The organism is Coprococcus sp. HPP0074 (assembly GCF_964238105.1).
In the GTDB taxonomy this organism is placed as follows: Bacteria; Bacillota; Clostridia; order Lachnospirales; family Lachnospiraceae; genus Faecalimonas; species Faecalimonas umbilicata.
The window spans coordinates 56,657-171,999 of record NZ_CAXSKS010000003.1; the positions used below are offsets into that span (position 1 = coordinate 56,657).

General features: G+C 39.4%; 117 protein-coding genes, 3 pseudogenes, 1 CRISPR repeat array, 1 riboswitch and 1 other annotated feature (1 of these 123 cut by a window edge). Of the genes and pseudogenes, 98 read left to right on the forward strand and 22 right to left on the reverse strand.

Annotated features, from left to right (window positions below; translation table 11 throughout):
* The 31 genes from atpA to ACESPO_RS04790 form a co-directional block, all read left to right on the forward strand.
* Positions 1-1,152: the 3' portion of a F0F1 ATP synthase subunit alpha gene (gene atpA / locus ACESPO_RS04640; protein WP_008976916.1), read on the forward strand. Its footprint begins 351 nt before the window's first position; only the last 1,152 of its 1,503 coding nucleotides appear in the window; its start codon lies beyond the left edge, outside the window; the stop codon is at positions 1,150-1,152.
* A gap of 41 nt (positions 1,153-1,193) precedes the next feature.
* Complete coding sequence (gene atpG, locus ACESPO_RS04645) at positions 1,194-2,066, forward strand: ATP synthase F1 subunit gamma (protein WP_008976915.1); 873 nt, start codon at positions 1,194-1,196, stop codon at positions 2,064-2,066.
* A 28-nt stretch (positions 2,067-2,094) separates the two neighbouring features.
* A complete protein-coding gene (gene atpD, locus ACESPO_RS04650; RefSeq protein WP_008976914.1) occupies positions 2,095-3,486 on the forward strand; it encodes a F0F1 ATP synthase subunit beta in 1,392 nt (463 codons plus the stop codon).
* A gap of 12 nt (positions 3,487-3,498) precedes the next feature.
* On the forward strand, positions 3,499-3,894 hold the full coding sequence (atpC, locus tag ACESPO_RS04655; protein ID WP_117578509.1) for an ATP synthase F1 subunit epsilon: 396 nt from the start codon (positions 3,499-3,501) through the stop codon (positions 3,892-3,894).
* A gap of 132 nt (positions 3,895-4,026) precedes the next feature.
* The gene (locus tag ACESPO_RS04660) at positions 4,027-4,467 is read left to right on the forward strand and encodes a hypothetical protein (RefSeq protein ID WP_016439587.1); all 441 of its coding nucleotides are present in this window, start codon (positions 4,027-4,029) and stop codon (positions 4,465-4,467) included.
* 487 nt (positions 4,468-4,954) lie between these two features.
* Positions 4,955-6,247 carry a UDP-N-acetylglucosamine 1-carboxyvinyltransferase gene (gene murA, locus ACESPO_RS04665; protein WP_016439588.1) on the forward strand — a complete coding sequence of 431 codons (1,293 nt, stop codon included), beginning with the start codon at positions 4,955-4,957 and terminating at the stop codon, positions 6,245-6,247.
* Between the two features lie 264 nt (positions 6,248-6,511).
* On the forward strand, positions 6,512-7,066 hold the full coding sequence (locus ACESPO_RS04670) for a CD3072 family TudS-related putative desulfidase (RefSeq protein WP_120091025.1): 555 nt from the start codon (positions 6,512-6,514) through the stop codon (positions 7,064-7,066).
* The gene (locus tag ACESPO_RS04675) at positions 7,056-8,117 is read left to right on the forward strand and encodes an ABC transporter ATP-binding protein (protein ID WP_499788534.1); all 1,062 of its coding nucleotides are present in this window, start codon (positions 7,056-7,058) and stop codon (positions 8,115-8,117) included. The genes ACESPO_RS04670 and ACESPO_RS04675 overlap by 11 nt, the downstream gene beginning before the upstream one ends.
* A complete protein-coding gene (locus ACESPO_RS04680) occupies positions 8,117-9,010 on the forward strand; it encodes a carbohydrate ABC transporter permease (RefSeq protein WP_336304541.1) in 894 nt (297 codons plus the stop codon). Before ACESPO_RS04675 ends, ACESPO_RS04680 begins: the two co-directional genes overlap by 1 nt.
* The gene (locus ACESPO_RS04685; protein ID WP_016439592.1) at positions 9,007-9,834 is read left to right on the forward strand and encodes a carbohydrate ABC transporter permease; all 828 of its coding nucleotides are present in this window, start codon (positions 9,007-9,009) and stop codon (positions 9,832-9,834) included. Before ACESPO_RS04680 ends, ACESPO_RS04685 begins: the two co-directional genes overlap by 4 nt.
* Before the next feature lie 25 nt (positions 9,835-9,859).
* Positions 9,860-11,221: an ABC transporter substrate-binding protein gene (locus ACESPO_RS04690; protein WP_016439593.1), complete on the forward strand. Its 1,362-nt coding sequence runs from the start codon at positions 9,860-9,862 to the stop codon at positions 11,219-11,221.
* Positions 11,222-11,307: 86 nt separating this feature from the next.
* Positions 11,308-11,405, forward strand: a riboswitch (SAM riboswitch).
* A 141-nt stretch (positions 11,406-11,546) separates the two neighbouring features.
* Positions 11,547-12,734, forward strand: coding sequence for a methionine adenosyltransferase (gene metK, locus ACESPO_RS04695; protein ID WP_270196707.1), 1,188 nt, complete (start codon positions 11,547-11,549; stop codon positions 12,732-12,734).
* Positions 12,735-12,945: 211 nt separating this feature from the next.
* On the forward strand, positions 12,946-14,442 hold the full coding sequence (locus ACESPO_RS04700; protein WP_016439594.1) for a sensor histidine kinase: 1,497 nt from the start codon (positions 12,946-12,948) through the stop codon (positions 14,440-14,442).
* Positions 14,435-15,124 (forward strand): response regulator transcription factor, encoded by a 690-nt coding sequence (locus tag ACESPO_RS04705; protein ID WP_008976900.1) that lies wholly within the window; start codon positions 14,435-14,437, stop codon positions 15,122-15,124. Before ACESPO_RS04700 ends, ACESPO_RS04705 begins: the two co-directional genes overlap by 8 nt.
* 159 nt (positions 15,125-15,283) lie before the next feature.
* Positions 15,284-16,660: a TrkH family potassium uptake protein gene (locus tag ACESPO_RS04710; RefSeq protein ID WP_270666135.1), complete on the forward strand. Its 1,377-nt coding sequence runs from the start codon at positions 15,284-15,286 to the stop codon at positions 16,658-16,660.
* Positions 16,661-16,674: 14 nt separating this feature from the next.
* Positions 16,675-17,325: a potassium channel family protein gene (locus tag ACESPO_RS04715; RefSeq protein ID WP_270457976.1), complete on the forward strand. Its 651-nt coding sequence runs from the start codon at positions 16,675-16,677 to the stop codon at positions 17,323-17,325.
* Positions 17,326-17,327: 2 nt separating this feature from the next.
* On the forward strand, positions 17,328-18,116 hold the full coding sequence (gene rlmB / locus ACESPO_RS04720; RefSeq protein WP_270602908.1) for a 23S rRNA (guanosine(2251)-2'-O)-methyltransferase RlmB: 789 nt from the start codon (positions 17,328-17,330) through the stop codon (positions 18,114-18,116).
* 321 nt (positions 18,117-18,437) lie between these two features.
* Positions 18,438-19,439, forward strand: a complete 1,002-nt coding sequence (locus ACESPO_RS04725) for a cell wall hydrolase (RefSeq protein WP_009263264.1) — start codon at positions 18,438-18,440, stop codon at positions 19,437-19,439.
* Between the two features lie 213 nt (positions 19,440-19,652).
* On the forward strand, positions 19,653-20,804 hold the full coding sequence (locus ACESPO_RS04730) for a double-cubane-cluster-containing anaerobic reductase (RefSeq protein WP_008976895.1): 1,152 nt from the start codon (positions 19,653-19,655) through the stop codon (positions 20,802-20,804).
* A gap of 1 nt (position 20,805) precedes the next feature.
* A complete protein-coding gene (locus tag ACESPO_RS04735; RefSeq protein WP_008976894.1) occupies positions 20,806-21,597 on the forward strand; it encodes an acyl-CoA dehydratase activase in 792 nt (263 codons plus the stop codon).
* Positions 21,598-21,825: 228 nt separating this feature from the next.
* Positions 21,826-22,782: an SPFH domain-containing protein gene (locus ACESPO_RS04740; RefSeq protein ID WP_008976893.1), complete on the forward strand. Its 957-nt coding sequence runs from the start codon at positions 21,826-21,828 to the stop codon at positions 22,780-22,782.
* Positions 22,783-22,875: 93 nt separating this feature from the next.
* Positions 22,876-23,976, forward strand: a complete 1,101-nt coding sequence (locus tag ACESPO_RS04745) for a patatin-like phospholipase family protein (RefSeq protein ID WP_499788536.1) — start codon at positions 22,876-22,878, stop codon at positions 23,974-23,976.
* A 1-nt stretch (position 23,977) separates the two neighbouring features.
* Positions 23,978-24,967 (forward strand): ornithine carbamoyltransferase, encoded by a 990-nt coding sequence (gene argF / locus ACESPO_RS04750; RefSeq protein ID WP_270196704.1) that lies wholly within the window; start codon positions 23,978-23,980, stop codon positions 24,965-24,967.
* A gap of 2 nt (positions 24,968-24,969) precedes the next feature.
* Positions 24,970-25,953 carry a biotin--[acetyl-CoA-carboxylase] ligase gene (locus tag ACESPO_RS04755; protein ID WP_499788537.1) on the forward strand — a complete coding sequence of 328 codons (984 nt, stop codon included), beginning with the start codon at positions 24,970-24,972 and terminating at the stop codon, positions 25,951-25,953.
* Between the two features lie 34 nt (positions 25,954-25,987).
* Positions 25,988-26,317 carry a DUF6145 family protein gene (locus ACESPO_RS04760; protein WP_499788538.1) on the forward strand — a complete coding sequence of 110 codons (330 nt, stop codon included), beginning with the start codon at positions 25,988-25,990 and terminating at the stop codon, positions 26,315-26,317.
* Positions 26,317-27,084, forward strand: a complete 768-nt coding sequence (locus ACESPO_RS04765) for a type III pantothenate kinase (RefSeq protein ID WP_008976888.1) — start codon at positions 26,317-26,319, stop codon at positions 27,082-27,084. The genes ACESPO_RS04760 and ACESPO_RS04765 overlap by 1 nt, the downstream gene beginning before the upstream one ends.
* Before the next feature lie 18 nt (positions 27,085-27,102).
* Positions 27,103-28,080 carry a tRNA dihydrouridine synthase DusB gene (gene dusB, locus ACESPO_RS04770; RefSeq protein WP_009263259.1) on the forward strand — a complete coding sequence of 326 codons (978 nt, stop codon included), beginning with the start codon at positions 27,103-27,105 and terminating at the stop codon, positions 28,078-28,080.
* Positions 28,081-28,196: 116 nt separating this feature from the next.
* Positions 28,197-28,679, forward strand: a complete 483-nt coding sequence (greA, locus tag ACESPO_RS04775) for a transcription elongation factor GreA (protein ID WP_008976886.1) — start codon at positions 28,197-28,199, stop codon at positions 28,677-28,679.
* Between the two features lie 12 nt (positions 28,680-28,691).
* A complete protein-coding gene (gene lysS / locus ACESPO_RS04780; protein WP_016439608.1) occupies positions 28,692-30,650 on the forward strand; it encodes a lysine--tRNA ligase in 1,959 nt (652 codons plus the stop codon).
* A 739-nt stretch (positions 30,651-31,389) separates the two neighbouring features.
* Positions 31,390-31,707, forward strand: coding sequence for an AAA family ATPase (locus ACESPO_RS04785; protein ID WP_390109205.1), 318 nt, complete (start codon positions 31,390-31,392; stop codon positions 31,705-31,707).
* Positions 31,708-32,005: 298 nt separating this feature from the next.
* Positions 32,006-32,383, forward strand: a complete 378-nt coding sequence (locus ACESPO_RS04790; RefSeq protein WP_334304240.1) for an AAA family ATPase — start codon at positions 32,006-32,008, stop codon at positions 32,381-32,383.
* A 10-nt stretch (positions 32,384-32,393) separates the two neighbouring features.
* Here the strand turns inward: ACESPO_RS04790 and ACESPO_RS04795 are convergent, their stop codons facing one another.
* The 3 genes from ACESPO_RS04795 to ACESPO_RS04805 form a co-directional block, all read right to left on the reverse strand.
* Positions 32,394-32,633 (reverse strand): hypothetical protein, encoded by a 240-nt coding sequence (locus ACESPO_RS04795; protein ID WP_390109208.1) that lies wholly within the window; start codon positions 32,631-32,633, stop codon positions 32,394-32,396.
* 209 nt (positions 32,634-32,842) lie between these two features.
* Positions 32,843-33,580 carry a GntR family transcriptional regulator gene (locus ACESPO_RS04800; protein WP_022066792.1) on the reverse strand — a complete coding sequence of 246 codons (738 nt, stop codon included), beginning with the start codon at positions 33,578-33,580 and terminating at the stop codon, positions 32,843-32,845.
* Positions 33,577-34,287 carry a GntR family transcriptional regulator gene (locus ACESPO_RS04805; RefSeq protein ID WP_117578121.1) on the reverse strand — a complete coding sequence of 237 codons (711 nt, stop codon included), beginning with the start codon at positions 34,285-34,287 and terminating at the stop codon, positions 33,577-33,579. The genes ACESPO_RS04800 and ACESPO_RS04805 overlap by 4 nt, the downstream gene beginning before the upstream one ends.
* A 316-nt stretch (positions 34,288-34,603) precedes the next feature.
* On the opposite strand from ACESPO_RS04805, the gene ACESPO_RS04810 reads away from it, so the two are divergent.
* The 8 genes from ACESPO_RS04810 to ACESPO_RS04845 all read left to right on the forward strand — a co-directional run bounded on the left by ACESPO_RS04810 (position 34,604) and on the right by ACESPO_RS04845 (position 43,033).
* A complete protein-coding gene (locus ACESPO_RS04810; RefSeq protein WP_117578123.1) occupies positions 34,604-35,599 on the forward strand; it encodes an SIS domain-containing protein in 996 nt (331 codons plus the stop codon).
* A 9-nt stretch (positions 35,600-35,608) separates the two neighbouring features.
* Positions 35,609-36,460 carry a PfkB family carbohydrate kinase gene (locus ACESPO_RS04815; RefSeq protein ID WP_336304545.1) on the forward strand — a complete coding sequence of 284 codons (852 nt, stop codon included), beginning with the start codon at positions 35,609-35,611 and terminating at the stop codon, positions 36,458-36,460.
* Between the two features lie 16 nt (positions 36,461-36,476).
* Complete coding sequence (locus tag ACESPO_RS04820) at positions 36,477-37,772, forward strand: ABC transporter substrate-binding protein (protein ID WP_117578127.1); 1,296 nt, start codon at positions 36,477-36,479, stop codon at positions 37,770-37,772.
* Between the two features lie 71 nt (positions 37,773-37,843).
* Positions 37,844-38,737 carry a carbohydrate ABC transporter permease gene (locus ACESPO_RS04825; RefSeq protein WP_117578129.1) on the forward strand — a complete coding sequence of 298 codons (894 nt, stop codon included), beginning with the start codon at positions 37,844-37,846 and terminating at the stop codon, positions 38,735-38,737.
* The gene (locus tag ACESPO_RS04830) at positions 38,730-39,539 is read left to right on the forward strand and encodes a carbohydrate ABC transporter permease (protein ID WP_117578131.1); all 810 of its coding nucleotides are present in this window, start codon (positions 38,730-38,732) and stop codon (positions 39,537-39,539) included. The genes ACESPO_RS04825 and ACESPO_RS04830 overlap by 8 nt, the downstream gene beginning before the upstream one ends.
* Before the next feature lie 31 nt (positions 39,540-39,570).
* On the forward strand, positions 39,571-41,604 hold the full coding sequence (locus ACESPO_RS04835) for a beta-galactosidase (RefSeq protein WP_117578133.1): 2,034 nt from the start codon (positions 39,571-39,573) through the stop codon (positions 41,602-41,604).
* Entirely contained in the window at positions 41,580-42,485 is a 906-nt protein-coding gene (locus tag ACESPO_RS04840) for a YitT family protein (RefSeq protein ID WP_117578135.1), read from the forward strand. Before ACESPO_RS04835 ends, ACESPO_RS04840 begins: the two co-directional genes overlap by 25 nt.
* 323 nt (positions 42,486-42,808) lie before the next feature.
* Complete coding sequence (locus ACESPO_RS04845; RefSeq protein ID WP_207667247.1) at positions 42,809-43,033, forward strand: hypothetical protein; 225 nt, start codon at positions 42,809-42,811, stop codon at positions 43,031-43,033.
* 74 nt (positions 43,034-43,107) lie between these two features.
* Here the strand turns inward: ACESPO_RS04845 and ACESPO_RS04850 are convergent.
* Positions 43,108-43,320: pseudogene (locus ACESPO_RS04850) on the reverse strand (transposase domain-containing protein); the annotation flags it as partial.
* Between ACESPO_RS04850 and ACESPO_RS04855 the strand changes: the two are divergent.
* From ACESPO_RS04855 to ACESPO_RS04890, 8 genes and pseudogenes are all read left to right on the forward strand, one after another.
* A pseudogene (locus tag ACESPO_RS04855) lies at positions 43,315-43,449 on the forward strand (methionine--tRNA ligase subunit beta); the annotation flags it as partial. The pseudogenes ACESPO_RS04850 and ACESPO_RS04855 overlap by 6 nt on opposite strands.
* Before the next feature lie 217 nt (positions 43,450-43,666).
* Positions 43,667-44,344, forward strand: coding sequence for a response regulator transcription factor (locus ACESPO_RS04860; RefSeq protein ID WP_016439624.1), 678 nt, complete (start codon positions 43,667-43,669; stop codon positions 44,342-44,344).
* Between the two features lie 84 nt (positions 44,345-44,428).
* Positions 44,429-45,343, forward strand: a complete 915-nt coding sequence (locus tag ACESPO_RS04865; RefSeq protein WP_336304546.1) for an ABC transporter ATP-binding protein — start codon at positions 44,429-44,431, stop codon at positions 45,341-45,343.
* A 52-nt stretch (positions 45,344-45,395) separates the two neighbouring features.
* Positions 45,396-46,178 carry a DUF2705 family protein gene (locus ACESPO_RS04870; RefSeq protein ID WP_336304547.1) on the forward strand — a complete coding sequence of 261 codons (783 nt, stop codon included), beginning with the start codon at positions 45,396-45,398 and terminating at the stop codon, positions 46,176-46,178.
* A gap of 9 nt (positions 46,179-46,187) precedes the next feature.
* Complete coding sequence (locus ACESPO_RS04875) at positions 46,188-47,090, forward strand: sensor histidine kinase (RefSeq protein ID WP_336304548.1); 903 nt, start codon at positions 46,188-46,190, stop codon at positions 47,088-47,090.
* A 220-nt stretch (positions 47,091-47,310) separates the two neighbouring features.
* Positions 47,311-47,838, forward strand: coding sequence for a 4Fe-4S binding protein (locus tag ACESPO_RS04880; protein WP_117500831.1), 528 nt, complete (start codon positions 47,311-47,313; stop codon positions 47,836-47,838).
* Positions 47,831-48,922 carry an SLC13 family permease gene (locus ACESPO_RS04885; protein WP_336304549.1) on the forward strand — a complete coding sequence of 364 codons (1,092 nt, stop codon included), beginning with the start codon at positions 47,831-47,833 and terminating at the stop codon, positions 48,920-48,922. Before ACESPO_RS04880 ends, ACESPO_RS04885 begins: the two co-directional genes overlap by 8 nt.
* A gap of 69 nt (positions 48,923-48,991) precedes the next feature.
* Complete coding sequence (locus tag ACESPO_RS04890; protein ID WP_009263203.1) at positions 48,992-50,032, forward strand: alcohol dehydrogenase; 1,041 nt, start codon at positions 48,992-48,994, stop codon at positions 50,030-50,032.
* A gap of 23 nt (positions 50,033-50,055) precedes the next feature.
* Here the strand turns inward: ACESPO_RS04890 and ACESPO_RS04895 are convergent, their stop codons facing one another.
* Positions 50,056-51,351, reverse strand: a complete 1,296-nt coding sequence (locus tag ACESPO_RS04895) for an MATE family efflux transporter (protein WP_390109230.1) — start codon at positions 51,349-51,351, stop codon at positions 50,056-50,058.
* Between the two features lie 236 nt (positions 51,352-51,587).
* Between ACESPO_RS04895 and spoIIID the strand changes: the two genes are divergently transcribed.
* Positions 51,588-51,848, forward strand: coding sequence for a sporulation transcriptional regulator SpoIIID (spoIIID, locus tag ACESPO_RS04900; RefSeq protein WP_016441111.1), 261 nt, complete (start codon positions 51,588-51,590; stop codon positions 51,846-51,848).
* Between the two features lie 131 nt (positions 51,849-51,979).
* Here spoIIID and ACESPO_RS04905 read toward each other — a convergent pair whose 3' ends face one another.
* A complete protein-coding gene (locus ACESPO_RS04905) occupies positions 51,980-52,609 on the reverse strand; it encodes a GntR family transcriptional regulator (protein ID WP_117578161.1) in 630 nt (209 codons plus the stop codon).
* A gap of 336 nt (positions 52,610-52,945) precedes the next feature.
* On the opposite strand from ACESPO_RS04905, the gene ACESPO_RS04910 reads away from it, so the two are divergent.
* The 4 genes from ACESPO_RS04910 to guaA all read left to right on the forward strand — a co-directional run bounded on the left by ACESPO_RS04910 (position 52,946) and on the right by guaA (position 57,767).
* Positions 52,946-54,223, forward strand: a complete 1,278-nt coding sequence (locus ACESPO_RS04910; protein WP_016441110.1) for an L-cysteine desulfidase family protein — start codon at positions 52,946-52,948, stop codon at positions 54,221-54,223.
* A gap of 360 nt (positions 54,224-54,583) precedes the next feature.
* On the forward strand, positions 54,584-55,933 hold the full coding sequence (locus ACESPO_RS04915) for an MATE family efflux transporter (RefSeq protein ID WP_009263197.1): 1,350 nt from the start codon (positions 54,584-54,586) through the stop codon (positions 55,931-55,933).
* A gap of 1 nt (position 55,934) precedes the next feature.
* Positions 55,935-56,057, forward strand: coding sequence for a hypothetical protein (locus ACESPO_RS04920; protein ID WP_016439638.1), 123 nt, complete (start codon positions 55,935-55,937; stop codon positions 56,055-56,057).
* A gap of 165 nt (positions 56,058-56,222) precedes the next feature.
* Positions 56,223-57,767 (forward strand): glutamine-hydrolyzing GMP synthase, encoded by a 1,545-nt coding sequence (gene guaA / locus ACESPO_RS04925; RefSeq protein WP_008976837.1) that lies wholly within the window; start codon positions 56,223-56,225, stop codon positions 57,765-57,767.
* Positions 57,768-57,875: 108 nt separating this feature from the next.
* Here the strand turns inward: guaA and ACESPO_RS04930 are convergent, their stop codons facing one another.
* A complete protein-coding gene (locus tag ACESPO_RS04930; RefSeq protein ID WP_016439640.1) occupies positions 57,876-58,307 on the reverse strand; it encodes a helix-turn-helix domain-containing protein in 432 nt (143 codons plus the stop codon).
* A 175-nt stretch (positions 58,308-58,482) separates the two neighbouring features.
* Between ACESPO_RS04930 and ACESPO_RS04935 the strand changes: the two genes are divergently transcribed.
* The 10 genes from ACESPO_RS04935 to ACESPO_RS04980 all read left to right on the forward strand — a co-directional run bounded on the left by ACESPO_RS04935 (position 58,483) and on the right by ACESPO_RS04980 (position 66,763).
* Positions 58,483-58,671, forward strand: coding sequence for a hypothetical protein (locus tag ACESPO_RS04935; protein WP_003019365.1), 189 nt, complete (start codon positions 58,483-58,485; stop codon positions 58,669-58,671).
* 14 nt (positions 58,672-58,685) lie between these two features.
* Entirely contained in the window at positions 58,686-59,771 is a 1,086-nt protein-coding gene (locus tag ACESPO_RS04940) for a site-specific integrase (RefSeq protein ID WP_499788547.1), read from the forward strand.
* Positions 59,764-60,126 (forward strand): plasmid mobilization protein, encoded by a 363-nt coding sequence (locus tag ACESPO_RS04945; protein ID WP_213048845.1) that lies wholly within the window; start codon positions 59,764-59,766, stop codon positions 60,124-60,126. The genes ACESPO_RS04940 and ACESPO_RS04945 overlap by 8 nt, the downstream gene beginning before the upstream one ends.
* Before the next feature lie 133 nt (positions 60,127-60,259).
* Positions 60,260-61,270 carry an AAA family ATPase gene (locus tag ACESPO_RS04950; protein ID WP_213048846.1) on the forward strand — a complete coding sequence of 337 codons (1,011 nt, stop codon included), beginning with the start codon at positions 60,260-60,262 and terminating at the stop codon, positions 61,268-61,270.
* A gap of 72 nt (positions 61,271-61,342) precedes the next feature.
* Positions 61,343-61,576: a complexin-2 gene (locus tag ACESPO_RS04955; RefSeq protein WP_213048847.1), complete on the forward strand. Its 234-nt coding sequence runs from the start codon at positions 61,343-61,345 to the stop codon at positions 61,574-61,576.
* Between the two features lie 258 nt (positions 61,577-61,834).
* Positions 61,835-63,079, forward strand: coding sequence for a plasmid recombination protein (locus tag ACESPO_RS04960; RefSeq protein WP_213048848.1), 1,245 nt, complete (start codon positions 61,835-61,837; stop codon positions 63,077-63,079).
* A 255-nt stretch (positions 63,080-63,334) separates the two neighbouring features.
* Positions 63,335-63,856, forward strand: a complete 522-nt coding sequence (locus tag ACESPO_RS04965) for a GNAT family N-acetyltransferase (RefSeq protein ID WP_120092907.1) — start codon at positions 63,335-63,337, stop codon at positions 63,854-63,856.
* 362 nt (positions 63,857-64,218) lie between these two features.
* Positions 64,219-65,088, forward strand: coding sequence for a hypothetical protein (locus ACESPO_RS04970; protein ID WP_270666490.1), 870 nt, complete (start codon positions 64,219-64,221; stop codon positions 65,086-65,088).
* Between the two features lie 338 nt (positions 65,089-65,426).
* Positions 65,427-66,398, forward strand: a complete 972-nt coding sequence (locus ACESPO_RS04975) for a GNAT family N-acetyltransferase (RefSeq protein WP_270666489.1) — start codon at positions 65,427-65,429, stop codon at positions 66,396-66,398.
* Between the two features lie 248 nt (positions 66,399-66,646).
* Entirely contained in the window at positions 66,647-66,763 is a 117-nt protein-coding gene (locus ACESPO_RS04980; protein WP_022085598.1) for a putative holin-like toxin, read from the forward strand.
* Positions 66,764-66,908: 145 nt separating this feature from the next.
* Here the strand turns inward: ACESPO_RS04980 and ACESPO_RS04985 are convergent, their stop codons facing one another.
* Positions 66,909-67,448, reverse strand: coding sequence for a helix-turn-helix domain-containing protein (locus tag ACESPO_RS04985; protein WP_227596738.1), 540 nt, complete (start codon positions 67,446-67,448; stop codon positions 66,909-66,911).
* Positions 67,449-67,614: 166 nt separating this feature from the next.
* Here ACESPO_RS04985 and ACESPO_RS04990 point away from each other — a divergent pair, with 166 nt between their 5' ends.
* From ACESPO_RS04990 to ACESPO_RS05040, 11 genes are all read left to right on the forward strand, one after another.
* Positions 67,615-67,806 carry an ICEBs1 excisionase gene (locus ACESPO_RS04990; protein ID WP_116444116.1) on the forward strand — a complete coding sequence of 64 codons (192 nt, stop codon included), beginning with the start codon at positions 67,615-67,617 and terminating at the stop codon, positions 67,804-67,806.
* A gap of 18 nt (positions 67,807-67,824) precedes the next feature.
* A complete protein-coding gene (locus ACESPO_RS04995; protein WP_270666487.1) occupies positions 67,825-68,886 on the forward strand; it encodes a site-specific integrase in 1,062 nt (353 codons plus the stop codon).
* A complete protein-coding gene (locus tag ACESPO_RS05000) occupies positions 68,883-69,272 on the forward strand; it encodes a plasmid mobilization protein (RefSeq protein WP_270666486.1) in 390 nt (129 codons plus the stop codon). The genes ACESPO_RS04995 and ACESPO_RS05000 overlap by 4 nt, the downstream gene beginning before the upstream one ends.
* Before the next feature lie 107 nt (positions 69,273-69,379).
* Entirely contained in the window at positions 69,380-70,336 is a 957-nt protein-coding gene (locus ACESPO_RS05005; RefSeq protein WP_499788550.1) for an AAA family ATPase, read from the forward strand.
* A gap of 147 nt (positions 70,337-70,483) precedes the next feature.
* The gene (locus ACESPO_RS05010) at positions 70,484-70,717 is read left to right on the forward strand and encodes a complexin-2 (RefSeq protein WP_270666482.1); all 234 of its coding nucleotides are present in this window, start codon (positions 70,484-70,486) and stop codon (positions 70,715-70,717) included.
* A 309-nt stretch (positions 70,718-71,026) separates the two neighbouring features.
* Complete coding sequence (locus ACESPO_RS05015; protein ID WP_270666480.1) at positions 71,027-72,646, forward strand: plasmid recombination protein; 1,620 nt, start codon at positions 71,027-71,029, stop codon at positions 72,644-72,646.
* Between the two features lie 17 nt (positions 72,647-72,663).
* Positions 72,664-73,014 (forward strand): DUF6061 family protein, encoded by a 351-nt coding sequence (locus ACESPO_RS05020; protein ID WP_270666478.1) that lies wholly within the window; start codon positions 72,664-72,666, stop codon positions 73,012-73,014.
* A 67-nt stretch (positions 73,015-73,081) separates the two neighbouring features.
* On the forward strand, positions 73,082-73,417 hold the full coding sequence (locus ACESPO_RS05025) for a helix-turn-helix domain-containing protein (protein WP_270666476.1): 336 nt from the start codon (positions 73,082-73,084) through the stop codon (positions 73,415-73,417).
* 41 nt (positions 73,418-73,458) lie between these two features.
* On the forward strand, positions 73,459-73,794 hold the full coding sequence (locus ACESPO_RS05030; RefSeq protein ID WP_270666474.1) for a hypothetical protein: 336 nt from the start codon (positions 73,459-73,461) through the stop codon (positions 73,792-73,794).
* A 182-nt stretch (positions 73,795-73,976) separates the two neighbouring features.
* Positions 73,977-75,149: a DUF262 domain-containing protein gene (locus tag ACESPO_RS05035; protein ID WP_270666472.1), complete on the forward strand. Its 1,173-nt coding sequence runs from the start codon at positions 73,977-73,979 to the stop codon at positions 75,147-75,149.
* Entirely contained in the window at positions 75,150-76,568 is a 1,419-nt protein-coding gene (locus tag ACESPO_RS05040; protein ID WP_270666471.1) for an ATP-dependent nuclease, read from the forward strand. It abuts the gene before it with no gap.
* Between the two features lie 279 nt (positions 76,569-76,847).
* Here the strand turns inward: ACESPO_RS05040 and hcp are convergent, their stop codons facing one another.
* The 4 genes from hcp to ACESPO_RS05060 all read right to left on the reverse strand — a co-directional run bounded on the left by hcp (position 76,848) and on the right by ACESPO_RS05060 (position 79,848).
* Positions 76,848-78,488 (reverse strand): hydroxylamine reductase, encoded by a 1,641-nt coding sequence (gene hcp / locus ACESPO_RS05045; RefSeq protein ID WP_004842266.1) that lies wholly within the window; start codon positions 78,486-78,488, stop codon positions 76,848-76,850.
* Positions 78,489-78,567: 79 nt separating this feature from the next.
* Positions 78,568-78,681, reverse strand: coding sequence for a 4Fe-4S domain-containing protein (locus ACESPO_RS05050; protein WP_004842264.1), 114 nt, complete (start codon positions 78,679-78,681; stop codon positions 78,568-78,570).
* 110 nt (positions 78,682-78,791) lie between these two features.
* Positions 78,792-79,124, reverse strand: a complete 333-nt coding sequence (locus ACESPO_RS05055; protein WP_009242442.1) for a cupin domain-containing protein — start codon at positions 79,122-79,124, stop codon at positions 78,792-78,794.
* A gap of 13 nt (positions 79,125-79,137) precedes the next feature.
* A complete protein-coding gene (locus ACESPO_RS05060; RefSeq protein ID WP_320619498.1) occupies positions 79,138-79,848 on the reverse strand; it encodes an ATP-binding protein in 711 nt (236 codons plus the stop codon).
* 91 nt (positions 79,849-79,939) lie between these two features.
* Here ACESPO_RS05060 and ACESPO_RS05065 point away from each other — a divergent pair, with 91 nt between their 5' ends.
* Positions 79,940-80,587: a Crp/Fnr family transcriptional regulator gene (locus ACESPO_RS05065; RefSeq protein ID WP_016439651.1), complete on the forward strand. Its 648-nt coding sequence runs from the start codon at positions 79,940-79,942 to the stop codon at positions 80,585-80,587.
* A gap of 296 nt (positions 80,588-80,883) precedes the next feature.
* On the opposite strand, the gene ACESPO_RS05070 is transcribed toward ACESPO_RS05065, so the two are convergent.
* Entirely contained in the window at positions 80,884-81,375 is a 492-nt protein-coding gene (locus ACESPO_RS05070) for a hypothetical protein (protein ID WP_016439652.1), read from the reverse strand.
* Between the two features lie 16 nt (positions 81,376-81,391).
* On the opposite strand from ACESPO_RS05070, the pseudogene ACESPO_RS05075 reads away from it, so the two are divergent.
* The 5 genes and pseudogenes from ACESPO_RS05075 to ACESPO_RS05095 all read left to right on the forward strand — a co-directional run.
* A pseudogene (locus ACESPO_RS05075) lies at positions 81,392-81,640 on the forward strand (dUTP diphosphatase); the annotation flags it as partial.
* A 77-nt stretch (positions 81,641-81,717) separates the two neighbouring features.
* The gene (locus tag ACESPO_RS05080) at positions 81,718-82,146 is read left to right on the forward strand and encodes a DUF5688 family protein (protein WP_270196887.1); all 429 of its coding nucleotides are present in this window, start codon (positions 81,718-81,720) and stop codon (positions 82,144-82,146) included.
* Positions 82,147-82,458: 312 nt separating this feature from the next.
* A complete protein-coding gene (locus ACESPO_RS05085) occupies positions 82,459-82,599 on the forward strand; it encodes a cysteine-rich VLP protein (protein ID WP_081636858.1) in 141 nt (46 codons plus the stop codon).
* Between the two features lie 455 nt (positions 82,600-83,054).
* Positions 83,055-83,219 (forward strand): hypothetical protein, encoded by a 165-nt coding sequence (locus ACESPO_RS05090; protein ID WP_009263172.1) that lies wholly within the window; start codon positions 83,055-83,057, stop codon positions 83,217-83,219.
* A 176-nt stretch (positions 83,220-83,395) separates the two neighbouring features.
* Entirely contained in the window at positions 83,396-83,809 is a 414-nt protein-coding gene (locus tag ACESPO_RS05095) for a GNAT family N-acetyltransferase (RefSeq protein ID WP_270196888.1), read from the forward strand.
* A 315-nt stretch (positions 83,810-84,124) separates the two neighbouring features.
* Here ACESPO_RS05095 and ACESPO_RS05100 read toward each other — a convergent pair whose 3' ends face one another.
* Both ACESPO_RS05100 and ACESPO_RS05105 read right to left on the reverse strand, forming a co-directional pair.
* Positions 84,125-85,573, reverse strand: coding sequence for an aminoacyl-histidine dipeptidase (locus ACESPO_RS05100; protein WP_320619497.1), 1,449 nt, complete (start codon positions 85,571-85,573; stop codon positions 84,125-84,127).
* Positions 85,574-85,666: 93 nt separating this feature from the next.
* Entirely contained in the window at positions 85,667-86,872 is a 1,206-nt protein-coding gene (locus ACESPO_RS05105) for a DUF819 family protein (RefSeq protein WP_009263169.1), read from the reverse strand.
* Between the two features lie 374 nt (positions 86,873-87,246).
* On the opposite strand from ACESPO_RS05105, the gene ACESPO_RS05110 reads away from it, so the two are divergent.
* Together ACESPO_RS05110 and ACESPO_RS05115 are read left to right on the forward strand one after the other, a co-directional pair.
* Positions 87,247-87,558 carry a DUF6442 family protein gene (locus tag ACESPO_RS05110; protein WP_270458622.1) on the forward strand — a complete coding sequence of 104 codons (312 nt, stop codon included), beginning with the start codon at positions 87,247-87,249 and terminating at the stop codon, positions 87,556-87,558.
* Between the two features lies 1 nt (position 87,559).
* Positions 87,560-87,766, forward strand: coding sequence for a helix-turn-helix transcriptional regulator (locus ACESPO_RS05115; protein WP_008976794.1), 207 nt, complete (start codon positions 87,560-87,562; stop codon positions 87,764-87,766).
* Positions 87,767-87,822: 56 nt separating this feature from the next.
* Here the strand turns inward: ACESPO_RS05115 and brnQ are convergent, their stop codons facing one another.
* On the reverse strand, positions 87,823-89,181 hold the full coding sequence (gene brnQ / locus ACESPO_RS05120; RefSeq protein ID WP_009263167.1) for a branched-chain amino acid transport system II carrier protein: 1,359 nt from the start codon (positions 89,179-89,181) through the stop codon (positions 87,823-87,825).
* A gap of 33 nt (positions 89,182-89,214) precedes the next feature.
* Positions 89,215-89,448, reverse strand: a binding site (T-box leader).
* 424 nt (positions 89,449-89,872) lie between these two features.
* On the opposite strand from brnQ, the gene ACESPO_RS05125 reads away from it, so the two are divergent.
* The 11 genes from ACESPO_RS05125 to ACESPO_RS05175 all read left to right on the forward strand — a co-directional run bounded on the left by ACESPO_RS05125 (position 89,873) and on the right by ACESPO_RS05175 (position 102,338).
* Positions 89,873-90,577, forward strand: a complete 705-nt coding sequence (locus ACESPO_RS05125; protein ID WP_320618866.1) for a CRISPR-associated endoribonuclease Cas6 — start codon at positions 89,873-89,875, stop codon at positions 90,575-90,577.
* A gap of 14 nt (positions 90,578-90,591) precedes the next feature.
* A complete protein-coding gene (locus ACESPO_RS05130; protein WP_499788553.1) occupies positions 90,592-92,346 on the forward strand; it encodes a CRISPR-associated protein in 1,755 nt (584 codons plus the stop codon).
* A gap of 1 nt (position 92,347) precedes the next feature.
* On the forward strand, positions 92,348-93,283 hold the full coding sequence (locus ACESPO_RS05135) for a type I CRISPR-associated protein Cas7 (protein ID WP_270196300.1): 936 nt from the start codon (positions 92,348-92,350) through the stop codon (positions 93,281-93,283).
* Positions 93,284-93,286: 3 nt separating this feature from the next.
* Positions 93,287-94,039, forward strand: coding sequence for a type I-B CRISPR-associated protein Cas5b (gene cas5b, locus ACESPO_RS05140; RefSeq protein WP_320618864.1), 753 nt, complete (start codon positions 93,287-93,289; stop codon positions 94,037-94,039).
* Between the two features lie 53 nt (positions 94,040-94,092).
* Complete coding sequence (cas3, locus tag ACESPO_RS05145) at positions 94,093-96,648, forward strand: CRISPR-associated helicase Cas3' (RefSeq protein ID WP_320618863.1); 2,556 nt, start codon at positions 94,093-94,095, stop codon at positions 96,646-96,648.
* Positions 96,649-96,664: 16 nt separating this feature from the next.
* Positions 96,665-97,159: a CRISPR-associated protein Cas4 gene (locus tag ACESPO_RS05150; protein WP_270196370.1), complete on the forward strand. Its 495-nt coding sequence runs from the start codon at positions 96,665-96,667 to the stop codon at positions 97,157-97,159.
* Between the two features lie 11 nt (positions 97,160-97,170).
* Positions 97,171-98,169 carry a type I-B CRISPR-associated endonuclease Cas1b gene (gene cas1b / locus ACESPO_RS05155; RefSeq protein ID WP_270196303.1) on the forward strand — a complete coding sequence of 333 codons (999 nt, stop codon included), beginning with the start codon at positions 97,171-97,173 and terminating at the stop codon, positions 98,167-98,169.
* Positions 98,169-98,459, forward strand: a complete 291-nt coding sequence (gene cas2 / locus ACESPO_RS05160) for a CRISPR-associated endonuclease Cas2 (protein ID WP_320618862.1) — start codon at positions 98,169-98,171, stop codon at positions 98,457-98,459. The genes cas1b and cas2 overlap by 1 nt, the downstream gene beginning before the upstream one ends.
* 202 nt (positions 98,460-98,661) lie before the next feature.
* Positions 98,662-100,062: a CRISPR direct-repeat array (repeat unit 30 nt; unit sequence GATAAACTGTAACATGAGATGTTTTTAAAT).
* Positions 100,063-100,229: 167 nt separating this feature from the next.
* A complete protein-coding gene (locus ACESPO_RS05165; RefSeq protein ID WP_320618861.1) occupies positions 100,230-100,574 on the forward strand; it encodes a transposase in 345 nt (114 codons plus the stop codon).
* Positions 100,575-100,602: 28 nt separating this feature from the next.
* Complete coding sequence (locus tag ACESPO_RS05170) at positions 100,603-100,845, forward strand: IS3 family transposase (protein WP_320618860.1); 243 nt, start codon at positions 100,603-100,605, stop codon at positions 100,843-100,845.
* A gap of 752 nt (positions 100,846-101,597) precedes the next feature.
* Complete coding sequence (locus ACESPO_RS05175) at positions 101,598-102,338, forward strand: peptidylprolyl isomerase (RefSeq protein WP_008976781.1); 741 nt, start codon at positions 101,598-101,600, stop codon at positions 102,336-102,338.
* Between the two features lie 129 nt (positions 102,339-102,467).
* On the opposite strand, the gene ACESPO_RS05180 is transcribed toward ACESPO_RS05175, so the two are convergent.
* Positions 102,468-104,618 (reverse strand): FtsX-like permease family protein, encoded by a 2,151-nt coding sequence (locus tag ACESPO_RS05180; RefSeq protein ID WP_499788554.1) that lies wholly within the window; start codon positions 104,616-104,618, stop codon positions 102,468-102,470.
* Positions 104,602-105,375, reverse strand: coding sequence for an ABC transporter ATP-binding protein (locus ACESPO_RS05185; RefSeq protein WP_499788555.1), 774 nt, complete (start codon positions 105,373-105,375; stop codon positions 104,602-104,604). The genes ACESPO_RS05180 and ACESPO_RS05185 overlap by 17 nt, the downstream gene beginning before the upstream one ends.
* A gap of 400 nt (positions 105,376-105,775) precedes the next feature.
* Between ACESPO_RS05185 and ACESPO_RS05190 the strand changes: the two genes are divergently transcribed.
* From ACESPO_RS05190 to ACESPO_RS05200, 3 genes are all read left to right on the forward strand, one after another.
* Positions 105,776-106,489 carry a LytR/AlgR family response regulator transcription factor gene (locus tag ACESPO_RS05190; RefSeq protein ID WP_009263156.1) on the forward strand — a complete coding sequence of 238 codons (714 nt, stop codon included), beginning with the start codon at positions 105,776-105,778 and terminating at the stop codon, positions 106,487-106,489.
* Positions 106,486-107,790 carry a sensor histidine kinase gene (locus ACESPO_RS05195; protein ID WP_009263155.1) on the forward strand — a complete coding sequence of 435 codons (1,305 nt, stop codon included), beginning with the start codon at positions 106,486-106,488 and terminating at the stop codon, positions 107,788-107,790. The genes ACESPO_RS05190 and ACESPO_RS05195 overlap by 4 nt, the downstream gene beginning before the upstream one ends.
* A gap of 162 nt (positions 107,791-107,952) precedes the next feature.
* A complete protein-coding gene (locus ACESPO_RS05200; protein ID WP_320618857.1) occupies positions 107,953-110,691 on the forward strand; it encodes an NYN domain-containing protein in 2,739 nt (912 codons plus the stop codon).
* Between the two features lie 70 nt (positions 110,692-110,761).
* On the opposite strand, the gene ACESPO_RS05205 is transcribed toward ACESPO_RS05200, so the two are convergent.
* The 4 genes from ACESPO_RS05205 to ACESPO_RS05220 all read right to left on the reverse strand — a co-directional run bounded on the left by ACESPO_RS05205 (position 110,762) and on the right by ACESPO_RS05220 (position 113,556).
* Positions 110,762-111,166 (reverse strand): DUF6483 family protein, encoded by a 405-nt coding sequence (locus ACESPO_RS05205; protein WP_317344097.1) that lies wholly within the window; start codon positions 111,164-111,166, stop codon positions 110,762-110,764.
* 102 nt (positions 111,167-111,268) lie between these two features.
* Positions 111,269-111,730: a DUF6773 family protein gene (locus tag ACESPO_RS05210; protein WP_016439672.1), complete on the reverse strand. Its 462-nt coding sequence runs from the start codon at positions 111,728-111,730 to the stop codon at positions 111,269-111,271.
* Between the two features lie 2 nt (positions 111,731-111,732).
* Entirely contained in the window at positions 111,733-111,930 is a 198-nt protein-coding gene (locus ACESPO_RS05215) for a helix-turn-helix transcriptional regulator (protein ID WP_008976772.1), read from the reverse strand.
* A gap of 270 nt (positions 111,931-112,200) precedes the next feature.
* Positions 112,201-113,556 (reverse strand): MATE family efflux transporter, encoded by a 1,356-nt coding sequence (locus ACESPO_RS05220; protein WP_499788557.1) that lies wholly within the window; start codon positions 113,554-113,556, stop codon positions 112,201-112,203.
* Positions 113,557-113,781: 225 nt separating this feature from the next.
* Between ACESPO_RS05220 and tnpA the strand changes: the two genes are divergently transcribed.
* The 3 genes from tnpA to ACESPO_RS05235 are packed head-to-tail and all read left to right on the forward strand — an operon-like array spanning position 113,782 to position 115,122.
* Positions 113,782-114,204 carry an IS200/IS605 family transposase gene (gene tnpA / locus ACESPO_RS05225; RefSeq protein ID WP_008977698.1) on the forward strand — a complete coding sequence of 141 codons (423 nt, stop codon included), beginning with the start codon at positions 113,782-113,784 and terminating at the stop codon, positions 114,202-114,204.
* The gene (locus tag ACESPO_RS05230; RefSeq protein ID WP_331678728.1) at positions 114,204-114,647 is read left to right on the forward strand and encodes a helix-turn-helix domain-containing protein; all 444 of its coding nucleotides are present in this window, start codon (positions 114,204-114,206) and stop codon (positions 114,645-114,647) included. Before tnpA ends, ACESPO_RS05230 begins: the two co-directional genes overlap by 1 nt.
* A complete protein-coding gene (locus ACESPO_RS05235) occupies positions 114,640-115,122 on the forward strand; it encodes an RNA-guided endonuclease TnpB family protein (protein ID WP_499788558.1) in 483 nt (160 codons plus the stop codon). Before ACESPO_RS05230 ends, ACESPO_RS05235 begins: the two co-directional genes overlap by 8 nt.
* Positions 115,123-115,343: the final 221 nt, after the last annotated feature.

Sequence of the window (115,343 nt, forward strand, 5' to 3'; positions counted from 1 at the left end):
AAAGGACCGATTCAGGCAACATCTTTCCGCCAGATCGAAAGAGTTGCTTCCGGAGTTATTTCTCGTAAATCCGTAGATACTCCATTACAGACAGGTATCAAAGCGATCGACTCCATGGTGCCGATCGGAAGAGGACAGCGTGAGTTGATCATCGGTGACAGACAGACCGGTAAGACAGCGATCGCAGTCGACACAATTATCAATCAGAAAGGTCAGGGCGTAAAATGTATCTACGTTGCGATCGGACAGAAAGCATCTACTGTTGCAAATATCGTTCAGACTTTTGAAGAACATGGTGCAATGGATTATACAACAGTCGTTGCATCTACAGCAAGTGAGCTGGCACCTCTTCAGTACATTGCACCATATGCAGGATGTGCGATCGGTGAAGAGTGGATGGAAAATGGAGAGGACGTTCTCGTAGTATACGATGATTTGTCCAAACATGCGACAGCTTACCGTACACTCTCCTTACTGCTCCGTCGTCCACCAGGACGTGAGGCTTATCCGGGAGATGTATTCTATCTGCACTCTAGATTGTTAGAGAGAGCAGCAAGATTATCTGACAAATTAGGCGGAGGTTCTCTGACAGCACTTCCGATCATTGAGACACAGGCAGGTGACGTATCTGCATACATCCCTACAAATGTTATCTCTATCACAGATGGTCAGATCTTCCTCGAGACAGAGATGTTCAATGCTGGTTTCAGACCGGCGATCAACCCGGGTATTTCCGTATCCCGTGTTGGAGGTTCTGCACAGATCAAAGCGATGAAAAAGATCGCAGGACCGATCCGTATCGACCTTGCACAGTACCGTGAGCTTGCTTCTTTCGCACAGTTCGGTTCTGAGCTTGATGCAGATACGACAGAACGTCTTGCACAGGGTGCCCGCATCAAAGAGATGTTAAAGCAGCCACAGTATCAGCCAATGCCGGTAGAATACCAGGTTATCATCATTTATGCGGCAACACAGAAACATCTGCTGGATATTCCGGTAGAAGATGTGCTTCGTTTTGAAAAAGGACTGTTTGAATTTATTCAGACAAAATATCCGGAAATTCCAGAAGCAATCCGTACAGAAAAAGTAATTTCTGACAAGACAGAAGAAGCACTTGTAAAAGCAATCAATGAATTTAAAGCAGAATTTTAGTGCGGTAGCGATTACCATTCAGGTGAGAGGAGAACTATATCATGGCATCAATGAGAGAGATTAAAAGACGTCGAAGCAGTGTGCAGAGTACACAGCAGATTACAAAAGCCATGAAACTTATTTCTACTGTAAAGCTGCAAAAAGCAAGAACCCGCGCGGAAAATTCAAAAGCATATTTCGAATGCATGTATGCGACGGTGACTTCCATGCTTGCAAAAGCAGGAAACATTGAGCATCCATACTTGCAGAAGAGCGACTCTAAGAAAGTCGGAATCGTAGTTGTGACATCAAACAGAGGTCTCGCAGGCGGATACAATTCTAATATCGTGAAACTGATTACTGGAAGTGGAATCGAGAAAGAAAATATCCGTCTGTATACGGTCGGACATAAAGGTGCAGAAGCATTGGAGAGAAAGGGATATGAGATCGTGGAAGATTTCTCTGACGTGATCGAAGAACCTTCTTACAGTGATGCACAGGCGATCAGCAAAAGACTTCTGACTGATTTTGCGGCAGGGGAGATCGGTGAGATCTATGTGGCATACACATTCTTCAAGAATACTGTAAGTCATATTCCGACACTTACAAAATTACTTCCGGTAGACACCGCTGCAATCGCAGAGGAGGAAAAAGAGGGAGAAAGTTCTGTGGATAAACTGACACTGATGAACTTTGAGCCTGAAGAGGAAGTGGCAGTCGGACTGCTTGTTCCAAAATATATGACAAGCATTCTCTACGGAGCCTTTGTAGAGGCCGTTGCAAGTGAAAATGGTGCGCGTATGCAGGCGATGGATTCTGCGACAAACAACGCAGAAGAGATCATCGAAGACCTGGCATTGAAATATAACAGAGCCCGTCAGGGTGCGATCACTCAGGAACTGACTGAGATCATCGCGGGTGCAGAGGCATTGTAGTATTGGAAAACAGATTAGGAGTGAAAAGATGGCAGAGAGAAATATAGGTAAAATCACTCAGATCATCGGCGCGGTATTGGACGTAAAATACGCCGAGGGCCAGCTTCCTGAGATTAACGAAGCGATTGAGATCACAAGATCCAATGGCGAAAAGTTAGTTGTAGAAGTTGCGCAGCATCTGGGAGATGATACAGTAAGATGTATCGCCATGGGTCCGACAGACGGACTTGTGCGCGGAATGGATGCGGTTGCGACAGGTGCGCCGATCACAGTACCGGTTGGAGAACATACATTAGGACGTATCTTCAACGTACTTGGAGAAGCAATCGATGAGAAACCGGCTCCGACAGACGTGGAATATGAACCGATTCATAGAAAAGCGCCTACATTCGAGGAGCAGGCAACCGAAGCAGAAATGCTGGAAACTGGTATCAAAGTAATCGATTTACTTTGTCCATATCAGAAAGGTGGTAAGATCGGACTGTTCGGTGGTGCCGGTGTAGGTAAAACAGTATTGATCCAGGAACTTATCACAAACATTGCAACAGAGCATGGTGGATATTCTGTATTTACAGGTGTAGGAGAGAGAACCCGTGAAGGAAATGACCTCTACTACGAAATGACAGAATCAGGAGTTATCAATAAGACAGCCATGGTATTCGGACAGATGAATGAGCCACCTGGAGCTCGTATGAGAGTTGGTCTGACAGGTCTGACAATGGCAGAGTATTTCCGTGACAAAGGTGGAAAGGACGTACTTCTGTTCATCGATAACATCTTCCGTTTCACACAGGCAGGTTCAGAGGTATCAGCGCTTCTTGGACGTATGCCTTCAGCCGTAGGTTACCAGCCTACACTTCAGACAGAGATGGGAGCTCTTCAGGAACGTATCACATCTACAAAGAACGGTTCTATCACATCCGTTCAGGCTGTATACGTACCTGCCGATGACTTGACTGACCCGGCTCCGGCTACGACATTCGCCCATCTGGATGCGAAAGTCGTACTTTCCCGTGCGATCACAGAGCTTGGTATTTACCCGGCGGTAGATCCACTGGAGTCTTCATCAAGAATGCTTGATCCACATATCGTAGGCGAAGAGCACTATAATGTAGCCCGCGGTGTGCAGGAAATTCTTCAGAAATACAAAGAATTACAGGATATCATCGCAATGCTTGGTATGGATGAGCTTTCCGAAGACGATAAGCTTACTGTATCCCGTGCGAGAAAGATCCAGAGATTCTTATCACAGCCGTTCTTCGTTGCGACACAGTTCACAGGATTTGAAGGACGTTATGTACCGATCAGTGAGACTGTTCAGGGATTCAAGGAGATCCTCGAAGGAAAACACGATGATATTCCGGAAGGTTACTTCCTGAACGCAGGAAATATTGATGACGTACTTGCTCGCGTGAAGTAGGAGGGAGTTCCTATGGCAGAGAGATTTGAATTGAAGATCATCTCTCCGGATGAAGTATTCTACGGAGGCGAGGGGACATTCCTCGAATTTGTATCGGTCGAAGGAGAGATGGGTGTATATCAGAACCATATTCCGCTTACAACGATCTTAGAGCCTTGCGTTATGAAGATCCACAATGAATCGGAAGTGAAGAAAGCAGCAATCCTCGGTGGATTTGTTGAGATTCAGAAGGATAAGATCACGGTACTTGCAGAAGATGCACAGTGGCCGGAGGAGATTGACGTAGAGCGTGCAAAGAAAGCGGAAGAGCGTGCAAAAGAGAGACTTGCAAAGAAGGACGGAATTGATGTACTCCGTGCGGAAGTCGCACTAAAGAAAGCGATTGCAAGGCAGAACGCAGTAAAATAACAAAGAGTGACGAAACAAAATACGTTCTGAATGAGAGTAGATTTCATTCAGAACGTATTTTTTGTATTTTTCACGCTTTGGATATTTTTTCATATAGTAAATTAGATGAAACAGGAAAGAGCAGGTATTTTTATGGATTATCGGTTACCATATTATATGGCATATCCTATGCCGCTTCAGTATGATGACGAAAGAATTGAACGCTACGATTTTGAGTATATGAAAAGTATGTATCCACAGACGGCAAAAAAAGTTCTGCCTTATGTAGAGGATGAGTGCGACCGGATGGAATATGAGGGGAGCATGATGTATGATGAATATCCTGATCAGCTTCAGCTCCGTTTGATGTGCAGGCGGGTATATGACAGAATGATGCGGGAAGAAAAAGAGGAACTGGAGATGGCAGATGAAGAAGATGTGGAACAGCAGTATCTGCAGATGGGGCGTCAGCAAAACGGAAGAAATCGGAAGGATAGAGATCAACATCTAAGGGAAATTATTGAGATTCTGTTATTCCAGGAATTGTTTAAGAGGAGAAGTGATCACAGAAAAAGAGGGAGAAGATACTATTAAAGTGCAGATGAAAATTGTATGCTAAAACATAGAAGAAAAAATTTTTCCTCGGCTGTCTGCGGACGAATGTGCGGCGTGCAAGAAAGATGAGCGGGACATGAGAACAAGTGTGCGCTGGACGGAGAGACAAAAATATGGTAAAATACTATAGAGATGCGGGACAAAACGAGAAAATGAAAATTTTAGAAACCGTTCCGGTATCGTATATTTGGAGAGTTCTTTTGACATGATAAGTATTAAGCAGAAAAAAGAGTGACAAAGAAGAGGCAAATTTCGGGGCTGAAAACAGAAGGACTGATCAGAGAGAATGAAAATTGTTTTACAAATAAGAAATATGTGCTATAATACTCCGTGGACTAAAAAGAAATTACAGGTTATTGTCCCGTAGATAAGAGATAGGGATTCGACAGTTAGGATGGCAGAAGGGACGATAACGATCACTTGAAAATCAGATGAAGTAAAATAAATGGAACAATAGAGGTGCGATATGGAGCAATATATAATCAAGGGCGGCAGTCCGCTCGTAGGTGAAGTGGAGATTGGCGGCGCGAAGAATGCAGCACTTGCAATTCTTGCAGCAGCGATTATGACAGATGAGACTGTGACGATTGACAATTTACCAGATGTAAATGATATTAATGTACTTTTAGAAGCGATGGAGGGCATCGGGGCCCAGATCCAGAGAGTTGACAGACATACAGTGAAGATTAACGGAAGCACAATCGGTGATTTTAGCATAGACTATGACTACATCAAGAAGATCAGGGCTTCCTACTATTTACTTGGGGCTCTGCTCGGGAAGTACAATAAGGCAGAGGTTGCGCTTCCGGGAGGATGTAATATCGGTAGCAGACCGATCGATCAGCATTTGAAAGGATTCCGTGCGCTCGGAGCAGAAGTTGAGATTGAACATGGAAAGATTCTTGCAGAAGCAGAGACACTGAAAGGTACACATCTTTACTTTGACGTAGTATCCGTAGGTGCAACGATCAATGTTATGATGGCAGCGGCGATGGCAGATGGGCTGACTATTCTTGAGAACGTTGCGAAGGAACCACACGTCGTTGACGTGGCGAATTTCCTGAACAGCATGGGAGCCAACATCAAGGGAGCAGGAACTGATGTGATCAAGATCCGCGGTGTGCAGAAGCTTCACAAGACAGAATATTCTATTATTCCGGATCAGATCGAAGCCGGAACATTCATGTTTGCAGCGGCAGCGACAAAGGGAGATATCACAGTATTAAATGTAATTCCAAAGCATCTTGAGGCAACGATTTCTAAATTAGAGGAGATGGGATGCCAGGTAGAAGAATTTGACGATGCAGTCAGAGTTGTGGCAAACAAGCGCTTAAAGAGTACACAGGTAAAGACACTTCCATATCCGGGATTCCCAACCGATATGCAGCCACAGATTGGAGTGACGTTAGCTCTGTCAAAAGGGACAAGTATCATTACAGAGAGTATTTTTGAAAATCGCTTTAAATATCTGGATGAACTTGCAAGAATGGGAGCCATCATCAAAGTAGAAGGAAATTCTGCAACGATCGAAGGGGTAGAAAAGTTCTCAGGTGCTCGTGTCAGTGCGCCGGATTTAAGAGCAGGAGCGGCACTTGTGATTGCAGGACTTGCGACGGATGGAATCACGATCGTAGATGATATTGTCTACATCCAGAGAGGATATGAACAGTTTGAGAAGAAACTGCAGGGGCTTGGTGCGATGATCGAGAAAGTTGCAAGCGAAAAAGAGATTCAGAAGTTTAAACTGAAAGTAGGATAAGGACTAGTTCAAATAAAAATAAATACAGATCATGCAGCAGTGAAAAGCAGCCTGCCAGAGCAGATCGGTCGAGGAGACCGGGTGTTTTGGCAGGCTGTTTATTTTGGTTCTTTGTAAAGTGAAATTTATAGATAATATGAATGAGTATTATAGAAATAAACAATTTTTCATCCTTAAGGTTCCATGTTATAGTGAAGGTTAAAGAAAATCGGAGAAACTTTTCTTTGCAGTATAGAAAATATGGAAAGAAAGAGGATACGAGGGATGAAAAACAAGAAGAAACTACTTTTAGTCAGCCATTGCATTCTAAATGTACGTTCTAAGATTCAGTATGCGGTGGAGTTTGAAACGGAGGAGGAGAGAAACAGGAAAGCATTTTTGAAAAAAGTGATTGAGGAGGATATTCAGCTGATACAATTACCGTGCCCGGAATTTTTGATGTACGGTGGAAGACGGTGGGGACATTCCTCAGAACAGTTTGATAATCCTTTTTTCAGAAGACAGGCGAGAAAGATGCTAGAGGATATTGTGCTTCAAGTGAAGGAGTATCAAAACTGTGCAGAGCGGGTGGAAGTGCTTGGAGTAGTAGGAATCAACGGCAGTCCGAGTTGTGGGATCGAATACACCTTCTCTGCAGATTGGGGAGGAGAGTTATCTTCACAACCGAATCTGGAAGCATATCTGAAAAAAGGAGAGCGGAAAGAAGCGATGGGAATCTTTATGCAGGTGCTGAAAGAGATGCTGGAAGAAGAAGGAATCATTCTTCGGATGGTTTCGCTGACTGAGAGGACACTGGAGGAACTGGAAGATGAGAATTAGACTGGAGAATCTTACTAAACGGTATCAGGAAGTGACTGCAGTAGATCACTTGAATTTGGAAATCGAGGATGGAGATCTTGTCTGTCTGCTTGGACCGAGTGGATGTGGGAAAAGCACGACTTTATCGATCATCGCCGGGCTGGAGCAGGCAACAGAAGGAAGTATTTATTTTGATGAGGAAAATGTAGGAGGACTGGAGGCAGAAGACCGGGACATTGGAATGGTGTTTCAGGATTATGCGCTCTATCCTCATATGACTGTGCAGGAAAATATTGCATTTCCTCTGAAAATGCAAGGATGGAAGAAAAAAGACCGGATAGAAAAAGTAAAAGAAGCGGCTAAAATGCTTCAGATTGAAGAATACTTGAAGAGAAAGCCGGGGAAGTTATCGGGTGGACAGCAGCAGAGAGTCGCGATTGCGCGTGCCATCGTAAAGAATCCGAAGATCTTACTTTTAGATGAGCCACTGTCAAATCTGGATGCAAGACTTCGCATTGAACTGCGCGATGAGATCCGGCGTGTGCAGAAACAACTGGGGATCACGACTATTTTTGTGACACATGATCAGGAAGAGGCGCTTAGTATCTCGGATAAGATTCTTTTGATGGAGAAAGGAAAGATCAGTCAGTATTCTTCTCCAAAAGAGATGTATATGGAGCCGCAAAATGTGTTTGCGGCGAAATTTCTTGGAAATCCACCAATGAACTTTGTTCCGGGAGAAAAAGTAGAGGATGGAATCTGTCTGCTGTTAGGTGATGAGAATGTGATCGTGAAAAGAGGAACAGTACACGAGGCAGGAGAACTGAAAGGAAATGTTTGCGTTGGCATCCGTCCGGAGGCATTAGAGTTGTGCAGTACAGAGGAAGAAGAAGCGATTTCGGGAGTGATCACCGGAATACAGACACTTGGAAAAGATATGTACATTCATTTCCGAGCAGGTGAACAGGTGCTGACGGCCTGCGTCGGATGGGAAAAGACATTTTCAGAAGGGGAACGTGTGTCATTTCGTGTCAAGCGACTTCATTTGTTCCCAGGGGAGGGTGACAGATAATGAAGAGAAGATGGAAAATCAGAAATCCACAGTTTCGGGCATTTCTGTATTTGCTGCCTGCACTTTCTGTCATAGCAGTCTTTCAATTTTATCCAGTGCTGAAGTCTTTTTTTATGGGATTTTATACGAAATTTGATTATCTGACAGATACGGTGGAAGCAGTCGGTCTCGACAATTTTCTCTACGTATTGAAAGATCCGGAGTTTGTTCTTGCTATGAAAAATACGGCAGTATTTGCGGTGATCTCGGTACCGCTTGGAATCATTACGGCATTGGTATTTGCTCTGATTTTAAATTCCAATATCCGGTTTCAGAAATTTTTCAGAAGTGCATATTTTCTTCCATTTGTTACATCGACGACCGCAGTGGCTGTTGTGTGGCGGTGGATGCTCAACAAAGACTATGGAATGGTCAATGCACTTCTTTCAGTGCTTGGGATGCCAAAAGTAGCGTGGCTTACAGATGCGCAGATGACCATCCCGATCTTGATTGTATTAAGTGTGTGGAAAGGGCTTGGCTATAAAATTATTATTTTGCTGGCTGCACTTCAAGGGGTAGATGAAAGATATGTGAAGGCAGGACGGATGGATGGCGCAGGGTCATTTAGAAGGATCTGCCATATTATTCTTCCAATTTTAAGACCGACGATTTTATTCTTATCTGTGACATCACTGATCGGAGCTTTTAAGATCTTTGATGAAGTTTATATTATGTACGGGCAGAAACCGGGGCCGCTTCAGAGCGGGCTTACGATTGTCTATTATATTTTTGATAAGTTTTACAGACACTGGGAGTTTACTACCGCATCGGCGGCAGCATTTCTTCTGTTTCTTGTGATTCTATTTTTTACGTTGCTCCAGTTTCTGTTTTCGTCAGAAAGGAGGAAGTCATGAGAAAAGGGAAAAAGATGGTGACAGTTCTGTCCTATGTCATTCTGGCTGCGGGACTTTTGTGGGTCAGCCTTCCGTTTGTCTGGATGGTTCTGACAGCATTTAAGCCGGCAAAGGAAGTATTATCGATGCCGCCAAAATGGATCCCATCTGTCTGGCAGTGGGAAAATTTCAAGATGGCATTGCAGCAAGTACCGTATGCTAGATATTTTTTCAACAGTGTGTTTACAGCAGTGATGGTGACGGTGGGGGAAGTATTTACAACAGTACTTGCGGCCTATGCATTTGCATATATTCCATTCCGGTTTAAAAATGCTCTGTTTTTGGTTCTTGTAGCGACCATGATGGTTCCGGGAGAAATCCTGATGATCCCTAATTATATTACACTGAGCAACTGGGGATGGATTGACAGTTATAAGGCGCTGATCATTCCCTGGTGTGCAAGTATTTTTTCGATATTTTTACTGAAACAGCAGTTTGAAAGCATTCCGATTTCTTATTATAAATCGGCGAAGATCAATGGTTGCTCGGAATTGCGATTTTTATTTACTATTTTAATTCCGTGTTCCATACCGACACTTGCATCGATTGCTATTTTAAAATTCATTAACTGCTGGAATTCCTACATGTGGCCTCTGATCACGACAAATTCAGAGGAGATGCGGACGCTTCCGGTAGGAATGGCAGCATTTTCAACCGAGGCGGGAACAAGATATCATATTTTAATGGCCTTTTCGATCCTGGTGATTGCGCCGGTGATCATTTTATATTTATTTACACAAAAATATATTGTGAAAGGGGTAAGCAAATCAGGACTGAAAGGATAAAACGAAAAGAGAGAGGAAAAGAAAGATGAAGAAAAAAGTATTGGCGGCACTTCTTTGCACGACGATGGCAGCATCCATGCTGACCGCATGTGGAGGGGAGAAAAAAGAAACGGAGAAGAAAGAAGAGACGAAAACAGAGTCGTCAACAGAGAAAAAAACAGACACAAAAGTGACAGAAAAAACAGAGATTACATTCTGGCATGCGATGTCAGGATCTAATGAGGAGGCAATCCAGAAAATTACAGATGATTTTATGGAGCAGAATGAAAATGTATCCGTAAAATTAGTGAATCAGGGAGGATACATGGATCTGTTTGACAAATTGATGGCCTCTGCAAAGGCAGATCAGCTCCCGACAATGACGCAGATTTATTCCAACAGATTATCCTGGTATGTTTCCAAAGGGCTTGTGGCAGATCTGACACCATATATGGAAGATGAACAGACAGGATTTACTGAGGAAGACCTTGCAGATATTCCGGAGATGTTCCTTGCAGATGGAATCTGGGATGGAAAACAGTATGCAATCCCGTTTAACAAAAGCCAGATGGTTTTATATTACAATGAAACTATGTTCGAAGAAGCTGGTGTAGAAGTTCCAAAGACATGGGACGAGTGGACAGCGGCAGCTGAGAAACTGACGGTAGACGAGGATAAGGACGGCGAGCCGGAAGTGTATGGATGTGTATTTGCAAATAACCTTTCCACAGATATTGCACCTTGGCTGAAACAGGCAGGTGGAAGTACGATGAATGAAGAAACAAATGAATTGTATTTTGATACACCGGAGACAAAGGAAGCAATCGAATTTTTAAATAGTATGTTCCAGGCAAAGACAGCAAGATTTGCCGGAGATGATGAAAATGCAAATGTTCCGGTGCAGGATGGACGAGCTGCAATGTGTGTAGCTTCTACATCCGCACTGCCATACATAGAAGAAGGAACGATGGAAGGTATTACTATCAATGCCGCAGCGCTTCCAGGACATAAGACAGATGATCAGCTGTATTACGGAACAAATGTGGCAGTATTTGATTCTGCAACAGACATGCAGAAACAAGCTGCATGGGAGTATATTAAATTCCTGACAAATACAGAAAATACAGCATATTTTGCGGCAGAGACAGGATATATTCCAGTGCGTGTATCTGCACAGGAGGATCCGGTGTTCGCAAAAGTACTCGAGGAAAAACCGATCAAACAACTTTCGTTGGAATGCTTTGACAAAGGTTTCCAGGGAACAAGAAATATCGGCGGCAAGAATGCGTTAGATGAACTTGGAAAACAGCTTGATCTTGTATTCAGCGGAGAAAAAGGAATTGACGAAGCGCTCAAAGATGCCCAGACAAACGGAGAGCAGGCAATGAAAGAGGCACAGAGTAACTAGAAAAGTTTTCTCAAAAAGACTCTTGACGGTCCTGTCAATCAGTGTTATGATTTCTAACGGAACAAGAACAGAATAATAGAAACTTTCTCTTATTCAGAGCAGTGGAGATACAAAGGATCTGTGAAGCTGCGGCAACCCCGTGAACGGAAGGTGCCAACCTGAGCGAGTAATCGAACAATAAGAGGATTGATTTATGAGTATAAAGCAGTCCGAATGTTGTCGGGCTGCTGTTTTTATCTCAGAGAGTTTTGGTAAATGACTTTTTATCAGAGAAAGACAGAACAGTCCGGCGAAAGAGAAAGAGAAAAAAGAAAGGAACGTACGAATGGAAAAATTATTATTTACTTCAGAATCAGTAACCGAAGGTCATCCGGATAAGATCTGTGACCAGATTTCAGATGCTGTGTTAGATGCGCTGATGGAGCAGGATCCGATGAGCCGTGTGGCATGTGAAACAGCGATCACAACAGGACTTGTCCTTGTTATGGGTGAGATTACAACAAATGCATATGTAGATATTCAGAAAATCGTAAGAGATACTGTGGATCAGATTGGATACAACAGAGGAAAATATGGATTCGATGCACATACTTGTGGTGTGATCACAGCAATCGATGAGCAGTCTTCTGACATTGCAATGGGTGTAGATAAAGCTTTAGAAGCAAAAGAAAACAAAATGTCAGACGAGGAGATCGATGCAATTGGAGCAGGAGACCAGGGAATGATGTTCGGATATGCTTCGGATGAGACAGAAGAATTGATGCCATATCCAATCGCGCTGGCACACAAGCTGACATTGCAGCTGACAAAAGTCCGCAAAGATGGAACACTTTCTTACCTCAGACCAGATGGTAAGAGCCAGGTGACAGTAGAGTATAGCGAAGAGGGAATCCCGGTGCGTCTTGATGCGGTTGTATTATCTACACAGCATGATCCGGATGTAACTCAGGAACAGATTCATGAAGATATTAAGAAATATGTATTTGATCCGGTACTTCCACAGGAGATGGTAGATGCGCAGACAAAATTCTTCATCAACCCGACTGGAAGATTCGTAATCGGTGGACCACACGGAGACAGTGGTGTGACAGGACGTAAGATCATCGTAGATACTTACGGCGGAATGGCACGTCACGGCGGTGGAGCATTTTCCGGAAAAGACTGTACAAAGGTAGACCGCTCTGCAGCATATGCAGCACGTTATGTTGCAAAGAACATCGTTGCAGCAGGAATTGCAAAGAAATGTGAGATTCAGCTTTCTTATGCAATCGGGGTGGCTCATCCGACATCGATCATGGTAGATACATTCGGAACCGGAAAACTTTCTAACGAGAAGTTAGTAGAGATCATCCGTGAGAACTTTGATTTAAGACCGGCAGGAATCATCAAAATGTTAGATCTTCGCCGTCCGATCTACAAGCAGACAGCAGCTTATGGACACTTTGGACGTAACGACTTAGATCTTCCATGGGAAAAACTGGATAAAGTAGAAGCATTAAAGAAATATTTATAAGAGACTTCGATCATCAGATGAGAAAGATGGCTGCTCCACAGATAAGAGAAAATCTGTGGAGCAGTTTTTGCATACTGGGTCGTACGAAGGTTTACAAAAATTTTATAAATGTTTATAGGTGTTTTGGTGTATTTAACAAGGTGGCATGATATAATAATGAAGTCAGATTGAGACAAGCATAGAAAGTATATAGAATAAGAGGTTGGACACGATGAAATTAAAAACACGACTGGTCATTGCTTTTATGACGATCATTATTTTGCCGGTGTTCTTGACGAGCGCCGTATTTTGTGGATTCGCACAACTTCAAATTCGTTCGATCGAGAAGACATATGGAATTACAGGGACCACCTATGAAGCACTGTTAAATAGTGTACAGGTGCCGAGCCGGATTACGAAAGAGGCATATCATGAGCTGGAGAAGGCAGCGGATAAGGATCCGGAGAAGCTGGAAGATGCTTCTTATCTGGAGCAGTTTAACCAGAGGCTTCGGCAGAAAGGATCCTATCTTCTTGTGAGAAAGGATGATATTATCGTATATATGGGAGAAGATCCGCAGAAGACGGAGGTGGTGATCCCGGATTTACCGGCTTATGAGGAATACAATGCAGATTCCGAGAATGGTGTATATATTGGCGGAGAAGCACAGGTACTTGTAAAGCAGGTGGATTTTGTCAGTGATGACAAGAACAAGTGCAGTGCATTTATTGTAACAGATGTAACGAGCATGCTGCCGGAAGTATCACAATTCTTAAAAGACATTCTTGTGGCGGTCATTGTGATCCTTGTCATTACCGGAGCGCTGCTGGTTGTCTGGATTTACAGAGGAATCAAGATTCCGCTTGTGAAGATGCAGAAGGCGACGAAGAATATTAAAGAAGGGAATTTAGATTTCCGGCTGATTCCGGATACCGATGATGAACTCGGACAGCTTTGTCAGGATTTTGAGGAGATGCGGAAACGGCTGAAAGACAATGCGGAGGAGAAGCTTGCCTATGATAAGGAGAGCAAGGAGCTGATCAGTAATATTTCCCACGACTTGAAGACACCAATCACGGCGATCAAGGGGTATGTAGAAGGAATTATGGATGGTGTTGCAGATACACCTGAGAAGATGGAGAAGTATATCCGGACGATTTATAATAAGGCAAATGAGATGGATCTTCTGATCAATGAACTGACACTTTACTCTAAGATTGATACGAATCGAATTCCATACAATTTTACAACACTGTCAGTCAATGAATATTTTGATGACTGTGCAGAAGATCTGAAGTTGGAATTGGAGCAGAGAGATGTCGAGTTTGGATATTTCAATTACGTAGAGGAAGATATCCGCATCATCGGCGATGCCGAGCAGTTAAAGCGAGTCATCAACAATATTGTGACGAATTCTTTGAAATATATGGATAAGAAGCGGGCGCGGATTAACTTGCGGGTGAAGGACGTCGGTGATTTTATTCAGGTGGAACTGGAGGACAATGGGAAAGGAATTGCCGCCAAAGATCTGCCGAATATTTTTGATCGTTTTTACCGGACAGATGCATCGAGAAATTCTTCTAAGGGCGGAAGCGGCATTGGACTTTCAATTGTGAAGAAGATCATCGAGGAGCATGGCGGCAAGATTTGGGCGACAAGCAGAGAAGGGACAGGGACGGTCATGTATTTTGTAATCAGAAAATATCAGGAGGTACCGGTAAATGAGTAGAATATTAATCGTAGAAGATGAAGAAACGATTGCAGATCTGGAGAGAGATTATCTAGAACTGAGTGGGTTCGAGGTAGAAGTTGCAAATGATGGAGAGACGGGGCTTGAGAAGGCGCTGACGGACCAGTTTGATCTGGTGATCCTTGACCTGATGCTTCCGGGAGTGGATGGATTTGAAATCTGCAGAGAAGTACGTCAGAAGAAAAATACACCGATCATTATGGTCTCTGCCAAAAAGGATGATATCGATAAGATCCGGGGACTTGGGCTTGGCGCAGATGATTATATGACAAAGCCGTTTAGTCCGAGCGAACTTGTGGCGAGAGTCAAAGCACATCTTGCAAGATATGAGCGTTTGATCGGAAGCAATGTACAGACAAATGATATTATTGAGATCCGTGGCTTAAAGATTGACACGACAGCGAGAAGGGTGTGGGTCAATGGAGAAGAGAAGGCATTTACGACGAAGGAATTTGATCTTCTGACGTTTCTTGCAGGGCATCCGAATCACGTATATACAAAGGATGAATTATTCAGTGAGATTTGGGATATGGAATCGATCGGGGATATTGCGACTGTGACAGTTCATATTAAGAAGATTCGGGAGAAGATTGAGTACGATACTTCCAAACCGCAGTATATTGAGACAATCTGGGGTGTGGGGTACCGATTTAAAGTATAAGAGAAGAAAAGAAGGGCCGCAGTCCGGAAATAAGGGCTGTCGGCAGCATGAGGGGTTCCTGTGCCGTTGGTACAGGGATTCTTTTTTTAGGACTGTTATCTTTTCGGGAAGTGTAGTATAATTGATTCAAAAAGCATAAAGGGAGAAAAGTGAAAGAAAATGTTTAAGTGGAAAGAAAAAAGTGTAAGATTAAGCACGATGCAGATGCTTGCAGCAGGCTTCTTGCTCGTGATCGTGATCGGCGGAATACTTCTATGGCTTCCGGTCTGCAATCAAGAGCCGATTGCATTTACAGACGCACTTTTTACATCGACATCGGCAGTTTGTGTGACCGGGCTTATGACAGTTGTTCCGGCGGCGCAGTTTACGCTTCTTGGCAAGGTAGTATTGCTTGTTCTGATACAGATTGGAGGACTTGGTGTAGTCGCAGTATCGACATTTTTTCTTGTTGTGATCGGAAGGAAGATCACGGTAAAAGAGCGAGTGATGATTCAGGAAACGTATAACATGGAGTCTTTATCAGGTATGGTGAAATGGATCTTGCGGATTCTGAAGGGAACCTTCGTTGTAGAAGGAATTGGAGCAATCTTTTTTGCATTTCAGTTTATTCCGGAGTATGGATTTTTGAAAGGAATCTGGTATAGTGTGTTTCACTCTATCTCAGCATTTTGCAATGCGGGAATTGATATATTAGGGGCAGATAGTTTTGCGGCATATGCAAGAAATCCGCTGATCAATCTGACAACGATGATATTGATCGTTGCAGGAGGTATCGGTTATACCGTGTGGTTTGACATCACTGATAATATTAGAAACTTTCGCAAAAAGGGTGAGAGAAGACGTGGAATGTTTAAGATTTTAACCTTGAACTCCAAGGTTGCACTGACGATGACGGCAATTCTGATTGTGACAGGTACAGTCAGTTTTCTGTTTCTAGAATTTTCTAACCCGGATACGCTTGGAGAATTTTCTTTTGGAGACAAGGTGATGGGAGCGGCATTTCAGTCAGTGACAACGAGGACGGCCGGATTCTTTACCGTGCCGCAGGGAGATCTAAGAGAAGAATCGGTATTCATTTCCTGCCTTCTGATGTTTATCGGAGGCTCCCCGGCCGGTACCGCCGGAGGGGTGAAGACGACAACGATTGCAATGTTATTCCTTACAGCGGTTACTGTCGTAAAAGGAAATAAGGATACGGAGTGCTTTGGAAGAAGAATTCCGGAAGAAAATATTCGGACGGGGATTTCAGTTATGCTGATGTCTTTTACAATCTTGATGATAGGGACTATAGCTGTTTCAGTGATAGAATCGGCGGGATTTCTTGATATTTTGTTTGAGACGACCTCGGCAATTGGAACAGTAGGTCTTTCCACGGGGCTGACTCCGGCGCTTCACACCGCAAGTAAATTTGTGATTATGATCTTAATGTATGCAGGGCGGATCGGACCGGTTACAATGGCGCTGGCATTCGGATTAAAGAAAAATCCGATGAGCCAGGTGAGACAGCTGCCGGCGAAACGTCTGATGATTGGATAGGGGGATAAGAAAATATGAAAAAGCAATATGCAGTATTTGGACTTGGAAAATTTGGTTCCAGTGTGGCAGTGACATTGGAGAAACTCGGATGCGAAGTGATCGCAGTAGATATTGCGGAAGAAAAAGTACAAGAGATCGCAGATCAAGTATCTTACGCAATGCGCGCGGATCTGCATGACACGGGAGTGATCCAGTCGCTGGGACTTCGCAATCTGGATGGTGCAGTCGTGGCGATTGCCGATAATATGGAATCTAGTATTATGGCTACGATTTTGTCAAAAGAGGCAGGGATTCCGTATGTGCTTGCAAAGGCGCAGGACGAGCTTCATGCATCCATCTTAAAAAGGGTCGGTGCAGATGCGATTGTATTTCCGGAGATGGAGATGGGAAGAAGAGTTGCCAAAAATCTTGTCTCCACAAATTTTGCAGATTGGATCGAGCTATCACCGGATTATAGTATCGTAGAGACAAGGGTTCCGGAAAAATGGATCGGGAAGACTTTGCGTGAACTTTGCATCCGTGAGCGCTATGGATTTAACGTAGTCGGTATTAAAAAGGATGAGAAAGTTGATGTCAATGTAAGGCCGGAGATGCCGCTGGAAGAAGGAACTATTATGATTTTCATCGGAAGTAATGAAATGTTGAATAAATACAAAGGGGAATAAGTATGATTACAAGCACGTCAAATGCGAGAGTGAAGGAACTGGTGCAGCTTCAGAAAAAAAGCAAAGTGCGGAACGAGCAGGGAGTCTTTCTTGTGGAAGGAGTCAAGATGTACCAGGAGATTCCACAGGAGCAGCTTGTGAAAGTCTATGTATCCGAGACATTTGCAGACAAACAGAAAGAAGAAATCAACAGGCTGAAAGACAGAAGGAAGTTAGAATATCTGTCAGATCATGTTTTTCAATATGTTTCTGATACAAAGACACCACAGGGAATCCTCTGTGTCGTACGCCAGTCCACTTACTGTCTGGAGGATATTTTAGAGGCAGAAGATGCACATCTTCTTGTTTTGGACAACCTTCAGGATCCAGGGAACCTTGGAACGATTCTGCGAACCGCAGAGGGAGCGGGGGTGACAGGAATCATCATCAGCAAGGAGAGTGTGGATATTTATAATCCGAAAGTTATTCGCTCAACGATGGGTTCTATTTACCGTGTTCCGTTTGTCTATGTGGAAGATTTAAAAGAAGCGATCGCAAAAGTAAAGGCGCACGGTATTTTTACATATGCCGCACATCTTGATGGGAAAAATAGTTACGACAAGGAAGACTATACGAAAAAGACGGCATTTTTGATTGGAAATGAGGGAAACGGACTTCGAAAGGAAATCGCGGATTTGGCAGATACATGGATCCGCATTCCTATGCAGGGGCAGGTAGAATCATTAAATGCAGCAATTGCCACCTCCGTGCTGATGTTCGAAACTGCGAGACAGAGAAGAAATCAGAGATAAACAAAGAAATAAAGGTGGACAAAGAGTATCATTAAAAAGTAAAAAGAATAGCAGTTGATCTTGGGGAAGCACCAAAAGATCAGCTGCTTTTTTGGTCCAGAAAAATCATTTGATATCGTGCGGGAGACGGAGAAAAAAGAAGGTGACCTTTGGAAGGAGAAAATTTCCAGAGCGGAAAAGTTGACAAATGAAAGAAAAGCTGTTAGGATGTTCCTACAAACAAAATGTAATAAGTTTGTAACAAATGTAATAAAAATGAATTAAAAGAGTATAATATAATTAACTTTTAATTCGTTTTATTGCAAAATCAGGAGGAAAAGTATGAGAAAAGAGAATAAGAGGATGCTGGCAGTAGTTTTGTCTGCGGTTTGTGTGCTCACAGCTGCAGGAATGGACGGAAGTATATCTGTGGCATCAACTGAAACTCGGCAGACTGACAGTATAGAGAAAACACAAACAATTTCATCGGCATTGGCATCAGCGCTGGAGCAAATACCGGAGGTCGCAGCAGTTGCAGTATCCACGCAGGAATGGCACCAAAAGGCAGTATCCAACGTGGATGGGGAGACTGATGTACTGCTTGCGGGAGAAGAAGGAAGCGAAGTTGTTGGAAAACTATACCACAACACAATTGTAGATGTGGAAGAAAAAGGGGTTGTATGGACAAGAGTTTCCGCAGATGAGGTGAACGGATATGTGAAGAGCGATTCCCTTGCATTTGGAACGGATGCAGTCAGAAGGGCAGATCAGGTGTGTCCGGTTGTAGAAAAGCCGATGGAAGACAATGGAGCAATTGTCCGGACAAGGGAGTCTGAACCAGCGAAAACGTTAGCGCAGATTGAAGAAGAACAAAGAGCGGCAGCGCAGGCGGCGGAAGAGGCAAGAAAAGCAGAGGAAGCAAAAAAGAAAGCAGAGGAAGAGGCGGCAGCAGCGCAGGCGCAGCAGCAGGCACAAGAAGCACAGGCTTCCCAGCAAGCAGTGACAGCTGCCACCAGCGGGGAGCAGGCATTGCTTGCAGCGTTGATCTTCTGTGAGGCCGGGGGAGAGCCGTATGAAGGTCAGGTTGCAGTAGGGGCTGTTGTTATGAACCGTGTAAGAAGCGGCATTTTCCCGAACTCAATTACAGAGGTCATTTATCAGAGCGGACAGTTTGGTCCGGCAATTACCGGGAAGCTGGATGCGGTACTTGCCGATGGGCGGACAACGGCAAGTTGCTATCAGGCGGCGGCAGATGCCCTCGCAGGAGCCAATCCGATCGGGGAGGCACTTTATTTTGGAAATGGTGATTACGGACAGCTGATCGGAAATCACTGGTTCCACTAAAAAAGAAAATAGGGGAGTAAAAAAATGTCTGAAGTTCTGCAGGAGATGTGAAAACATCGAAAACGCAGGATTCCAGACATTTTTTATAAGTCATAGATTTCGCAGATAATCTTATAGGAAGTATCTATAATATTATAAAAAATAGCAATTTGACTTCGTTTTAAAACGACTATATCATCATAAGTAAAGGTCGAAATATGGAGGAAAACTAACATGGAAGTGATTAAAGAATTACCAGAAGTATTTGAAGAGTTTGCCGAGCAGCGCAAAAACTCATTTCTTGCTATGAAGCAATTAAAAGATAAGGGAATCCCGGTAGTCGGAGCATATTGTACATATTTTCCAAAGGAAATCGCAACGGCTATGGGAGCAGCGACAGTTGGATTATGTTCTACATCAGATGAGACGATTACAGAGGCAGAGAAAGATCTTCCGAAAAACTTATGTCCGCTGATCAAATCCAGCTATGGATTTGCGAAAGCAGATAAATGTCCGTTTTTCTATTTTTCAGATGTAGTTGTCGGAGAGACGACTTGTGATGGAAAAAAGAAGATGTATGAATATATGTCAGAGTTTAAAGATGTATTTCTGATGGAACTGCCGAACACACAGAGTGAGGAAGCACTGAAATTGTGGAAGAGCGAAATCATCCGTTTCAAAGAATATTTAGAGAAGAAATTTGAAGTGACGATCACGGAGGACGATATCCGCAAGGCAATTCATGAAGAAAATAAGGTCCGTAAGTCTTTAAAGAGATTTTATGAAGTGATGAAACATGATCCGGCGCCGATCACAGGTATGGATCAGTTTAAGGTACTCTATGGAAGTGGCTTCAAATTCGACAGAACAGCGATCCCGGCAGAGGTGGACGGAATTGTTGAAAAAATCGAGAGAGAATATGCAGAAGGAAAGATGTTAAACAAGAGACCTAGAATCCTTTTGACTGGATGTCCGGTAGGGGGAGCAAGCGAGAAGGTGATCAAAGCAATCGAAGAGAATGGCGGTGTCGTTGTGACTTACGAGAACTGCAGTGGTGCAAAATCTATCGATAAGCTGGTTGATGAGGAGAATCCGGATGTATACGATGCACTTGCGAGAAGATACATTGATATCGGATGTTCTGTAATGACACCGAATCCAAACAGACTGGAATTGTTAGATCGTCTCATCGATGAGTACAAAGTAGACGGAGTTGTAGAGATGACACTTCAGGCATGTCATACATATAATGTGGAGACACTGGGAATCCGCCGTTTTGTCAATGAGAAGAAGGGAATTCCTTATATTAATGTAGAGACAGACTATTCTCAGGCAGACATCGGTCAGCTCAATACAAGAATCACAGCATTCCTGGAGATGCTGTAACATGTCAGAAGAGGTAAGAAACGTGAATTATGTAGGGATTGATATTGGCTCCACCGCATCGAAGGTAGTAGTAAGAGGGACATCCGATATGCAGTTTGTGCTTCCTACGGGGTGGAGCAGCAAGGAAACAACACAGACGATCAAAGAGAAGTTAAAGGAAAATGATGTGGATGTTCTGGGAGATGAGACGAAAGTCGTTGCGACCGGGTATGGCCGAATCGCAGTAGATTTTGCCGACTATGTGATCACGGAGATCACCTGCCATGCAAGAGGCGGAAGAGAATTGGCGGGAGGAGACTGTACGGTCATTGATGTCGGAGGTCAGGACACGAAAGTCATACTGATCGAGAACGGAATGGTACAGGATTTTCTGATGAATGATAAGTGCTCAGCAGGAACTGGAAAGTTTTTGGAAATCATGGCAAACAGGCTTGGTGTGACACTGCAGGAACTTTTTGATCTGGCAGAAAAGGGAACCGTGCTCCCGATCAGTTCTCTCTGTACTGTTTTTGCGGAATCAGAAGTTATCAATTATATTGGAGAAGGCAGAAGCAGGGAGGATATCGCAGCAGGTGTTGTGGACTCTGTTGTGACGAAGGTAGCGCAGCTTGCTATGCGAAAGGCAATGACAGACCGTGTCATCCTGACAGGAGGACTGAGTCACAGCGCATATTTTACAAGACGCCTTTCTGAGCAGATTGGAAAGAACGTGGAGTCGACTGCAGATGGAAGGTATGCGGGGGCGCTGGGCGCAGCGATCCTTGCAGAAGAAAAGTCAAGAAGAGGGAGATAGAGGAGTACCGGTTTTTACGGAAAAGCCAGTACGTTATTAAAAGGAAGAGAAGAAATAAGAGTGGCAGAAAATTCTGCACTTCTTACAAAAAAGATACCGAAATTCAGACGGTATCTTTTTTGTATCTGACTATTGTATTTGGAAGAAAATTATAGTAAGATAAGGAAAATAAATAACACAATAGATTCTGTCTAAAAGAGAGACGGATCGTTGAAAGGGGGACTTTCTATGTATTACGCAACAGGAAGCATCATGACGATGGTGCTTGGAATTGTTTTTCTTATCATTATTGTAGGGCTTCTGATTTCGTGTATTAAGATTGTGCCACAGGCACAAGCGATGGTAATCGAAAGACTGGGTGCTTATAAGACAACATGGGGAGTAGGATTCCATGTCAAAGTGCCGATCATCGAGAAGGTAGCAAGAAAAGTGGACTTAAAAGAGCAGGTAGTAGATTTTGCGCCACAACCGGTGATCACAAAGGATAACGTTACAATGCAGATTGACACAGTTGTGTTTTATCAGATTACAGATCCAAAGTTATTCTGCTATGGGGTGGCGAATCCGATCATGGCGATCGAGAATCTGACCGCGACAACCCTTCGTAATATCATCGGTGATTTGGAATTAGACGAGACACTTACCTCCAGAGAGACAATCAATACGAAGATGCGGGCATCCCTCGATGTTGCAACAGACCCTTGGGGCATTAAAGTCAATCGTGTAGAGTTAAAGAATATCATTCCTCCGGCTGCGATCCGTGATGCTATGGAGAAGCAGATGAAGGCAGAGCGTGAGAGACGTGAAGCGATTCTGAAGGCAGAAGGTGAGAAGAAGTCTACAATCCTTGTGGCAGAAGGTAACAAGGAGTCTGCAATCCTTGATGCAGAGGCAGAGAAGCAGGCTGCGATCCTTAGAGCGGAAGCAGAGAAAGAGAAGATGATTCGTGAAGCAGAAGGTGAGGCAGAGGCGATCCTCAAGGTGCAGAAAGCCAATGCAGACGGTATCCGTTTCTTGAAAGAGGCAGGAGCAGATGAGGCAGTTCTGACGATGAAGAGTCTTGAGGCATTTGAAAAGGCATCTAATGGAAGAGCGACGAAGATTATTATTCCTTCTGAGATTCAGGGAATCGCAGGACTTGTGAAGTCTGTGACAGAGATTGCAAAGACAGAGAAAGAACAATAAAGAAATAAAAGAGGAAAGTCATAAGAGGAAGGCGGCTGCTGCAAAGGATTTTGCGGCGGCCCCTTCGCTTTCCACCTGACAGGAGGGGATTTTGTGAAACCGGTGATAGATCTTGAGAAAACATATGGAATTGTATTTGACGGTGGAGGCGCCAGAGGAGCATATCAAATTGGAGCGTGGAAGGCGATGCGGGAGGCCGGTGTCAAGATCAGTGCAGTGGCAGGCACATCGGTCGGAGCTTTAAACGGTGCACTTGTCTGCATGGGGGATCTGGAGCGAGCGGAGAAAATCTGGGAGAAGATCACTTTTTCAAGAGTCATGGATGTAGATGACCAGATCATGCAGGAATTGTTTGACAGAAAACTTCCGCTCCACGAAGCAATCCATGAAGTGCTCACTGTGATAAAAAATGGGGGAGTGGATGTTACACCGCTGAGGGAACTGATCCATGAAATGGTGGATGAAGAGAAAATCAGACGGTCAAAAATTGCATTTTATCTGCTTACATTTTCTTTGTCAGATATGAAGGAGCTGGAGCTTGGAATCGAAGATATTTCGGAAGGACTGCTGGAGGATTTTCTTCTGGCGAGCGCTTATCTGATTGGGTTTAAAAACGAAGAACTGCATGGGAAGAAGTATATGGACGGGGGCGTGATCAACAATGTACCGCTTGGAACACTTGTTGAGCGCGGGTATCAGAATATTATCGAAGTGCGGATTTTTGGTCCGGGAAGAGAGCCAAGGGTATATTTACCTGACGATGTGACAGTCTATGAGATTGCACCAAGGGTGAAGCTTGGGAGTATTATTGAATTTCAGGAAAAGCGAAGCAGGCAGAATATGAAGATTGGATATTATGATGCCAAACGAGTAATCTACGGACTTGCGGGTACGATTTACTATATTGAACAAACGAAAGAAGAGTGGTATTATGAAAAGAAGTTTGAGGGCCTGACAGAGCATGACCGCAGGGAGATTGCATTCTGGCTGAAGCTTCCGCTGCGCACAAAGGAAGCAGAGTTGTATCTTGCAATGTTGGAGGCGAGCGCAAAATATCTGCATGTCCCAAAGTACCGGATCTATACCGTGGAAGAATTATTTGATCTTATGAAAGAAAAATATGAAAAGAAAGACAACAAAGAGGCTGTTCCATATTTTACGGAACTGCTCCTTGCGATGGGAAAGGAAGAATAGTATGAATTTAAAAGGACGTCATTTTTTAACATTAAAAGATTTTACCGCAGAAGAGATTACATATTTTCTTGATCTGGCCGCAGAACTGAAGGAAAAGAAAAAGCAGGGTATCTTGACTAAAACTTTGCGCGGGAAAAATGTAGCGCTGATTTTTGCAAAAACAAGTACGAGAACCCGCTGTTCTTTTGAGGTGGCTGCCCACGATCTCGGAATGGGAACGACCTATCTGGAACCGGCTGCGTCACAGATTGGGAAGAAGGAGAGTATCAAGGATACTGCACGGGTGCTTGGAAGAATGTTTGATGGGATTGAATACCGCGGATATGGACAGGAAATCGTTGAGGAACTGGCAAAGTATGCAGGCGTTCCAGTCTGGAACGGGCTTACGAATGAATATCATCCGACACAGATGCTGGCAGATCTGTTAACCATCCGGGAGCACTTTGGAGATCTTGCGGGAAGAAAGCTTGTGTATATGGGGGATGCCCGCTATAATATGGGAAATTCTCTGATGATCGCCTGCGCGAAGATGGGAATGCACTTTGTGGCATGTGCACCGGAGAAATACTTTCCGGACCAGGCACTTGTGGAAGAATGCCGGAAATTTGCAGAGGAATCTGGCGCAACGATCACACTGACAAAAGATGTCAGCGCAGGGACTAAGGATGCAGATATTATTTATACAGATGTATGGGTATCTATGGGAGAGCCAGACAGTGTGTGGGAAGAACGAATCCGTGATCTGACCCCGTACAAGGTGACGATGGATGTGATGAAAAATGCGGGAGAGCAGGCAATCTTTCTCCACTGTCTGCCGGCATTTCACGATTGGGAGACTGAGGTCGGAAAAGAGATGGGAGAACGTTTCCAGATTAAAGAGATGGAAGTCACCGACGAGGTGTTTGAGTCTGCACAGTCGAAAGTATTCGATGAGGCGGAGAATCGTATGCATACGATCAAGGCAGTGATGGCTGCCACTCTGGGAGCATGATCATGAAGGCAGAGATATTAAAAGTGCTTCGGGAAAGCAGTGGGCATGTCTCCGGGCAGGAGCTGTGTGAACGGTTCCAAGTGTCCCGGACTGCCATCTGGAAAGTAATCTCACAGCTGAAGGAAGAAGGATATGAGATCGAGGCGGTGAGAAACAAAGGATATCGACTCCAAGAGAGCCCGGATGTGCTTTCTAAAGAAGAGATGGAAAGCAGGATTGAGACACGGACAATTGGAAAGTGTGTAGAATATTATGCAGAGACAGACTCTACGAACATTCGTGCAAAGCAGGCAGCCGGGCAGGGAGCTGTGCATGGAACACTTTTTGTGGCAGACAGGCAGAGTGCCGGAAAAGGACGCAGAGGAAGAAGCTGGGATTCCCCAAAAGGAACTGAGATTTTTATGTCTTTGCTGCTGCGACCGCAGTTTGCTCCGGACAAGGCGCCGATGCTGACGATCTTGATGGCGATTGCCGCGGCGGAGACAGTAAGAGATAAGACTGATCTTGAGGTAAAGATTAAGTGGCCAAATGATCTTGTGATTGGCGGAAAGAAGATCTGTGGGATTCTGACAGAGATGAGCGCAGAGATTGATTACATTGACTATGTGGTTGTCGGAGTCGGAGTAAATGTAAACCGGAAGGAATTTCCGGAAGAGCTTAGAGAGAAGGCGACGTCCCTTCTGCTAGAAGGAAAGGTTTCCATAAAGAGATCTGAGTTGATCGCAGAGATCATGCAGCGGTTTGAGACGCTTTATGAAGCGTTTGAAAAAGAACAGAGCCTTCGTTTTGTGCAGCAGAGATACAATGAGCAGTCAGTAAACTGTGGACGGAGAGTGACAGTTCTGGAACCAAAGGGAAACTGGGACGGCATAGCACTGGGGATCAATGAAGCTGGAGAACTGCTAGTAGAAAATGAAGCGGGAGAGATTTGCACGGTTTATGCCGGGGAAGTATCGGTGCGCGGAATTTACGGATATGCGTATTAGCATAAATGAATTAGGAAAATGGAGTAACAAAAACATGTACGAAGAGAAAGTAGTATTGTGCGGGGCGAACTCGTATGAAAAAAAATATTATCTAAATCCGGACTTTGAGGCATTGCCGCAGGAAATCCAGGATGAATTGAAGATTCTGTGTGTACTTTACACAGAAGATGTGGGGGGAATCCTCACACTCGTCTTTGAAGAAGATGGAGCACTTTGTTTTGAAGTGACGACAGAGGATTTTGATCCAATGTTTGATGAAATTGGAAGCAAGCTCAAGATCAAAGAGATACAGCAGACAAAAGAAGAACTGTTGAGATCGTTGGAGCTTTACTATAAAGTATTTTTCTTAGGAGAAGAAATTTAATGTTATTGGTTATAGATGTTGGAAATACAAATATTACACTGGGTGTATATAAGGAAGAAAAGCTGGAAGCGAAATTTAGAATGACAACAAAGCTTCCGAGAACATCAGATGAATATGGGATTTCTCTGTGTGATCTGATTGAACACCAAGGGTTTGAGATCCGGCAGATCGATGCAGTCATCATTGCTTCTGTCGTGCCGGATATTATGCACTCTCTGACAAGTGCGATTATTAAATATCTGGATGTATATCCCCTTGTAGTCTCAAGAGAGATTGAGACGGGAATTAAGATCGGGATGGATAATCCGCGCATGGGACCGGATCGGATTGTAGATGCAGTTGCTGCATATGAAAAATATGGCGGTCCGGTGATCGTCGTCGATTTCGGGACAGCGACGACCTATGATATGATTGCAGAGGATGGTTCCTTTATGGGAGGATGCATTGCAACGGGAATCCGCACCTCTGCGCGGGCGCTTTGGGGCGGGGCAGCGATGCTGCCGGAGATTGAGATCAAGAAGCCGGAAGTGATCATGGGACAGGAAACAATTACAAGTATGCAGGCGGGACTTGTGTATGGGTATATCGGGCAGACAGAGTATATTGTCCAAAAGATGAAAAAAGAAACAGGATTGGAGAATGTAAAAGTCATTGCGACCGGAGGCCTTGGTAAGATCATTGTCTCGGAGACAGACGTTTTTGATGCCTATGATCAGAATCTGACATTGGACGGACTTCGGATTCTGTATGAGAAGAATAAGAAGTAAAAAGCAGAAAGGAAAGAGATGATACACAAAAATAGATTGAAAATAGGGACAGTAGAGCTGGAAAATCCATATATACTGGCACCGATGGCAGGAGTGACCGACCTGCCTTTTCGCTTGCTCTGCAAGGAGCAGGGGGCAGGACTTCTCTGCATGGAGATGGTCAGCGCGAAGGCAATCCAGTACAAGAATAAAAATACACAGGACCTTCTTCGGATCCACGAGGAAGAACGACCGGTTTCTCTTCAGCTATTCGGTTCTGAGCCGGATACGATCAGTGAGATTGCAAAGCAGATTGAAGAACTTCCGTTTGCGATCCTCGATATCAATATGGGATGCCCGGTGCCTAAAATTGTCAAAAATGGAGAAGGTTCTGCGCTGATGAAACAGCCAAAGCTTGTCTATGAGATCGTGAGCAAGACAGTGAAGGCGATCCAAAAGCCGGTCACTGTTAAAATCCGGAAAGGATTTGATGATTCTTGCATCAATGCAGTGGAAATCGCAAAGGTGATCGAGGAGGCAGGGGGCGCTGCAGTGGCAGTGCATGGCCGGACAAGAGAGCAGTACTATTCTGGAAAAGCAGACTGGGAGATCATAAGGAAAGTGAAAGAGGCAGTATCCATCCCGGTCATCGGAAATGGAGATGTGACTTCCGCAGAAGATGCTGTGCGGATGCAGAAACTGACTGGATGTGATGGAGTAATGGTAGGAAGAGGCGCACAGGGAAATCCATGGATCTTTCGAGAGTTAGTAGAATATGATAGAACCGGAAAGATTCCGCCACGCCCATCGCTGGAAGAATTAAAGGAGACTATGCTGCGTCATGCAAGGCTTCAGATCGAGTATAAAGGAGATTATCTCGGGATCCGGGAGATGCGGAAACATGTCGGATGGTATACGACTGGATTAAAAGGAGCAGCGGCTTTGCGGGCAGAAATCAATCAAGTGCAAAGTTACGAGGAATTGGAACAATTACTTGGAAACAAATTGACATTATAGGTAAAAACATGTATAATGTTGAAATTGTGAAAATAGAATTATTTTACAGGAAATATTCGCTGAAAAGCTGACAAATAATAGGGGAATGTTATAAGCATACAAGGAGGTAATATGCAATGGCAGACAAAAAAACAATACTTACTTATGCAGGGTTAAAGGCATTGGAAGAAGAGCTGGAAAACCTCAAAGTAGTAAAACGTAAGGAAGTTGCAGCAAAGATCAAAGAAGCAAGAGAACAGGGCGATTTATCAGAGAATGCAGAGTACGATGCTGCAAAAGATGAACAGAGAGATATCGAAGCAAGAATCGAAGAGATAGAGAAGATTTTAAAGAATGCAGAAGTTGTTGTAGAGGATGAAGTAGATTTCGATAAGATTAATATCGGATGTTCTGTACTCGTATATGACAAGGAATTTGACGAGGAAATTCAGTTTAAGATCGTAGGTTCCACAGAGGCAAACAGCCTTCAGGGTAAGATCTCCAATGAATCTCCGGTAGGACAGGCACTGCTTGGCAAGAAAGTCGGAGACGAGATCCAGGTAGAGACGCAGGCAGGCGTTATGGAATACAAAGTGTTAAAAATTGAAAGAGCAAACTAAGGAGTGAGAGAAGTGGCTGAACAGAAGAAGGTACAGGAGCAGGACGTAAACCAGCTCAGACAGGTGCGCCGGGAGAAACTGGCAGATCTGCAGGCAAGTGGAAATGACCCGTTCGTCATTACAAAGTATGATGTGACACATCATAGCATGGATATCAAGGATCATTTTGAAGAGATGGAAGGAAAAGACGTAGCGATCGCAGGACGTATTATGTCCAAACGTGTGATGGGAAAAGCGTCTTTCTGCAATGTTCAGGATTTACAGGGCAATATCCAGTCTTATGTCGCAAGAGATAATATCGGAGAGGAAGCTTATAAAGCATTCAAAAAGATGGATATCGGTGATATTGTCGGAATCAAGGGAGATGTGTTCCGCACAAAGATGGGAGAGATTTCTATCCATGCGCAGGAAGTGACATTGTTATCGAAGAGTCTTCAGATCCTTCCTGAGAAATTCCACGGTCTGACCAATACAGATTTACGTTACCGTCAGAGATATGTAGACCTGATCATGAATCCGGACGTCAAAGATACATTTATCAAACGTTCTAAGATTCTCAGCGCGATCAGAAAATACTTAGATGGACAAGGATTCATGGAAGTAGAAACTCCAATCCTCGTTTCTAATGCAGGAGGAGCAGCAGCAAGACCATTTGAGACACATTTTAATGCACTCAATGAAGATTTCAAACTGCGTATCTCCCTGGAATTATATTTGAAGAGACTGATCGTTGGTGGTATGGAACGCGTCTATGAGATTGGACGAGTATTCCGCAACGAAGGACTTGATACCAGACACAACCCAGAGTTTACATTGATGGAATTATACCAGGCATATACAGATTACAACGGAATGATGGATCTGACAGAAAATCTTTACCGTTTTGTGGCACAGGAAGTTCTTGGAACAACGAAGATCACTTACGGTGGAGTAGAGATGGATCTTGGAAAACCGTTTGAGAGAATTACAATGGTAGATGCGGTGAAGAAATACACTGGTATCGACTGGAACGAAGTGACTACACTCAAAGAAGCAAGAGAACTCGCAAAAGAACATAAAGTAGAGTTTGAAGAGCGCCATAAGAAGGGGGATATCCTTTCTCTGTTCTTCGAGGCATTTGTAGAAGAGCATTTAATCCAGCCTACATTTGTGATGGATCATCCGATCGAGATTTCTCCGCTGACAAAGAAGAAACCGGAGAATCCAGAATATACAGAGCGTTTCGAATTCTTCATGAATGGATGGGAAATGGCAAACGCATACTCAGAGTTAAACGATCCGATCGATCAGAGAGCACGTTTCAAAGCACAGGAAGAGTTGCTTGCACAGGGTGATGAGGAAGCGAACACAACAGACGAAGACTTCCTGAATGCACTGGAGATTGGTATGCCGCCAACAGGTGGTATCGGATTCGGAATTGACAGAATGTGTATGCTTCTCACAGATTCCGCAGCGATCAGAGACGTTCTCCTGTTCCCGACAATGAAGTCACAGGGCGCTGCTAAGAACGAAGCAAACAATGCTGCACAGTCAACAACAGCAGCTCCAAAAGCTGTAGAAGCACCGGTTGCAGCTGAGCCGGCTAAGGTAGAAATCGACTTTTCTAATGTAGAAGTGGAACCATTATTTAAAGATATGGTAGACTTTGACACATTCAGCAAATCAGATTTCCGTGCGGTAAAGGTAAAAGAATGTGAAGCAGTTCCAAAGAGCAAAAAACTTCTGAAATTTGTATTAGACGATGGAAGCGGCGAAGATCGTGTCATCTTAAGTGGTATCCACGATTACTATGAGCCAGAATTCTTAGTAGGAAAGACATTGCTTGCAATCACAAACCTTCCACCACGTAAGATGATGGGAATTGATTCTTGCGGTATGATTATCTCCGCTACACACCTTGTAGAAGGAAGAGAAGGACTCAATGTTCTGATCCTGGATGATAAGATTCCAGCTGGAGCAAAACTGTACTAAGAGCAAGAAATTTTAAGCTATATTTTAAACAGAAAAACAGGTTACTACACCACATTTATACCAAATTTTTTAAAAGTCTAAGAGAAGGACTCTGCAAAAGAATGGTGTAAAAGAAAACTAGTAATAAAAGATACAGTTGAGTGTACCAAAAAAGTTGGTACACCCAGCTGTTTTTTGTTTTATTAGAAATATCTAAATATCAAAATGGAAGTAATCAGTGTTGTAGGTGGTTATTTTTTATTCTATATCGCACATCAGAAATTCTAAAACTTTTATAAATTTCTCAGAAATTCCTGTAAAAATGCCTCTCAGCAATTCGTTATGTAGAAGGATATATATAACAAGTTTAACGAAATGTTAGAAGTAAATCATTATTCTTACAAATGAGGAAGGATTATGGTACACAACGTTCCTGAATCTGTGTAAATAATTTCCTGTCGTAAAAGAAGAGGGGGAAGTGCCTACGAAGCAGGAGGTTTCCATCTAGGGGAAGAACAATTTGACTTTAGAAGAAGCGGCTGTTTACTGGAGTTGGTATTAACAAATTGTCTGATGATGGGAATTGTAGGTTTATGCTCTGGATTGGGCAAAAGACTAATTAAACACAGACAGCTTGACGTGTATATTAAGATGAATGTGTTCGTTGTAGTGAATGATATGATAAAATGAAAAAAATATTGCGTTTTAAAGTGAAAGGTGGTGGTATTACAGTATGCCAATGGAGAAAGGAAGTATCATTATGAAAATACAAGCAGTATTGATTGATGGATTTAAAAATTTATCAAATGTTAGGATTAATTTTGATAATATTACTGCATTGGTATCATTGAACAATTTTGGAAAATCCAATGTTTTGTCGGCGATAGATTTTGGATTGACTTATATTAAGAGTAATATCGAAGATAAAATTGATATGATGGGAAGGGATAAAAGTATAATAAGCTTATCAAAAGAAATCAAGAAGAGGCATTTTATAAAAGTTCAGAAACAGGAAGATGTTCATCCAAAATTAAAGTGGAAGATGCAAAGCGTTTTTATCAGCCTGATCCTATTATAAGAAAAGGATTAGAAGATGTGATGATTAATGCGGAAAATTTACCAAGAGTAATTTATCAGCTCAAGGAAAAATATCCAGACAAATTTGAATTGCTTAAAGATGTATATTCTCAGTTGTTTCCTGATATAGAAGATATTGTTGTAAACAGTTTAAGTTAAAGGGCAGTGAAAATGATAAATTACCAGAGAATGCCCCTTTCATAATAGCAAATTCGATTCATGTTTTATTCGTTAAAGATAGGAATTTAAGCCATCCAATAGGGTTTGAAATGATGTCGGATGGAGCAAAAAGGGTATTTATGATTTTGGCAAGAATCATTCTATCGGGAACGAGTAACGTGTCTTTGATAGCAATAGAAGAACCGGAAAATTCTGTGCATCCTAGTTTGTTTCAGGCATATATAAGAATTATTAGCCAGTTGCTTGATGATTGTAAGATCATTATTACAAGTCATTCACCATATATTGTAAGCTATTTGGAGCCTTCGTGGATACATGTTGGAATGAACAGAGAACCCGGAATTGCAGAGTTCTTTACGTTTAAAAAGTCAGGGCAGAAATTGCTACAGCAAGATGCCGAGTCGTTTAAAATGAGTATGGGAGATTATCTGTTCTCATTATTGGCAGATTCGGAAAATAATTTGAATGATTATTTGGAGTGTGATGCGAATGAGTAAATGCCTTGTGCTATTTGTTGAAGGAGAAACAGAAGTAGAATTTTATAAACAAGTTATTGCTAATGCACGTAAAAGCGGAAATAAAGCCAGATTTTTTTATTTTTCGTAGTTTGGCTCGTGAAATTCCTGCCCTGCGTTCTAATTCTGCGAGATTAACTTTATCAGGATTAAATTTTTCTCCCATTTCCCTCTTCATTTCATTAAGGGCATGTGCTATTATTTCAGTTAAGTCATTGTGTTTTTCTTCCATTGTGATTTCTACTGATGCATTGGCATACATCATTTTAGAACACGAAGAGAAAAATACAATGACTTTTCTATTCGACTAAAAATGGTTAATTCTAAGCGGCTTTAGGTGGTCAATTTTCCCCGCCCCTAACAAAAGTATTATTTTGTGTATATTCTATCTTGTTTTGTTTATGGTGTATACACATACTAAACGGTAAAATTAAAGTGAATTTAGATATCATTTGTGACAAAGCGCACTTCAAGTTTATCAGGGCGTGAATAACTTTCTGTATATTCAACTAAATTCCCATTTTCATCGTATCCTATGAATTCAATATAGTTGACGATAGAGGTGGCACTTGGAAGATGAAGGTGCTTTTGAAGTTTTTCGCCAGCTTCTACCATCACCATTGTCTCATTAAATTTTACAGGCAAATGATTTTTGGATTTCATATAATCATAAAGCGATATGTGCTCAAAATTGTAATTATCGATATCTGAAAAAAAATGAATAGGAACATAGGTAAACTCAATTGCAAGAGGTTCCTTGTTTCCAAGACGAATTCGATGAATACCGTATATTTCATCTTCTTCAGAAAGTCCAAGTTTATCTGCAAAGTATTTTCTGTTTTTGATTATACCTGTGCCTAAGCATTTATTGGAAATTTCAATACCAAAGTTACGAACTAAAGAGGTAAAGCTGGCATTTTTTGATTCATTTAGTACTCCTAAAGCAACTCGATTTTGTTCGGGTTTGCGGACAAAAGTTCCCTTTCCGTGAACGCGAATTAAGTAATGTTGGCTAATTAATTCGTCAAAGATGTCATGAATCAAATACCGACTTACACTATACATTGTTGCAAAATCCCGTTCGCTAGGAAGCAACTCCCCAGGAAGATATTCCTGTGTTTTAATTTTTGTAATGATACTAGATTTTATTTGTGCGGCTAATACATCATCATTGCTCATAAAACTACCTCCCTGATAAAACCAAAACGATCAATTAGCATATTATTTTCAAAAAAGACTGCAAGATGTCCTTGTTTATCATACATGAGCCCTTTGTATTTCATTAAAGGGCTATCAACAGGAATATTTAAAATTTGAGCAGTCTTTATGTCTGCGTAAAGTAAGGTGACTTTTTGATTCGATTTTGCCAAGGTTATTTGACAATTGTTTGTAATCAAATCAATTGCAGGAGCAGAAGCAGCAATTTGTTGGGTGAGATCTGGATAGATGTATTCAGGAATATAAGTTGTATTGATACAAATTAGTTGAGTACCATCTGAATAAAGCCAAACAATTTTGTATATTTTCGATTTTTCAGGAAGTAACATTTCGCTTGCAAGATAGTTATCTGCTTCTATTTTTTTGAAATCATATAATTCGTAAGTTAATTGTCCGCTATCTTCCTCTGAATGTAAGGAAAAATTACGAATGGATTGTAAAATGCGTTTAGGCGCTACGTAATAACCACTTCGTGGTTTTGAGATAATTGTTTTATCTTGAAGTAACAGATTCAAGGCTCCACGAACAGTTAAGCGTTGTACATGAAACAGCTCTGCCAGCTTTCGTTCCGAAGGCAGTTTGTCACCTGGAAGATAGTGTTCTTCCTTTAGCATGTATTTGATTTCTTTTGATAATGCAACATCTAAAGTTAATAAATTTTTTTTCATAAGAACTCCTAATATTATAATTTACTTGTAAATTATAATCAAATTATACGTTGTCAGTTCTTAAAAAGCAAATGGAAAGGAAAAAAGAAATGAATAAATAAAAAATAAATATAAAAACTGGTATAGTAAGTTTGAAATGTGTTTCATACCAGAATAAAAGAAATATATGCATTATGTATAAATAAATGCATTTATATTTATAAAAATACAACAATATTCAATATTCTTTACATGAAGTATTGAAAAAAATGAAAAAAGTGGTATATTAAATTTAAAAATAGTCGCCAATGCAAAGGAAGAGAAAGGGGAAAACACTATGTTGAAATTTAATGAACAGAAACAGATTGAAAGTGTGAATGGAGCGCTTGCTCTGAGAAATCAAATTAATGAATTGATTGATGGAATTTGTAAAGAAGGATACAAGAATATTTGTTGGCTCGGTATCGGTGGAACATATGCATCTTGCCTCCAGGCAGAGGTTCATATGAAAGAAAAATCAAAACTTTCATTTTTTGTTGAAAACGCAGCAGAGTATTTGACAACTGGAAATAAAAAAGTTGGAGAAGGAACTATTGTAATTATTTCGTCTGTTACAGGAACAACTTCTGAAATCGTAGATGGAGTAAAAAAAGCACAGAAGAGTGGAGCAAGGGTGATTGGTTTTATTGATGTTGCTACTGCAGAACTTGCAAAACTTGTAGATTATGTGATTACATATCCTGCCAATGAACAATTGAAATTTTATATGGTAGCAGATAGATTTATGTACAATGCAGGAGAATTTCCAGAATATGAGGATTTATACAAGGAGTTGGATCAGTATTTGGCAACTGCACTTGTGGAAGTTGAAAAGGAAGCAGATGCTTTCGGAGAAGAATTTGCAAATCGTCATAAGGACGACAAAATTCATTATTTTGTTGGGGCTGGGAACCAGTATGGTGCCACATATTCTTATGCAATGTGCTATTGGGAAGAACAGCATTGGATTCGTACAAAATCTATCCACAGTGCAGAATTTTTCCATGGAATGTTAGAAGTAATTGACAAAGATACACCAGTTACAGTATTTATTGGGGAAGATTCTCAGAGATCATTGAGCGAGCGCGTTGCAAACTTCTTGCCACGCATTTGTGGAAAATACAATATTATTGATACCAAGAAATTTGAATTAAAAGGAATTAGTCCAGAGTACAGAGGATATATATCACATTTAGTGATGCATGCGGTAACACAGAGAATTGATGCACATATGGAAAAAGTCAATTGCCATCCTATGGAAATCAGAAGATATTACAGACGTCTGGACTATTAAGGTGGCAAAATGGACAGAAAGATAAGAGTAGCAGCAATAGGAGATAATTGTATTGATTATTATGATTCATTGAATGAATCTTATCCAGGGGGAAACCCAGTGAATGTTGCTGTATACATAAAACGATTAGGTGGAGAAAGTTCTTATACAGGTGCTGTTGGAACTGATTCATTCGGAAAAATCATGATAAGTGCAATTCAAAATAAAGGAGTCGATACTTCTCATATTCAAGTGCTAGATGGAAAAACCGCAGTTTCACATGTTGACATTGTAGATGGAGATAGAGTGTTTGGAGAATATGAAGAAGGTGTTTTGGCAGACTTTAAGCTAAGAGAACAAGACATTTCCTTTATAAAGAAACATGATTTAGCGGTTACAGGAATTTGGGGAATGATTGAAGATGAGCTTCCACTTATTTCGAAAGAAATTCCAGTTGCATTTGATTTTGCAAATAAATTTGCAAATCCAATTGTTGAGAAAGCGATTCCATATGTGACATATGCATTCTTCTCTTTTGACGAGGAATCACGCAATGAGTTTAGACAGAAATATCATAGCATGGGCTTAAAAGAAAAAGAAAATTGTATGGAACAATTAAAGGAATTCATGAAAGCAATGCAACAAAAAGGACCTAAAGTCATTATTGCAACATTGGGGAAAAATGGAAGCATTGGGTATGATGGAAATTCTTGGTATCGATTTGGAATCATAGAGTGTAAAGTTGTTGATACAATGGGTGCAGGCGACAGTTTTATTGCCGGATTTTTATATGGGATTTTGAATGGATTGAATGTTCAAGATTCGATGGAAGCAGGAGCTCAGAATAGTGCGGTAACAATAGGGTATCGAGGAGCATGGTAGAAGGAGAATATAACAAATGAGAAAAAAAATAGTGGCAATTTTATTGACAGCTGCGATGGCAATGGGTATTGCAGCATGCGGAAATCAAAGTGAAAGCAATAAAGAGGCAAAAAAAGACGATAATACAATTACAGTATGGTGTTGGGACAAAACATTTAATATTTTTGCAATGGAAGAAGCTGCAAAAATTTATCAAGAAGCTCATCAAGATGTGAAAATTGATATTGTCGAAGTTGGAGATGTAGATGTACAGTCTAGACTTACTACGGCTGGTACATCAGGAGATCTAAGCACATTGCCAGATATTTTTTTGATGCAAGACCATGCATTCCAAAAAAATGTATTATCTTATCCGGATATATTTACAGAAATTTCTGAAGAGAAAATTGATTTTTCAGAATTTGCCTCTGGTAAAACAGATTTTTCTGTTGTAGATGGAAAACACTATGGAGTGCCTTTTGACAACGGAGCAGCAATTGCTTGTTATCGTACAGATATTTTGCAAGAAGCTGGAATGACTTTAGAAGATTTTACAGATATTACTTGGGATGAGTGGGGTGAAAAAGGCAAAGTAGTACTGGAAAAAACAGGAAAACCATTATTGACAACGTTAGCAGGCGAATGTGATTTGCTTACGATGATGTTACAGTCTGCAGGAGCATCTTTGTTTAATGAAGATGGAACAACGAATATTGCAAAAAATGACACTTTAAAGAAGGTAATTGATACATATTGTAAAATGAAAGATTCAGGTGTGTTACAGGAAATAAATAACTGGGATGAATACACTGGCTCAATATTGAACGGTGAAGCTGCAGGTGTGATTAATGGGTGTTGGATTATGGGAACAATTCAGACAGCTGAGGATCAGTCAGGAAAATGGGCTATTACAAATATTCCAAAACTTACAAATGTAAAGGGTGCCACAAACTATTCAAATATTGGAGGTTCTTCCTGGGCAATCTCAGGGAATTGTGGAAACGTAGAGTTAGCAGAAGATTTTCTTGCGTCTACATTTGCTGGAAGTACAGAGTTATATGATAATATTCTCTCTTGTGGAGCAATTTCTACATGGACACCAGCAGGAGATTCTGATGCATATGCAGTACCGAATGAATTTTTCTCTGGTGATGCAGTGTTTGAAAAAATAGTTGACTATTCAACAAAAGTTCCTTCTATTATTACGGGACCATATTTCCATGAAGCAAGAGACGCAATCTCTGTTGCGACAACAAATATTACAAATGGTGCAGATTTAGAGGAAGAGCTTAAAAAAGCGGAAGATACTGTTAATTTTAATATGGGACAGTAAGAGAGATTCCTATCATACAAGGGGATGGAATGTAGAACCATCCCCCTTATGGATAGAGAGGAGGGGTTTTTGTGTCTAACAAACCAAGAAAAATGACGTTAGAAAAAAAGCATAATTTAACAGGATGGGCTTTTTTGGCACCAGCAACATTTTTGATTGCGGTGTTTAGTTTTTGGCCAATGATCAAAGCGTTAGTTTTATCTTTTCAGACGGGGAAAGGTACAAATATGCAGATGGCTGGATTTACAAATTACATCAGAATGTTTCAAGATGATGTATTTATTCAGTCAATAAAAAACACATTTTTTTATTTCGTTCTTCAAGTGCCCATTATGCTTGCAGTAGCGTTGGTGTTAGCTTGTATTCTAAATAAAAAAGACTTACGGTTTAAAGGATTTTTCCGAACAATGATTTTTTTGCCGTGTACAACTTCATTGGTTGCGTATTCAATTATTTTTCGGTCTTTGTTTGCAAATGATGGATTAGTAAATTATGTTCTAGTGAATTTTGGAATTTTGGATAAACCATATAATTTTTTGACACAACCATTTGCGGCAAAAATGGTTATCATATTGGCTCTTTTGTGGAGATGGACAGGATATAATATGGTATTTTTCCTTTCTGGATTGCAAAACATTGAATCTTCAGTATACGAAGCTGCAAAAATTGATGGAGCATCAGCAATACAGACATTTTTTAAGATTACTGTTCCAGTATTAAAACCAACTATCTTGTTGACAGCAATAATGTCAACAAATGGAACATTACAGTTATTTGATGAATCAATTAACTTGACCGATGGAGGTCCTGCGAATGCTTCAATCTCTATGTCACATTACATATATAATTTATGTTTTAAGTATGTGCCGAATTTTGGATATGCAGCAGCGATGTCCTTCTTTATATTACTGTTGGTTGCAGTATTAGCATTTATACAAATGAGGGTGGGTGATAAACGTGATTAAAAAGATGAAAAATATAGGAATGTATGCATTCTTGATTTTGGTTACTTTTATTTCAGTATTTCCTTTGTACTGGATGGTAAGTGCATCCACAAACAAAAGTGTGGATGTATCAAGAGGTGTATTATCGTTTGGCTCTCATTTGGGAGAAAACTTGAAAAATCTGCTGGCAAATCAAGATGTAGGGGCTGCATTGGTCAATTCATTTAAATATGCAATATTACTTACAATAGTTTCGATGGTGATATGTTCCTTGGCGGGATATGGATTTGAAATTTATCATGATAAAGCAAAAGATGCCGTGATGGTTGTGATTCTTCTTGCAATGATGGTTCCATTTATTACGACATTGGTCCCATTGTTTCAGATGGTTTCAAAAATGAAAATGTTAAATAGTACGTTGGGATTCATTTTACCAACGGTATCAACCCCATTTTTAATCATGATGTTTCGGCAGAGTGCAAGATCATTTCCTCATAATATTATTGAAGCTGCCAGATTAGATGGACTTTCGGAAATTAGAATCTTCTTTCAGATGTTTATTCCTACAATGAAATCAACATATGCAGCAGCTATGACTATTACATTTATGAATGCTTGGAATAGTTATTTGTGGCCGAAAGTAATCATGACACAATCCAAGAGCATGACAATGCCAATGGTTGTAGCAAATCTGACAGAGGGATATGTAACAGACTATGGAATGCTTATGTTGGCAGTCTTAATATGTACATTGCCTACCGCCTTAGTATTCTTTATTTTACAGAAGAATTTTGCAGAAGGTATTACTGGAGCTGTAAAATAATAAATGATATCTATAAAGAAAGGGATTAGAAATGAAATATAAAAAAATAAATATGCCAGGTCTTCTGCATGGTGGAGATTATAATCCTGAACAATGGTTAGATAGACCGGATATTCTTGAAGAGGATATCCGGTTAATGAAATTAGCGCATGTAAATAATGTTTCACTAGGAATATTTTCGTGGGCATTTTTAGAACCAGAAGAAGGAAAATATCAGTTTGACTATTTAGAAGAAATTATTAACCGTTTATATGACAATGGCATCTATACAAATCTAGCTACACCAACAGGTGCAATGCCAAATTGGATGACTCAAAAATATCCTGAAGTAATGCAGACAGATGAAAACGGGATACAGAATTTACCAGGAAAAAGGCATAATTTTTGTTACACGTCTGCTGTTATGAGAGAAAAAACTAGAAAGTTGGATTTGAAATTATCAGAACGCTTTGGAAAACATCCAGGAGTAATTCTTTGGCATATATCAAACGAATACGGAGGAAATTTTAGGGATGCTTCTTGTCATTGCGAAGAATGTCAAAAAGCATTTCGGAAATGGTTGAAAAAAAAATACAAAACATTGGATGCATTGAATCATGCATGGTGGAGTGCGTTTTGGAGTCATACTTATACCGATTGGGAACAGATTCATTCACCTTCTCCGAGGGGAGAGGATGAATTACACGGTTTGAAATTGGACTGGAAAAGATTTGTGAGCGAACAGTTACAGGACTTTTGTAGAGAAGAGATTCGAGCTGTTAAAACATATTCGGATCTTCCAGTTACAACAAACATGATGATGTATTTTTCGCCATTGGATTATGATAAATGGGCAGAGGAGTTGGATGTGATTTCTTGGGACTCTTATCCGAGTTGGCATACAAAAGAAGATGAAGTACCGATTGCTGTGTGGGCAGCCTTTATGCATAACCAGATGAGAGGATTTCAGAAGAAGCCATTTTTGATGATGGAATCAACACCATCACTTGTGAATTGGGATGAGGAAAATAATGTAAAAAGACCGGGGATGAATTACTTATCTTCAATGCAGGCAATTGCGTTAGGTTCTGATAGTGTTCTTTATTTTCAATGGAGAAAAAGCAGAGGATCGAGTGAAAAGTTTCATGGAGCGGTTGTTGATCATGATGCGTCAGAAAAGAATAGAGTTTTTCAAGAAGTTGCTTGGATTGGCAAAGATCTAGAAAAGCTAAGCAGTCGAATACTAAGTACATGTAATAGGGCGAAGGTAGCTATTATTATGGATTGGGAAAATTGGTGGGCTCTTTCTGACGCACAAGCAATATCGAGAAAATTCGATTATACGGAAGAGCTTTTAAAATATTATCGGGTTTTTTGGGAAAAAGGAATTGAAGTTGATATAATTTCCATGGATCGAGATTTGTTAGATTATCAGCTTGTGGTTGCTCCGACCTTGTACTTGTATAAAAAAGAGTATATTCATAAAGTAGAAGCATACGTGGAAGCAGGTGGAATATATGTAACAACTTATTGGAGTGGAGTAGTAAATGAAACAGATTTATGTTTTATTGGAGAGAGACCACATGAGAGATTGCTAGGATTATCAGTTGATGAGATTGATGTGGGGAATGAATATTTTCCAAATACTTTCTCCTATAAAGACGGTGTATATAAAGCCGGTGTGTTAAGAGAAGTTGTGACACTTCAAACTGCAAAGCCGTTGGGAACATACTTGCAAGATTACAATGCAAATACTCCAGCAATTACAGAAAATGCGTATGGCAAAGGAAAAGCTTACTATGTTGTTGTTCAACCAGATCTGGAATTTTTGAAAGAATTTTTGGGCGATGTAATTGAGGAAGCAAATGTGGAAGCAAATTTGACGGAAACATTACCTTATGGAGTTACTGTTTCAAAAAGAAGTGGAAAAGAACAGAAAGATGATGTATATTTTCTTCAGAATTTTAACAGACATCCTGTGAAGATGGTTTTGAATGAATGTTATACAAATTTGATTACTGATGAAATCCTTACAGGTTCAATAAAACTGCAAACATATCAATGTATTGTGATGCAAAAGAAATAAGATTCCGTAATAGGGAGGAACTCACATTGAAATCAAAGGCAAAGACATTTTTAATTGATATTTTACTTGATATTGTAGGTGGTTGTTTCATTGCGATTGGAGTCTATAATTTTGCAGTGGCATCTGGATTTCCGGTAGCAGGTATATCAGGTATTGCAATCGTGTTTTATTATTTTTGGAAAATTCCAATTGGTACAATGACGACAATTTTGAATATTCCAATTATTTTAATTTGTTACAAGTTGTTGGGAAAACAATTTTTTTTAAAATCAATAAAGACAATGTTAATTTCTAATATACTGATGGACTGGGTTGTTCCATTGTTTCCAGTTTACCAAGGTGATATGATGTTATCTTGTATTTGTATGAGTGTATTCTCAGGAATCGGATATGCATTAATTTACATGAGAGATACCTCTACAGGTGGAGCAGATTTTGTTTTGATGGCAATACACAAGGCAAAGCCACATATTTCTGTAGGAAAAATTATCATTGTTATGGATTTTATTATTGTAATTGTTGGTGGAATTCTGATGCGTGGAAACATTGATAAGATTATTTATGGATTAATAGGAACGTATATTCTATCATTTGTCGTAGATAAGCTAATGTATGGCGTTGATGCTGGAAAACTTGCTTTGATTGTAACAGAAAAGGGACCACAAATTGCGGCAAAAATTGATGAGCTATCACAACGAGGGGCAACTTTGATTAAGGCAGAAGGAAGTTATACAGGACGTGAAAAAGAAGTATTAATGTGTGCATGTAACAATAAAGAAATGCATACGATTCAAGAAGCTGTAAAGAAAGTAGATTCATCAGCGTTTCTTGTTATAATGGAATCGAATGAAGTGCGTGGAGAAGGATTCAAGCCACATTAAAAGAAATATAATATAAAAATTAAGAAGTTCTAGCATGGATCGGTATAAGATTGGATCCGGAACATTATCTTTGATTATGGAACGTTATCACGCGGGAGGTTTATGAAAATTCAGAGGTTTATCCAGTTGCATATGTGACCAGTCAATATCTTTCGGAAGAGGATTATAATACCCTGGAATTTCCATATAATCAGACAGCATTTCTTGACTTTGCTGTTGTGAAAAACAGAAGTTCCTGTGCCGGATGGAAGGAACAGCTTCAATCAAAGATACAGGAAGTAGATATTGGATTTCAATATAAAGAGATAGATAGCAGGCAGTCAGTGACAAAAGAATTTACAATTCCAAAAGCCCAAAAGGGAGATTTATTTTTGCTTCAGTTTGATGTAGAAAACCAAGATACTTCAAAGGATGTATCTGTAGATGTAGAAGGTATTCGCAATAAATTAACGGAAAAAAATCATATTTACTATAACGAAAACGAAACCTTTACTTATGCTGTTACGCTAGAAGATGGTCAGTGTCTTTGGTTTGCTGTTATTTTGTAAGCGCAAAATATTGCTACGCTGTCCATGAATCACGCTTGAACCAAAATGATAGATGCAAGCGTTTTACTCTATGTTTAGTTTTGACAGTTCGCTTTCGCAGTCTCGCTCCATGGGGCAAGCTGTTCCAGCTGTTCATCTGACATTTTAGCGTCTGGCCGCTGTGATAAGAGGTATGTCAGATATTTGTAGGTATTCAGGTCATTCGCTTTTGCCATCTCAACCATTGTATACACAATAGCGCTAGAGGCCGCTCCCTTCGGACTGGCACTGAACAGCCAGTTCTTCCGCCAAGAAAGATGATGGGAATCGATTCCTGTGGTATGATTATCTCCGCAACTCATCTGGAAGAAGGAAGAGAAGGATTGAATGTCTTGATGGTAGATGACAGAATCCCAGCAGGAGCAAAACTCTATTAATGGAAAATAAATATTGATTGTTGAGGGCACTTTTTGAAAGAAAAAACTTTCAGGGAGTGCCCTTTTTATGTTTATAATCTGTTATACAAAAAGTGGATGAATATTTTTAGAAATTACATGAAGAACATGATGAAGTATACAGCCTTGCAGAAGAAAATCTGCAAGTGTATAATTTACATAAAGTTAATTTATGAAATTTTCAAGGAGCAAAAAACTTATGAATAAAATTTTGATCATAGAAGATGATGCTGATATAAATGTTATTATAGCGGAGGCGCTCACCAAAGCCGGATACAGCTGCACACAGGCGTTTTCGGGAACAGAAGCTTTGCTTTATCTGGACAAAGAGAATTACGCACTTGCTGTTATGGATTTGATGTTACCAGGGTTATCCGGTGAAAAACTACTTCCTAAGCTGAAAGAAAAGCAGCAGATACCTGTGATTGTAGTTTCTGCTAAAGATAGCCTTGATAGTAAAGTGAACCTTCTGACAGAGGGGGCAGAGGATTACTTGACAAAACCTTTTGAGCTTGAAGAACTTATTGCAAGAGTTGGTGTTCAGGTTCGTCGTTTTGCAAAAGAGTATAATACAGAGAATAACTTGTTAAAATATAAAAATCTGGTTCTGAATTTAGATACATTTACAGCTGAAATTAACGGTACAGAGATTATATTGACAAGACAAGAGTTTAAAATATTGGAACTTTTCATGTCTCATCCCAATAAGGTGTATGCAAAGCAGGATATATACGATTATGCCTGGGATGATATTTATGTTGGAGAGGATAAGACTATTAATGTACATATCAGTAACATACGCAAAAAAATAAAAATTGTTACAGAAGAGGAATATATTGAAACGGTATGGGGAATTGGATTTCGTCTGGTTAAATAACTTTAACTTTTCTTTAACTTTGCTTTGCGTTTTATTGTCATTTTATCTGTAAACTAGGAAGCATAAAGTAAAGGAGGAGTTGAAATGAAGGATTTGTTAAGTACAAACGGTCTTACGAAAAAATTCGGAAGATATAAGGTCGTAAATGCAGTAAATATTCATATCAGACAAGGTGATATATATGGGCTGATTGGGAGAAATGGAGCAGGGAAAACAACGATTCTTAAAATGATAAGCGGACTTGCAGCTCCAACAGAAGGTGATTTTTCTCTATTTGGGAAAAGTGGAAAAGCTGCCTATCAGTATATGTCCCGCATCGGTACATTGATTGAAGCACCAGGAATTTATCCGAATATGTCTGCTTATGAAAATATGAAACTGAAATGCATCGCAATGGGTGTTAGAAAACAGGGTGTGATTGAAGAACTTCTTAATACTGTAGGACTTGGAACTGTTGGAAAGAAAAAGGTCAAGAACTTTTCTCTTGGTATGAAGCAAAGACTTGGAATCGCACTTGCACTTGTAGGCGATCCAGACTTAGTGATTTTAGATGAACCGATCAATGGTCTTGATCCCCAGGGAATTGCTGAAGTAAGAGAAACTTTATTCAAATTGAATAAAGAGAAGAATATTACCTTTATTATTTCAAGCCATATTCTTGAAGAATTATCAAAGATTGCAACAAACTATGGTGTTATTCATGATGGTGTTCTAATTAAGGAAATGACACGAGAAGAGCTTCTTGCAGAATGTAGTGAACGAATAGAGCTTAAGACAGATGATACAGGAAAAGCCTGCACTGTTCTTGAAAATATGGGAATCCATCAGTATAAGGTAGTAGATGCTGATACAATCCAGATTTTTGAGAGACTGAATGATGGTGGAAGCATCACGATGACATTAGCGGAAAATGGTGTAAAGACTGTAGGGATTACTATAAAGAACGAAGCTTTAGAAGATTACTATTTAAATTTGACGGGAGGTGCTTTAAATGTTTAATCTTATAAAAATGGATATTCACCGACTATTACATTCAAAATCTACATGGATTATGATCTGTTTTGTAATTGGTCTTGCAGTGTTCAGTGTAACGATGACAAATTCAGATATAGAATTTATGAAAGATGATCCAGCGGCAGTGACAGAAACAATGGAAGAACGCCCGGTAGGTATCTATGTGGAAGCACAGCCGGAATGGGTAAATGGTACTATTGAAATTGGAAGTGTCGTCAGTGTTGAAATGAGAAGTCAGTTACTTGCAATTTTATGTGTTATTTTTGCGGCAATTTTTACCAATGCAGATTATAAGAATGGATATATAAAGAATATTGCTGGGCAATTTCCAAGACGGGAACAGCTTGTTGCATCGAAATTTATCGTAATTGCATTCCAAGTGCTAGTGATGGTTGTTGTATTTACAATATCGATAGTTGTAAGTGGGTACGTAATGTGGGGAAGTGATTTCTATTTAGGAAGTGTAACAGAACTGTTTCAGTATTTAGGGGTACAATACTTGCTTCATTTAGGAATTGCTACAGTAATGATGTTACTTTGTATTCTCACTTATAGTACTGCGTTTAGTATGACCAGTGGGATTCTTTTGTGCTCTGGACTTGCAGTGCCTATTTATTCACTAATAAATAAAGCAATTAATGGATTGAAAACAGGACTTGAATTTGATATTAACAAGTATATACTTGATGGTAATATTACGATGTTATTGTATGATAGCACATCAGAAGTTATGGTAAGAGGTGTTGCCGTTGGAGTAGCATTTGCAATTGTATCTTTATTCATTTCTACGATAATTGTAAAGAAACGAGATATTCGATAGAGGTTTTATATGATTCTATGGGCTGTTTTATCAACAGTGTTGGCTGTTGGATTAATATTTATACTGTTAATGTACAGGCGACAGGTAAAGAATACCTGCCGCCAACTTGGGTTTCTAAAAGAAAATCAGACAAATCTTCGCCTTACGGTAATGGTTCCTTTTAAACAATTCGAAAAGCTTGTGGACAGTATCAATCAAGTACTTGACATGTCGCAAGAGATTAAGAACAATGCACGGAAAAATGAAGAACATTTGAAGGAGACAATTACAAATCTTTCTCATGATATTCGAACACCGCTGACATCTCTTGATGGATACTTTCAATTGCTGGCACAAAGTGATTCAGAAGAAGAGCAGCGACATTACATAGAAGTAATCCAAAGCAGAATTTCAAGTTTAAAGGATATACTGGAAGAATTATTTACATATACAAAACTTCAGAATGAACAGTATGAGTTGAAGATGGAAACAGTTGATTTTGGTAAATGTGTGTATGATACAGTATTTTCGTTCTATGATGAATTTCAGACAAAAGGCCTGGAACCTGAGATTGATTTTTGCGAGGAGAATATTCTGATAGAGGGAAATACGGAAGCAATTAGAAGAATATTGCAGAATATTATAAAAAATGCATTGGTGCATGGCAGTCAAAAGATCAGAATGAAGCTTTTCAGTGAGAATAATCACATAATTTTTCTATGTGAAAATGATTTGGAAAATCCAGGGGACATTGATATTAAGAAGATTTTTTCAAAATTCTATAAAGCCGATACAGCACGAACAAGTAATACTACAGGGCTTGGTCTTTCAATTGCAAAAAGTTTGGTAGAGCGAATGGACGGAACGATAATTGCTGAGATAGAGAATGATATGTTCCTAATAAGAGTTATATTTTTTAGAAAGAAACTTTAAATATCTATATTCCTTATCCTTATGCCAGATGCGGAAAGTACAGTGATCTGTAGACTTTGGGCAAATTCTATTATGAATTCTTCTTGCTTTCATAAGGAAAGTAGATTAGAATATACGATTAGATTAGTAAATGTAGAACTTTTTCAAGTATACATAAAAGGAAATACGACTAGAGTAAATTCTACAAGGAAGAAAAATATCATTTGCAAGAGAGGAAAACATGGTTTTTATTGTTATATTTTTGGTGCTTGCCATCGGTGGGCGTTGGGCATGCTCTGTGATATGTCCATTGGGGATTATACAGGAAGTGATTTTTCAAATTCCTTTCCTTAAAAAGTTACTTCAGTTGCCTTACGAAAAGTATTTGAGAAAAATAAAGTACATTGTTTTTTTTGCATTATTGTTTTTTATTCCCATTGTTTTTTTGCCAAATAAGGAAAATTGGAGGGAAGCATTTCTTTTTATAAAAGTATTTGGATTCACAACTATTTTTATATTGTCACTTTTTATTTATCGCCCGTTCTGCAAATATTTCTGTCCATTCGGTGTGTGTTTGGGATTGTTTCAGAAAATATCACCTTTCCGCTATAAGGTAGAGTCTTCTTGCAATCGTTGCGGACTATGCAAACGTAAGTGCAAAATGGGAATCACGCCTTATGAGAGTCCGAATCATATGGAATGTATTCGATGCGGAGCATGTTTGAAGGGGTGCCCACGGAATGCAATAAGGAGAAGGAAAAATGAATAAGATTTTGATGATCGCATGGATACTGGCAGGAATCTCATCGTTTGTTGTGCCGCCAGATATGGAATATTTGAACTATATTGATTTTCATACACTAGGATTACTATTTTGTCTGATGGCAGTCATGGCAGGCCTGAGCCGGGAAGGCGTATTTGGACAGGCGGCTGGAAGATTGATCACAGTTGTGAAGAATAGTCGGCAGATGGAACTGATTCTTGTGTTTTTATGTTTTGTGTCTAGTATGTTGATCACAAATGATGTAGCTTTAATCACATTTGTGCCATTTGCAATACAGGTGCTGGAGATGGCAAATATGAGAAAACGAATTGTTCCGGTAATTGTCATGCAGACAGTTGCGGCAAATTTAGGAAGTATGTTTACCCCAATTGGGAATCCACAGAACCTTTATCTGTATTCAAAATCAGGAATGGCATTGAGTGCATTTTTTAAATTGATGCTGCCGTACACACTACTTGCAGCAGTGATGTTGCTTGGAATGATTTTGTTGAGAAAATGTGTTGTGCTTGGTGATTTACAGATGCGGGAAAGCGAAAAGGTGAAAAATCCGTGGAAAGTAGCTATTTATGCAATAATTTTTCTATTGTGTCTTCTTTGCGTATCGCATTTGCTTCCTGTTTGGGTTGTAATGCTCGTGACAATTTTGGCAGTGTTTGTGATGGATCGTGGAACTTTTAAAGAAATCGATTACTCTCTTCTTCTTACTTTTGCAGGATTTTTTATCTTTATCGGAAATATGGGGCGAATTTCTATGTTTTGTAATTTCCTAAAGAGTATTTTGAATGGGAATGAAATATTGACTGCGGTCATTTCTTCGCAGGTAATCAGCAATGTTCCGGCAGCACTATTACTTTCAGGATTTACAGATCAGTGGTCGGAATTGATTATCGGAACAAACCTCGGGGGATTGGGAACTATGATCGCATCCATGGCGAGTTTAATCTCGTATCGTTTTCTCATAGCGGCCTATCCGGAAGAAAAAAGAAGATACACAATGCATTTTACAGTTGTTAATCTCGGGTTCCTGCTAGGATTTCTGATTGCTATGTGGAGCATTCGTATTTGGTGATGGAAAAGTCAGTTAAAATGAAAGAAAAATAGATGTTAACGGTGTTGAATAGGATTGGGAGGAAAGAAGATGCTTGCATATACATACAAAGAGCAGGGGAAATTTATGTTGGAAGAAAAAGAGAAGCCGGTTCTTCAAGAGGAAGAGGATGCGATCGTCCGGGTAACGCTGGCGAGTATTTGTTCGAGCGATATTCATATCAAACATGGAGCAGTTCCAAGGGCGGTACCGGGAATTACAGTAGGGCATGAGATGGTTGGCATTGTGGAGGAAGTAGGAAGCAAGGTGACCAAAGTAAAACCTGGAGATCGTGTAGCTGTAAATGTAGAGACTTTTTGTGGGAATTGCTTTTTCTGCCAAAATGGTTATGTGAATAACTGCACAGATAAAAATGGCGGATGGGCTTTGGGATGCAGGATAGACGGAGGGCAGGCAGAATATGTGCGTGTGCCTTATGCCAATCAGGGATTGAATCGGATTGGAGATGCAATTACGGATGAAGAGGCATTGTTTGTCGGAGATGTCCTGGCTACCGGATACTGGGCAACAAAAATTTCTGAAATTGGAAGCGAGGATACTGTAGTCATCATTGGCGGGGGGCCAACGGGAATCTGTACACTTTTATGTGTGATGTTGAAGAATCCTGAAAAGATTATTTTGTGTGAGGTGGATCACGAGAGAATTACATTTGTAAAAGAGCATTATCCGAATGTGCTCGTAGTAAATCCAAAAGAAACTGATGTCGAGGAATTTGTCAGACAACACAGTAGACATGGTGGAGCTGATCGCGTGCTAGAAGTAGCGGGAGGAAGGAATACTTTTGAGCTGGCATGGAAGGTAGCCAGACCAAATGCCATTGTGACTGTGGTAGCTCTTTATGAAGAAGAACAGATCTTGCCATTGCCACAAATGTATGGAAAAAATCTCACGTTCAAGACCGGAGGGGTAGACGGATGTGATTGTGATGAAATTTTACGGTTAATAGAACAGAAGAAAATCGATACGACACCGTTACTTACCCATACATTTCCACTAAGAGAGATTGAACAGGCATATGATATTTTTGAAAATCGAAAAGAAGGCGTCATTAAGGTAGCTATTCGACCGTAGACAAGAAAAAATGATTTCTGCTATCACGGCCTCTTCATTAATGCAAAGAGAAATACAAATAGTTCTGTTGCGGGATATGCCAGCCAGACACCGGTCATTCCAAAGCAGCAAGAGAGTATCCATGACATTGGTATTAAAACAAAAAAGCTGCGGAGTATGGAAATGATCTGTGCCGGAAGCGGATGGTTTATGGAAATAAAATAGGTCGAAAGAACAATGTTAAATCCGATAAACGGGCAGGCGGTAAAGTAAAGTCTTAAGCCGGGGATTGCATAGCTGGCTAAAATCAAATCTTGTTCGCTGTTAAAAACAGAAACGAGACGGGGTGCATGAAAGAAAATAATCCCATATATCACAATGGATAAAAGGATAGAAGTTATGAGGGAATAGCGCAAAAGCGTTTGCACATTTTTCTTATTTCCTGCCCCATGATTCTGGCTAATTAATGGCTGTATTCCCTGTGATAAACCGGTATACAGGGAGATTACCACAAGCGAAATCACGCTGATCACACTGAATGCTGCGACGCCTGTGTTTCCGGAAATTCTCAGAATAATAAAGTTAAATAAAAACATCACAACACCGGAAGCGGCTTCGGTCAGAAAAGGCGGAATACCATTTGCAAGGATGTTGGCAGTAGTTCTTTTCATTTGAACAAGATTCGGAATTGTCAAATGAAAAGAATTCTTTTTTTTCAGAAAATATGGAAGCAATACTAGCATACTTATCACTGGTGACAGTCCGGTTGCAAGGGCAGCCCCGAAAATGCCCATATGAAAAGGGAAAATAAAAATGTAGTCTAAAACAATGTTGGAAAAACTTCCGGTTATCATAGCTGCCATGGAAAGTGAAGGATTCCCATCATTTCTGACAAAGCACTGAAGGAAATGGTTTAATAAAAAGGCAGGAGCAAATAGCATGAGAACTTTCAGATAACGATTTGTTGTTTCAAACACCTGGATGTCTGCACCTAGAACTGTTACAAGATGCTGGGAAGCAAATAGTCCTGTAAAAAAGAAAATGGAAGCAAACAAAAGTACCAGTATAAGTCCATTGGTAAATACTTGATCAGCAGTGTTGGATTCATTACGGCTTTTCAGGATAGAAAATCGGGAACTGCCTCCAATACCAATCATAAGTCCAGTTCCGCTGATAATACAAAATACAGGAAAAGCAAGATTCAGTGCAGTGAGCCCGTTTGTGCCAATGTCCGCAGATACGAAGAAAGTATCTGCCAGCGTATAACAGGAATAAGCAATTTGCCCTAAAATATTGAAAGAAACATATTTAGAAAAATCTTTAAAAATAGTTTTATTCATATAGCCTCCCAAATAAAAATGGTAATTTAGACAAAAAAACGCTCCCGAAAACAAAGTAGCCTTTGCATTCGGGAGCGTTTCAAACCGTGGTTACAGAATAACATAGAAAGGGAGAAAGTGCAAGAAGTGGATAGAAATAAGTACTTTGATATGATTCTGAGCGTGTTTCTTATTTATAAATCATAGATTAAATTCGTTCTGCATATCTTGTATAAACAAATTATACAGGGGTTTCTATGAAAGATTATATCGAAGAGCGTGCCGCTGCGATCGCCAATTATATTATTGAAGAAAATGCAACAGTGCGGCAGACTGCGAAAAAATTTGGAGTAAGTAAAAGTACGGTACATAAAGATGTAACTGATCGTTTGCTTCAAATTAATCCTGCGCTTGCAGTGAGTGCAAGAAAAGTTCTGGATCAGAATAAATCAGAGCGTCATATTCGGGGAGGAATGGCGACGAGGGAAAAATATCTGCACATTGCGCATAGATATTAACCGTTTCGGAAGGCATTGTAAAAATATAATTTCTAGAGAGGGATATTAGAAAATCATCTCCTTTAACACAATTACGGATGATATAGATTATTTGTGAGAAGGGAGATGATTTTATGTCAGGCTACATACTTTTAAGAAGAGGAAGTTCCAAAGTCATTTAAATCTTCTTTCAGATAATGAATCGCGTCCTCCAGGCGTTTTTGGCGGATTGCGTCTAAAATTAAATCGTGATATTTCATATCAGCCGGGATATTATAGTGGCTCCATTTATTCCAGTGTAATTGTGCATAGGCGCGCCATAACATATTCATACAGCTTTTCAGCTGAGCACAGGCATAGTCGTTGCCGCCGAGAGAAAGCAGTGCAATGTGAAAATCCATATTATAAATCCAATGCTCCATGACATCCTCAGTATTTTTGCTGCAGAGAGAAGAGAGCTCATCAAGATGCAAAAGCTGTTTTTCAGTGATAGTGTCGAAGCAGAGGCGCAGCATTCCGGTTTCAAGTACCATTCGATATTCTAACATTTTTTGTATGTCCTCGGAGGTGAGTGCGATCACTTGGTAACCACACCTTGGAATGTTTTTTAAAACGCCCTCGTGGCATAGGGCAGTCAAAGCTTCACGGATTGGTGACTTGCTGTAACCGTATTTTTGAATTAGTGAAGTCTCTGTGATAATTTCATTTGCACGGTATTCAGAGGAATAAATGCTGTTCAATACCGAATCATATACAATTTCTTTTAAATTCTTTTTGCTCATAATGCTCAAGTCCTTTGTTTTGAATAAATAGTCTTAATGAGATTCCATCCTTATCCATGAATGAATTTGGAAAATAGATCGTGCTATAAAACCTTGTGTTTGCAGTAAGAAATTATATCATGAATCATACAGAACAAAAAGAGAGAAGTAAATATTTATCAGAGATGATTGTATTTTATTTGAGATAGGATTCTTGATTGACGATTAATCATATTAGTGATATTATCAGAAGAAAGAGCTGGTATGACTACTGATATGATTTATATCAGTACAAGGCAGAAAAAACGAATGAGAAGGTAGAAACAGGAAAAATCACAGTTAGAAAAGAGGATGGAAATGAACCAGGAATTGTATCAGAAGTATGTAGAAATTTTGAAAAGCGAGCTTGTTCCGGCGTTGGGCTGTACAGAACCGATCGCTCTGGCGTATGCAGCAGCGGTGGCGAGAAAGGAGCTGGGACAGTTTCCAGAGAAAGTGGAAGTGTTATGCAGCGGAAATATTATTAAAAATGTAAAAGGGGTAAAGGTTCCAAATTCCGGAGGAATGAAAGGCGTAGAGGCTGCGGTTATCTTAGGAATTGTCGGAGGAAAGGCAGATCGAGAACTAGAAGTTTTACAGAGTATTTCTGAAGAAGACCGGGAAAAGACACGGCAGCTTTTTAAAGAGGGATACTGTGAGTGTAAATTAAAAGAAGGGACTGCAAACCTTTATATTGAAGTGAGGGTATGGGCATCAGGCGAAGAGGCGGCAGTTAGAATTGAACATGCACATACAAACATTACAAGAATTGAGCATAATCAAAAAGTGGTATATGAGAATGAAGAAAAATTTACAGCACATGAGCTGGATAAATCTTGTCTGAATATCAAAGATATTACGGCTTTTGCAAATGAAGTGAAGATTGCGGATGTGAAAGATGTCCTGATGAGACAGATTGAATACAATTATGCGATTTCAGAGGAAGGCCTTCAAAATACATGGGGAGCTCAGATTGGAAAGATTATCAGGGAAGAAGAAGGAGATCAGCTGAAGTGGAAAATGATTTCCAGGGCAGCGGCAGGATCCGATGCTAGAATGAGTGGCTGCTCTCTTCCGGTGATTATCAATGCAGGTTCTGGAAATCAAGGAATGACTTGTTCTCTTCCGGTTGTCGAGTATGCCAAAGAAAAGGGGAAGACAGAAGAAGAACTTTTGAGAGCATTGTGCGTTTCCAACTTGATTGCTCAGGATCAAAAGAGGTATATTGGTGCTCTTTCGGCTTATTGTGGAGTGGTATGTGCAGCGGCAGGAGCAGGCGCGGCAATCACATATTTATGTGGGGGAGAAGAAGAACAGATTGAAAATACCGTGATCAATACGATTGCCAATATTGGAGGGATGGTCTGTGACGGTGCGAAGCCAAGCTGTGCGGCAAAGATTTCCTCTGCGCTTCAGTCAGCAATTTTAGGACATGAGATGGCAATGAGAGGTATCCGCTTTGAAGCCGGAGATGGAATTGTCATGGAGAATGCGGAAGATACTGTAAAGGCGGTCGGCTATATGGGAAAAAATGGAATGAAACAGACAGATGTGGAGATTTTGAACCTGATGATCGGAAAGACAAAACTTTCATAAGAAACAGCAGGGGGAATAGAAAAGTACTTTCAGAAGTGGATTAGGAATACCTATTGTGACTATAGTAGAGATTCCTTTTCCGCTTCTTTTTATCAGAGGAAGAGAAGAACGTCAAGAGAGAGAACTATATGTATGCAAATGGAAGGCGCAGGGAAAAGAGAGGGGAAAATTAGGGAAGAGAAAAAGAGCCTTGTCTGTTATTTTTTTCAGACGTATAATAAAATAGTCAGATGAATATCTGATAAAGCACAAGGAGCGGCAGAGAGAGGCGCTGTACTTTGTGGATTGTCAGAATCAGGTTGGGTGTTGCAAGAGATAAATCGGGACTATGACAATACATATGGCAGGAGGAGATGAGAGATGAAAATAAGTAAAGAAAGGCAGTTGTTTGATAATAGAGCGCTGGTTGCGTTGATCATTCCGCTGATTATCGAACAATTTTTAGCTGTTCTCGTAGGGATGGCAGATTCTATTATGGTGGCGAGTGTCGGGGAGGCGGCAGTGTCTGGCGTATCCTTGGTTGATAATATCGTTGTACTGCTTATCAATATTTTTTCGGCTTTGGCAACTGGTGGGGCTGTTGTCGCAGGTCAGTATCTTGGAAGGAAGAGGGAGGAAGAAGCTTGTAAATCTGCGGGACAGCTTGTGTGGTTTGTCACAATCAGTGCGGTGGGAGTGACAGCGATTGTATATCTATGCAAGAGTTTTATTTTACACGGTGTATTTGGAAAAATAGAGGCAGATGTTATGGAGCATGCCAATACGTATCTGCTGATCGTAACTGCATCCATTCCGTTTATTGCTCTTTATAATGGAGGAGCCGCTATTTTCCGTGCAATGGGTGATTCGAAAATACCCATGATCGTGTCCATGATCATGAACGTGATCAATGTGAGTGGAAATGCAATTTTAATTTATGGCTTCCACTGCGGAACAGAAGGTGTGGCAATTCCTACACTGGTTTCCAGAGCAGTTGCAGCGATTCTGATCACCATTCTTTTATGTAATTCCAAGAGGGTGCTGCACTTGGAAAAAACATTCCGCTATCGGTTTGATGGTGCGATGGTTAAAAATATCTTAAAGATCGGTGTTCCGAATGGACTGGAGAACAGTATGTTCCAGTTGGGGAAAATTCTTGTATTGAGTCTGGTATCTACTTTTGGAACATATGCTATTGCGGCGAATGCGGTTTCAAATGCAGTGGCAATGTTCCAGATTCTTCCGGGAATCTCAATTAATCTAGCAATCATTACTGTTATCTCAAGGTGTGTTGGAGCAAGGGATTATGAGCAGGTAAAATATTACACAAGAAAACTGCATATTATCACTTATGCATGGATGATCGTTGAAAATATTATTATTGCTCTGCTGATTCCTACTATTTTAAAGGTATATCATTTATCAGATCTCACAGCACAGACAACGGAGCAGATTCTTTTGTTCCATGCAGTTGCAGTTGTGACGATCTGGCCATTATCATTTTCGCTTCCGTGTACACTTCGTGCAGCAGGAGATGTCCAGTACACAATGTATATGTCGATCTTTTCCATGTGGATCTTCCGGATTGCGTTTAGCTATGTCCTTGGAAAGTACATGGGACTAGGCGTATTTGGAATCTGGGTTGCAATGGTCATCGACTGGATTTTCCGCGCCATCTGCTTTGTGATTCGATATCTGGGTGGAAAATGGAAGCATAAGGCGACAGTATAAAATGGCAAATACATGTAGGATTGATACAAAAGAAGTAGATTTTTTGGAAAAATATGGAAGAAAAGAAGAAATGCAAAAGGAAAGTGATAGTTTAACTTGTAAAACAGCAAAACCTACTTTATAATAATGACATTGGCAACAGAACATCACAGACAGTTTGCAGGAAAAAGAGCAACTGCAGGGAACTGACAGGCATGCAAATCAGGAAATCTTATAGCTAAGAATACTGAAAGAAGTGCGTGTCAGAATTGTTATCAAGAGAAATGAAAAAATGCAAGGAGGAAACATAGTGAAAAATGAAACAGTCATCGTTCTTGACTTTGGCGGGCAATACAATCAGCTGATTGCAAGACGTGTAAGAGAATGTAATGTATACTGTGAAATCTATTCTTACAAAAAAGATATAGAAGAAATAAAAGCAATGAATCCAAAGGGAATTATCCTGACTGGAGGACCGAACAGCGCATACGAAGCAGATTCACCGACATATTCCACAGAGTTATTTGAACTGGGGATTCCGGTTCTTGGTATCTGCTACGGATCTCAGTTGATGATGCATTTGCTGGGCGGACATGTATGTAAGGCACCAGTTCGCGAGTATGGAAAAATCGAAGTGAATGTAGATACGACATCGAAATTATTTAAAGATGTATCTGAAAAGACGATTTGCTGGATGAGTCATAACGATTACATCGAGCAGGCAGCACCAGATTTCAAAATCTCAGCCTATACAGCAGACTGTCCGGTAGCGGCAGTTGAAAATGAAGAGAAAGGACTCTACGCAGTGCAGTTCCATCCGGAAGTACTTCATACACAGGAAGGAACAAAAATGCTGTCCAACTTCGTATACAATGTATGTGGATGCTCCGGAGACTGGAAGATGGATTCTTTCGTAGAATCATCTATTCAGGCAATCCGCGAAAGAGTTGGAAATGGAAAAGTTCTCTGCGCACTTTCCGGTGGAGTAGACTCTTCTGTAGCAGCAGTAATGCTCTCCAAAGCAGTCGGAGAACAGCTGACATGCGTATTTGTAGACCACGGTCTTCTTCGTAAAAATGAAGGTGATGAAGTAGAAGCAGTTTTCGGACCAGAAGGAAACTACGACTTGAACTTTATCCGTGTCAACGCACAAGAACGTTTCTATGAGAAACTCAAAGGTGTAGAAGAGCCGGAAAGCAAGCGAAAAATCATCGGAGAAGAATTTATCCGTGTATTTGAAGAAGAAGCAAAGAAAATCGGAGCGGTTGATTTCTTAGTACAGGGAACTATTTATCCAGACGTAGTAGAGAGCGGACTTGGCGGAGAATCTGCTGTGATCAAATCTCACCACAATGTAGGAGGACTTCCTGAGTACGTAGATTTCAAAGAAATCATCGAGCCACTTCGCGATTTATTCAAAGATGAAGTACGTAAAGCAGGACTGGAATTAGGAATTCCAGAATATCTCGTATACAGACAGCCATTCCCGGGACCGGGACTTGGAATCCGTATCATCGGAGAAGTAAATGCTGAGAAAGTAAAAATCGTTCAGGATGCAGACGCAATCTACCGTGAAGAGATTGCCAATGCCGGACTTGACCGCAGCATCGGACAGTATTTTGCAGGTCTCACAAACATGCGAAGCGTTGGGGTTATGGGAGATGAGAGAACTTATGACTACGCAGTAGCGCTCAGAGCTGTAAATACAGTTGATTTCATGACTGCAGAAGCAGCAGAGATTCCTTACGAAGTACTGAATAAGGTAATGAACAGAATTATCAATGAAGTCAGAGGCGTTAACAGAGTCATGTACGATCTGACAAGTAAGCCACCGGGAACGATTGAATTCGAATAATATATTAGAGCCAAGAAATGCCTATTTTACGGGCTTTCTTGGCTCTTTCTATGTCCGTTGACAATCAAATGACAATACTTTTTTAATATTATTGTAAATAATTTCTTCTTATTTAGCTGGGAATTGACTCTTCCAGTCTAAATATTCTTTTTCTGTAATCTCTTCATTTCTGAATTTCTGGTACATATCAGCCCATGTTCCAATATGATCCAGCATATTTAAAGAATCATGTCCTTTGTCTTTAAACATGAGTTGTGGTACGCCGGACTCATCTCGGTAGGCGTGCAGACCATATTGATCCTCTAAAGCAAATAATGCGTGCATGACACTAACATAAGTATCAAAGTTTGGATCAGACATGGCGTATGGACTGATCTTTAATGAGTTTGCTATTTTTTCTAATTGTTCTGATGATGGAAAACGATTCCCAAGTTCATAATTTCTAATTGCCGATTCGCTCAACCCGGACATGATTGCCAATTCTTTCTGTGTATATCCTTGATCGATCCGGAATTTTCTTATTTTCTCACCTACTGTCATAAGAAAACACTCCTTTGCTGATTGTTACTTAAAAGTATAGCATAAACAGTTCAAAAATGAAATATAAAAATAAACCGTTCATTTTTGAAATCATTCTATTGACAGTACGGAAATGAAATGTTATGATGCATATACACCGTTCGATAATGAACTGAAAAAGAAAGGAGGGATATAGATGGCTAGTAAATTATTTATATCAGCAAAAGAAGTAGCGAAAGAATTAGAAGTATCTGATTCCTATGCGTATCGTTTGATCCGTCAGTTAAATGCGGAATTGGAGCAAAAAGGTTTCGTTGTTGTCAAAGGAAAAATCAGCCGTAAATATTTTGAAGAACGAGTTTACGGTATGAACGAAATGAAATAGCAGGAGGTGATGTTTTGACAGTAATCAAAAACCAAAAGTCAAATACTTACGAGGTAAGAACCTATTATAAGGACTGGACTGGCGTAAGAAAGCAGAAGACGAAAAGGGGATTTAAACGCAAATGTGATGCCCAGGAATGGGAAAGAGCGTTTAAATTAAAGGAGAATTTGAGTCTGGATATGTATTTTGAAGATTTTGTAGATCTTTATCTGAATGATATCAAATCCAGAATCAAATATAATACCTGGCTGACGAAAAAGCATATTGTAGAAAAAAAGATTCTCCCATATTTTTCGAAAAAGAAGTTGCAGGAAATAAAACCTTCCGATATTCGACAGTGGCAGAACAACATGATGAACTATCGGAATAAACAAGGAGAAGGCTATTCGCAGGTCTACCTAAAGACCATCCATAATCAGCTGAGTGCGATTTTGAATCATGCGGTTAATTTCTATGATTTGAAGAGCAATCCTGCACGTAAGGCAGGATCTATGGGAAAAGAAAGAACAAAAGAAATGCTTTTCTGGACAAAAGAAGAGTATATGAAGTTCATTGAAGCGGTGGCGGATAAGCCAATTTCCTTTTATGCATTTGAAATCTTATATTGGTGTGGAGTGCGTATGGGAGAGTTGTTAGCGCTGACACCGGCAGATTTTGATTTTCAGGCGTGTACGATCCGGATCAATAAATCTTATCAAAGATTAGGGGGGAAGGATATTATTACGGATCCTAAGACTGCAAAGAGTAATCGCATGATTACCATGCCGGAGTTTTTAAGTGAGGAATTAGAATCGTACTTAAGTATGCTGTATGGATTGGATGAAAATGACAGGATTTTTCAAATTTCAAAAAGTTATCTTCATCACGAAATGGATCGGGGAGTGAAGTTATCAGGCGTGAAGAGAATTCGTATCCATGATCTGAGACATTCCCATGTGTCATTATTGATCAATATGGGATATTCTGCGGTGGCAATTGGAGAAAGGGTAGGGCATGAAAGTGTGGAAATCACATATCGATATGCACATTTGTTCCCGACAATTCAAACAGAGATGGCGGAAAATCTAAATCAGGAAAGAGAGGAATATCTGGATGAGTGAAAAAAATATGGACAGCAAGAACCGGTGGCGTAATGTAACCATAGCGTTTCGAATGTCTCCAGAAGAAAATGAAGAGCTAGATTTAAGAGTAAAACTTTGTGGATACCAGACGAGACAAGAATATATCATTGAAAGCGTTTTACATCAAAAAGTCACAGCAGTAGGAAATCCGTTGATGTTAGTACAGTTTAGAAAACAGCTTCGAGGGATTGAAGAGGAACTAAAAAGGTTAACTACATTAGAGGATGCCGATGAAGAGTTGTTTACACCTATTCGAACAATGTTGGAGATATTAAATGCATTTGCAGAAGAAAGAAACTATGAAAAAAGGAAAAAAGAAAAAGCCCAGAAATAATCTGAGCAAGTTCCCTGATCATCAGAATAACTGATATATCACCTTAACAACTTGAGTATATCACAAAATTGTTGTTGCAACAATTGTTAAATTCTGTTTGCCAGGGACTTGCCCGGTTGGGCAGGAGGTGGAAATGGAAGAGAATTATAGAGAAGTAAAAAAGGCAGAACCATGCCTGAAATTGATCCACATGGATCAGGTTGAAGTGGAAGAAATCAAATGGCTCTTTTATCCCTTCATACCATACGGGAAGGTCACCATTATTCAAGGAGATCCTGGAGAGGGGAAGACCACCGTGGTGTTGCAGATCATTGCAAAGTTAACAAAAGGAGAAGCAATATTAAGTGAAACAAGCGAAGGAAAATCCGAAGAGACAGGGGTAGAGCCAATCAATGTGATTTATCAAACAGCTGAAGATGGATTGGGCGATACGATCAAACCAAGATTGTTAGCGGCAGGGGCAGATTGTTCCAGAGTCTTGGTAATTGATGATCAGGATCAGCCATTAACAATGGTAGATGCAAGGCTGGAAGAAGCGATTATACAGACAAAAGCAAGACTTGTAGTATTAGATCCAATTCAAGGCTTTCTAGGGGCTGGTGTTGATATGCATAGGGCAAATGAGATTCGCCCATTGATGAAAAGAATCTCTGTATTAGCAGAGAAATATCAATGTGCCATTATTCTGATCGGTCATATGAATAAGAATAGTAATGGAAAATCATCCTATCGTGGATTGGGTTCTATTGACTTTCAAGCGGCAGCAAGAAGCGTATTGATTGTTGGAAGAGTGAAAGATGAACCGGAAATCCGGGTGATCTGTCATGTAAAGAGTTCTCTTGCTCCGGAAGGAGATGCTATCGCCTTTCGATTAGACAAAGAAAAAGGATTCCATTGGATTGGAAAATATGACATCAGTGCAGAGGACTTATTGTCTGGTGATGGACGAGGGCAAAAGATCCGAAGTGCGAAAGAATTTTTAAAAGAGATCTTAGAGAATGGATCAATGGAACAGGCAAAAATAGCGGAAGAAGCAGAAGAACGAGGAATTAAAAAGAAAACACTTTGGAATGCGAAGAAAGAGCTGCAGATTGATTCCGTGAAGATAGGGAATAAATGGTTTTGGATGTTACAAGACGAGTAAAGGAAGATGGCAAGATTACCATATCTTAAAGAATAGGGAATCTTGCCACCTTGAATAAAAAGGAGTGAAGCGATGAAAAAAGTACAGATTGATTATGAACTGTTTCGAAAATTGATCTTTTATCATCTGGGTTCAGATGATCAGTATGAAGAAGATATTCGAAATGGCTTGGAAGACAAATTGGATGCATTAGTCAGACATGAACTTTATACGAAGTATAAGACGGCTCCTTCTGAGGAAGAGCAGGAGAAAGCACGACAGGATTATTTGGATAAACGTGGAGTGTCAGCCGGTTATCGATGGTGATGTTTGTTTGGAAAATATAGAACAGGAGCGTGGCACGCACCTGTATAATACCAAACAAGGATAATTGCTGTAGGGTGTAGCCGATACGGTACTGGCTGATTTGGAAGCTCCCGGCAGGGCGCAAGGGTACTTTTGATGGACGTTAGGCTGTCGAAAGTGCTTTTGCGTTACTTTTGACAAAAGTAACAAAACATGATCGCCATATCTGGCGTTTTAAAATGAATGAAAGGAGATTTATTGAAGAGGACGATTAGTTTTATGACAGGAAAAGGCTCCCTGAAGCATAACAGTAGAAAATTTCATGCAAAGAATACGGATCCGAACAGAACTCATTGGAATGTTGAATATTGTAATGAAGATATCAAAGACGTATATCATGAATTATTTGACGAAGCCTTGAAGCGTTACAATGATAAACAGACTCGAAAAGATCGTAAGATAGATGATTACTACGAAAAGATACGTTCCGGGAAACAAGAAAAATTATTTCATGAGGTTATCCTTCAGATCGGTGATAAAGACAATATGGGATCAGAAACGATGGAAGGACAACTTGCTGCAAAGATATTAGATGAATACATGAAAGGATTTCAAGAACGGAATCCTACGTTGCGAGTATTTGCTGCTCATCTGCATTTAGACGAAGCAACACCACATCTACATATTGATTTTATTCCCTATGTTACAGGAAGTAAGCGAGGACTTGATACAAGAGTATCTTTAAAACAAGCCTTATCGTCATTAGGATTTAAAGGTGGCTCTAGAAGTGAGACGGAGCTAAATCAATGGGTACAATCGGAAAAGCAAAAATTAGCCATGGTCATGAGGGAAAATGAGATAGAATGGGATCAAAAAGGAACTCATGCACAACATCTTTCTGTGTTGGATTACAAGAAAAAGGTTCGAGAACAGGAAGTAGAAGAATTAACGGAACATAAGAATTTATTGGAACATGATTTGCATGATATTAGTGAATGTGTGGATGAGATTCAAAAGGAAAAAGAACAGGTAGAAAAAGAGAGAGATGCGGTAATAAAAAAGACAGAAGTTTTAGAGAAACGATTTTCTGCACTAAATTCAAAAGCTGGACTTGTTGACTCACATGCACGTGAGTATGGATATTACCCGGAAGAATGGCTGCCTGAAGCTGGAACTTTAGAGTCAGCAAAATCTTATCGGAAGAGAATATTTCCTTTGCTGAAAAAAGTTGCGAATATGATACAGTCATTATATAGCAAATATTTAGAGCTGAAAGACAGAAATCGAAAGCTATCCGATCGAAATATGGATCTTGAAAATCGTGTAGATCGATTGCGAGATGAAGTGTCTATTATAAAGAAAGAGAATTTAGCTTTGTTAAATGTGGCATATGATCTGGAAAGAGCAAGAAATATGCTTGGAAAAAGTAAGGTTGATGATGCGATAGCGATGGCGAAGCGTTTGGAACAGGTAAATGCAAAACAAAAAGCCAATAAGAAACACATAGATAGAGATGTTAGATAAACGAAGATAAAAGGAATTGATAGAAGCCAATTGGTGCTCCAAAAGTACGGTCTAGACGTTGCTTTTTTGAGTTGAAACTCAAAGGGCATAGTTTTATATAGGCAGGGAGAGGAGACGGCTCTGGCGGATCTTTTGGAATTTGGTGAATAGGTTTTTGGGTAATGTAAAAATAAGAAAAGCTTAAATAGATTTTGAATAAGTAGTGTGGTATAATAAAAAGAAAAACGAAACTTTGAATTTGGAAGGGGTAAATTCATGGCATTAAAATTAATTAAAGGCAGTTTACAATACAAAAATCAAATTATAGAAATGATTAAAGAGTGGAAATCGCATAACGACGCCCATAACGCAAATACTTCGCCATGGGCTATATTTAAAAATGATTATGATGATTTTGAATATTATTTGAATAATTTAGAAATATCAACCACTGAAGATGGATTTGTTCCTGATTCTACTTTCTTTTGTTTAGATGAAGACAGGAATATTATTGTTGGCGCTGTTAATATTAGACATTATTTAAATGAATATTTATTAAAATATGGTGGTCATATTGGAGATGGTATAAGACCAAGTGAAAGAAGAAAAGGCTATGCAACCAAAATGATTGGCTTGGCTTTAGAAGAATGCAAGAGACTTGGCATTGATAAAGTTTTATTGGTTTGTGATAAAGACAACATTGGTTCTGCTAAATCGATTATCAATAATGGCGGAATATTAGAAAATGAAGTTTTAGAAGAGGGTAAGTTAATACAAAGATATTGGATTACGCTATAACTTTAAATTTCAGGTTGTAGGGGCGTTGGAGTGCTATCTGAAAGTATTTAAACACTATGATGTAAGAGCATCAGATGAATTTTGAGATATACGATATAAGTTGCTGACAATAAAATGACAATACAATTTGATGAAATCACAGCAAATACATACAAAACAGTTCGAAAACGAACGGATTTAAGACTAAAACAAAGCAGAAGAACTACAATGCAAATAGAACTTTACGAGTTTGAATAACGGACTAAAATGCCGAAAGCCTGTATTTATGCGGGCTTCCGGCATTTGTTTTATCAAATGGCTCTAGTTTGGCTCTATTTGTGGGGAGAGTAATGAGCTAGAATATACAGAAGGAGAACGGCGTTATGTCAATCTTGTCAACAAGAGAATGGGCAACATTAATATGGGGATGTATTTTCATGCTATATGTATTATGCCATAGGGAAATAAGAAAAAGTTTGTGGAATGTCATAGTAATATTTTTTGACAAGAAGTTAAGGATATTATGGGAAATAATATTGCTATATGTTCTAACGATTACAATGGTATTCTGTTATTTGCCTATTTGGGAGAATATATATATCAAAGATATTATTATATGGTTTCTTTTTTCTGGATTAATATATTGTATGAATGCGGTTTCGAGTGAAGCTGATGAAACATACATTAAAAAAATCCTTAAAGATAATTTGAAATTTACCATGATTTTAGAATTTTTTATGAGCACATTTACATTTAATATATGGATTGAACTTGCGATTATTCCAGTTATTACAATAATTACTGTTATGAATGTAATTGCAGAAAGAAAAGAAGAATATAAAAGTGTTCATAAATTATTGGATAGTATATTGGCAATCGCTGGATTTTGGATTTTTTATGAGACAATAAAGATTGGGATAAATGAATATAAGCAATTAAATATAATAAATACATTGGTAAGTTTTATGATACCGATTGTTTATTTAATATTGATAATTCCATTAGAATATATATTGGAATTATATTCAAAATATGAAGTTTTATTTCTAAGAATGACTTTTAAAGAAGAAAAAGATAAAAGAATTAGATTGCATCATAGGACAGCTATATTTCGTGAGTGCAATTTTTCAGTTCGCAAGATATTATTATTTCAAAGGGAATATATGATACAAATGTATGCTTTAATGAAGGAAGATGAATTTAATCAATTGATGCAAAAATTTAGAAGCGCGTGTAAGAGAATGACATCGTAAGTTTGGCATAAATAGGGTGAGTGTAATGTGTTTATTATAAAATTATTGACATAAGAAGGAATATAGATTAATCTTATAAAAAAGCTGAAGGAGAACATACACATGAATCAGAACTTATATTCAAGACATTATATGTACATGTATTACGGACGTACACGGCTATAAACATGCAAGGTTAGTGCATTAGGTTATAGCGTGTAGGTCTTTTAGTCTAGTGCATAAAACCAGAATATAAGAGAAGATTTTACATACATTGCATCTTATTAAATTGGATTTATCGCACTGGACATTGAATGTTTGGTGCGATTTTTTATGTTTACAAGAAAGAGGTGTAGAAAATGAATGATTTAATTGAACTTAAACTGATAACAAGAGAAGATGCTGAATGTCTGCATAAACTGCAGATAGAAGCGTTTATTCCCTTATATGAAAAATATCAGGATGATGCTACAAGTCCGGCGAAAGAAAGCCTTGAAACAATAACAAAGAAGATAGTTGATGATAATTCGGATTTCTATTTTATTTTGTTTAATGGTGAGAAAGCTGGAGCTGTAAGAGTTAAATGGCATAAAGGACAAAAAGTACACAAGAATGTAAATTGGATATCTCCTATTTTTGTTATTCCAAAGTTTCAAAATAAAGGAATTGCCAGTAACGTAATCAAACAATTATTTGATATTTATCCGAATACAATAGAATGGTGGTTATCTACTATTAAGCAGGAAGAGAAAAATTGCCATTTGTATGAAAAATGTGGATTTGTTCGAACTGGAGATGAAATAGTTGTAAACGAAAATATGACATTAGTTTTTTATGTAAAGAGTTATATTGAGGTAAGGAGATTTAAGGAAGAGGATGCCAAAGAGGTCAGAAATCTTATTGTCAGGAACTTCTTAGAGGTTAATAGTAAAGATTATGGCATATCAGCAATGGAAAAACTTGCAAAGGTTTACGATGTGGAAAAAGTTCTGAATGTGGCAAGTTATGTGCATATGTACGTCTTTGAATTTGATGGAAAAATAATTGGAACAGGTTCTATCTCAAGTTTTTGGGGAAGTGAAACAGAAAGTATACTTTTGTCTATTTTTGTCCTCCCAGAATTTCATGGAAAGGGTGTTGGAAGAAAAATCATAAATACATTAGAAACGGATGAATTTTATGTAAGAGCAAGCAGAATTGAGATACCGGCATCCATTACAGCAACGGAGTTTTATAGAAAATTTGGATATGATTACAAAAATGGTGTTAAGGAATTTGATAATGAACACCATTACAGATTGGAAAAATTTAAGGAGGCAGGATTGAAATAACAACAGATAATCAATTATTTTTATTTATCCTTGCAGAAGCATTAGTTCTTATGTTAGGATACTATCTAAGGAAAGTACCCATGACAGGGCGTTAAGCGTCCGGGGGACGCTTGTTTAGCGCCGACCGGAGCGTAGAGGTAGCCTCCCGAGTTTTATGATACCGGGCAACCGGAATACATAGGAAGGGGTGCTAGGTGCCAGTGGCACCTGCTTAGCACCGACCGAAACGGAGTGTAGATGTGGCGCCGATGACGGCTTATGAGATCATTTCGATTTTCATTGGGATATTAGCATTGCTGATGTCCTTTGGTAGCTTGATTGTAGCGTTGCTTGCCTTTCTCGATAAGAGAAACAAGCGAAAATAAAAATGCCTATCCTGTCTGATCCACAGGATAGGCGGTGTCCTTAAGGACATTCATTAACCTAAACTCGGAGCATCCACCTTTGGAGTGGGTGCTTTCTGTTTAATTAGATATTATCATCTTATGTCTGATAATTCAAGAGGTTTCACTAATTTGGAAAAATTTTTACAGTAAGGCGGTCAGTCCCTTTTTTGACAACCATATTGTCATCAAGCAGATGCTGTTTGATTTCTTCGATATTTTCATTGATATGCTGTAAACTGTCAGCATACTCTTCTTCTGAATATTCATCTTTAGCATTTATCATATTTTCACGAATTTGCAGAGCTTTCATATAGGTACAGAGTTTTTTATTGATGAGGTTGTTCTTAAAGGACAGCTTAACAGTAGCAGGTTTGAAATTGCCCTCATCGTCCTTATCTGCCTCAAATTTCATATCAATCTGGTCATCCAGTTTAAACAGTAATGATAATACATCAGAAACTGTTTCTATATCAAAGTCCATGAAAATGTTAATGCTGATGCCTAGCGCATTGGCAATCTTTAAAAGCTGGTCAGGTTTTGGATTACGGATTCCATATTCATATTTCTTTATTGTTGCGGAATTTATGCCGGACAACTGACCAAGCGTTTCCTGTGATATTCCACGCATATTGCGAAAGTATTTAATCTTTTCTCCAGTAGTCATAAAAAATGCTCCTCTATGATTTGTTACCCCTATTCTATCACAATGGGACACATTTGTGTATAAAAAATTGATTAAATTGCTTGACGGACACAAATGTGTACTATATAATGCGGATAAACAAGGTCACAAAAGTGTACCAAAATAAAAACAGGAAGGAGAACACAATATGGAGAATACGATGAAGATGTACGTAACAGCAGATGAAGCTGCACAGATTCTTGGAGTATCAAGAGGATATGCTTACAAAATCATTCGTGGTCTTAATAATGAATTAAAAGAAAAAGGCTATCGAGTGATTTCAGGCAAGGTACCTACAAAGTATTTTGAAGAAAAGTTTTATGGTATGGCAGTTGGTTAATGGAGAGGAGATGATGATATGCCAGCTACACGAGATGGTAAAACATGGCGCTGCCAGTTCTATTATGAGGACTGGCAGGGTGTACGCCATAAAAAGAACAAAAGAGGCTTTAAGACAAAAGCAGAAGCAGAGGAGTGGGAGCGGAACTTCCGGCAACAGCAGAGAAAAGATTTGGATATTAACTTTGAGAATTTTGTTGGAATCTATTTCGCTGATGTGGAGAACCGGCTTAGAGAAAGCACAATCAAGAATAAAAGATATGTGTTTGATTTGAAAGTTACACCATATTTCAAAAAGAAAAAGATGTGTGAGATTAAGACTTCAGATATCAGGGCTTGGCAGAATGAATTGATTAAGCAGGGGTACGCACCGACTTATCTTAAAAGTATTAATAACCAGTTGGCAGCACTATTCAATTATGCGGTCAGATATTATGACTTGAACGATAATCCATGCAGGAAAGCAGGAAGTATCGGGAAAAGCAAGGCTGATGATATGGAGTTCTGGACAAAACAGGAGTTTAAGCAGTTTCTTCCGTCTATGGATAAGAAACCAGAGGCGAGAATGGCATTTATGCTTTTGTATTGGACAGGAATGCGTATAGGAGAATTGCTGGCACTCACCTATGAAGATATTGATTTGGAAAAAAGAATTATAAGCATTTCTAAATCATATCAGAGATTGGATGGAAAAGATGTAATTACACCACCTAAGACACCAAAGAGCAATCGTAAGATTACTATTCCACCATTTCTGGCAGAAGAGTTAAAAGAATATTGCAGTCATTTATATGGAATTATGCCAAATGAAAGAATGTTCCGATTTACAAAATCTTATATGGAGCATGAGATTGTACGAGGCATAAAGGAAACAGGAGTTAAGAGAATCCGTATTCATGATCTACGTCACAGCCACGCATCACTTCTGGTGGAGCTTGGATTTCAGCCATTGGCAATAGCGGAGCGGCTGGGACATGAAAAGATAGAAACAACATTAAATACTTATTCACATTTATATCCGAATAAGCAGGCAGAACTGGCAGACAGGCTAGAGCTGGAGAATGAGGAGGACAATCTATGAGCGGAGTACACAAACATCCAACAATCAGCTTTCGTGTATCGGACAGAGAGCGGGAAATGATTGAAGCCAAGATACTTGCAAGCGGTATGCAGAAGAAAGATTATTTTGTACGTTCCTGTATTTATAACAGAATATGTGTTGTAGGCAAGAAAGAGGTCATTTACAAGCTTGTAGAGGAATTACAAAATATGCAGACAAATATTTCTGAACTTATAAAGCAACTTGAACAACAGGAGGTAACGCTAACGGCTGATGGTTTGGCAGATATGCGAAATGATTGTATGGATATGTTACAGGCGATTATTTCAATGCTGGATGGAGCAAAGTATCTTTGGCAGGGAACACAGACTGATAAAGAAAAAAGTCCTGACAGCGGCAACTGTTAGGACTTGCGGTAACAAAAGAAAACCTCTGTTACACCTGTAAATACAACTAGAGTATAGCAGAGGTTCTTCTTAGGAGCAAATAAAAGATTGGAAAATGGAGGACTTTTATGGAGGAACAGAAGACAGAATTAAAGATGATACGGATGTCGGAGGTTGAGTCACAGGAAGTGAAATGGCTGTGGTATCCGTTTATACCATATGGGAAGCTGACAATTATTCAGGGAGATCCGGGTGATGGAAAGACCACATTGGTGCTAAATATAGCAGCAAAGCTGTCAAAGGGAGAAGATCTCGACATTGATATGAACGTGCAGGAGCCGGTAAATGTCATTTATCAGACAGCAGAGGATGGACTGGCAGATACAGTAAAGCCGAGGCTTGAACTTGCCGGGGCGGACTGCGAAAAGATACTGGTTATAGATGAAAGTGATAAATCATTGTCTATGGCAGATGAAAGACTGGAAGAGGCACTTGCTAAGACTGGGGCAAAAGTATTGATATTAGATCCCATACAGGCGTATCTCGGTGGTGGCATGGATATGAACCGGGCAAATGAGGCAAGAGATATGACAAAGAAGTTGGGAGCATTAGCAGAGAAATACCAGTGTGCAATTCTTCTTATCGGTCATATGAATAAGGCATCTGGTAATAAAGCAGCATACAGGGGCATGGGTTCCATTGACTTCTTTGCTGTGGCGAGGAGTGTGCTTCTGGTCGGCAGAATAGAGGGAGAACCCAATACAAGAGCAGTTGTTCAGATAAAGAATAATCTTGCGGCATTTGGACATCCAAAGGCATTTATGTTATCAGAAACGGGCTTTCATTGGTTGGGAGATTATGAGATTACAGCAGATGAAGTACTTGGTGGTATAGCACCAAAAGCAAATAAGCTGGAACAGGCAAAGCAAATGCTTTGTGAATTGGCAGAAACAACTAATATGGTGCAGAGTAATGAAGTTTTTGAAATGGCTGATGAACAGGGCATTTCAAAGAGAACATTGGAAAATGCAAAGAAAGAATTGGGCATTCGGGCAAAGAAAATCAATAACTCGTGGTATTGGTAACTGGATGCAGTAAAGCAGAGATAGGGCAAGAACGCAACATTGCAGGCTATATAGAAATTGCGGAGATAAATTTTGCAAGGTTGCAAATTATATAGACTTTGCAGTGTTGCGGTCTTGAATGAATTAGGAAAGGAATGGTGGATTGGTATGAAAAATGTACAGATTTCAGAAGAACTTTTCATTGCGATAATGAGATATTTTATGTTGGAACAGGTGGAACTGTTGCCTCAGATAAAACAGGGGCTAGAGAAGAAACTGGATGCAATGGTAATGAGAGAATTGTATACAAAATATAAGACTGCGCCAACAGAAGAAGAAAAGGAAAAGGCTCGAAAGGAATATTTGGATAGACGAGGTGTGCCGGAGAGTTTTCGGTGGTAGTTTTTCTTAAACATATATAACGGCTGCGTGTCACGCTTCCGTTAGAATGGATAAGGAAAACGTGGTGTGGTTGACACAATGGAGGCTTGTGTACATTGATTGCCGCAGGCAGAAAAGCTCCCGGCAGGGCGCAAAACCTGACTTGTCAGGTTGCATTTTTGATGGCGACAGCTCCTGAAAGGAGATGTTGATGTCAAAAGTGCTTTTGCGTTACTTTCGACGAAAGTAACAAAGCCAGAGCGAGGAAACCTCGCTCTATGCCGATATCCGGCGCTAATATGACAGATAAAAGAAAGGGGAAGATTGCCTATGGAGAGAACGATAAGTGCAATGATTGGAAAAGGTTCTGTGAAACATAATACCAGAGCATTTACAGCTAAGAATGTAGATAAAAACAGAAGTGTTGATAATGTGGAGTTTCGCCAGGAAGATATTAAACAGGTTTATCATAAGTTGTTTGATGAAGCTCTGGAACGATATAATGCAAAACAGAAACGGAAAGATCGGGTGATTGATAATTATTATGAAAAAATCAGGAGGGGCAAGCAGGAAAAGTTATTTCATGAAGTGATATTTCAAATCGGAAATAAAGATGATATGAATGCCAAAAGTGAAGATGGATTGTTGGCAAAAAGAATTTTAATGGAATTTATGGATGAGTTCCAAGCTAGAAATCCGAACTTGTATGTATTCTCGGCACATTTGCATATGGATGAAGAAACACCGCATCTGCATATTGATTTTGTGCCATATATTACAGGAAGCAAGCGAGGACTTGATACAAGGGTATCATTAAAATCTGCACTGGTGGCAGAAGGCTTCACTGGTGGCACTAGAGGTGCTACCGAATTAAATCAGTGGATTGCATCAGAAAAGCAGGAACTTGCGACAGTCATGGAGCGATATGGTGTGGAATGGCTGCAAAAGGGTACACATGAGAAACATTTGTCGGTGCTTGAATTTGAAAAGAAAGAGCGGGCAAGGGAAGTAGCTGAATTGGATAGCCAGAAGCGGGAAATATCTTCGGTGGTTGCACAGCTTGGAGAAGAGGTTTCTGTAAAGAAACAGGAATTAAAGAATGCTACAACTGAAAAAGAACTGGCAGAAGAGGCTACGCAAAGGGCAAAAGAAGAAGGGGCTGTGGCACAACAGGAAAAGGAAGTATTGCTTGCAAGTAATCAAGATTTGAGGATGGAAAATGCAAGGCTTGAGAGTCGCAAAGATAGACTTCGTATGGATAATCATGATTTGAAGCAAAAGCAGTTACAGTTGCAGATCGATAATGAAGAACTGGAACAAAGGCATGAAGATTTACAATATACGAATAGTAAATTGGAGAATGTGAATGATCAGTTATCTGCTGACAATCACACTCTGGAGCAAAGGAATGATTCATTGAAATCTGATAATCAGGTATTAAGACAGAAATACAATGATTTGCAACAGAATAATGTTCAACTTGAAAAGCAACAGAATGAGCTTAAGAGCCATATAGAGCAGATAGTGCAGTCGGAGCAGTTATTACAGCGTGATGTAAGAAAGTATGATGAAGCACCGGAGTGGCAATTGCCGGAACCGGGAGCATTTGCAAGTGCTAAGTCATTTCGGGATAAGGTAGTCATGTCATTTGTGAATAAGCTTAAAACACTGATAAAGAATCTGACAATCCAGTGTGTAAGGCTAAAAGAGGAAATAATACAGCTTCGAAAGGAAAAGAAGAGATTGTCAGATGATGTGGAGTTTTACAAGGGCAAGATTAAGGATATGAGTGATAGGACAGAGCTGTTGCAGGAAAAGGCTGATGATCTGGAGCGTGTGAAGAGATATGCCGGTGCAGAGCAGATTGATACGATTATTCGTAAGGTAAAGGAACAGGAGCGTACAGAACAGCAGATAAGGCGATATGACAAGTCTTATGGGACAAGATAATGGGAAGGATGGATGATATGAAAGATAATCGAATAGATAATATTGTGGAATGTGCTTATAACATAGATAACGGCTATGTTGAGGTGTGGTTTACAGATGGAAATATGCTTCGGATAAAGTGCGAAGAAGTGGAGGCTGCTCTAAGGACAACAGAGCAGTCACTGGCGAAGCTGCATAGGTTGTTGGATAACAAGCCAATAGAGTATGTGGCAATGGCTTTGTCTGGGGAGCTGCAGGCATATTGTGATATTGAGGATGAGATGGTTAAGTGGATGTTCGGGACGATTGTGCAGGGGTATCTGAAGAAGGGGTATAACCGGGCTACGGCGGAGATGATGGCTAGGGAGTTTTTTAGGTATGAGAGTTGAAAAAGTAGTTGACAAAATATTACTTTAATATTATTTTAATATTAAAGTAATAAGCGGGAGGAAAATTATGGCTGCGAATTTAATGAATGTGTTTAAGAATACAGATTTAAAAAACGTGGGTAAATCAATGTCAGATGTTGTATCCTTAGCGTTTAAGCCAAATAAAAAAACGGGTGCCAAAATTGCAAGAGCTGTGTTAAGTGATGGAACAACACTTATTAAAAGTGTAACGGCATCTGGAGTGGTTTCAGAAACCATTCATAAATTACCGGAGATTGCATCAGTAGCACAAAGAAATGAAGTTATAAGGGATTTGGCAAAACAGAAAATAAACCAGGAAACAATAGCTGCCATGTTAGATGTATCCCAATCAACGGTTTCAAATGTATTGAGAAAAAAATAATAGTAATATTTTTAAAGATTATACAGAAAGAAGGTGTTATTTTGGGAGAAAGAGTTGATGTTAGTACCTTTGCAAATTCACAATGTGCAATTAGAGAATACATGCATTTTAAATTGGAGAATGAATATATGCATGAGGCAAGAGTTTTAGTATCATCTATGGGAAAAACTAGGTATAATGATATTCTGAAGGTAGTACCTCGAATTGAAACAAATAATTCGTCAATTGATATAATTGGGGATGCGCAATTTGAACTAGATTATTATGGTAAATATACAAATGAATATCAGATATTTACTTTGATAAATGGAACTCTATTAATCAAAGGCGTAGATCGATGGGAAAATCCTATTGAAATTGATATAACGAGTGTATAAAAACCAACATGAATGATATATTAAACTATATGTATGATGATCAGATTACGGGAATGCGTAGCATGTAGTAATCTGATTAATCATAAATGAGGGGCAAAATACCTTTTGACCCTCATATCATATGTATTGTAAATAAATTGAGAGATATTGGATAAATATGACTATATAATGAGGATAAGAATATGAAATGCGAGTCAACAGATTTAGAAATTGAAACGATTGTTAATAGAATAAAAAATGGCGATATGGATTTACAGCCGGATTTTCAGAGAGGCGAGATTTGGACTATTCAAAAAAAGCAAAAACTTATTGATTCAATATTGCGTGGGTGGAAAATCCCTCCGATACATGTAATCCATAATTCACAATCTGTGGATGAAGTGTTAGATGGTCAGCAGAGACTTGCTGCAATACGAGATTTTTTTGACAATATTATTTGTGTTGATGGAACAGTGTTGCCAAAAGATCAGGAAATAGCAAATTTGAATGGAATGCATTACAGAGATCTTCCGTTAAAATGGCAAAGGCAGTTTAGACAGTATAGTGTTGTAATCATAAGATTAACAGAGTATAGACCGGAAGAACCAGCAGAATTATTCTATAGACTAAATCAACCTACTGCATTAACATCTGCAGAACAAAGAAATGCATATATTGGCGCTACTAGGGATCAAGTGAAAGAATTATCAAATAAATTTGTTGCGTTGGGAGCAGATAAAGAAACCATAGGTTTTTCAAATTCGCGCCTAGCATATGATGAGATAATATCAAAATTCTGTTTTGCGGTTGAAACCCATACACTTAAGAAGAAAATTACGTCTAATGACATATCTTTTCAATATCGACAGGCTGTGCCGTTTTCAGATGAGTGTATTGAGATTGTTGATGAAACTTTAAGAAAATTTATGATATGTGTTTCAGAATGGAAGGATTTTAAGTTTTCATTTAATAAAGCAACGATATTTAGTTGGTTTGTATATATTCGCAGAAATCTGGATTCAGAAACAACTGATTTACAAAATACTATTAGTTATATGGAATTTTGTAGAGCTTATATAAAAGGAAAGTATAAAAAAGTTGATGATAAATATATAAAGACCTTCTTAAGTTTACAAAAACAAGTTCCGTTTTTTGAAGTTATGTTAAATACATTTAATCAGAGAACCAGTATGGGAAGTACAGATGCTCTTTCAATAATATATAGAGACATTATTATTACACTTTTTAGAGATATGCTATGGAACGAAGAGTCGGAACTATTGCAGTACACGATGGACACTTTTGCTGAAGTGGAGAATTTTAATTATACGCTTGAGAAAATTGTTGAAAAGTATAATTGGGGAGAAAATTTTTAGATGAGAAAAGCAAAAGAAACTGATTATTGGGATAAAGTTTATAAAAGAAAATATAGTAGAAATTTATTAAGCGTAGAACTCAATGGGCTAAATAATTTACAGGAGATATCCTTTTCAAAGGGCATTACGGCAATATGCGGTTTAAATGGAGCAGGAAAAAGTACTATTGTAGCGGCTGTAAAAGATTTATTAGGATTAAATTTAAGCGAAAGTGATCTACATAAATTGAAATCCGCTACAGTTAATGGACAATTCGAATGTGATAATAAGAAAATTTCCTGCTCGAATTGTAATGGAAAACGCTTGTATGATACAGGATATGATTTGGATAGCATTAAATACTTGGATTGTGATGAGAATATTCAAATTCAAGAATTTAATATAAGACAAGCAAATTTTGAAGAGTTGCTTGAACAAAATGAGGAATATGAATTATTACCAGAACAGATCAGTGATATTTGTTATCTGACGGGGAAAAGATATCAATCATGTAAAATATGGGAATTTGAAGATATTGAAGGGATAGGAATAGTTCCATTTTTTAATGTCACTATTGATGAAATAGAGTATGATTCAAGAAGTATGGGGCGAGGTGAACATTTTCTTTTTTATTTGTTTTGGTACATAAATAAATGTAATTCGGGAACAATTGTCATTATTGAAGAACCTGAAACATATATAAGTATATGTTCACAAATTCATTTTGCAAACTATTTGGGAAAACAAATAGCAGAAAAAGGGATTCAGGCAATTGTTACGACACATTCGCCTTATTTGTTAGAACATGTAAAAAATAGTAATATACGAATAGTAAGTAGAATGGGAAATATGGCTATGATTACTAAACCTGATGACGATATGATGGCAGAGGATATATTAGGTATTACACAAAGCTATACGGGAACATTATTTGTTGAGGATAGGGTAGCATATGATTTTCTATCAATTATTTTAGAGGATAAGGCACCATACATTTTAAAAAAGTATACGATCGATGTAGCTGAAGGTGGAGAAAAGGCTATAACTTATCGATTGGAGTTTCCGTCAAGTGATAAAATAAAATATAATTTTATAGGAATTTACGATGGAGACATGAGGGAACGATTAGATACATCAAAATTAAATTGGAAATGGTTATTTTTACCAGGGAATAAAGCACTAGAAGAGTTATATAGGGAGTATTTACATGTGCCGGAAAATCTCGAGAAGTTTTGTGAAATCGTTGGAAAAGAAAAGCAGCAAATTATTACTATGTTAGCAACCATTGATGGAAATGATTATCATGATTGGTTTGAAGAATTGAGAAAATTTTTAGGAATTGATGGTAAAATGTTGGTTAGGAATTTTTATCGGATAATGCAAGAAATGGATAAAGAAATTGAAGAATTTATTGCAGAATTAAAGAAAAGTATAGCATAAAAGGAGTTACTTTTATGCTATGCATAAGTCATAGGAGTTTGGAATACAGGTATTATATGGCTCCATTTTGGCTCTAAAAATTTTAGATGAGGTACACAAAAATGCGAAATAAGATGAATATGAAAAATAAAATACACAAATGTGTACCAAGAAACAGCCAGATAAATCTCTCCGCCCAAGAATTCGAATAACAGACAGAAAACCTCGGATGCCCATTTTATAAGGGTTTCCGAGGTTTCTTTATGCCTGTTGGATCTATTTCTTTTGACGGAGTATTTTTTATGCGTTAATACCGAAAAACTTCTCCATATCCTCTTCCACAGTGCCAATTCCTGCAATGCCGAAGTTCTCGATCAAGACCTTTGCAACATTCGGGCTGAGAAATGCCGGAAGTGTAGGGCCAAGGTGGATATTCTTCACACCAAGATATAAAAGAGCCAGAAGAACGATAACTGCTTTTTGCTCGTACCATGCGATATTATAGATAATTGGCAGATCGTTAATATCGTCAAGCCCAAAGACCTCTTTGAGTTTCAAGGCGATTACAGCAAGGGAATAGGAATCATTGCATTGACCTGCATCCAGAACACGTGGGATGCCATTGATATCGCCTAAAGGCAACTTGTTATATTTATATTTTGCACAACCGGCAGTAAGGATGACAGTGTCCTTCGGCAGAGCCTTAGCAAATTCTGTATAGTAGTCGCGGCTCTTTGCTCGACCATCACAGCCCGCCATAACCACAAACTTTTTGATAGCACCGCTTTTTACAGCTTCTACAACTTTATCTGCCAAAGCCAGAACCTGTGCATGGGCAAATCCGCCGATGATTTCACCGGTTTCGATTTCACTCGGAGCGACACATTTTTTTGCATGCTCAATAATCGCAGAAAAATTTTTTTGTTCGCCAATTTCTCCCGGAATATGTGTACATCCCGGATATCCCGCAGCGCCGGTAGTGTAAAGCCTGTTTTTGTAACTATCCTTAGGAGGAACAATGCAGTTGGTTGTCATTAGAATAGGACCGTTAAAGGATTCAAATTCTTCTTTTTGTTTCCACCAAGCATTCCCATAATTACCAACAAAGTTAGGATATTTTTTGAAAGCGGGATAATAATGAGCTGGCAACATCTCGGAATGCGTATACACATCCACTCCAGTTCCCTGTGTCTGTTCTAACAGCATTTCCAAATCGCGCAGGTCGTGGCCGGATACCAGAATGCCGGGGTTCTTTCTGACACCGATATTTACTTTTGTAATTTCGGGGTTTCCATAGCTGTCTGTGTTAGCCTTATCCAGCATTGCCATACCGGATACACCGTATTTTCCTGTTTCCATTGTTAGAGCAATCAGATCTTCTACACTAAGGTTGTCATTCAGCGTGGCAGCCAGTGCTTTCTGAAGAAATGTGTCAACTTCATCGTTGTCCTTCAACAGCACATTTGCGTGCTTCGAGTAAGCGGAAAGTCCCTTCAAACCGTAGGTGATTAACTCGCGCAGAGAGCGAATATCCTCGTTTTCGGTAGAAAGAACACCGACAGTTCTGGCTTTTTCTTCCCAGTTTTCAGATCCGTTCCATTTTGCGGCTTCAGGCAGAACAGTCAGATTGGTAACTTGCTTTAGCAGAACTTCCTTTTCGGTCAGTGTAGCACGGATTCTTGATTCAATGCTCTCTTTATCAAAATTTGCGTTGGTAATGGTAGTGAACAGATTCAGAGTAATCAAGTGATTGATTTTGGCAGATACCTGCTTACCTTCCTGACGCAATGCAGTCGTAATAGCCGAAATTCCTTTTGTGACATAGACCAACAGATCCTGCATGGCCGCTACATCAGGTTTCTTTCCGCATACGCCGGACATGGTGCAGCCCTTGCACCCGGCGGTTTCCTGACACTGATAGCAAAACATTTTTTGTTCCATAATATGCCTCCTAAAAACTATTAAAATTTGAAATAATGTGGTTTCTTCTCAATCAAAAAAGCATATAGACGCGTTTGAATTAATCTTCCCAGGCGATTGCAGACACAGGACACGAGTCGATGGCCTCCTGTACAGCACCTTGATTTTCAGCGTTTGCTGGTTGATACGCTTCCGCCTTTCCCTGCTCGTTCATACGGAAAACCTCGTCGCAGATCCACAGCAAAGCCCACAGCCAATGCAGAGATCCTTATCTACTTTTGTTGCTTTCATAAAATCACCTTCCTTTGTCAATTTTGCGTTTGATTAAAATACAACTACTAAAAGCATCTTGAACGCTTCCTGCCCATATACCGCATGGGGATGGCCTGCTGGCATGACAATAGATTCTCCTTCGTGCAGCAGATATTCAACGCCATCAATCGTGATTTTTCCGATACCATCCAAGCAGGTGACGAAGGCGTCCCCACCCGATTCATGGGTGCTGATCTCTTCGCCCTTTGCGAATGAGAACAGGGTAATACTTACTGCCTGGTTTTGTGTCAAAGTTTTGCTGACAACCTGCCCCTCCTGATAAGAAATTTGTTCTCTCAGCGTCAGTACTTCTGATTGAGCAATGTTTTTCATTTTTTTACTCATAGTATCTCTCCTTTTATTCCAAAATTTTACCACCCAACGAAATCGTAACAATCTGCCAAGGAATGAATTTTCCACTTGCCTGCAACGCTTTTTTGGCAGCTAATTCCAGTCCGCCGCAGCAGGGAACTTCCATGCGTACAACCGTCACACTTTGAATGTTGTTGTTTTGAATGATCTGCGTCAGCTTTTCGCTGTAGTCTATGTTGTCAAGCTTTGGACAGCCGATAATCGTAATTTTCCCACGCATGAAATCCTCGTGCATTCTGGCATAGGCGTATGCACTGCAATCCGCTGCAATTAACAATTTTGCGCCGTCAAAATATGGTGCATTAGTCGGTACTAGTTTGATTTGGCATGGCCATTGTCCCAACTGTGATTCTGTCTGTACCCGGGCAGAAGGAGTTGTTTCTTGTGAATGTTGAATACGCTGCATTCGACTGCCGGGGCAGCCTGTATGGGGAACAGCGGCATGATTGCTTTTCGCTTTTTTTCTCATATTTTCCTGCACAGCTTTTTCATCATAGGCGGCAGCTTCTCTCTCCACAAAGGAAATTGCACCTGTCGGGCAGGTTGGCAGACAATCTCCCAAACCATCACAATAATCATCTCGCAGAAGTGTTGCTTTGCCGTTTACCATGCCGATTGCACCCTCGTGACAAGCTTCGGCACACGCACCACATCCGTTACATTTTTCTTCATCTATTTGGATAATTCTTCGAATCATTTTATACCATCCTTTCTCTTGTCTTTCTGGGCATAGTATATTATAATTAAAAATAAAAATCTGTTGTTATAACAACGAAAGGGTAAAAAATATGAAATTATCCGATATGCAGCTATTCCGTGGGTTAGAAGAAGATGACATCTCCTCACTTTTAAGCTGTTTGAATAGTGTAAAACGCAATTATAAAAAAGGAGAAGTAATTCTTTCAGAAGGGAGTATTATAGAGAATATCGGCATTGTACTGTCAGGCATGGCAATGATATCTTGTAACGATATTTGGGGGAATACCAGCATTTTAGGAAGTGTTGCACCTGGTTCTGTATTTGCTGAGGTATATGCCTGTATTCCGGGACAGCCGATGCTGGTTACAGTGTCTGCCGTGGAAGATACCTCTGTGTTGTTTATGAATGTGGGACGTGTTCTGACTACCTGCACAAACGCCTGCCCTTTTCATACAAACCTTGCACGAAATCTACTGACTGTCTGTGCTCATAAAAGTCTGCAACTTTCACAAAGGATTTTGCACACCAGTTCCAAATCCATACGAGGCCGATTGATGTCTTATTTTTCAGAATGCGCAAAACATGCCGGAAGCAATTCTTTTCTGATTCCATATAACCGCCAGCAATTAGCAGATTACTTGAATGTTGACCGCAGTACTATGTGCAACGAGCTTTCTAAAATGCAGAAAGATGGCATGATTGAATATAAAAAAAATCGTATTTTGCTCAAAGACTGAGATTTAAGGAATGGTATGAATTTGAATAGGGATTGATTTTTTAAGCAAAATCGCTTATGATCTGAAATAGAATATAGTGCTATTATCCACAGTTACAGAGCAAGTGTTATCAACACCGATAACAAAATGATAACATTAGCCTGTATAGGCAGGATAATATGGATAAATCAAATAATCAAAAGAACTGTAAACACGACAGAGAATAATCTCTAAACAAAATTGATTAGTAATTGTCGAATTTGAATAATAAACCAAACCCCAGAGTGCCCTATTTTTTTATTCCGTGATGTTAAAACTCAGAAATTTCCGCTTTTTCCGCATAATTTCTTATATTTCGGTATGGTTGTATTGGCCATAAAATCATCCAATTTTTCTATGCTGCCATTAACCATCTCGCACGTACTGATCGCATCCGAAAAAACAGCTAGAACAAAATCCTTCATATCCGGATCCGGCCTGAAGGTAGAAATAATATGAATGATTGAATCGCCAAAAGCTATCAAATCAAGATATGCTGATATAGGATATCCGTACAACTCTTCACTATCTATATTAATTCCATATTTGGAGAAAATATTTTGGTTGTTCTTTTTTATATGTTCGTTTCCATCATCTATTGATTTTTTGAGAAGATACTGGCTTGCTTTTGATAGTGGAGAGCCAGGAACCATATCAACAAAGATATCGTTAGGAATAATAGAATTTGTTTTTCTCTCTTTTTCGTATTCTTCCTGCCTAATCATCACTTCTGTTTTATCGGCAAGAGCCTTATCGGAATCCGGATACAAGTGAGAATAAGTATCCCATGCCGGCTATATCTTTCCCCGAACCAGCATGGCAGTTAAGGGCCTGGTGTGCGAGCTGCCGCCCGTGGATTCTGGCTATCGTGGAGAGAGCCATGCCATTATCAGCAATGTCAGCAACCAAATTCAGGAACTCACCAAAGGCTCCCGTGTAGGGCAGCTCGTAATTGCCCCGGTTGTTATTGCAGATTTTGTGACGGATCTGGGTGCGGAACGTGGTACAGGAGGATTCGGCAGCACAGGGCAATAAGAATACCGTTTGATATGCGCGCACAGTTTAAGTGTGCGTTTTTCTTACCCAAAATCTAAAAAAATGAAGGAGGCTATATGCAGATAGAGGAATTTAACCAATATGTGAAAGACCACATCAAAGAATACCTTCCCCCGGAATATGAGACTGCAAAGGTTTCTATCCAGGAAGTTACAAAAAGCAATGACCGTATGTTGAACGGGCTTACCATTCTTCGAGAGGGCGAGAACTTTTCACCTACGGTCTATCTGGAACCTTTTGCGGAGCAGGTGGCACAGGGGCGCTCCTTGGAAGATACCCTGCGCGAGATTACAAAGATCCAGACCGTTCACCATGCACATGTACCGGTGAACATTTCCACTTTTATGGATTATGCTGAAACAGGTGGAACGGAGCGAACTATCCGCAGATACCTTTATGGAAGGGATCACGGAAATGTGCCGGGAACTGGTAAAAGAACATACTGCACCGGAGGAACGATTTGCCAAACTGTTCCCGGACGCTAAAGGAAAGCAGGATGCTGTCGGCACCTGTCCCCGCTGTGGTGCACCTGTGTATGAGGGCAAAAAGGGCTTTTTCTGTGATAACAGGGATTGTGCCTTTGCTCTCTGGAAAGACAATAAGTTCTTCACTTCCAAGAAGAAAACCATAACCAAATCCGTTGCGGTTGCTCTATTGAAATAGGGCTGCATTTCCATATCCGGGCTTTACAGCGAAAAGACTGGCAAAACCTATGACGCGGTAGTGGTGCTGGATGACACGGGTGACAAGTATGTGAATTTCAAGCTGGAATTTCCAGCAGCAAAAGGCAGGCGGAAATGAGCGGCCCGGCATCACGGGAACTGACACGATCTGAACGGGCAGCGATCCGGCGGCTGGTAAACAAATGTGCCAACTATGACAGCACGGATAAAATCTGCCTTCTGCTGGACTGCCCTTGCTATAGAGTACTTCCATAGTCTACTTGTAAGCCGTTAGAAAGAACTCACTATGAGGCATGAAAATCTGACGGGGTAAATAAGTTCCTGTGAGGTGAATAAAATTAGTGGCTACATTTTGGCTACAAAAACATTACGGACGAAGTGGATTATGCGGATAATCAATCATAAAACACACATAAAACGAATTGATAATACACTTTATAAGCATTTGTACGAATGTAAAAGACGAGTTCGAATAAATTTGTGCCAACAGCATATAATTTTAATGGATAGTTCTCTTGACTTTCCGCTTTGTACTTGTTAGTATATTGTTACAAAGAAAGTTTACCACTGACCGATATGTGGTATATAAATGGTCGGGTTGAAAGTTTACCGCTGACCGATATGCGGTATATAAATGGTTGAGTTGAAAGTTTAGTCCTTTGCCGAAAAGCGAGGGACTTTTTCCATATTTCCGCAGAGAGGATGGACAAATGAAGAAAACAGGGTTTTACATCATAAAGGACAGATTTTTTGAAGATATGCCTGATCCGTATCTCAAGGGGAATAAGGCAGGTAATAGACCACATTATTATTGTTTTGAAGATAAGAATACGGGAATTTATTGGATGATACCATTCAACCTCAAATTTGAGTAAGTGAAGATTTGAAGTGGCATATAAAACATATAACAATTCTGTTTGTTTGTGAGGAATATGCTTTGTGCGGTTGGGGAGGGGCTGGAGGGGATTGTGAATTTAAAAAGATATCATTCAAATAGAGATGAGTAACTACTTCATATTTGATAAACCTAGATTAGGAGGATATATTTTACGTGAACTATAAAGAAAACACTTTATGTTATGAGGAATATTGTAAACTTCGTGAAAGCGTTGGGTGGATAAATTTTTCAAGAACACAAACTGAAAAGTCACTCCAAAATAGTTTATATACAGTGGCAGCAGAAGAAGACAACCAAGTAGTCGGTATGGGAAGATTGATTGGTGATGGAATGTATTATATGATAGTAGACATTGTAGTACAGCCGGCTTATCAACAAATGGGCATTGGCAGTAAAATACTTAATATGATAATTGAATATGTCGATAGTGCAACACCAGGCGGAGGCAGGAGCAGTATTCAATTGATTGCAGAAAAAGGAAAAGAAACATTCTATGAATCAAGAGGATTTAAAATAATTCCTCATGAATTTTGTGGATCGGGTATGAGGAAAGTCATTCGTAAGTGAAGTTTAGGTTGTAGAAGAGTTGGAGTGCCGTCTAAAAGTATTTAAACATTGTAATATAAAATCATCACATGAATTTTGAGATATACGGTGTATGTTGTTAACAATACAATTTGACGAAGGAATAGCAAATATATATAAAACAGTTCAAAAATGGATTGATTTAAGGCAAAAATAAGGGATAAGCACTACCAAGCAAAGAGAAGTTTACAAGTTTGAATATATGAGCCAAGAAATGCCTATTTTACGGGCTTTCTTGGCTTTTTCTATGTTCGTTGACAATCAAATGACAATACTTTCAAATCTTAGAAAAGAATATTATTTACAAGCTTTTAAAACTTCCAGCAAAAATCTCCACATGCGTTCTACAGAGGCAAGGTCTAATTTTTCATTGATGGAATGAATATCCAGGATGTTTGGACCAAAGGAGACAGAGTCAAGACCTTCACAGTGACCGCCGAAGATGCCACATTCCAAACCGGTATGAACAGCCTCCACTCTAGGTTCTTCTTCGAACATTTTTACATAAACATCACGCATAAGAGGGCGTAACTTAGAGTTTGGATCGTATCCCCATGCTGGATATTCGCTGTCAATGATGTAGCGACCGCCAGCAAGTTCTACCAATGCACCAACTCTTTCGCAAAGGGATTGTTTCTTTGTTTCGATAGAACTTCTAAGAAGGAATTGCATGAATACAGAATCTTCTCTGGTAACTGTAACGCCAAGATTCAAGGATGTTTCAGATTGTCCCGGAAGATTGCGATCGGAGCAGATTAGTCCTTGGGGTACTGCATAGATAAATTTCATAATTCTGGAAGAATCTGCGGGAGCAATCACTGCAATGTTCTTTTGACCTGCATTTGTAATCTCGATGTTCAGACCGGTTTCGTCATTGCTGAATTCTTTTTTCCAAATGGCTTCTTCTTTTCTGACAGCTGTGATAAATTCTTCCGCCTGAGCGCTGTCTACCAATACTTTCATTTTAGCACTATAAGTGATGACATTATCTTTTTCACCACCATCAATAGAAATCAAATCCATAGCAAATGTTTTTGATAAATGGATATACATACGGGAAGAAAGTTTTACTGCATTTCCTCTTTGTTTGTGGATATCAGAACCAGAGTGGCCGCCCAACAATCCTTTGATCCAAAGTTCGATTTCAGTACCTTCTTTTTCTACTTTCTGGAAATCAAATGTAACATGTTGACGGAGACCGCCTGCGCACCCACATGTCAAAACACCTTCTTCTTCGGAGTCGATATTAAGAAGACGACGTCCTTTCAAGAGAGTCATGTCTAATTTTTCGGCGCCTAACATAGAAGTTTCTTCATCTACAGTAAAGACGGCCTCGATTGGTGGGTGAGCAATAGTGTCACTGGCAAGAACTGCAAGTGCGTAAGCAATTGCAATTCCATCATCTCCGCCAAGACTCGTATTCTGTGCATATAAGTAACCATTTTCTACTTTCAAGTCTAAAGGATCTTTCATGAAATCATGAGTGGAATCCAAAGTTTTTTCACAGACCATATCTAAATGTCCCTGTATGATTACTGGCGCTGAGTTTTCAAATCCTTCTGTACCATCTTTGTAGATGATGACATCATTATATTCATCTTGTACATAGCGAAGATTGTGATCTTTGGCAAATTGTACACAATAATCACTAATTGCTTTTGTATTTCCTGATCCATGAGGAATTTTGCAGAGCTCCTCAAAATAGCTTAATACGTTTGCTGGTTCAAATCCTTTTAAAACTGACATATTTAAAAAATCCTCCTGTCATTTATGATGTTTTTTAAAAAATTCCCACACCGGCAATTCAGCGTGGGAATTTATGTGCTACCTTAGTGTAGATTATCGAAGTAACGTTCCTACAAAGATTCCGTAGTAGTTACCGATTACATATCCTAATGTACCAACAAGGAGTGCTGGGACGATTAAGGCGTTCCATCCCTTTGCAATCGCAAGAGCAGCAGCAGTTGTTGGTCCTCCAATGTTTGCATTGGATGCAATACAGATTTCTTCCAGATTGAACTTGAAAAGTTTTCCAAAGAGGAAAGAAATCAACATGTTTGTTGCAACGATGATCGCACAGAATACAAGAAGCAATGGTGCCTTTGTAAGAATCAGGTAGATAGAAGCTGGAGCACCGATGACACCAAAGAAAATGTGGATCATAAATGTACCGATTTCTTGAGCACCTGCGATTTCACCAACCTGTGTTGGGAATGCAGTAGCTAAAATCATTGTAAGCGTTGTCATGATAAGATATTTGTTACCGATCAATCCATTTAACAGAGCTAATACAAAATTAGATGTTGGGATGATTCGTCCAAAGAACGCAGCAATCTCAGTAGAAACAGCAACAATCACAAAAGAGAGTGCAAAGGTAAATGCAATATCTTTGAGAGCGACCGGTTTCGCTGTCCAATAGCTTTGTGCGTGATTCTGACTTTCGCCATTTGCAGTACGTTTGTCAATTTCATCCTGAAGTGGATGCCTAAAATGTTTTCTAAAGAAGCTTACTGTTGGGATTGCGATTAAAGCGAAAAAGTAAAGTGCCATTAGCAAGTTGTCAGCGACAACGGATGTAGATACTAATTCGCTACCTGCATCAAATGCATCTGCCATAGCAACAAGGTTTACGCTTCCACCAGTATATGTTCCGACCATCATGGCAGTTGCCTTGTTGAGTTCAGGAATAAAGTTCTTTAACGCAAAGAATGCAAGAAATCCTCCGGCTACTGTTCCGATTCCGCTGATCAGATATATAATGATCAGACGTCCAGAGTCCTTTGAAATTTTCTTAACGTTAGCTTGCAAAAGTAGCATTGGAATTGCAAGTGGAACAACGTAGTCCCAAACGAAGTCGTATGCTGCTGCTTCTGTTGGAATAATTCTTAAGTTTGATAAAATAAGACATCCAATAAGTGCCAGCACGCATCCCGTGATTTTTGAAGCCCATTGGTATTTTTGCTCCAAATAGATTGCTAATGCAGCAACCGCTACCAAAATCGCGAATAACCCCCAAGTATTTTCCGCACTGATTAAGGTTTTCATGTAATTCACTCCTTTTTTTGATATATTATATGAATACCTTATTAATACATATGATAACTCTTTAACAGAATAATTGCAAGCGTTTTGAACAAAAGTCAATCAAATTAGAAAATATATTAATGTATTTTGCACAAATAATGTGTTTTGCTGACAATGGAAAGGAGTAATGTTTTTGAGGTTCCGGAAACTACAATAAAAATAGTTTCTGAACTTTTGGAAGAGGCAATTGATTTGATAGAAGAAAAACATGCCTATTTCAAAACAGAAAAGGATTCTCTATGCACAGAAAACTTGGAAAATAGGATTGACAAGAAAACTTGGCGGAGATATAATTATGACAACAAAACTTGTCAATTTAATATGGAGGTGCTGAGATGGAACGAGATGAGATTTTGAAAATGGCACAGAAAGAAAGTGAACATTATGATGAGAGGGAAGTATTTATACAAATGAAAGGGTACAATTATGGGATGGTCGCTTCAGCGATTGTATTTGCTTTTCTCGTGATACTGAAAGCTTTTAGAGGAGAGCCGATGTATGATATTCTTGCAATGTATGAGACAACACTGGCTGGATTTTATATATACAAATATAAAATGGAGAAGAAAAAAAAGGATTTGTTTTTGGCTATATGTTGGGGAATGACAACGATTATCAATTTGTATCTGGCTATTTGGAGGCATTAATATGGATGGCGAATTGATATTGAAAAACAACTTAAAGAATGCTAGAGCTGAGAGAAAACTATCTCAGATGGAGCTTGCAGAGTTAGTTGGAGTGTCGCGAAATACGATTAGTTCTATTGAGACAGGTCAGTTCAATCCTACTGCGAAACTGGCATTACTTCTGTGTATTGCTTTAGAAAAAAAGTTTGAAGAACTGTTTTATTTTTAAATTGATGTTTATGAAGAAATGAATGAGGAGCGCAAGTCAAAGCGCTCCTCATTTTACTATTCTGTGTAGTTGAAAGGTTCCGCAGATGTTTCCATATTGCAACGAGAAAGTCTAGCTGTCTTGAGCTGATAGAACAGTGCGCAAAGACCTGTAACTACAAGTGCTACAAGAACCCATCCAAGACCCAGAGAGTACAGTGGAAGTGCATGGAGCAATTTGCCGGCAAATCCAAAGGAAACTCCAAGATTTTCAAGTGCATATGCAACGCTGAGGATACTTACTGCACCGATGGTGCATGGATAGATATAAGTGATATTTTTTATCCAGCGATGACATAATCCAAGTAAAATCAGAGTGATGGAGACTGGATAGATAGCATCCAACACCGGAACGGAAATGCTTAAAATCATATTTAATCCCTGATTACAGATGATAAAAGAAAATCCCGCAATCAATAATACCCATTGACGATAAGATAATTTTGTAGTCAATGTCGAAAAATATTGTGAGATGGAAGTAATCAGTCCAACACAGGTTGTCAAGCATGCTAATGTGAAGATTGCTGCCAGTAAAACTGCGCCGGTATCACCAAACAGTTGGTGAACAATGCAGCGGAGTGTCCATGCACCATTTTCCTGGATTGGGAAGACACCTGAGGAACTCATTCCCATATATGCCAGAGATAAGTACACACATGCAAGAATTGTTCCGGCAAAGATTCCGGTCATGACAGTGTATTTCATCACACCTTTTTTCTCTTTCACCCCTAAACTTCTGATTGTAGTTGCAATTACAAGTCCAAAATTTAAGGCTGCAATGGTATCCATTGTAAGATATCCTTCTAAAAATCCTTTGACAAGTGGATTGCTGCTATAACTTACTTGAGCAGGATTGACTTTCACGGTGCCTCGGAATAGGAAATTGACAAATACAAAAAACAGTAAAAGTAGCAGTGATGGTGTCAAAAATTTTCCGATTCGTTCTACCAGTTTATTTGGAGCTAATGCAAGCCAGCTGGCAGTCAGGAAAAAGACTAAGGAAAAGAGAAACATAAATACAGTCAAATTCGCATTTTCCGGAAGGTATGGTGCAACTGCCATCTCAAACGGGAGAGAAGCCGCACGAGGAATTCCAAGGCCAGGTCCGATAGACAGGTAAATCAAAATAGTAAAGAAAATGGCAAATTTAGGATTAACCTTTTTTGCGAGCTGCTCTAGTCCATCAAATTTCGCAACAACAACAACACCCAGGACAGGCAATGCCACTGCTGTAATCAGGAAGGTTGCAATTGCAAATGGAGTTTTGTCTCCAGCGTTTTGTCCCAAAAATGGAGGGAAAATCAGGTTCCCTGCACCAAAGAAAAGGGAAAACAACATAAAGCTGACGAGTAAAATTTGTTTCTTTTGTAGTTTCATAGATAACCTCCTTAAAATAAAAAAAATCGCCCTAGAAAGGACGATTGAAGACCGTGGTACCACCTTAATTCCTGAGAAAATCTCAGCTCATATCCGCATCATCTAATGCGTCTCACCTGTAACGTGGCTTTACTCCGGCGCTCCTACTTTGTTTCAGTTTGCTTCTCAAGGATGATTTCATCTGTCAGGTTCATTGGCAACTCGCACCACCCGTTACCTCTCTGAAAAATCCGCTGAAGACTACTTGTTCCTATCAAATGAATTTGAAATATTTTTCTGTATTATAGGACAAGATGAGAGAAATTGCAAGAGATTTTTTGAAAAAAAGTAGAAAAAGTAGAAAAATATGTTTGTTGATACGGGAGAGGGGAAAGTGAAATTTGAAAATACATCTTATGTTAGGGTTTAATCTTTGAACACATATTTTAATACGCATATGTTTCAAAACAACAAGTGTTAAAGGTTTATAGAAAGATTATACATACTAGATTTTTAAATTACAATAAAAGATGGTAAATTTCTATTAAGATATAAATTCTTTTGTTGCTAAATAGAAAAAATAATCATTTTTGATTTTTTGTTAGATTTATCTAAAAATGCAAATGAATATATTGAAAAAATATAGGAAATGATATAATATATAGGTATCAAATTCAATATGAGTATTTAAATTAAAACAGGATGTGATAATATGGAAAAAAATAACATAAAAGTATATGAGATAAGGATTAAAGTATATATTTTAAGGGATATTCCATTACAAGAAATTTTAGCGACAGAAGCAGAGTTTATAGACTCTGCTCTTGCGCAGGATCAAAGATGGCTAGAATACCATGAAGTAAATCAATATAAAAATTATTGTTTTGCGGGCTTGTATCCAATCGAAAAAGAAGGGGTGTATAAGAAGGGAAATATTTATACGATTACATTGAGGACGGTAAATGTAGACTTGGCTCGGTATTTATCAAATATATTAAGAAATCATTATACAGATGTTATAAAAGGCTTGACTGTAGAGAATCGTATATTACCGAAAAAAATTATCAGTGAAATTTATTCTCTGACACCGGTTATACAAAAATTTGATGGGTATTGGAAGAAGCAGATATCTATTGGAGGATTTGAACGTCGGCTATTCGAAAATGCAGTGAAAAAATATGATCAGTATATGGGAGAGCGTATAGAGGAGAATTTTCAGTTATATACCAATATCATATTTTTGAATAGAAAACCGATTGCAAATGAGTATAAAGGAATTCGGCTTTTAGGAGATAAAATAAGTTTAAAAATAGCAGATGATGTGCAGGCGCAGGAAATGGCTTATTTTTTATTAGGGACAGGACTTTGTGAGATGAATTCTCGTGGATACGGCTACTGTAATTACCGTTGGGTGTAAATGGGGGTGAATAGGTGTTAAAGGATTGTTTGGAAATATTTTCAGAAGAATTAAGAAGGGCAGAGAAAGAAACGGGAGATGGTGATCGCCTTGTCCTAGATACGTATGTTCCAGCAGATGGGACCTATGTGTTGGTAGATTCTTATGGACAGGTAAGAAGTTATACGATTAAGATGGATAAGAAAAAAAGAATTGTGGAACAAAATCCAGAGGACAGAGAAGCGCGAAAGAAAATTTGTTTCTATGATTATCACAGCCGTCTTGTGAGTATGGATAAACCACAGGATCCCAAGAAAGTGATTCATTCTAACAATTATTTGTCGTTTTGGGTGAAACAAGAGAGTTTAGAAAATGGAAAACTGGATGAAGCGGCAATTGATCGATATTTTGATGTACTGAGAAATCCGAGAGAAAAATATAAAAAACCGCAGGATCGTAAGATGTATGATTACATTGTGAAACAGATAGGGGACGTGGATCAAAGTAAACTGGAAAGAAACAGGGTATGGATCAAGGAAAATATTTTTCAGTTGGGAAAATGGAATGTTTCGCTAAGTGGTAAAAATTATTTAAAAATTTTTTTTGAGGATGATGAAAAAATTTATATTACAGAAGAACAGAGATATGTAATGACCAAAATTTTCAACAAGAATGATTATAATTTGGAGATTAAAAATGAAATTTGGGGACTTCCAAATGATAATTTGGGTTTGAATGCAAAGAAGCCCTATATGGAAAATAAAACTCGCAAACTCGCAGTTTCTTATCTGATTACACCGGAAGAGGCTGCATTGCAGAGAAAATTTTTTGATTATCTTATGAATAAGGCAAATTTAGGGGAAACAGATTTATATTTTGATACCGTGGAAAAGAAGGTAATTGCAAAAAAGAAGGGGGAAATGATTCAGAGTGATTTTAAAGGATATTTTATTCAAATACAAAAAGGTAAAGAAGTAGAAATTCACCATCAGGATACTATAGTTGATTATAAGTATTACCTAATGAAACCATTCCGTTATCAAAATGTTCTAGGATTGGAGGATAAAGAAGAACGGTATCGAGATTACCGAAACAAGAAAGAGTTGCAAGGTGTTATTGATGAAGTTTTATTTTCATCTTGGCTAGTGAGAAATTATTTTACTCCAGAGGAAAAATTGTCTGTAGAGGGTGAAGTGAAAAGAAATCTTGTTTGGTCACGGGAAGCTATTTTTGCATGGCTTTATAAAGGATTGGAAGTGAACATGGATCGGATCCTTCATAGTGTTTGTATGAATATGATTAAAAATTCAGTTCAGAATGGATACACAACAAAAATGGGGCAGCAATTTAATCTGATGTGTTCATTACAGAAATATTTTGAAGGAGGGTGTGATATGTCAGAAAGATACACGGAGATTAGGAAGAATTTGAAAGAAAAGATCAATGGGTCAGGAGAATGTGAAATAGAAACGGATGAAGAATATTTTTATGCAGTCGGTCAACTTGTATATTATTTTATTTCTTTAAGTAAGTCAAAGGAAAAGAATCATTCATTGGCAAATCCGTTTCTCGTAGCAACAGAGAATGAAGTGATCAGAAGAAGGTTGAGGCAGTATTTTATGAAATATAATTATCAGATAAATTTTGCCAGACAGAGGTTCAATAGGATGTATGCGATGGTAGATGCCTACATATTAGAAAAGAAAATAGATCAGGAATATTTGCTGGGGGGATATATCGGAAATAATTTAATCTATGAATCCACGAAGGAAGCAAAGGAGGAAATATAATATGGAAAACAGAGTGTACGGTGTATTGGGGATTTCATCAATCATGGCAAATTGGAATGCAGATTTTACCGGTTATCCTAAAAGTATGTCTGATGGAACGGTATATGGAAGTGACAAAGCACTTAAATACCCTATGAAAAAAATGTGGGATAATGAGGGAAAAAAAGTATTATATATTAAGTCTATGAAGTTTTCAGAAAAGGATGGGGCGCTCGTTCCTAAATCTCTGAAAGAACGCTATGAAGAAATTTTTCATGTGGAAGATCTAGGAAAGAGTAAGGATTCAAAGGAAGTGTTGACAAATTTGATGTCTGCAGTAGACGTGAAAAATTTTGGAGCAACATTTGCAGAGGCAAAGAATAATTTTTCAATTACAGGTGCTGTTCAGTTTGGGCAGGGATTTAATAAATATAAAGATACAACTGCAGAGGAGCAACAGATTTTGTCTCCTTTCAGAGATGGAAGCAAGGATGCTAAGAATGAGGAGGCAAGAAATTCTACATTGGGGACAAAAATTACAAGTAATGAGGCGCATTACTTTTATCCATTTGTAATTAATCCAATGGCTTACAAAGAATTGATAAAACTTGGTGTGACAGAGGGGTATACGAAAGAAGACTATGCCAATTTTAAACGGACAGCATTAGTTGCCGCCACTTCTTTTGAGACAAATGCAAAAGAAGGGTGTGAGAATGAATTTGCGCTTTTTGTGGAAACGGAGCCGGATTTATATTTGCCAAATCTATCCGAATATATCGTGTTTGAGAAAGGGGAACAAAAGAACATTATTGATATGAGAACATGTACAGAAATTTTAAATAAGTTGCAAGACAGAGTGAAGAAAGTAGATGTTTATTATAACCCATATACAACAGAGTTAGTGTGCGGATTGGAAAGGGCAGTGGTCTACAATATTATTACACAAAACGAGGTGTAACTTATGAAAGCTGTGAGATTTACTTTAAGTGGAAAAAGCGCATTTTTTAAAAAACCAGAAGTGAATACTTACTACTATTTTACATATGGTCAAATTCATAAAGTGGCTTTACTTGGCATGCTTGGGGCAATTGCAGGTTATAATGGGTATGCACAAAAAAAATGGACTGTGAGAAAAAAAGGAATGGATCTAATTGAGGAATATCCGGAATTTTATGAAAAATTAGCAGGATTAAAAGTTTCTATCGTACCAAGAAATGAACGAGGGTATATTCCCAAGAAGGTTCAGGTTTTTAATAATTCCGTTGGATATGCATGTGAAGAACAAGGGGGAAATCTAATCATAAAAGAGCAGTGGCTAGAAAATCCAGTGTGGGATATTTATATATTACTAGATTGTGAAGAGGCTGAAAAAATTTCCTATCAGTTAGAACAATATAAATGTGTTTATATGCCATATCTGGGGAAAAATGATCACCCAGCAGATATCAGTGACGTAAAAATAGTGAAATTGGAAACAATTGATGCTAAGAGATCAGAAATTTTTAGCATGTTTCCAAAACGGATAGGTGAAATTGATTCGTTGGATGATGAAGATGAGATTGAAGAATTTAAGTATGAAGAAAAACTTCCGGTTAGATTAAATGGTTATACAAACCTGTACGAGTACGATACATTTTGCTATACGAACATTCCAGTTTGTGTGAAAGAAGCAGGTTTGTATAAAGATAAAATGAGAATATTGGTATTTTACTAGAAAATAAGGCTCTGCAAATTTGTAGAGCCTTTTGTGTAGATACGAGGTGGAAAATGGAAAAAATGATGTTATCGATAAAAGAACTCATGAAGTGTAGTGAGCAGTGTTATGCACATATTTCTGAAAATGGAGAAGAAAAAGAGACGCTTTCTTCACACACAGAACTATGCCAAAAATATTGGATTAGAATTTTTAGAAAAAAACATGTGGATTTGCTCATAAAAGAGTTTGAGAAGGAATACTTTGATGAAATTAGTGGCGACGCAAAAAGAATATTTGAGAAAATGGTAGTTAATATTGTTACATTTCATGATTTTGGAAAAGTGAACCCTAAATTTCAAAAAGATAAAATGCATCACAAGTTTTGTTTAAATTTAGTGCCGGACAGTAATATTGGAAGTAAGCATTCTATTCTTTCGGCTATATTTTATTTGGAGTATTTTTTAAGTGAAATTAATAAATTAGATGATAAAACGGAGAAGGAGTTGTTGAAAGATTTTGCTTATATATATTCCTATATCATTTCTAGACATCATGGGAAATTAGTGAACTTAGAAGCTTATTTGAATTCCTTAACTGGAAGGAATGGAGAGGGAGATGATTTGGGAATCAGAGCTAAGGAATGGATAGAATGTTGGAAAAGGGAATGGGGAGAAGAAAAAAATTCCAAACTAAGAAAAAGTTGGAAAAATATGTTAGGGAGAAATGGTCAGGAGAAAACAGAGAAACTAGTCTATTTGTATGGGTTCACAAGATTGTTATATTCTATGCTTGTTGCATCCGATTATTATGCAACATCAGAATATATGAAAGGGGTAGAGATTAAAAATTTTGGCGAGCTTGAGAAATGTGAGAAAATTATAGATATTTATGAAAATAGCTTTGTTCAGAAGAGTATTCGTAATTATCAGCAGGAACATTACCCAAAAGAACAATTAGAACTGAAACAAGAGCAGGATATCAATATTCTGCGGACAGAAATGTTTTTAGATGCAGAAAATGAATTGAAAAGAAATATAAATGACTCTATTTTTTATTTAGAAGCTCCGACTGGAAGTGGAAAAAGTAATACTGCAATGAATTTAAGTTTTGAACTTATGAAACAAGATAAGAATATCCAAAAAATATTTTATATTTATCCATTTAATACACTTGTAGAACAAAATATGGAAACTATCAGCAGAATATTTGGAGAAAATAAAGAGGTAATGTCACAGGTAGCGGTGGTTAATTCGCTGGTACCTTTGAAAGAGCGTGCGGATGAAGATGACTGGGGTGGAAAAGACAAGGGGAAAAAATATCAAACTATTTTGTTAGATAGGCAATTTTTAAATTATCCAATCGTACTATCCACACATGTTATGCTATTTCGTACATTGTTCGGACATTATAAAGAAGACGTATTTGGGTTTTACCAGTTATGTAATTCTATTATTGTTCTTGATGAAATTCAAAGCTACAAAAACTCACGTTGGGAAGAGATTGTTACTTTTTTAAAAGCATTTGCAAAGCTACTGCATGTTAAGATAATTATTATGTCGGCAACATTACCTAATTTAGAGATACTTACGGATAATCAGATGAAGGCTGTTCATTTGATAAAAGATAGAGAAAAATATTTTCATCATCCGAAATTTGCAAAACGAGTTGTTGCAGATTATGGATTACTAGATCAGAAAATGACATTAGAGAAATTGGAGGAACATATTTGCACAAATATTACAAATAATCAAAAAGTGCTGGTAGAGTTTATTAAGAAAAAAAGTGCAGAAGAGTTTTATGAAAGAATGAAGGAACAAACGGACTATCCGGTATTGGTGATGACAGGGGACAGTAGTATCCAGGAAAGAAAAAGAATCATAGAAAAAATACAAGAATTGGAATCTGTGATTTTGATTGCAACTCAGGTGATAGAGGCAGGTGTTGATATCGATATGGATATTGGATACAAAGATATATCAAGGCTAGATAGTGAAGAACAGTTTATGGGAAGAATAAATCGTTCTGCAAAACGAAGAGGAACTGTATATTTTTTTGATATGGATGATGCGGGGAAAATCTATGAGGGTGATGTTAGGGGAGAAGATAGATTTTCGCTGAAGACAACTGCAATGAGAGAAATTTTAACAACAAAAAATTTTCCAAAGTTTTATGAAGAAAATATTCTTCCGGCAGTGAAAGAAAGCGGAAGCGGCATAAATGAAGAGAATGTAAAATACTTTTTTAGAGAAAGTGTCCAAAAGCTGAAATTCCCTGAGATAGATAATAGAATGAAATTGATTGAGGATGATCGACATATGATTTCTGTATATTTAGGAAGGGAGGTAATGGGAGAAGATAAAGAAATCATTGATGGACGGAAAATTTGGGAGGAATATAAAGATCTCCTTGAAAATGAAACAATAGAATATAGTGAAAAAATTGTAAAATTAAGAAATCTTAGAAGCAAAATGAATGAGTTTATTTATCAATTCAGTGAAAAAACAAAGTTCCAGGAAGATGAACAGATTGGGGATATTTATTATATTGAAAATGGAGAAAAATATTTTGATGAAAATGGTGTTTTGAACAGAAAAATATTGGAAAATGAGACAGATTTATTTCTCTGATGAAGGTGGTATTTTTATGAGAGTGAATGGGACATTAATTAATTATTATTTTCATTGCAAAAGACAATGTTATCTACATGGCAATAGACTGAATTTGGAAGATAATAGTGAACAAGTAAAGATAGGAAAAGCAATTCATCAAGAACGTGCAGAAGATTCAAAAAATACAGAGATTGCTATAGAAAATATTCGATTGGATAAATTGACAAAAGAATATTTGACAGAAATAAAAAAGTCTGATGCCGATGTGGAAGCTGCAAAATGGCAGCTATTGTATTATTTAAGTGTTTTGAAGTCTAAGGGAATTGTTCGAAAAGGGCGATTGGAGTTTGTGGAAAAGAATAAAAAAGATAAAAAAATTTTTATTCTGGAATTGACAAAAGAATTAGAAGAAAAATTAGATTTTTATATAACTCAAATAGAACAGTTACTGGAAGAAGAGGAGCCGCCAGAGTGTATTCACAAAGCTACTTGTAAGAAGTGTGCATATTATGAATATTGTTATGTTTAGGAGGAGATGTTATGGGAACTACCAGATACATTATGTCAATGGGAGAACTGACAAGAAAAGACAATTCATTATGTTTTCGCAAAGACGGACGGAATGTGTATATTCCAGTTGAGAATACAAAAGAAATATATTGTTTTAATGAAGTCAGTATAAATACAAAACTATTGGATTTTTTATCTCAAAATCATATTATTATTCATTTTTTTAACTATTATGGAGGATATAGTGGGACGTATTATCCGAGAGATCATTATTTGAGTGGGAAATTAATTGTCAAACAAGCATTGAAGTATGAGGAACAACGAATGGATATAGCTCGTGCAATTGTAAAAGGAATAGGAGTTAATATTTATGAAATTCTATATCATTATTACAAGCATGATAAAAAAGAGGTGAAGGAAACTATTGATTGGATTAGGAAGGTGTTTTTTACACAAGTTGATCAGGCTCAGGATATTAAGCGATTATTGGCATGCGAGGGAGAAGTTTGGATTCGTTTTTACAATGATTTTAAATATTTTCTTCCTAAAGATTTCGTGATGAATAAACGAGTCAAACGTCCCCCAGATAATCCAATAAATGCACTGGTTTCTTTTGGAAATACACTTTTATATACAAAAACAATTTCAGCGATTTATCAAACACATTTGGATCAAAGAATTAGTTTTTTACATGAACCGTCAGAAGGACGATTTTCATTGAGTTTAGATATTAGTGAAGTATTTAAGCCTGTAATAGTATTTAGAACAATTTTTGATTTGGTTAATAACCGGAAATTACAAGTGGAAAAACATTTTGAGAAAAGTGTAAATTATTGCATTTTAAATGAAGAAGGAAGAAAAATATTTATTGAAGCATTTGAAGCACGTTTGGAAAATGTTTTCCAACATCCGAGATTAAAACGTAAAGTTTCATATCGCACAGCAATTAAATTAGATTGTTACAAATTGATAAAAAATATTTTGGAAGGGAATGAGTTTGTTCCATTTTCTTTGAAAGAAGGTATGTGATGAAAAAACAATTAAATTATAATTATGCATTTTTATTTTATGATGTGGGAGAAAAAAGAGTACAGAAAGTATTTAAGATTTGCAAAAAATATCTTTCTCATTTTCAGAAATCTGTATTTCGAGGAGAAATGACACCGTCAAAATTTATACAATTGCGAAAAGAGTTAAATGGAGTGATTGATAAAAATGAAGATTTTATATGTATCATAAAATTATTAAATAATAGTGTGTTTGGAGAGGAAGTTTTAGGGTGTGGAGGTCATGCTACAGGGGAGGACCTGATTATATAAAATTAGAAATATACGTATATGAGGAAGAAAAATTTACCAGGCTTAAAAAAGTATAATATAGAAAAAGCCTTGTAAAATGCAGAGATTTATGAGATATTAAGATAAAGTAGCAGAAGTGAAAAACACCTGGTAAAAAAAGTGAAAATGGCTTAAAATCAACGAAAAAATTAAATATGAAAGAAAAAAGGGCATAAATACGAGGGATAAACTGTAACATGAGATGTTTTTAAATGAATAGAAGGATTTTTAGTCGGTGACAGATAAAGCGATAAACTGTAACATGAGATGTTTTTAAATAGGGATTTATCCCAAAAGGCAGCTGCATCGGATGCAGATAAACTGTAACATGAGATGTTTTTAAATAATTAAAGCCCTCTGTTTAGCTCTTCTTTCCTCTGATAAACTGTAACATGAGATGTTTTTAAATTATGCTTCTTCAATCCACATCCAACACAACACACCGATAAACTGTAACATGAGATGTTTTTAAATTTCAACACTTCAATCCGCTTGGTATTCTGCGGATTCGATAAACTGTAACATGAGATGTTTTTAAATACTGCTGATTAAGCTTATCAATCTCGCCCTGCATAGATAAACTGTAACATGAGATGTTTTTAAATATGCGACAACCTCTAGCATTTTCCCAACCCTTACAGATAAACTGTAACATGAGATGTTTTTAAATTACGGGTTTTCGCTGTTCATAGGTACTTGCTATTTAGATAAACTGTAACATGAGATGTTTTTAAATTTCCACTTTCCTGCGCTTTTAATTTCCTGCGGATTCGATAAACTGTAACATGAGATGTTTTTAAATATGGATTCTCTTAACAGTTTCTCTGCTTCTGTTTCGATAAACTGTAACATGAGATGTTTTTAAATACTTATCCATCTCATACTGCTGCTTCTGCTCTGCATGATAAACTGTAACATGAGATGTTTTTAAATTTCGAATATGTAGGTTGTAGAAAAATAGAATTATGATAAACTGTAACATGAGATGTTTTTAAATATGGCGAAGCGGACTGGATTACAGGTAGTGTTGTCGATAAACTGTAACATGAGATGTTTTTAAATTGGAAAACGGAGCCGTAAGAATCAGTTCCATCAAGATAAACTGTAACATGAGATGTTTTTAAATTCCTGTACGTTTCCGGTGTCAATTACAACAAATTGATAAACTGTAACATGAGATGTTTTTAAATATCCGGCATTGCGGAGGATTTCTGCGACTGCCTCGACGATAAACTGTAACATGAGATGTTTTTAAATGAGGAAGAGATTAACAAATTATTTTAATAGAAGAGGGATAAACTGTAACATGAGATGTTTTTAAATTGAAATTTAGAACATTAAGAGCAGATGAAATAGAGGATAAACTGTAACATGAGATGTTTTTAAATTTTCTGGGGAGTATTCCTTTAATAGCTCTTGGTCGATAAACTGTAACATGAGATGTTTTTAAATATCCAACAATCTACGGCATGATTGAGGACTTGGACAGATAAACTGTAACATGAGATGTTTTTAAATAATACTCCATAACATCCATGTGTCTGTATTTATTTCGATAAACTGTAACATGAGATGTTTTTAAATGAATCAGCGCGGTGGGATAAACTGTAACATGAGATGTTTTTAAATCTTAATTTTTCTTTATCCGTTCCTTCCACCTGGTATAATGGTATAGTAATTTAAGACACTTTCCGAGACATTTTATAATGAATCTGATATGTTGTAACCAATACAGAAAGAAGGATTATTATTATGTCACGAACAAGAAGAAATTTCTCCGCAAAATTCAAATCTGAGATTGTTATTGAACTGCTCAGGGGAGAAAAAGACTTAAATACAATTGCTGCTGAAAATAACATTCAGCCAAATCTTCTCCGTAATTGGAAGAAGGAATTCCTTGATAAAGCTTCCGTTGTCTTTGACGATACACGGGAAGAGAACCTGAAAGAGAAGCTGGCTTCAGAACGCAGGGAAAAAGCTGAATACGCAAAAAAAGTTGGGCAACTCACCATGCAGGTGGATTGGTTGAAAAAATCTGAAGAAACACTTGGACCTGACTACGAGAGTAAATTTAGTCCGAAACCTTTTGAAGAGTAAAGAGCTCTCTATTAAAACAGGTGCTAGATTGCTTGATATTGATCGCACCAGCATATATTATAATGGAACTCCTGTTTCTCAGGAAGAACTGGACTGTAAGGCAATCATAGACCGTTTACACACGGACAATCCGGCATGGGGTGCCCGTCAGATGTCTTCACAACTGAAAATGCGTGGTCATAAGGTTGGCCGTCGCAAAGCACGCCGCTACATGACAGAAATGGGGATTGATCCTATCTATCCCAAAATAAACCTTTCTAAGCGTATGTAACAGGCAAAAGTCTGCCCGTATCTGCTTCGCAATGCCGTTATCGACCGTCCAAATCAGGCATGGTCAATCGACATCATTTATATCCCATCAAACGTGGATTCCTGTATCTGACAGCTATTAACAATCAAACTCCGGCATCCTACTATTATCCGGTACTTTTGATTGAATATGCAGCTTAAGGGGGACATTCTTCCCCTTTTCAACTACATATATCTGTTCATTATAAAAAGATTAAATTTGTGTCTTGACAACTGAACCACTATATGGAGTGATAAACTGTAACATGAGATGTTTTTAAATGCCAATGCAGCTTGCAGCTGAAAACTGGGATAAACCGATAAACTGTAACATGAGATGTTTTGAAATCATGGAATAATCGTATCTTTCTATAAAATTAAATTTATGAAAAAATATATCCTTTGAATCTGGGGCATGTAAAGGTTCGGCTGTAGACAGAATTTCCGTCTCGGAAGGTACAGGAAGTCTTCAGATTTTACATAAATCGTCAGTGTTAAAAATGGAGTGTATTGCATTTTTGGATTCTAGAGTACCGTTATATTATGTGAAGTATTATTGTGTTGGAGAAAAAAATTTCTTTCTATAGTAATGCCAAGATAGGTTAAAAATGCATGGTGATAAGAAGGGGAAAAGAGGAAGTTTCCGCAGGAAGAATATAAGTTCAAATTGCAAATCCTCCCCCTCTATAGTATCATATTACTCATAACCATTTTTGAAACAAAAGGAGAAATATCATGAGTAATGAAGTTTTAGCAGTCGTTGCAGGTAAGGAGATTACAAATGCGGAATTGGATGCATTTTTACAGAATGCTCCAAGAGAACAGCAGGCATATGTTACAAATCCACAGTTTAGACAGCAGTATTTGGAGCAGCTGATTTCTCTGCACTTATTTGCGCAGGCAGGGGAGGATGCAAAGCTTGAGGAGACTGAGGAATTTGCGAAGATTTTAGAAAATGCGAAGAGAGATATTCTTGCGCAGCTCGCGATGAGAGAGACATTAAAGGATGTAACTGTGACAGATGAGGAAGTGGCAGCTTACTATGAGGAAAATAAGCAGCAGTTTACAAAGGGAGAGACAGTTAGTGCAAAACATATTTTAGTAGATTCAGAAGAAAAGTGTACTTCTGTTTTGGAGTCTATTACAAGTGGAGAGAAAGCATTCGAGGATGCTGCAAAGGAAGCGTCTACCTGCCCATCTGGTGCAAGAGGAGGAGATCTCGGAGAGTTTGGAAAGGGTCAGATGGTCAAAGAATTTGAGGAAGCAGCATTTGCAGCTGAGATTGGTCATGTGGTAGGACCGGTAAAGACACAGTTTGGTTATCATCTGATCAAAGTTGAGAAGAAAAATGAGGCATCTGTGGCAGCATTTGATGAGGTAAAAGAGGCGATTAAGAGAAATTTGATTCAGCAGAAGCAGAATGCAGCATATAATGCAAAGGTTCAGGAACTGAAAGAAAAATATTTACAAAAATAAATGAGTGATACAAAGAATGCCGTAAAAGTGGTCGTAAGAAGCACTTTACGGCATTTTTCATATAGTTCAATTATTTTTACAAACCTGTTTATTTCTATCGGTTATTTTTATGTAGCTATGTAACTTACATTACTCCACTTGCATTACCCGATTCATATTCTTGGGCTGTTGTATTCCCAGCATCTGTTTCATCTTGCGGACGGTTGCATTGTATACAATCCAGATGATCAGGACAAGTAAGAATAAGAGTGCCAGGCACACAAGCAGTGAGGCAATTTCCGTGAAAGAAATGGTGCCGTCATTTGCGTACATGATCATGGAAAAGAAGAAGTACATAGCGACCATTCCAATGATGGAAGGGGTAAAGAAGATTTTTCTCGTCTGTGCTTTTACTTCTTTTGTGAGGAATGCAGGGGAAGCGCCGAGTCGTTTCAAATCCTCAAAGACGTAGCGGTTGTTCAGGACGATGGAGATACTTCTTGTATAGCAGATGATCAGCGCTGCCATGACACAGATAATGGTGATAAAGAAGAACAGCATCAGATAAACTGCCGTTGTGCGAACAAAATCAGTGGAGTCCAGCATTTTGAAGGAAGGCATGTATTTCCATCCGAATCGGAAAGTGCTGCCGTCACAGTCTGCATAATCTACTTTTGCATCGGCTGCATACTCAGGTTCATCGAGAAAGTAACTTTTCCCATTGACGGAACGACCATATTTTACAACGCGGTCATAGTTGGATGAGATTGCGTATTTTTCTCCGAGTGCATCCATGAAAACATGGAATAATTTGTCGGCAAATTTGTAGTTGTCTTCTCCGTCAATGTTAAACAGGACTTGATGTTCCTTCCATTCATCGCCTAGACCGACTTCCATATTTTCGTAGTCTGTATCGTTTAGAACATAATAGTTTGAGCGCCCGGAGAACAGACTGTAGTGCAGATAGCCGTCAAAAGTAACCGGAAGTTTTTTCATCGTCGTCATGTTGATGATTTGATCTGCGTCGGAGGTGAGCCAGTAGGTGTCGGTCTCGTCCTCATTGGAAATTGCTTTGTATGTTCCGGGTGCAACTTCTGTCTTCTGTCCGGTTAGAAATTCAAAAGCGGAAGCGGTAAGGAAGGTTCCCTCATTGGCAAATTCCTCATAGACAGTGTAGAGTTTTCCGTCGTCCGTAGTTCGTTCTACCGTGGTTGACATGCCGAGAAGGATGGTTGCTTCTTCCTTGTAATCTTTAATCGAGAGGTCATAATCTTTGGCAAGATCTGCAATTTCTTCTTTTCCTGGAACTGGCTGACCGATGGGATAGTGGAAAGAATAATCATATGGAGTGGATTTTACTTGCATCGCCTGACTGGTCTGTAGCGTTGGGATATAGAACAGTGCGAAGGCGCCGCCAGCCACGAGCAGTGCGATGACCATCATATTATTTACAGTCTGTTTTCCATGAAATTTCATCATACTGCGTGAGATAATCCCTTTGTATGGATGCTTTTTATGATTTCCGAACCCGCGTACCACAATGTGCAAAAGAAACATATACAGACCGATGAAGAGCGGTATGTAAAGGAGGGGTAAAAATGGGGATGAAAAGCGCCGGAATACTACTTGATAAATCGTTGGTCCAAAATACCCGGCGGTTCCTCCGAGAATCATCAGCAAAATACCGACGGAGGCATACCATGGCTTTACATCCCGCACGGGTTCATTTTTGTGTTCTTCATTCACGACATCCATAATGTTGGTGCGGTAAAGTGTCCGTCTTCCAAGGAGAAATGCAAAAAGTAAAATGATCAGGATAAAGGCTGCCGGAATCAGGAGACAGCGAAAGTCCAGAACCAAACGCATCTCAGTGCTATCTACAACAAGCAGACGAAACAGCTGCCAGATAGACCAGGCAAATGGAATCCCAAGTGAGGTTCCGAGCAGGGAAGCGCTTAAGGAAGTGACAGCAGTGTCCTTGTACAGATGATTTCGAAGTACTTTTTTAGAAGTTCCCAGTGCGAGGAAGATTCCGAGTTCTCTTGACTTCATGCGGAAGAAGATATTTCCGGCATAGATGGTAAAAATTACGCATCCGATGCAGGCGAGTGCGAAGATCATCATTGCCTGTTTTCTGCTGTCGCCGCCTTCTGGAAGAACGAGAAGGACAGTCGGCGAAGTCAGGATCGCGGAGTAGGCTGTGATCAGTAAAAGCGCTGTAAAGTTACAGATAAAGTACAGTGTGTAATTTTTCCGGTTCTTTTTTCTTAAGGCAGAAAAAGTATCAGTTAAGGTTTTCATCGTTCTCTTCCTCCTCTTCTAACGTATTCATCTGTTTTAATTCCTCTAAAAGTGCATCGTGAAAAGCATGCTGGGAACTATTTCGTTCCATATTTTTATAGACAACTCCATCTTTGAGCAGGATGACACAGTCGCAGAAGGAGGCGGAAAAGCTGTCATGAGTCACCATGAAGATGGTTGCTTTCAGAGAAGCTTTTGCCTCCAGGAAAGAATCAATGACAGCGCGGCTGGATTTCGAGTCAAGATTTCCGGTCGGTTCATCTGCGAGGATCAGAAGCGGGGAGTTGATCAGTGCTCTTGCAACTGCGGTCCGCTGCCGTTCTCCACCGGAAATTTCTGCCGGATATTTGCCTGCAATCTGCGCAATACCAAATAAGTTACAGAGCCGGTCTGCCATCGTCTCTTCCTTTCTTCCCACATTTCCTCGGATGATCGCAGGGAGGAGGATGTTCTGCCGTACGGTTAGTCCATCAAGCAGCATAAAATCCTGAAAGACAAATCCTAGTTTTTCGTTTCGGATATGTGCAAGGGCATCTTCCGACAAGCCTTTTAATTCTTTTTGTCCGAGTGTAATCTTGCCCTCCTCAAATGGAATGTAGCAGGAGATGCAGTTTAAAAGTGTGCTTTTCCCGGAGCCGGACGGGCCCATGACAGCGACAAATTCGCCTTGTGCAACGCTGAGACTGACGCCTTTTAACACCTCATAGCTGGTCGCTCCGACCTGATAAGATTTATGAAGATTTTTTACATACAGCATAGAAATACCACCTTTCTGAATTGTTTGAATGAAATCTGTATGGACAGAATCCGGAGTTTATGGAAATTTATGATCCCGGATTGTTCTTTTGTGTTGCTGTTGAAAAAAGTATAGCATGGAAAAGAAGAAGTAAAATTTGGGATGGAAAGAATGGCAGTTCTGATGTAATGTTTGGAGGGGGATGAGGAGAAATGTAAAAAATAGCAGCCGGAATGTAAAGTTTTGTATCCGGAGAGAGAAAAGCAGGAGGCGCAGAGACAAAGATTTATGTTATAATGCATAGGAAAATAGATGTGCCAGGAGATGGGGGGCACAATGGAAATATGTAAATGTCGCATGGAGACAAGGTATTCGGTGTGTGATAGTTCTTAATTCTGTGGACATTGAGGAGGTATAGATCATGTTAAGAATTGGAATCTGTGATGATGAATGCTATGCAAGAGATGCGCTTCGGTTGGAACTTGAGAAACTCTTAGAAGAAACCGAGGAGATTGTCTATGAGTTTTCCGGGGGAGAGACGGCGGTCAGTTGGCTGAAGAAACATCCGGGTGAGATTGACCTTCTGTTTCTGGATGTGGAGATGAAAGGGGTTAACGGAATCCGGACAGCGGAGCAGATCCGGGAATTTGACACAAGAATCCAGATCGTGTTTGTGACTGGTTTTCGGGATTTTGTGTTTGAGGGGTACCGTGTGCAGGCAGTTGATTATCTTGTAAAGCCTGTGGATGCGGACCGGCTTTCCAGTGTGCTTTCGCGTGTGCGCAGACAGCTGGAGCAGGTGCGGCAGAAGCAGTTTGTCTTTCAGAATGGGGACGGCGTATACAGGCTTTACCAGGATGAAATACAGTATTTTTACAGTGAGAAGAGAAAAGTGGTGGCGGTGACAAGGGAAAAGGAGCTGTCCTTCTATGCCAAACTGGATGAGGTGGAAGCTCGGGTCGGGAGAACTTTCGTGCGGATCCATCAGCGCTACCTTGTCAATGCAGATGCGGTGTCCTATATCGGCGCATCTTCGGTGCGGATCGGAAGCGAGGAACTGCCGATCAGCCGGGCGCTGAAGCAGGATGCGGTTGCAGCGCTTGCGAAAGCCATGATCGGTGGTGATCTCTCATGATAGAAAAAGTGATTCTTTCGATTGCGGAGTATTTCAGGGTGTTTCAGATAATCTGCTCAATCTTTATTGCTTTGGCAGTCAGCTTTACGATCGAACGATTTTTTGTGGTACGCCGACAGTGGTACTGGAAGCTTCTGCTCTTTGGATGCAGTTGGCTCCTGAGCTCTATGCCGTTTTTTATCGGGGATCTGGTGAACCTCCCTCCGACGGTGCTGATATTTGTGGCGGGAATCCTGCTCGGATGTGAAGGAAGTCTGTTAAAAAAGCTGTCACTTTCCTTTATGATCATCAGCCTGACATCTTCTTTTAGTGTGCTGATAGATAATTATCTATTGTCGGCTGACAGTGGAATACCGACGGAGCAGGAAAGAATCGTCTATCTGTCTGTAAAACTGCTTTTTTACCTGATGATCTATTGCAGTGTAAAAAAATTTGTCCCGAAGAAATCCTATGAGTTGTCCAATCGGCTCTGGAGTCTTTTGGGACTGTTGACGTTGACACCTTTTTGTACCGTTTTGTCGGTTGTGTTGTTTCAGGAGTACAATGGTGAAATTCTTACAGCAAATGCGGCGTTCAATAAGACGATCCTCTGTCTTTGTATCCTTTCATTTGTCGGTCTGATCTGGGCAGTCGTTGTGTTATCCCATCAGTATGAGCTGGAGCAGAGCAGCAGGCTTTTAGAAATGAATCAGCTCTATTATGAATCATTGGAGCGGCAGCAGCTGGAAGTCAGAAAACTGCGGCACGATATGACAAATCATCTTCAGACACTTGCAGGACTTTCCGGGGAGGAACACAAGGCATATCTCGACAAACTTCTGGATCGTCCGGGGATCAAAAGGAATGTACAGTATTGTGAAAATCCGGTGATCAATGCCGTGCTGAGTACAAAGACCGGCAAAATGGAGCTGGAACAGATTGCATTTGCGTATGATCTGCAAGTGCCGTCCAAAATTGACATGGATTCGGTGGATCTCTCGGTGTTGTTTGCAAACAGTCTTGACAATGCGATCGAGGCGTGTGAAAAATTGCCCGGACAAAAAAGAAAAATTTCTCTGCAGGCCAAGAATGAGAAAGGATTGTTTGTGATGAAGATAGAAAACACTGCAAAAAGTGAAGGAAAAATTTCGGAAAAGGCTGCGCCGGGCCTCCTTCCGCAGACGACGAAGAAAGATCGGAAGCTGCACGGATATGGGTTGAAGAGCATTCAGGAGATCGTACAGAGATATGGGGGAAGCATGGAAATTACAAAAGAAGAGGAGCGGTTTGTGCTGTTTCTGTATATTCCGGTGATGATATAGCGCCCGGGATGGAACTTTATCTGCCCCAAAAGCTGTGCGGCAGACTTATCTTGGATCTGAAGACCGCACTCCCTGCGAGATAAAAAGAAGGACTGGTCGACTTATCCCTCTTTCTGTGATATGATAATCCTTGTATTAACAATCACAGAAAGGGGGATTTTCATGGAAAATATGTCTGAGGACAGAGGAAAAAATATGGCGAAAAAGCCGTCAGATCATATATGTATCGGGCTGCTGGCCCATGTAGATGCAGGAAAGACAACGTTGTCGGAAAGTATGCTCTATCTGAGCGGAAGGATCCGGCAGCAGGGAAGGGTGGACCATGGGAATGCCTATCTGGATACTTATGAACTGGAGCGTGCGAGGGGAATTACGATTTTTTCCAAGCAGGCAGAGCTTGTGTTTGGAGAACTGGAGGTTACACTGCTGGATACGCCGGGGCATGTGGACTTCTCAGCAGAAATGGAGCGGACACTCCGGGTGCTTGATTATGCAATCCTTGTGATCAACGGAGCGGACGGTGTGCAGGGACATACGGAGACACTGTGGAAGCTCTTAAAGCAGTATCGGATCCCGGCCTTTTTGTTCATCAACAAAATGGATCAAAATGGTACGGATGCAGAGAAATTGCTGGAGGAACTGCGTGTGAAGCTTTCAGGAAGCTGTATCCGGTTTGGGGAAGCGGAAGATTCGGAAGAATTTTTGGAAAATGTAGCTATGGCAGAGGAGCAGGTGCTGGAAACGTATCTGGAACATGGTACGATCGAACGGGGGGAGATTTCCAGACTGATCTGGGAGCGGAAAGTATTTCCGTGTTATTTCGGCTCTGCGTTAAAAAATATTGGGGTGAAGGAATTCCTTGCCGGCTTGGAATGCTATGCCAAAGAGCGGTCCTACCCGGAAGAATTTGGCGCAAAAGTCTATAAGATCGCGCGGGATCCGCAGGGGAACCGTCTGACATATCTGAAAGTGACCGGGGGTGTATTAAAAGTCCGGGATCTGATACGATATCAGGATGTGGAGGAGAAGGTTAGCCAGATCCGGATTTATTCCGGTGAGAAATATGATGCGGTTCAGGAAGTGCGTGCAGGGCGCGTGTGTGCGGTGACCGGGCTTACGAAAACGTATCCGGGAGAAGGACTTGGGGCAGAGCCGCCATCGGAAGGGCCGGTGCTGACTCCGGTTTTAAATTATCAGCTGATACTCCCGGAAGGATGCGATACCCACGGAATGCTGCTCAAGCTTCGCCAGCTGGAGGAAGAAGATCCGGAGCTTCATATCGTGTGGAATGAGGAACTTGGGGAAATTCATGCGCAGTTGATGGGGGAAGTACAGACAGAGATTTTACAAAGTATGATCCGGGAACGATTTCAGACAGAGGTCACGTTTGGACAGGGAAATATTGTATATAAGGAGACGATTAAACGTCCGGCGGAAGGTGTCGGGCATTTTGAGCCGCTACGCCATTATGCGGAAGTACATCTGCTTCTAGAACCAGGAGAATCGGGAAGTGGACTTGTGTTTGCGGCAGACTGCAGTGAGGATGTCCTTGACCGAAACTGGCAGCGGCTGATTTTAACACATTTGGCCGAAAAAGAGCATAGGGGTGTGCTGACTGGATCTGCGATCACAGATATGAAGATTACGCTTGTTGCAGGCAGGGCACATCTGAAGCATACAGAAGGAGGAGATTTCCGTCAGGCAACTTACCGTGCGGTTCGCCAAGGGTTAAAATCGACAGAAAGTGTGCTTTTGGAACCGTACTATGAATTTCGGATGGAGATCCCGGCTGAATTTGTCGGAAGAGCACTGACAGATATTCAGAGAATGGCAGGAGAATTTCAGACACCGGATACAGAGGGAGACTTTGCGGTGATCACTGGGAGCGCTCCGGTATCTGAGATGAGGGATTATCAGCTGGAAGTGACAAGTTACACGAAAGGAAGAGGACGACTGTTCTGTACTTTAAAGGGATATGCACCTTGCCACAATGCAGAGGAAGTGATAGAGCAGATCGGATATGATTCCGAGGGAGATCTGGACAATCCGACCGGATCCGTTTTCTGTGCGCATGGAGCAGGTTTTCATGTCAGCTGGGATCAAGTGCCGGATCATATGCATTTGGAATATGTGTGGACACCTGAGGCAGAAAAAGAGAAATCGGCAATTGAGGCTAAGAAAGGTCAGGGAAGCGTACAGAGTGGAAGAGTTTCGAGTAGTTTTTCAAGAAGTGTTGAAGAGGATAAAGAACTAGAGGAAATTTTCCTTCGTACCTATGGAAAAATAGAGAGAAAACGTCCGATTGCTGAGCGGCGAGTAGAGAGCCCGGAGGAAAGACAAAAGCGGATTCGAAAGGATCAGATGGAAGAATATCTGCTTGTAGATGGATACAATGTGATTTTTGCATGGGAAGATCTAAAAGAGCTTGCAAAAGTCAATATCGAAGGGGCGAGAAATAAACTGATGGATGTGTTGTGCAACTATCAGGGATTCAAGAAATGCAATCTGATCCTTGTGTTTGATGCATACAAGGTGCAAGGGCAGGAATTAGGGGTTCAGAAATACCATAACATCTATGTCGTGTATACGAAAGAAGCGGAGACTGCAGACCAGTATATTGAAAAAGTTGTTCATGAGATTGGAAGAAAATACCATGTAACGGTTGCTACTTCGGATAATGTAGAGCAGGTTGTGACACTGGGGCAAGGTGGAAAGCTGTTATCTGCCCGGGAGCTTCGGACAGAGGTGGAAGAAGTGCAGCGCCAGATAAGAGAAGAATATCTGAATCGTCCGCAGAAGGGGAAAAACTATCTGTTTGATTATCTCGATGAAGAGATTTCCGGTCAGATGGAAGAGGTCCGACTTGGGAAAAAAGAGGTAAAGGATGTCTGGGGAGAGTGAAGATGCACGAAAGTGATGAATGGATGCAAACAAACTTGATATCATTCATTCCCACTTTCGTGTTTTTATTTTAGAACATTTCTTCCAGTGTCTGATAAAGCGATAGGGAGTTCATTTCGTCGATTGTAAATTCTTTTGTAAAAGCGATGATTCCATCTTGAATCTCCTGGCGGCTGTAATTGTGATCCGATAAGAAATTATCGGTATATTCGTTAATATGCGAATAGAACGTCAGTCCCATCAGCAGATAGTCTTTGCTGTCAGGTTCGACATTTGCGTATAGAAGGTTCTCGGCTTCGTTGATTTTTCCGCCGTCTGCGAGGGAAAGGATCCGTGCGAAAATATCATCGCATGGGGTGTAAAGCCCATCAGAGGGCAGTTCATAGACCGTATCTGACTTCCCAGTGATCAGCTTGATGAAGAAGCTGACGATACTTTTGATCATCCGCATAATATAATCTTGCTCAAATTCCATAGAGACCCCTCCTTATTTCCGAAGCATAGTTTCGGTGTGATGTAGTGTTACAGTTGTAAGCATATCAGGCTGGACTTTGCCAACGGTGTTGTACAATTTCAATCAGTCAAAAAAATCTGTGTCATCATCGAACTGTCTGGCAAGCTTTTTCTGGCGATACTTTGTGAAAGTTCCCATTAGAAACAAAACTACAAACATCAAAAAGAAAATACTGATGGCAAACAGGGCGCAAATGGACAGTACATGTTCAGAGCCGTTGCATGCGAGACCTGCGCCGAGTAAAAAGGTAAAAATCAGTGTTCCAATCAGGCTGGCACTAAGATAAGTCTTCATACATGGTGTAGAGTCATATCCCCAAAGCCCTTTCTTCACACAGCCAATCACAACGATCAGACATCCGACCAGAAATGAAATATTTTCTCCGGCAATCTGCTTTGGACCTGCCCCGAGAAAAAGTGATTGCACCAGAAGTGACAGAAGGAGTACGCCCCACATAATCCAGAATCCAGTGCGTTCTACTTTCATCATTTCCAGTTCCTGACGTTCGTCAATAATTTTCTTCATAGTTACTCAACCTCCCAAAATAAATCGTCTAATGTTTTGCCCAAAGCCTTGCAGATTCGGATACATAGTTTCAGCGAAGGATTGAAATCTCCGGCCTCAATCATACCGATCGTCTGTCTGGTCACATCGGTCATCTCTGCAAGCTGGACTTGCGAAAGCCCTTGTTCCATGCGGGCAATCTTTAGTTTCATATTTTTCATATACGGTTAAGAATCTCCCTTCCAGCCAGTAGATGCAATGCATGCTGCTGACTTGATTTCTGTCTTCTTGTCTTCAGTATATGAAATATATAAAGGTATGTCAAGTATATATTGCATTTTGTGTAATATAGTTTGCATACAGGGCGCCGTAAAAGTTTTTTTGAAAACAAAAGAAGACAGAAACATTGTAAAGTAAATACGAAAAGTCTTGCTTTGCTCAGTTTCTGTCTTCTGTATTAAATTTTCAAAGGTATCTGTCTGACTAGCAGATTAATTCCGCCTGTCAAATCCATGGATCCAGTCTGCTTTAAAATAGTAGATGATAAATAAAATCGAACTTAATGTCCAGGTGATCGGGTATGCCCAGAAGATGACTTTAATATCTGGGATGATCCGGACAGCGACGGTAATGTAAGATACACGGATTATGCACCAGCAGATCAGCATAACGAACATCGGTATCGTAGATTTTCCAGTCCCGCGGAGGATTCCGGCAATACAGTGCGAAAATGCGAGGAGGAAGTAGAACAAAGTAATGGTACGTGCCTGTGCAGTTCCAAAAGCTACCACCTGTGGATCATTGTTAAATGCGGCAACAAGGTATGGAGCGGTAAAGAAGATAATGATTCCGACAATCTCTGCCATAGTAATGGAACAGAGCACACCGAATTTTGCACCTTTTTTTGCACGTTCGTACTGTCTGGCGCCGAGGTTCTGGCTGATAAAGGTAGTCAGAGACAGTGCAAAGCATGTGATCGGCAGGAAGCCAAATCCCTCGATCTTTGAGTAAGCACCGCAGCCGGCAACAGCCATTTTCCCAAAGGAGTTGATGTTGGACTGCACGATGACATTTGCGAAAGAAATGATCGAGTTCTGGAAGCCAGAAGGAAGTCCGTTAGAAATAATCAGCTTTAGCATTGGAAAGTCAAAGCGGATTTTCTTTAGGTCAATTTGATAATCTTCTTTGCAGCGCATCAGATGGATCAGGCAGAGGATTGCACTTAAAAACTGTGAAAGGATTGTGGCGACGGCTGCGGATCCCACACCAAATCTGAACACACCGATAAAAAGCAAATCTAGAACTACATTTGTCACAGAGGAAATGATCAGGTAGATCAAAGGATGTCTGCTGTCACCGACAGACTGAAGGATTCCAACAAAAATATTATAGAGTACAAATGCAATGGATCCGAGGAAGTAGATGCGGAAATACAGCACTGAATTTTTTAATACATCTGCGGGAGTCCCCATCCACCTAAGAAAAGTAGGTGTCATGATCAGTCCGATGGCAGTCAAAAGAATTCCTGCCACAATTCCAAAAGCAACGGTTGTGTGAATGGCATCCTGTACTTTTTCTTTCTCGCGTGCGCCAAAGTATCTGGCAATGACGACGCCGGCACCAAGTGAGATACCATTGAAAAAGCCGACCATTAGAAAAATGAGACTTCCGGAGGAACTGACAGCGGCAAGGGCATCACTTCCAAGGAAGTTTCCAACGATCAGGGAGTCGGCGGTGTTATAAAGCTGCTGGAAGAGGTTTCCAAGGAACAGCGGAATGGCAAATAGGATCATCCGTTTCCAAATGGGCCCCTCAGTCATTAAAGTAGACTTTGTTTTCGTATTCATAATTCAGATCTCTCCATTCCTAAAATAATATCTTTTCTTATTATAGCATGCCTTCTGATCAGTGAACAAAAAAGTTGTATGAATGAGAAAAATATATTATCCAATGTGTCGTAAAATCCCTTGCTTTAGCTATGGGGATATAAGGCACGTCCATCGAATTTACGCAAGTAATTGAAGATGGACAAAACAGTTGTATAAGATGACATAGCATAGTATAATACACATATGAATGTGAAATATAAATCAAACAACAATATCGTCTATTCTTGTAAATATCATGTTGTGTGGTGTCCCAAGTATAGACGAAAAGTATTAACAAATGGTGTAGATGTCCGATTAAAGGAACTGCTCCTTGAGTATGCTGCAAATCTTTCTGTAGACATTCTGGAAATGGAAATCATGCCAGACCATGTACACATACTCATGGAAGTAGCCCCGCAGTTTGGAATCCACAAAGCTGTAAAATCTCTAAAAGGATATACTTCTAAAGTATTGAGAAGTGAATATCCGTTTTTAAAGACAAGAATGCCTACCCTGTGGACGAACAGCTATTTTGTGTCTACAGTGGGCGGTGCTCCTTTGGAAGTCATTAAGCAATATATTGAAAACCAGAAAACATCACAACGGCAAAAGGATAAGTTAGGATAATGCAAAAAGGTATAAAATTCAGAATCTACCCAAACAAAGAACAGCAAAATATCATCCATCAGACTTTAGGTTGTTGCAGACTCATCTACAACAAAGGTCTTGCTATGCGTAACGAAGCCTATGAGAAAGGTGATAAAGTTGGCTATTCACAGACTTCTGCAATGCTGACAGGCTTAAAGAAAAGTGATGATTTTGCATTTCTTAAAGTGGTAGATTCCATTGCCCTGCAACAATCCTTGCGTGACCTCGACAGAGGTTTTGTAAATTTCTTCCAAAAACGTGCTTCACATCCGACTTTTAAGAGTAAACATAACCGCCACCAGTCCTACAGAACCATCAATCAAGGCGACAATATCCGCATTGCAGGAAAATATTTAAAACTTCCAAAGCTGGGATATGTTAAAGCTCGTCAGTCGATGGAAATTGGAAAAATCCATGCGTAAACTCATGCGTGAACAACGGAAACTGTCACGCAAAGAAAAAGGTTCAGGCAATCGCAATAAACAGCGTGTTAAAGTTGCTTTAGTGCATGAAAAGATTACTAATCAACGAAAAGATTTTCTACAAAAACAATCTACTATGCTGATACGTGAAAACCAAACCATCTGCATAGAGGATTTAAAAGTAAAAAATATGATGCGTAATCATAAATTAGCAAAGCACATAGGCTCTGTATCGTGGTCTAAGTTCTTTGATATGCTCACCTATAAATCTGTTTGGTATGGAAATGATGTTGTAAAAGTGCCAACTATGTATCCAAGCAGTCAAACTTGTTCTGCCTGTGGGTATAAAAATCCACTGGTAAAGAATCTTGCAATCCGTAGTTGGATGTGTCCTGAATGTGGAACAAAACATAACAGAGATACCAATGCAAGTATCAATATCTTAAACAAAGGACTGCAAATACAGTCAGCATAAACAACATAAAACTGCACCGTAGGGCATACGGGAACAGTATAATCTAGCTTGTGGACACTGTGTAAGACGTTGTAATACCTTTTGGTATCAGCCAACGCAGTAGTGGTTGAAGCAAGAATCCCCCTGCTTTAGCTGTGGGGAGTGTCAAAATACACAATAATTTACAACGATTGTGGAAAGAGCCAGATGAGATAAAGATATTTACAGCGGAGGAAGAAAAC

Coding starts and splice junctions, on each gene's coding strand:
- atpG (WP_008976915.1), top strand. CDS start 1,194: ATGGCATCAATGAGAGAGATTAAAAGACGTCGAAGCAGTGTGCAGAGT.
- atpD (WP_008976914.1), top strand. CDS start 2,095: ATGGCAGAGAGAAATATAGGTAAAATCACTCAGATCATCGGCGCGGTA.
- atpC (WP_117578509.1), top strand. CDS start 3,499: ATGGCAGAGAGATTTGAATTGAAGATCATCTCTCCGGATGAAGTATTC.
- ACESPO_RS04660 (WP_016439587.1), top strand. CDS start 4,027: ATGGATTATCGGTTACCATATTATATGGCATATCCTATGCCGCTTCAG.
- murA (WP_016439588.1), top strand. CDS start 4,955: ATGGAGCAATATATAATCAAGGGCGGCAGTCCGCTCGTAGGTGAAGTG.
- ACESPO_RS04670 (WP_120091025.1), top strand. CDS start 6,512: ATGAAAAACAAGAAGAAACTACTTTTAGTCAGCCATTGCATTCTAAAT.
- ACESPO_RS04675 (WP_499788534.1), top strand. CDS start 7,056: ATGAGAATTAGACTGGAGAATCTTACTAAACGGTATCAGGAAGTGACT.
- ACESPO_RS04680 (WP_336304541.1), top strand. CDS start 8,117: ATGAAGAGAAGATGGAAAATCAGAAATCCACAGTTTCGGGCATTTCTG.
- ACESPO_RS04685 (WP_016439592.1), top strand. CDS start 9,007: ATGAGAAAAGGGAAAAAGATGGTGACAGTTCTGTCCTATGTCATTCTG.
- ACESPO_RS04690 (WP_016439593.1), top strand. CDS start 9,860: ATGAAGAAAAAAGTATTGGCGGCACTTCTTTGCACGACGATGGCAGCA.
- metK (WP_270196707.1), top strand. CDS start 11,547: ATGGAAAAATTATTATTTACTTCAGAATCAGTAACCGAAGGTCATCCG.
- ACESPO_RS04700 (WP_016439594.1), top strand. CDS start 12,946: ATGAAATTAAAAACACGACTGGTCATTGCTTTTATGACGATCATTATT.
- ACESPO_RS04705 (WP_008976900.1), top strand. CDS start 14,435: ATGAGTAGAATATTAATCGTAGAAGATGAAGAAACGATTGCAGATCTG.
- ACESPO_RS04710 (WP_270666135.1), top strand. CDS start 15,284: ATGTTTAAGTGGAAAGAAAAAAGTGTAAGATTAAGCACGATGCAGATG.
- ACESPO_RS04715 (WP_270457976.1), top strand. CDS start 16,675: ATGAAAAAGCAATATGCAGTATTTGGACTTGGAAAATTTGGTTCCAGT.
- rlmB (WP_270602908.1), top strand. CDS start 17,328: ATGATTACAAGCACGTCAAATGCGAGAGTGAAGGAACTGGTGCAGCTT.
- ACESPO_RS04725 (WP_009263264.1), top strand. CDS start 18,438: ATGAGAAAAGAGAATAAGAGGATGCTGGCAGTAGTTTTGTCTGCGGTT.
- ACESPO_RS04730 (WP_008976895.1), top strand. CDS start 19,653: ATGGAAGTGATTAAAGAATTACCAGAAGTATTTGAAGAGTTTGCCGAG.
- ACESPO_RS04735 (WP_008976894.1), top strand. CDS start 20,806: ATGTCAGAAGAGGTAAGAAACGTGAATTATGTAGGGATTGATATTGGC.
- ACESPO_RS04740 (WP_008976893.1), top strand. CDS start 21,826: ATGTATTACGCAACAGGAAGCATCATGACGATGGTGCTTGGAATTGTT.
- argF (WP_270196704.1), top strand. CDS start 23,978: ATGAATTTAAAAGGACGTCATTTTTTAACATTAAAAGATTTTACCGCA.
- ACESPO_RS04755 (WP_499788537.1), top strand. CDS start 24,970: ATGAAGGCAGAGATATTAAAAGTGCTTCGGGAAAGCAGTGGGCATGTC.
- ACESPO_RS04760 (WP_499788538.1), top strand. CDS start 25,988: ATGTACGAAGAGAAAGTAGTATTGTGCGGGGCGAACTCGTATGAAAAA.
- ACESPO_RS04765 (WP_008976888.1), top strand. CDS start 26,317: ATGTTATTGGTTATAGATGTTGGAAATACAAATATTACACTGGGTGTA.
- dusB (WP_009263259.1), top strand. CDS start 27,103: ATGATACACAAAAATAGATTGAAAATAGGGACAGTAGAGCTGGAAAAT.
- greA (WP_008976886.1), top strand. CDS start 28,197: ATGGCAGACAAAAAAACAATACTTACTTATGCAGGGTTAAAGGCATTG.
- ACESPO_RS04785 (WP_390109205.1), top strand. CDS start 31,390: ATGAAAATACAAGCAGTATTGATTGATGGATTTAAAAATTTATCAAAT.
- ACESPO_RS04790 (WP_334304240.1), top strand. CDS start 32,006: ATGATTTTGGCAAGAATCATTCTATCGGGAACGAGTAACGTGTCTTTG.
- ACESPO_RS04795 (WP_390109208.1), bottom strand. CDS start 32,633: ATGGAAGAAAAACACAATGACTTAACTGAAATAATAGCACATGCCCTT.
- ACESPO_RS04800 (WP_022066792.1), bottom strand. CDS start 33,580: ATGAGCAATGATGATGTATTAGCCGCACAAATAAAATCTAGTATCATT.
- ACESPO_RS04805 (WP_117578121.1), bottom strand. CDS start 34,287: ATGAAAAAAAATTTATTAACTTTAGATGTTGCATTATCAAAAGAAATC.
- ACESPO_RS04810 (WP_117578123.1), top strand. CDS start 34,604: ATGTTGAAATTTAATGAACAGAAACAGATTGAAAGTGTGAATGGAGCG.
- ACESPO_RS04815 (WP_336304545.1), top strand. CDS start 35,609: ATGGACAGAAAGATAAGAGTAGCAGCAATAGGAGATAATTGTATTGAT.
- ACESPO_RS04820 (WP_117578127.1), top strand. CDS start 36,477: ATGAGAAAAAAAATAGTGGCAATTTTATTGACAGCTGCGATGGCAATG.
- ACESPO_RS04835 (WP_117578133.1), top strand. CDS start 39,571: ATGAAATATAAAAAAATAAATATGCCAGGTCTTCTGCATGGTGGAGAT.
- ACESPO_RS04840 (WP_117578135.1), top strand. CDS start 41,580: ATGTATTGTGATGCAAAAGAAATAAGATTCCGTAATAGGGAGGAACTC.
- ACESPO_RS04860 (WP_016439624.1), top strand. CDS start 43,667: ATGAATAAAATTTTGATCATAGAAGATGATGCTGATATAAATGTTATT.
- ACESPO_RS04865 (WP_336304546.1), top strand. CDS start 44,429: ATGAAGGATTTGTTAAGTACAAACGGTCTTACGAAAAAATTCGGAAGA.
- ACESPO_RS04870 (WP_336304547.1), top strand. CDS start 45,396: ATGATCTGTTTTGTAATTGGTCTTGCAGTGTTCAGTGTAACGATGACA.
- ACESPO_RS04875 (WP_336304548.1), top strand. CDS start 46,188: ATGATTCTATGGGCTGTTTTATCAACAGTGTTGGCTGTTGGATTAATA.
- ACESPO_RS04880 (WP_117500831.1), top strand. CDS start 47,311: ATGGTTTTTATTGTTATATTTTTGGTGCTTGCCATCGGTGGGCGTTGG.
- ACESPO_RS04885 (WP_336304549.1), top strand. CDS start 47,831: ATGAATAAGATTTTGATGATCGCATGGATACTGGCAGGAATCTCATCG.
- ACESPO_RS04890 (WP_009263203.1), top strand. CDS start 48,992: ATGCTTGCATATACATACAAAGAGCAGGGGAAATTTATGTTGGAAGAA.
- ACESPO_RS04895 (WP_390109230.1), bottom strand. CDS start 51,351: ATGAATAAAACTATTTTTAAAGATTTTTCTAAATATGTTTCTTTCAAT.
- spoIIID (WP_016441111.1), top strand. CDS start 51,588: ATGAAAGATTATATCGAAGAGCGTGCCGCTGCGATCGCCAATTATATT.
- ACESPO_RS04905 (WP_117578161.1), bottom strand. CDS start 52,609: ATGAGCAAAAAGAATTTAAAAGAAATTGTATATGATTCGGTATTGAAC.
- ACESPO_RS04910 (WP_016441110.1), top strand. CDS start 52,946: ATGAACCAGGAATTGTATCAGAAGTATGTAGAAATTTTGAAAAGCGAG.
- ACESPO_RS04915 (WP_009263197.1), top strand. CDS start 54,584: ATGAAAATAAGTAAAGAAAGGCAGTTGTTTGATAATAGAGCGCTGGTT.
- ACESPO_RS04920 (WP_016439638.1), top strand. CDS start 55,935: ATGGCAAATACATGTAGGATTGATACAAAAGAAGTAGATTTTTTGGAA.
- ACESPO_RS04930 (WP_016439640.1), bottom strand. CDS start 58,307: ATGACAGTAGGTGAGAAAATAAGAAAATTCCGGATCGATCAAGGATAT.
- ACESPO_RS04935 (WP_003019365.1), top strand. CDS start 58,483: ATGGCTAGTAAATTATTTATATCAGCAAAAGAAGTAGCGAAAGAATTA.
- ACESPO_RS04945 (WP_213048845.1), top strand. CDS start 59,764: ATGAGTGAAAAAAATATGGACAGCAAGAACCGGTGGCGTAATGTAACC.
- ACESPO_RS04950 (WP_213048846.1), top strand. CDS start 60,260: ATGGAAGAGAATTATAGAGAAGTAAAAAAGGCAGAACCATGCCTGAAA.
- ACESPO_RS04955 (WP_213048847.1), top strand. CDS start 61,343: ATGAAAAAAGTACAGATTGATTATGAACTGTTTCGAAAATTGATCTTT.
- ACESPO_RS04960 (WP_213048848.1), top strand. CDS start 61,835: ATGACAGGAAAAGGCTCCCTGAAGCATAACAGTAGAAAATTTCATGCA.
- ACESPO_RS04965 (WP_120092907.1), top strand. CDS start 63,335: ATGGCATTAAAATTAATTAAAGGCAGTTTACAATACAAAAATCAAATT.
- ACESPO_RS04970 (WP_270666490.1), top strand. CDS start 64,219: ATGTCAATCTTGTCAACAAGAGAATGGGCAACATTAATATGGGGATGT.
- ACESPO_RS04975 (WP_270666489.1), top strand. CDS start 65,427: ATGAATGATTTAATTGAACTTAAACTGATAACAAGAGAAGATGCTGAA.
- ACESPO_RS04980 (WP_022085598.1), top strand. CDS start 66,647: ATGACGGCTTATGAGATCATTTCGATTTTCATTGGGATATTAGCATTG.
- ACESPO_RS04985 (WP_227596738.1), bottom strand. CDS start 67,448: ATGACTACTGGAGAAAAGATTAAATACTTTCGCAATATGCGTGGAATA.
- ACESPO_RS04990 (WP_116444116.1), top strand. CDS start 67,615: ATGGAGAATACGATGAAGATGTACGTAACAGCAGATGAAGCTGCACAG.
- ACESPO_RS04995 (WP_270666487.1), top strand. CDS start 67,825: ATGCCAGCTACACGAGATGGTAAAACATGGCGCTGCCAGTTCTATTAT.
- ACESPO_RS05000 (WP_270666486.1), top strand. CDS start 68,883: ATGAGCGGAGTACACAAACATCCAACAATCAGCTTTCGTGTATCGGAC.
- ACESPO_RS05005 (WP_499788550.1), top strand. CDS start 69,380: ATGGAGGAACAGAAGACAGAATTAAAGATGATACGGATGTCGGAGGTT.
- ACESPO_RS05010 (WP_270666482.1), top strand. CDS start 70,484: ATGAAAAATGTACAGATTTCAGAAGAACTTTTCATTGCGATAATGAGA.
- ACESPO_RS05015 (WP_270666480.1), top strand. CDS start 71,027: ATGGAGAGAACGATAAGTGCAATGATTGGAAAAGGTTCTGTGAAACAT.
- ACESPO_RS05020 (WP_270666478.1), top strand. CDS start 72,664: ATGAAAGATAATCGAATAGATAATATTGTGGAATGTGCTTATAACATA.
- ACESPO_RS05025 (WP_270666476.1), top strand. CDS start 73,082: ATGGCTGCGAATTTAATGAATGTGTTTAAGAATACAGATTTAAAAAAC.
- ACESPO_RS05035 (WP_270666472.1), top strand. CDS start 73,977: ATGAAATGCGAGTCAACAGATTTAGAAATTGAAACGATTGTTAATAGA.
- ACESPO_RS05040 (WP_270666471.1), top strand. CDS start 75,150: ATGAGAAAAGCAAAAGAAACTGATTATTGGGATAAAGTTTATAAAAGA.
- hcp (WP_004842266.1), bottom strand. CDS start 78,488: ATGGAACAAAAAATGTTTTGCTATCAGTGTCAGGAAACCGCCGGGTGC.
- ACESPO_RS05050 (WP_004842264.1), bottom strand. CDS start 78,681: ATGAACGAGCAGGGAAAGGCGGAAGCGTATCAACCAGCAAACGCTGAA.
- ACESPO_RS05055 (WP_009242442.1), bottom strand. CDS start 79,124: ATGAGTAAAAAAATGAAAAACATTGCTCAATCAGAAGTACTGACGCTG.
- ACESPO_RS05060 (WP_320619498.1), bottom strand. CDS start 79,848: ATGATTCGAAGAATTATCCAAATAGATGAAGAAAAATGTAACGGATGT.
- ACESPO_RS05065 (WP_016439651.1), top strand. CDS start 79,940: ATGAAATTATCCGATATGCAGCTATTCCGTGGGTTAGAAGAAGATGAC.
- ACESPO_RS05080 (WP_270196887.1), top strand. CDS start 81,718: ATGCAGATAGAGGAATTTAACCAATATGTGAAAGACCACATCAAAGAA.
- ACESPO_RS05085 (WP_081636858.1), top strand. CDS start 82,459: ATGAGCGGCCCGGCATCACGGGAACTGACACGATCTGAACGGGCAGCG.
- ACESPO_RS05090 (WP_009263172.1), top strand. CDS start 83,055: ATGAAGAAAACAGGGTTTTACATCATAAAGGACAGATTTTTTGAAGAT.
- ACESPO_RS05100 (WP_320619497.1), bottom strand. CDS start 85,573: ATGTCAGTTTTAAAAGGATTTGAACCAGCAAACGTATTAAGCTATTTT.
- ACESPO_RS05105 (WP_009263169.1), bottom strand. CDS start 86,872: ATGAAAACCTTAATCAGTGCGGAAAATACTTGGGGGTTATTCGCGATT.
- ACESPO_RS05110 (WP_270458622.1), top strand. CDS start 87,247: ATGGAACGAGATGAGATTTTGAAAATGGCACAGAAAGAAAGTGAACAT.
- ACESPO_RS05115 (WP_008976794.1), top strand. CDS start 87,560: ATGGATGGCGAATTGATATTGAAAAACAACTTAAAGAATGCTAGAGCT.
- brnQ (WP_009263167.1), bottom strand. CDS start 89,181: ATGAAACTACAAAAGAAACAAATTTTACTCGTCAGCTTTATGTTGTTT.
- ACESPO_RS05125 (WP_320618866.1), top strand. CDS start 89,873: ATGGAAAAAAATAACATAAAAGTATATGAGATAAGGATTAAAGTATAT.
- ACESPO_RS05135 (WP_270196300.1), top strand. CDS start 92,348: ATGGAAAACAGAGTGTACGGTGTATTGGGGATTTCATCAATCATGGCA.
- cas5b (WP_320618864.1), top strand. CDS start 93,287: ATGAAAGCTGTGAGATTTACTTTAAGTGGAAAAAGCGCATTTTTTAAA.
- cas3 (WP_320618863.1), top strand. CDS start 94,093: ATGGAAAAAATGATGTTATCGATAAAAGAACTCATGAAGTGTAGTGAG.
- ACESPO_RS05150 (WP_270196370.1), top strand. CDS start 96,665: ATGAGAGTGAATGGGACATTAATTAATTATTATTTTCATTGCAAAAGA.
- cas1b (WP_270196303.1), top strand. CDS start 97,171: ATGGGAACTACCAGATACATTATGTCAATGGGAGAACTGACAAGAAAA.
- cas2 (WP_320618862.1), top strand. CDS start 98,169: ATGAAAAAACAATTAAATTATAATTATGCATTTTTATTTTATGATGTG.
- ACESPO_RS05165 (WP_320618861.1), top strand. CDS start 100,230: ATGTCACGAACAAGAAGAAATTTCTCCGCAAAATTCAAATCTGAGATT.
- ACESPO_RS05175 (WP_008976781.1), top strand. CDS start 101,598: ATGAGTAATGAAGTTTTAGCAGTCGTTGCAGGTAAGGAGATTACAAAT.
- ACESPO_RS05180 (WP_499788554.1), bottom strand. CDS start 104,618: ATGAAAACCTTAACTGATACTTTTTCTGCCTTAAGAAAAAAGAACCGG.
- ACESPO_RS05185 (WP_499788555.1), bottom strand. CDS start 105,375: ATGCTGTATGTAAAAAATCTTCATAAATCTTATCAGGTCGGAGCGACC.
- ACESPO_RS05190 (WP_009263156.1), top strand. CDS start 105,776: ATGTTAAGAATTGGAATCTGTGATGATGAATGCTATGCAAGAGATGCG.
- ACESPO_RS05195 (WP_009263155.1), top strand. CDS start 106,486: ATGATAGAAAAAGTGATTCTTTCGATTGCGGAGTATTTCAGGGTGTTT.
- ACESPO_RS05200 (WP_320618857.1), top strand. CDS start 107,953: ATGGAAAATATGTCTGAGGACAGAGGAAAAAATATGGCGAAAAAGCCG.
- ACESPO_RS05205 (WP_317344097.1), bottom strand. CDS start 111,166: ATGGAATTTGAGCAAGATTATATTATGCGGATGATCAAAAGTATCGTC.
- ACESPO_RS05210 (WP_016439672.1), bottom strand. CDS start 111,730: ATGAAGAAAATTATTGACGAACGTCAGGAACTGGAAATGATGAAAGTA.
- ACESPO_RS05215 (WP_008976772.1), bottom strand. CDS start 111,930: ATGAAAAATATGAAACTAAAGATTGCCCGCATGGAACAAGGGCTTTCG.
- ACESPO_RS05220 (WP_499788557.1), bottom strand. CDS start 113,556: ATGAATACGAAAACAAAGTCTACTTTAATGACTGAGGGGCCCATTTGG.
- tnpA (WP_008977698.1), top strand. CDS start 113,782: ATGAATGTGAAATATAAATCAAACAACAATATCGTCTATTCTTGTAAA.
- ACESPO_RS05230 (WP_331678728.1), top strand. CDS start 114,204: ATGCAAAAAGGTATAAAATTCAGAATCTACCCAAACAAAGAACAGCAA.
- ACESPO_RS05235 (WP_499788558.1), top strand. CDS start 114,640: ATGCGTAAACTCATGCGTGAACAACGGAAACTGTCACGCAAAGAAAAA.